The organism is Rhodoferax sp. (assembly GCF_030646845.1).
Lineage (GTDB): Bacteria > Pseudomonadota > Gammaproteobacteria > Burkholderiales > Burkholderiaceae_C > Rhodoferax.
The window spans coordinates 1-115,343 of record NZ_JAUSLE010000051.1; the positions used below are offsets into that span (position 1 = coordinate 1).

The window sequence follows — 115,343 nt, forward strand, 5'->3', positions numbered from 1 at the left end:
CAGGCCTTCGGGGTTGTAGCGGCGGTGAATGCGCAGCTCGAACGGCGGCTCACGCGGCTGCAGCCCGGCCAGCGCACCCTTGAGGTCGTGCGCCAGCGCCAGCGGCGTGATTTGCCCCAGCGCGGCGATGGCGTTGCTGGCAGCGGAGGGGTCGGTCGCGTCCACCGCCACCAGCACGGCGGGTTTCTCGCCCCGCACCAAGCGCCTGGAGAAATCGGGCGGAATCGCCAGCACGAACTGGACCTCGCCGGTTTCCAGCAGGCGCTCGGCCTGCACCTCGGTGGCCGGCTGGGCCACGATGTGGAAGTAGCCGGTATTCTGGACCGCGGCCACCAGGCTGCGTGCCAGCGACCCGCTGTCATAGGCCACCAGCGCGGTCGGCAGACCCTTGGGGTCGTTGTTGATGGCGTAGCCAAACAGGATCAGTTGCATGACCGGCACGCCAATGGCCATGGCAAAGGTCAGGCGCTCGCGCAGCATCTGCTGGAATTCCTTGATGAGGATGGCCGCCACCCGCGCGAAGGAGAAAGAGGCACTCATGTTGCCGCGCCCCGGTCAGTGTCCGGGGCCTGGTCCATCAAGCTGATGAACACATCTTCCAGATCCGCCTGGGCAGGCGTCAACTGCATCTCAGGCCGCGCCTGGTAAGGGGCGAGAGAGGCCTCCAGCAGCGCCGGGTCAAGGCCGGCCACATGCAGGGTATTGCCAAACGCCGAGACGCTGAGCACGCCGGGCAGCGCCTTGATCGGCGCCACCAGCGTCTCCAGGTGCTCGCCGGCGACGGACCACACGGCCAGGCCCGCACGGTTGATGATGTCGGCCTGCGTGCCGCGCGTCAGCACCTGGCCGTTGGCGATGTACATCAGTTCGTGGCAGCGGGCCGCTTCGTCCATGTAATGCGTCGACACCAGCACGGTGATGCCCCGCGCGGCCAGCCGGTGGATTTCGTCCCAAAAGTCGCGCCGCGCTTTGGGGTCAACCCCGGCGGTGGGCTCGTCGAGCAACAGCAGGCGCGGCTCATGCAACAGGCAGGCGGCGAGGGCCAGGCGCTGTTTCCAGCCGCCGGACAGGGCGCCGGCCAGCTGGCGTTGGCGCGCTGTCAAACCCAACCGCTCCAGCGTCAGGTCCACCACCTGCTTGCGCTGCGGCAGCTCGAACAGGCGGGCCACAAAGTCCAGGTTTTCGCGAATCGTCAGGTCTTCGTACAAGCCAAAACGCTGGGTCATGTAACCGACCTGGCGCTTGATCTGCGCCGCCTGGGTGATGATGTCCAGCCCCAGACAGGTGCCGGCGCCGCTGTCGGGGGTCAGCAGCCCGCACAGCATGCGGATGGTGGTGGTTTTGCCACTGCCGTTGGGCCCCAGAAAGCCGCAAATGCGCCCGGTTTCCAGCTGGATCGACAAATTGTCCACCACAGCGCGCCCACCATAGCGCTTGGTCAGGCCGGTGACGTCAACCGCTCGTGTCACGGCGTGGCTCCGGCCACCGGCAGCACCTCCACCGGTTGCCCGGGTTTAAGCCGGGCAGCGTCACTGGCGCTGGGTCGCGCCTCGACCATGAACACCAGTTTGGCCCGTTGCGCGTTGGAATAAATGACCGGTGGCGTGTACTCTGCCCGATTCGAGATGAAGGAAATTCTGGCCGGGATCGGCCCCGCGCAACCGTCGCACACAATGTTGACCGCAGCGCCGACCTGAAGACTGCCCATGGCACTTTCTGGCACAAAAAAACGCACTTTGATATGACCGGGCGGCAACAGAGCCAGCACCGGCTGCCCCGCAGGCACCGACTCGCCCACGCGAAAGAAGGTATCCGTCACCAACCCGTCTACCGGCGCGGTGCGGGATTTTTGCGCCTCGCGCCAAGCCAACTGGCGCACCGATTGCCGCGCGGCTTCGGTGTCGGCAGCCGCGGCGGCACGCTCATCGACGCGGGCTGGCAATTGCGCCACCCGCAACTGCGCCGCCAGCTCGTCCATCCGGGCAGCACTCTGGGCCTGTGCGGTGCGCAGGTCATCGCGCCGCGCCTCGGAGACAAAGCCCTGCTTGACCAACTGCTCCTCGCGTGCCAAAGCGTCTGCGTTGAGCCTGGCTTGGGCGCGAGCTTGGCTGAGCTGGGCCTGAATCACCGCAATTTCGTCGCTGCGCTTGCCCTTGGCCGCATTGGCGAGCTGGGCGTTGGCACGCACCAGCCGGGCATCGGCCTCACTTCGCGCAGCTTGCTCGTTTTCGGCTTCCAGCGCAAACAAGGGCATGCCTTGGGTCGCCTGATCTCCGCTGCGCACATTCAATTGCGTCAGGGTGCCACCCAATTGCGAGGACACATAAACGTAGTCCCCCTCCCCATAACCCGACCAGCCCGGCGTCGGCTTCGGCTGACAACCCGCCAGCAGCAGGGGCGTGAGTAACAAGGCAAGACAGGTGTTGAAACAACGCATTTTGGGATTCTTTCAACTCTCGGCAAGGGCGTGCCGGGCGGGAGAAACACCGCGCGGGCATGCGGACCAGCAATGTTTTTACAATACCAGCGCTATGAAACCACTTCACTATACCCGCGCCCAAGCCCTGCCCGACCTGCTGGCAAAACGCATCCTGATTCTGGACGGCGCCATGGGCACCATGATCCAGCGCTTCAAGCTCAACGAAGCCCAGTACCGGGGTGAGCGTTTCAAGGACTTTCACAAGGATGTGAAAGGCAACAACGAGCTGCTGAGCCTGACACGCCCGGATGTCATCCGCGACATCCATGAGCGCTACCTGGCCGCCGGCGCCGACCTGATCGAAACCAATACCTTCGGCGCCACCAGCGTGGCGCAAGCCGATTACGACATGGCCGAACTGGCGTTCGAGATGAACTTCGCCTCGGCCCAACTGGCCCGCGCCGCCTGCGCCAAGTTCTCCACCCCGGAGCACCCGCGCTTTGTGCTGGGCGCCCTCGGGCCCACCCCCAAAACCGCCAGCATCAGCCCGGATGTGAACGACCCTGGCGCCCGCAATGTGAACTTTGAGCAGCTGCGCGCCGCCTACTACGCACAGGTCCAGGCGCTGGTAGAAGGTGGCAGCGACGTGCTGCTGGTGGAAACCATTTTTGACACGCTCAACGCCAAGGCCGCGCTGTTCGCCATCGATGAATACTTTGAAACCTCGGGCGAGCGTTTGCCCCTGATCATCAGCGGCACTGTGACCGATGCCTCCGGGCGCATTCTGAGCGGCCAGACGGTCACCGCCTTCTGGTACAGCGTGCGCCACGCCCAACCCTTGGCCATCGGGCTGAACTGCGCCCTGGGTGCGGCGCTGATGCGGCCCTACATCCAGGAACTGGCCCGCGTGGCGCCGGACACCTTCATCAGCTGCTACCCCAATGCCGGCCTGCCCAACCCGATGAGCGACACCGGCTTTGACGAAACCCCGGCCGACACCAGCCGCCTGCTGCACGAATTTGCCGCCGAAGGGCTGGTCAACATCGTCGGCGGCTGCTGCGGCACCACGCCCGAACACATCAGCGCGATCCGTGACGCAGTGGCGCCGTTGCCCGGTCGCGTGCTACAAAAGTCTTTTTTCTACAAAGAAGCGGCCTGATTCGGCCGGCCCATCCCCGCGTCTTGGGCGGGATGGGCGCAAAGCCCTTAAAATCCTTGTCATCCAAGGAGCGTTGCAGTGGGTCAGAAGGCCCGTCAGGCTTGGATGTTCCCAACGACGCTCACCTGAATCTTGTAACCACAGGTGAGACGCATGTCCGATATCGTTGTTCCCCCCATGAAGTTGTCCGGCCTGGAGCCGGTGAGCATTGGCGCCGACTCGCTGTTTGTCAACATTGGTGAACGCACCAATGTGACCGGCTCCAAGGCCTTCGCTCGCATGATCCTGAACGGTGAGTTTGAGCAGGCGCTGGCCGTGGCGCGCCAGCAGGTGGAAAACGGCGCTCAGATCATCGACATCAACATGGACGAGGCCATGCTGGACAGCCAGGCCGCCATGGTGCGCTTCCTGAACCTGATCGCCAGCGAGCCCGATATCTCGCGCGTGCCGATCAGGATCGACTCTTCCAAGTGGAGCGTGATCGAGGCCGGGCTGCGCTGCGTGCAGGGCAAGGGCATCGTCAACTCGATCAGCATGAAGGAAGGCGTCCTGCCCTTCAAGCAGCAGGCCAAGCTATTGCGGCGTTATGGTGCGGCGGCCGTGGTAATGGCCTTTGACGAGCAGGGCCAGGCCGACACCTACCAGCGCAAGATCGAAATTTGCGCGCGCGCCTACCGCATCCTGGTGGACGAGGTGGACTTCCCGGCGGAAGACATCATCTTCGACCCCAACATCTTCGCCATTGCCACCGGCATTGAAGAGCACAACAACTACGCGGTCGACTTCATCAACGCCACGCGCTGGATCAAGCAGAACCTGCCGGGCGCCAAGGTGTCGGGCGGCGTGTCGAATGTCTCTTTCAGTTTCCGCGGCAACGATCCGGTGCGCGAGGCGATTCACACCGTGTTTTTGTACCACGCCATTCAGGCGGGCATGGACATGGGCATCGTCAACGCCGGCATGGTCGGGGTGTACGACGACCTGGAGCCCGAACTGCGCGAGCGGGTGGAGGATGTGGTGCTGAACCGGCGCCCTGATGCGGGCGAGCGTCTGGTCGAGATCGCGGAGAACGCCAAGGGCGCGGCCAAGGACGAGAGCAAAAAGCTGGAATGGCGCGGCACCGCGGAGCACCCGGCCACGGTGGAGCAGCGCCTGAGCCACGCCATGGTGCACGGCGTGACCGATTTCATCACCGAAGACACGGAAGAAGCCTACCAGGCCATTCTGGCCAAGGGTGGGCGGCCGCTGCACGTGATCGAAGGCCCGCTAATGGCGGGCATGAACATCGTGGGCGATCTGTTTGGCCAGGGCAAGATGTTCCTGCCGCAGGTGGTCAAGAGCGCGCGGGTGATGAAACAGGCGGTGGCACACCTGATTCCTTACATCGAGGAAGAAAAACGCCTGGACGAGGCGGCCGGCCGCGACGTGCGCACCAAGGGCAAGATCATCATTGCCACCGTCAAGGGCGATGTGCACGACATCGGCAAGAACATCGTCACCGTCGTGCTCCAGTGCAATAACTTTGACGTGGTCAACATGGGCGTGATGGTGCCCTGCCACGAGATTCTGGCCCGCGCCAAGGTGGAGGGCGCCGACATTGTGGGCCTCTCCGGCCTGATCACCCCCAGCCTGGAGGAGATGCAGTACGTGGCCGGCGAGATGCAGAAGGACGACCACTTCCGCATCCGCAAGATTCCGCTCATGATCGGCGGCGCCACCACCTCGCGCGTGCACACGGCCGTCAAGATTGCGCCGCACTACGAGGGCCCGGTGGTCTATGTGCCCGATGCCTCGCGCAGCGTGAGCGTGGCGCAAGGCCTGCTCTCCGACCAGGCCGCCCAGTACATCGCGGAACTCAATACCGATTACGAACGGGTGCGCCAGCAGCACGCCAACAAGAAGCAGACGCCCTTGTGGCCACTGTCGAAAGCGCGGGCCAACAAGACGCCGATTGACTGGAGCCACTACACGCCGACACGGCCGAAGTTTCTGGGTCGCCGCGTCTTCAAGAACTTTGACCTGAACGAGCTGGCCCGCTTTATTGACTGGGGCCCGTTCTTCCAGACCTGGGACCTGGCCGGGCCGTTTCCGGCCATTCTGAAGGATGAGATTGTCGGCACCGAGGCGGTGCGGGTCTATGCCGACGGGCAGCGCATGCTCAAGCGCCTCATCGAGGGCCGCTGGCTCACTGCCAATGCCGTGATCGGCTTGTACCCGGCCAATTCGGTGAATGACGACGACATCGAGTTCTACACCGATGAATCCCGCACTGAGGTGGCGATGACCTGGTATGGCCTGCGCCAACAGACCGAGAAACAGGTGATCGACGGCGTGATGCGCCCCAGCCGCTGCCTAGCCGATTTTGTCGCACCGAAAGGCGTGGCGCCCGACTACGCCGGGGTGTTCGCGGTAACAGCCGGCATTGGGGTCGACAAAAAGGAGAAATACTTTGAGGACGACCACGATGACTACTCGGCCATCATGCTCAAGTCACTGGCCGACCGGCTGGCCGAGGCCTTTGCCGAGTGCCTGCACCACCGCGTGCGCACCGACCTGTGGGGCTATGCGTCGCAGGAGGCGCTAGGGCCGGACGACCTGATTGCCGAGAAGTACAAGGGCATTCGCCCCGCGCCGGGCTACCCGGCCTGCCCCGACCACAGCGTCAAGAAAGACATGTTCAACTTGCTGCAATGCGAAGAAATCGGCATGAGCGTCACCGACAGCATGGCGATGACACCGGCGGCGAGCGTGAGCGGCTTCTACCTCGGACATCCCGACAGCACTTATTTCAGCGTCGGTAAGATCGGGGACGACCAGCTGAAAGACCTGGCGGCGCGACGGCGCATGAACGAGCAGGCGCTGCAGCGGCTGTTGGCACCGAACTTGTAGGTTTACCTGCCGTTACAAACTGGACATGCTGCTTTGCAGTATCTGGTTTACTTTTGGATCTGTCAGGCGTTACGTGATGACTAGTTGCGTAACTGCCGCTGACCAATCCAGACTCATTTCGGGTCTTTGCCAAGGAATACATTTCATGAGCGCGACCTTTGAACCTTCCAGGACAGCGTCCTCTGTCAACAAACCGCTGTGGGCTGCCGTGGGCGTCCTCGGTATCGCCGTGCTGGCCATGGGTGCAACCCTGATTCGCATGCAGACCCGGCCCGAGGAACCCCGTGCCGCCATGCTCGCCGCCACGGCACCCGCCTCGACGCAGGCTGTGAGTGTTCCGTCCGCGCCGCTACCGCAATCCCTGCCCGCCGCCGCACTGCCGACCGACAGCAGCAAGGGCTCAAGATCAAACAAGGCTGCAGCCCCCGCGAATCATGCGCCAGCAGCTACAAAATCTGTAGCAAACAAGGCATACCAACCTGCGCCCGCCGTCTATCAACCCACAGTCCAGGTGGCCAGGCCGGTCTGCGGCAACTGCGGCACGGTTCAGTCCGTGACACCGATCCAGCGTGACGGCACGGCTGGCGGTATCGGTGCCGTGACGGGCGGGGTCCTCGGCGCAGTCGTTGGCAACCAGGTGGGCGGTGGCAACGGCAAGACGCTCGCCACTATCCTGGGTGCCGTGGGTGGCGGCATCGCCGGCAACACCGTCGAGAAGAAGATGAAGAAAGAAACCGTGTACCAGGTGCAGGTGCATATGGAAGACGGCAGCACACGCACTTTTGAGCAAGCGACACCCACCGCGATCGGGGCCAAGGTCGTGGTCGAGGGCAATGCCCTGCTAGCTGCCGGCCGGTAAGCCAGCAGACGCAGCATCAGCGGACCGTGAGCGGCGGTCGCCGCGGTTCAGGCCGGCCCAAGCCGGCGGGCCAGAGACAGCCGCTGTGCGAGCATCAACGCGCCCACACCCACCAGGCTGAGAACCAGCAACAGCCATACGCCGCGGGTGTAGCCGACCTCTGATGTCCACAACAGGCCCAGCGAAATGGGCGCTGCCGCGCGTGCCAGCGCCAGCGGCACGCCCAGCGCCCCGTTCAGACTGGCCACATGGTCACGGTTCACGTACTGCGCCATGGCCGTCCCCTTGACGATGGTGAGCATGCCATTGCCCATGCCGTACAGCGCCACAAACAGGATCACAGCCCAGATTTGTCCTTCAGCGGACAAGGGTGCCACCAGCAGGGCAATCAGTCCCAGCGGAATCAGGCAAGGGATCAGCCGGTTGGCCAGATGCAGGTCGAAGTGGTGCTCAAAGAAGTACAGCAGCAGCCGACCCAAGACCTGAATGACACCAATGCTGGCGGGAATGGCAATCACCCAGGTCTCGCTCATGCCGTTTTCCCGCAGCAGACTGACCATGTGCGCCGGCAGCGCTACCGTCACCGCCATCATCAGGACAACAAACACCCCAATGAGCAGAAAAGGGGCGCTGAGAATGAAGTGGGCCACCCCTTTGGGCGCGTCCCTGGCATCGGACGGAACTGACGTCAAGGGACGGGGCGCCCCGCGCAGGGTAAGCGCATGCAGGGGCGCGCACACCAGCAGATGAAGCGCCGCCAGGCTGAACAGCGCGTGCCGCCAGCCCCAGGTCGCCATCAGCCACGCGGTGAGCGGAATAAACACCGTGCTGGCCAGTCCACCCAGAAAAGTCATGGTGATGATGGCACGGCGAAAGTCATTGGGGAAACGGCGAGTTACCACCGCAAAGGCCGGCGAATACAAAATGGCGGCCATTGCCGCGCCCAATCCAGCCCAAACACAATAGAACCCGATCACTCCGGTCACATGGCCATGCAGCACCAGACAAACTCCTGCCAGCACTGAACCCGCCGTCATCACGACACGCTCATGGCCGCGGTCAATCCAGCGCCCCACCGGATACGCCAGCAAGCCCTCGACCAGCAAGGCCAGACTGAATGCCAGCGACGACTGGGCCCGGCTCAACCCCAACTCAAGCTCCACCGGCTCCATCACCAGTGAGAAAGTGTAAAAAACGCTGCCCCAGCTGATCAGCTGCGCCAGCGACAGCCAGCCGACAAGGCGGCCATCGTGTTGGACAGGGGTTTTCATGGGTGGATTATGGCAAATAGGGCGCACCAAATGGTGGCCCAACCTCCCGTCGAACGGTCACGGTCAGCTATTAATTTCGTAGCAAACGCAGAAACCTGTAAACTGCCCGTTACATGTCATCACGAAATGATACGACTGGCAAGGCGCCTTGATGGTTCAATCCAAGCTCTTCATTGCGATAACGCAAACACCCTCCCGCTTCGCGGTTGTACGGTGTGCAGGCGCGTCGTAGCTCCGCAACACTTGCTAAATAAACAATCATGAGTTGGAAAAAATCAAAATTTGCCTCCAGCCTGATGAGCCTGTTTGGTGACCCTGTGCCGGATCCAAATCCAGAAAGCCGCATCAAGGAGATCCGCCAGGCGATGCTGGACAGTCTTGCCAGCCTCGGTGAAAGCCACCACCTCACACGGGTATGGGCTCGGATACTGTATGCGCCAGACATTCAGGCGCTCTGGTATCTGCGCACCGAAATGATGATTTTGCTGGCCGGCCTGCTCGGGGAATCTGCCGCAAAGGCACAACTTGTGACCATCACTGACATGTTCAGCGGCCTGTTGCCTTCGGCCCAGAGGTCACGTCCCAACCGTCTGGGCAAGTGATCGCCGGTATTGAAGGGCCTCTGCCACGTGCGTGACCTGCGTCGTGCGCGCATCTGCCAGATCGGCAATGGTGCGGGCCACTTTCAGCGCGCGGTGCGTGCTGCGGGCTGACCAACCCAGGCGGGTGGCGGCGATATTCAGGAATTTGACGGCTGCCTCGTCCAGCAACACATACGCATCGATTTCCTGGCCCTGCAGCGCTTGGTTTGCCTTGCCCTGGCGCTGCACCGCGCGCTCGCGGGCCACCGTACAGCGCTCGCGAATCGCAGCGGTTGACTCGCCCGGAGTCGCTCGCAGCAGATCAGCCGGCAAGACGGTAGGCACTTCCACGTGCAGGTCGATGCGGTCAATCAGCGGGCCGCTCAGCTTGCTCTGGTAGCGTGACACCTGGTCGGGCGTGCAGCGGCAGGCCTTTTGTGCCGACCCCAGGTAGCCGCAGGGGCATGGATTCATCGCCCCGATCAACTGAAAGCGCGCCGGAAACTCCGCTCGCCGTGCTGCCCGCGAAATCGTGATGGTGCCCGACTCCAGCGGCTCCCGCAGGGCCTCCAGCGCGGCGCGGGGGAACTCGGGAAGTTCATCGAGGAACAGCACACCATGGTGCGCCAGTGAAATCTCTCCCGGCCGCGGCGGCGAGCCGCCGCCCACCAGGGCCACGGCGCTGGCGGTGTGGTGCGGGCTGCACGTTGGGCGCTGGGCCCAGCGATCCAGCGAAAAACGGCCACCCAGACTGGCCACCGCCGCACTTTGCAGGGCTTCGTCCGTCGTCATGGCGGGCAGGAGGCCCGAAAAGCGCTGCGCCAGCATGGACTTGCCCGACCCAGGCGGCCCCATCAGCAACAGACTGTGACCGCCCGCCGCGGCGATCTCCAGCGCCCGCTTCGCACCGAGTTGGCCTTTCACATCGGCCAGATCAGGGTATTGGACGGTATTGGCCTTCAACGTCGCCGTGACACGCGACCAGCCGGGTGCGGGCTCTGGCGGCGGGGCGTCTGCGACCTGCGGCAAAAAATGACGAACCACGTCCAGCAAGTGCCGGGCGCTGTAGACCTGGGCATCCGGCACCAACGCGGCCTCTTCAGCGCTGTCGGGGGGCAGCACCAGTTCGGTCACGACCTGGCCCGCGTGCAGGGCCAGACTCATGGCCAGCGCGCCGCGGACCGGGCGCAATTCGCCTGACAGAGACAGTTCCCCGGCGAATTCGTGGCCAGCCAGCCGCGCCGCATCGATCTGTCCACTGGCAGCCAGAATACCCAGCGCAATTGGCAAGTCAAAGCGACCGGAGTCCTTGGGCAGGTCGGCGGGCGCCAGGTTCACGGTGATGCGCTTGTTGTGCGGAAACTCCAGCCCCGAGTTCTGGATGGCCGAGCGCACGCGCTCCCGGGCTTCCTTGACCTCTACATCCGCCAAACCCACCAGCGTGAAACTGGGCAGGCCATTGGCCAGGTGCACTTCCACTGTGACCGCCGCGGCCTCCAGCCCCAACAGGGCTCGGCTTTGCACCAAAGACAAACTCATGAGGGATCCTCTCCAAAAAGGTGCACCGGGAAAACCAGCATCGACCCAGTGCGCACCAACATGGTGTTTACTGTATTTATATACAGACATCTTAACGCAGGCCTGCTCAATCGGTGCACCGTGACGCATCAGCCAGCCAGGCCAGCTTTGGCACGGTCTGTGCTTATTGCTCTCGTCCCTTAACTCACCTGGAGAACCCCATGAAATTGAAAGCAACATCCGCACTTGTCCTGTCCACATTGCTTGCCGGCACGGCCGCCATGGCGCAAACCACAGCGCCCGAGCCTGACTACACGCTGTCGTACAACGTGGGCGTCACCAGCGACTACCGCTTCCGCGGTATCTCGCAAGCCTCGTTCGACCCGGCGCTGCAGGCAGGTGTTGACTTTGCGCACAAGAGCGGTTTTTATCTGGGCGTCTGGGGCTCCAACATCAAATGGATCAAAGACTACGTTGGTGCCACCGACGGCTCGCTTGAAGTTGACCTGTACGGCGGCTTCAAAGGTGCCCTCACCAAGGATGTCGCGTTTGATATCGGCGTCATCGGCTACCAGTACCCGAGCAACACCGCGGCAGACGTGGCCGGCTTCGTGAACGCGAATACCACCGAGGTCTACGGCGCCTTGACCTATAGCATGTTCACAGCCAAGTACAGCCGCAGCGTCAGCAACTTCATCGCCAACAGCAACAGTTCCGGCAGCCAGTATTTTGAAGTGGCTGCCAACTTTGACCTCGGCAGCGGCTTCACATTGACGCCACACGTCGGTCGCCAGACCATTCCGAACCAGGCCAATGACGCAGGCGACTACACCGACTACTCGCTGACTCTGACCAAGGATTTTGGCAACGGCCTGACAGCCTCCATAGCGGCCATTGGTACCGACGCCAAAGATGCTTTTTACAAAGTCGCGCCACGCGACAATTTGGGCAAGAGCACCGTGGTGGTGGGCGTGAAATACAGCTTCTGATCACCGATTCAATCTGAGGAGCACTCATGAAACTCGTAACCGCGATCATTAAGCCCTTCAAGCTGGACGAGGTGCGCGAAGCGCTCTCCGCCATCGGCGTGCAGGGAATTACCGTAACGGAAGTCAAGGGCTTCGGCCGTCAAAAAGGCCACACCGAGTTGTACCGGGGCGCCGAGTACGTGGTGGACTTTTTGCCCAAGGTCAAGATCGAAGCCGCCATTTCCGACGAACTGGTGGACCGGGTCATCGAAGCGGTGGAGGGCGCAGCCCGCACCGGCAAGATTGGCGACGGCAAGATCTTTGTCTACAACCTCGAGCAAGTCGTCCGCATCCGCACCGGCGAGACCGGCAAGGAAGCGCTGTAAGGCCCTCGTCCAACTGACATGAGAACACTGACATGAAAAAACTACTTGCCTCCCTTACCCTGGGTTTGAGTCTGCTCTTCTGTGGCACAGCCGCATTGGCACAGGCTCCCGAAGCGGCACCCGCCGCCTCTGCCCCGGCTGAAGCCAAGCCCGCTGACGCAGCGGCACCGGAAGCCCCTGCTGCAGCCCCGGTTGTCGCTGCAGCAGCCGCTCCGGCAGCCGCTGCAGCACCGGCTGCCCCGGTGCCCAACAAGGGTGATACCGCCTGGATGATGGTCTCGACTATGCTGGTGATCCTGATGACCATCCCCGGCCTGGCGCTGTTCTACGGCGGCCTGGTCCGCAGCAAGAACATGCTGTCGGTGCTGATGCAGGTCATGGTCACCTTCTCGATGATCGTGGTGCTCTGGTTCATCTACGGCTACAGCCTGGCCTTCACCGAAGGCAACGCCTTCTTCGGCGGCTTCGACCGGCTGTTCATGAAAGGTGTCTGGGACAACGCTGCCGGAACCTTTGCCAATGCAGCCACCTTCAGCAAGGGTGTTGTGATTCCTGAAATCATCTTCGCAGCCTTCCAGGCCACCTTTGCCGGCATCACCTGTGCCCTGATCGTCGGCGCCTTTGCCGAACGGATGAAGTTCTCTGCCGTGCTGATGTTCATGGTCATCTGGTTCACCTTCAGCTATGCACCGATGGCACACATGGTGTGGTTCTGGATGGGTCCGGATGCCTACACCGCGGCAGGCGTGGTTGACGAAATGACTTCCAAAGCCGGGTACATCTGGCAGTCGGGTGCACTTGATTTCGCCGGCGGCACCGTGGTGCACATCAACGCCGCCGTGGCCGGTCTGGTCGGCGCCTACATGGTGGGCAAGCGTATCGGCTACGGCAGGGAAACCATGGCGCCTCACAGCCTGACACTGACCATGGTGGGCTCCGCCCTGCTGTGGGTGGGCTGGTTCGGCTTCAACGCCGGTTCCGCCCTGGAAGCGAACGGCTTCGCGGCCCTGGCCTTCATCAACACGCTGGGTGCCACGGCAGCCGCGGTGCTGGCCTGGTGTGTCGGTGAAGCGCTGATGCGCGGCAAGGCTTCGATGCTGGGCGCAGCTTCCGGCGCGGTGGCAGGTCTGGTGGCAATCACGCCAGCAGCCGGCAATGTCGGTATCGGCGGCGGCCTGATCATTGGCCTGGTGGCCGGCTTCGCCTGCCTCTGGGGTGTCAATGGCCTGAAGAAGATGCTGGGTGCGGACGACTCGCTCGACGTGTTCGGCGTGCATGGCATCGGCGGTATCCTCGGCGCACTGCTGACGGGTGTGTTCAATTCGCCAAGCCTGGGCGGCCCCGGCTACGTGGCCGACTGGGTCACGGCGACCATGGTGACGGCAGCGGATTACTCCATCCTCTTCCAGGTCTGGATCCAGCTCAAGGCGGTCCTGATCACCGTGGTGTGGTCCGGTGTGGTGTCCTTCATTGCCTACAAGGCGGTGGACCTGACCATCGGCCTGCGGGTGAGCGAAGAAGACGAGCGCGAAGGCCTGGACATCACCTCCCACGGCGAAACGGCCTACAGCCGTTAGGCAGGGCCATGCTGCGGTGCCCACGGGTGCCGCAGCAGCCCGCGTCATTCCCTGTTACTCCAAGGTCTTTACCCACCCGAGCTTTTGGCTCCGGTGGGTTTTTTTTCACCTGTGGGCGGTGCACAATGCCCCCAAGGAGACCCCACACCATGACGTCCGCCATCGAGCTTTCCTGTGACAATTTTCGTTGCGAAATCGCGCCGGGTCTTGGCGGGTCCATCGCCGGTCTGTGGCTGGACGACATCCCGGTGCTGCGTTCCACCCCTGCCCGCGCACTGACCACAGCTCGCCAGTCGGGCAGCTACCCGCTGGTGCCGTTTTCAAACCGCATGGCGCACGCCACCCTCAAATGGGACGGCACCAGCCACCCGCTGGTGCAAACCGGCGGCGACGAACCCCATTCCATTCACGGTGTGGGCTGGCAGCGGCCCTGGACCGTGCTGGAAGCCGATGCCCACTTTGCCCTGCTGTCCTATGAACACAAGCCCGACGATGCCTGGCCATTCGCCTTTGATACTTCACAGGCATTTCGGCTCAGCGCGAGCGAGCTGGAGCTGAGCCTGAGCATCACCAACCAGTCTGCAGTGGCCGCCCCCGTTGGGTTGGGATGGCATCCCTGCTTCGTCAAGCGGGCGCGCAGCCGGATTTCCTTCGAGGCCACGGGTCGCTGGGAGATGAGCGCCGACAAGCTACCCACCCACCGCGTCGAGGCACACGGCCTGGACGCCGATTGTGCCGTCCTGGATGTGGACCACTGCTTTGACGGCTGGCCTGGCGTGGTACACCTGCGCGATGAACAGCTGTACACCCGCGTCAGCTCCAACTTGAATCGCCTCGTGGTGTTCACCCGTTCCTCGCGCGACGTCGTGACGATCGAGCCCGTGAGCCATGTCACCAATGCCATCAACCTGATGACCATGACCAGCGCCAGCGCCAACGAACTGGGGGTACGCGTGCTGCAACCGGGTGAATCGATGTCCGCCGAAATGAGCATTCATGTGGAGCGGGTCAAATGAGCTGGCAGGCCGTGACCACACAGCCCTGCGAGCTGGGCGAATCCCCGTTCTGGCACCCCCAGGAGCAAATGCTGTATTGGGTCGATATTCCGGGCAAGAAGATCATGCGCACTTGCGGCGCCACAGGCCCGACAGAAAGCTGGCTGATGACAGCCCCGCACGCGCTGGAGCCCGGCTGCATCGCGCCGGCCAGGCAGGGCGGCCTGGTGATTGCGCTGCGCGACGGCATCTACCGCGCTCGCACCTGGGGCAGCGCGCTGCAACTGCTGGTGCCGTTTGCCCACGACACGACAACCACCCGCTTCAATGACGGCAAATGCGACCCTTGCGGCCGCTTTTGGGTGGGCACCATGTACGAGCCACGCGACGCCCGCAAGGCGGCGTTATTCTCGATTGACTGCCGCCAGGGCGGCCGGCCCCAAGTGGAACTCAAGGCGGACAATGCCATCACGGCCAACGGGCTGGCTTGGTCCCCTGACCGGAAAACGGTTTATTGGTCTGACACGCCGAACCACATCATTCGCGCCTGGGACTGGGACGAAACCAGCAACGTCATGTCGGCGCCGCGCGTATTTCATCAGTTCCCGGCGAAACCGCAAGACTGGCAATACGGCATGGCAGGTTACGGCGGGCGCCCGGACGGTGCGGCAGTGGACGTGCAAGGCAATTACTTCGTGGCCATGTATGAAGGGCGCCGCCTTCTCAAGCTCAGCCCCGCGGGAGACATACTGGCCGACATCCCCACGCCGGCGCAATGTCCGACGATGCCGTGTTTTGGCGATGATGACCTGAGGACGCTCTATCTCACCACTGCCCGGCACAAGCGCAGTGCGGCGGAACTGGCGGACATGCCCCTGTCCGGCTGCGTTTTCTCCATGCGGATGGACGTGCCGGGATTGCCGGTGAATTTCTTCAGTGACTGAGGTTTTCTGGAAATTTTTGGAACACCCTGCATTCAAAAATTTCACAGCCAGCGCAAGCGGCCACCGTTACCATCGCCAGATGGATTCATCCCTTCAGCATCTCTCCGACCGCGTGCGCGATGCCGCTGCCCGCGGCACGCCACTGCGAATTCGCGGCGGTGGCTCCAAGGACTTTTATGGCCAATCGCTGCAAGGCGATTTGCTGGACGTCACCTCCTTGAATGGCATCACCTGCTACGAGCCGAGTGAACTGGTCGTCACGGTACGTGCCGGAACCCCTCTGGCAGATCTGGAAGCCGCCCTGGCCGAGCGGGGGCAATGCCTCGCGTTCGAGCCGCCCCGGTTTGCGCGGACTGGCGCGCCGCAGAGCACAGGCACCTGCGGCGGCATGGTGGCGACCGGCCTGAGTGGCCCGGCCCGGGCCAATGCCGGGGCTGTGCGCGACTTCGTGCTGGGCGTCACCCTGCTCAATGGCCGCGGCGAGCTGCTGACCTTTGGCGGCCAGGTCATGAAAAACGTGGCAGGTTACGACGTCTCGCGCCTGATGGTGGGCGCCATGGGAACGCTCGGGCTGCTGACCGAGATTTCACTCAAGGTACTCCCGGTGGCCCCGGCTGAGGCCACGCTGGTGTATCAGCTGGACCAGGCCAGTGCCCTGGCCCAGTTGCACCGCTGGGGTGGGCAACCGCTGCCGCTGAACGCCAGTTGCTGGGTGCGGGACGCGACCTCGGCAGGCAATCCTGAACTGCTGTTCGTGCGGCTGCGCGGCGCAGTCGCCGCCGTCGAGGCGGCTTGCGCCAGGATGACCCGGGATGTGCCCGGCACCCGCATGGACAACGCCGTCGCTGGCCCCGACTGGACGGCTTGCCGTGACCAGACCCTGCCGTTTTTCAGTCCCCCCGCGCCAGAAATGGGCCTGTGGCGCCTGTCGGTGCCGCAAACCGCACCCGTGCTCGATCTGCCCTATGCGCAATTCATTGAGTGGCATGGCGGCCAGCGCTGGCTGTGGGCGCTCCCGCAGGCGCAGGAGGAGCTGCGCCGGATCGCTGCAGCCGCTGGCGGAAACGCTACACTTTTCATAGCGCCTGAGGCAGGAAACACGGGGCCCAAAAGCCGTTTTAATCCGCTCAAACCGCCGCTGGACCGTATTCACCAGCGGCTGAAAGCCGAGTTTGATCCGGCTGGCATCTTCAACCGAGGTCGACTGTATTCCGACTTTTAATACCTGCGCCGGCTTGTAAGCCGCCCCCCTGATGCAAACCCATCTCGCCCCCGAATACAAAGGCACCGCCGACGGCGATGCGGCCGAGGCCATTCTGCGCAAATGCGTTCATTGCGGCTTTTGCACCGCCACCTGCCCGACCTACCAGTTGCTGGGCGACGAGCTGGACGGGCCGCGCGGCCGCATCTACCTGATGAAGCAGGTGCTGGAAGGTGAACCCCCCACGCGCAAAACGCAGCTCCATCTGGACCGCTGCCTGACCTGCCGCAACTGCGAGAGCACCTGTCCCTCGGGCGTGGACTACGGCCACCTGCTGGACATCGGCCGCAAGCTGGTCGATGCCAAAGTACCCCGCCCGCTGGGGGAACGCGCACTGCGCTGGGCATTGAAGGAAGGCCTGCCTTCCCCCCTGTTTGCGCCAGCCATGAAACTGGGCCAGCTGATGCGACCGCTGATGCCGTCCGCGCTGAAAAACAAGGTGCCGCCCAAACAGGATGCCGGCCACTGGCCCACCCGCACGCATGCCCGCAAAGTGCTGATGCTGGCGGGCTGCGTGCAACCGGCCATGATGCCCAACATCAACACTGCGACCGCCCGCGTGCTCGATGCGGCAGGTATCCAGACCGTCATCGCACCGAAAGCCGGCTGCTGTGGCGCGGTCAAGTTTCACCTGAACGACCAGGACGGTGGCAAAGCCGAGATGCGCGCCAACATCGACGCCTGGTGGCCACACATCCAGGGCCAGGCGGGCACTGGGGGCAGCACCGGCGTGGAGGCCATCATCATGAACGCCTCGGGCTGCGGCGTCACCGTCAAGGAATACGGCCACATGCTTCGGGACGACCCGGCCTATGCGACCAAAGCCGCGCAGGTCAGCGCACTGACCAAAGACCTGAGCGAATGGCTGCCTGAAATCAGCGCCACGCTGCGCGACAAGGTTGCCGTCAAAACCGGGACCATGGCGTTCCACCCGCCATGCACCCTGCAACACGGCCAGCAACTGCGCGGCGGTGTCGAACAGTTTCTGGGCGAGTTGGGCTTCAACGTCCGGGTAACCGGCTGCGAGTCGCACCTGTGCTGCGGCTCCGCTGGCACCTACTCGGTCCTGAACCCGGACTTGTCCTACCAGTTGCGCGATCGCAAACTCGGCCACTTGAACCAGACCTTTGACGCTACGCCACCCGACGTGATCGTCTCGGCCAACATTGGCTGCATCACCCATCTGCAGAGTGGAACCGCCACGCCGGTGCGGCACTGGGTCGAAGTGCTGGACGAAGCACTCTCAAAAGCACTATAAAATTGATAGCTTGCAGCGCCCGCTCGCCGGGGGCTGGAGGCATATTTGCTGCCGTGTTTTTTGGATGAACGCCGCCATGACTTTCCCCACCGCACTTGAAAACCTGAACGTGGTGTCGCAACAGACCCTGCTGTCACCGAGCCAGTTGCACGAGGACATCCCGGCCAGCTCCCGCGCAACCCAGACCGTCAGCGCCGCGCGGCGCACCCTGGCCAACATCCTGAACGGGCACGACCCGCGCCCGTTTGTGGTGGTGGGTCCCTGCTCGATCCACGACACCAAAGCCGCCATGGAATACGCCCAGCGCCTGAAGGCGCTGGCCGACGAGCTGGCGGATCAGATTTTCGTGGTGATGCGGGTCTACTTTGAAAAGCCCCGCACCACCGTCGGCTGGAAGGGCCTGATCAACGACCCGCGCATGGACGACTCGTTTCACGTCGAAGAAGGCCTGCATCTGGCCCGCCGGCTGCTGGTTGACCTCAATGACCTGGGACTCCCCTGCGGCACGGAGGCGCTGGACCCCATCACCCCACAGTACCTGGGCGACCTGATCGCCTGGAGTGCCATCGGGGCGCGCACGACCGAGAGCCAGACCCACCGGGAACTGGCCAGCGGCTTGTCTTCCCCGGTCGGCTTCAAGAACGGCACCGACGGCAATCTGGAGGTGGCCTTGAATGCCATGCTGTCGGCCGCCCAGCCCCATGCGTTTCTCGGCATCAATGGCGCCGGTCAGGTGGCGCTCACCCAGACGCGAGGCAACCCCTTCGGGCACCTGATTCTGCGCGGTGGCACCAATCCCAACTACGACTCGGTGGCCGTGGCCCAAGCCGAGGCCGCATTGACGGCAGCCAAATTGCCGGTGAACATCGTGGTTGATTGCAGCCACGCCAATTCGCGGAAAAATCACGCATTGCAGGCATTGGTGCTCAAGGACGTGGTGCATCAGATTGCTGACGGCAACCGCGCCATCAAGGGCGTCATGCTGGAATCCAACCTGTTCGACGGCAATCAGAAACTCGGCCGGCCGCAGGACTTGCGTTACGGTGTCTCCATCACGGATGCCTGCATGGGCTGGGACACGACGGCCGCTGGGTTACGCGAAGCCGCCGCCCGTCTGCGTTCAGTCCAACGTTGACGTTTCGCAAAAAACATCGGGGAAAAGCGCCGATACTCGGGCTTATGCGCCTGAGTTTCTCAAAACTACCGTCGATCTACCTCCTGATGGCGATATCCTGCGCCGCCGCGTCGGTGCAGGCTCAAGGCATCGCGGCTGACAGCACGCAGGCGGTTACCCTGCGCCTGGAGGCCATCGCCTACGAGAATGGCGAAGGCGTGACGCGTGACCCGGTGCTGGCCGCCAGCCTGTACTGCAAGGGTGCCCGTCTGGGCGACGCGGAAGCCCAATACAACCTGGGATGGATGTACGCCAACGGGCGTGGCGTAGCGCGAAATGATGTGACCGCTGCCTTCTTCTTTCACGCCGCCGCTGAACAGGGACTGGCCGCCGCGCAGCGCATGCTCAAAGTCGTGGGGGGCCCGACCACCGAGGTGCCCGACTGCATGCGTGAACCCGCGCGACCGGCGGCAGCGGGGCCCATTGACGGGCCAGGCGTGGACTATCAGGCGGTGGCGCCCCGGAAAATTTTTGAGCTGGTGATGAAAATGGCCCCCCAGTACCAGGTGGAGCCCCAACTGGCGCTGGCGATCATCGCGGCAGAATCGAACTTCAACAGCCTGGCGCTGTCACCGAAGAACGCCCAGGGACTGATGCAACTCATCCCGGAAACCAGCCAACGTTTCAACGTTCGCAATCCCTTCGATCCGGCCCAGAACATCCGGGGTGGATTGACCTATCTGCGCTGGTTGCTGGCTTATTTTGAGGGCGATGTGGCACTGGTGGCGGCCGCCTACAACGCGGGCGAAGGCAAGGTCGAGCGATATCGCGGGGTGCCGCCCTATCTGGAAACCCGCGCCTATGTGCAGCGAATACTCAAGGCGGTCGGTACTCAGGCGCATCCGTTTGACGCCAAGGTGGCGCGGGCCTCACCCTCACTGCCCTTGATCCGCCTGCCCTTGCGCGCCAAATGAGCGCCTGACTCGACCCGAAGAGCCGAATCAGGCCGCCAGGGCCGCTGCAATGTCCCCTGCCATGCTGGCCGGTGTATCGGTCGGCGCGTAGCGCTTGAGAACGGTGCCGTCCTTGCCGACCAAGAACTTGGTGAAGTTCCATTTGATCGCCTTGCTGCCCAGCAGGCCAGGGGCCTCGGCCGCGAGCCATTGGTACAAAGGGTGGGCCTGAGGGCCATTGACCTCAATCTTGGCCATCATCGGAAAGCTGACGCCGTAGTTCAATTGACAAAACTCGGCAATCTCACCATTGCTGCCCGCGTCCTGAGCACCAAACTGGTTGCATGGAAAACCCAATACCACCAGCCCCTGTTTGCCGTAAGTCTGATGCAACTCCTCCAGGCCGGCAAACTGCGGCGTGAAACCGCAGGCGCTGGCGGTATTGACTATCAGCATCACCTTTCCCTTGAACTTGCTCAATGGCACGGACTTGCCGTCGATTTGCAGGGCGTCAAAATCGTAGACGGTGCTCATGGGCGCTCCAATTCAAAAAAGGGGGGTGCCAAGTGTCTCACTTTGAAGCGGAAGTCAGCGCTTGCCAAACGACACCACTGCCAGCAGTGAGGCCATGAGAATCAAAGCACCACCCAGCAGTGTGCGCGTCGACAACTCGCCGGTACCCAACACCACCGACGACACGCTGGCAAACACCACTTCCGACAGCATGATGAGCGAGGTGGCACTGGCACTCAGGCGCGCTGCACCGTATTGCAGGGCCAGGTTGCCCGCCAGAAACGCAAGACTGATGACCAGGGCCAGACCCGCCCAGGCCACGCCGGGTGCGGGCGGCGCGGCCACCACGCCCAGCGCCATGCCGACCAGCGCAACCCCCGTGGCCATCACCGCGCCGCCGCCAAACATGGCCAGCATGCGGGACTCGCCCGGTGTCTGATTGAGGCGGCGCAGCAGGATGTTGGTCAGCGCAAAGCTGAACCCTCCCACGAGGGCCAGCCAGTCGGCCAGGCTTTCCGGGACGGGCCAGGGTGATGCCGGCGTTTTGAGCACAATCACGACACCGGTGAGCGCCAGCGCCAGTCGCAATACGGAACCGGCCGTGGGCTTCTCACCCAGCAGTGGCCAGGCCAGCAGCACGACCCAGGCCGGCATCAGGTAGAACAGCAGAACCACCCGCACCACGTCTCCCACCGTCACCGCCCAGTTGAATCCCACATTGGTCAGGCCGGAGGCCAGCACCAGCAACCACAGCAGCGGGTGCTTCCAGAAGCCTTGCCAGGCACGAGGCCGGAACACCAGCAGACACAGCAAGGCAAAAACATAGATGATGGCGGTGGCCCACAGCGGATGCAGGCCATGGTCCTGCAGCGCCCGAAAGGGCCACCAGGACACCCCCCAGACAAAAGCATTGAGGGTCAGCGCCGTCGCCGCGAGCGCCTTATGCGGCATCAGTCATGAAAATTGTCATTGCGGGCGATGGCCAGCAGATGCTCAACCTCGGCGCGATGCTGGACGCAATTGCGTGCATGCCAGCGTCTGATGATCCACATGAAGCCGGCGATCACCAGGCCGAACGCCGTGATGGCGGCAAAGGTCGGCAGCCCCAGGCCGGTGGACAGACTGTAGGCGGCACCGAGCGTCAGGATGCAAGCCTGTTCGTTGAAGTTCTGAACCGCGATGGAGCGCCCGGCCCCCATCAGGTTGTGTCCGCGATGCTGCAACAAGGCATTCATGGGCACCACGAGGAAACCGCCCAGGGCACCCAGCAAAATCAGAAAAGGTGCTGCCACCCACACATTGGTGATAAAGATCAGCATGATGATCAACAGGCCCATGCCGATACCCAGCGTGATCACCCGGGGGCCATCTTCAAGACGCATGCGCATCGACGCCACTACAGCGCCAACGGCCATGCCAATGGCCACCACGCCTTGCAGCGCAGAGGCTTGCGTCACGCTGTAGCCCAGCGCAGCGGCCGCCCAGGCCAGCACGATGAACCGCAAGTTGCCCGCCACACCCCAGATGAGCGTGGTTGCAGCGAGGGAAATCTGGCCCAGTTTGTCGCGCCACAAACGGGCATTGCAGGTCCAGAAATCAGGCAGCAAGGAGGTGATCCGCTTGGGCATGGGACGCATTTCCACACCCGTCAGGGGAATATGGGTGTTAAACCACGCCGCAAGAAAATACAGGAATATCAAAACGCTGATGGCGGCCTCGGGCGGCGTGTCCAGGCTGGTCGTGATCAGCGGGAGGTCCACCGACAAGAGCATGGGGGCCAATATGGGCCCCACCAGCTGGCCACCCAGCAAGACCCCAAGAATGATGGAGGCAATCGTCAGGCCTTCAATCCAGCCGTTGGCTTTGACCAGCTGCGACGCTGGCAGCAGTTCGGTGAGGATGCCGTACTTGGCGGGTGAATAGGCGGCAGCACCGAGCCCCACAATCGCATAGGCCAGCAGGGGATGACTGCCAAACAACATCATCAGACAACCCAGCACCTTGATGAAGTTGCTGATCAACATCACCCGGCCCTTGGGCATGGAGTCGGCAAACGCCCCGACAAAAGGCGCGAGAATCACATAAAACAGCGCAAACATCGGCACCAATGCCGCCTGTTGCCACTCCGGGGCCTTGCTGGTTCTGAGTAACTGGACAGCTGCAACAAACAGGGCGTTGTCGGCCAGCGAGCTGAAGAACTGCGCTGACATGATGGTAAAAAAGCCGCGTTTCATTGTCTACAGGCGCGCATCAGTGACACTGATACAGGGGTTTTGTTATATGTTTCCAAACGATAGCGGGTTATAGCATGCCATCGGGATGTCAGAATCCAGAGTTCCACCAGTCACCCTAACCGCGCCATGCCTCGCCCGATACAAGCCACCATCCATACCGACGCACTTCGCCACAACCTTGAGCGCGCCCGGCAGGCGGCGCCTGATGCGCGGGTCTGGGCCATCGTCAAGGCCAATGCCTACGGCCATGGCATCGAACGAGTGTTTGAGGGTTTTCGGGGTGCCGACGGCTTTGCCCTGCTGGATCTGGAAGAAGCCCGGCGCGTGCGCGCGCTGGGCTGGCGGGGCCCCATTCTGCTGCTGGAAGGCGTGTTCGAATTGCGTGACCTGGAGCTTTGCTCGCGGCTGGACCTGTGGCATACGGTGCACTGTGACGAGCAGATTGACATGCTGGCCACACACAAGACCAACGTGCCGCACCGGGTGTTCCTCAAAATGAATTCCGGCATGAACCGGCTCGGTTTCACGCCACAGCGCTACCGCGCCGCCTGGACCCGCCTCAATGCATTGCCCCAGGTCGACGAAATATCGTTGATGACCCATTTCAGTGACGCCGACGGCCCGAAGGGCGTGGCAACCCAGATGGCAGTATTTGCAGAGGTCACACGCGACCTGCCCGGCGAACGGTCTTTGAGCAACAGCGCCGCCACGTTGCGTCACAACGTGACGGCCACGGACGCCAGCAGCCACCCTGACACGCAGGTGGCATCCGACTGGGTACGCCCCGGTATCGCCCTATATGGCAGTGCACCCGACTTCCCCCAGCACAGTGCGACTCACTGGAGCCTGCAACCCGGCATGACACTCGCTACAAAAATAATAGCTACACAGGACCTTGCGACGGGGGCTATGGTTGGCTACGGCTCTACGTTCGTGGCCGAGCGGCCCATGCGCATCGGCGTGCTGGCCTGCGGCTACGCCGATGGCTACCCAAGAGCCTGCTCGACCGGCACCCCGGTGCTGGTGAACGGCGTTCGCACCCGGATGGTGGGCCGCGTGAGCATGGACATGATCACCGTCGACCTGACACCCGTGCCCGGCGCGGGCTTTTGCAGTGAGGCAACGCTGTGGGGCCGCGCCGCCAATGGTGTCGTGCTGGATATTGACGAAGTTGCACAATGTGCGGGCACAGTGGGCTACGAATTGATGTGCGCGCTGGCTGCGCGAGTTCCCGTGGTTGTGGCCGAGTAACGCCTGATCATGCTGCCATGCCTGAAGTTGAGAGACCTTTGATGACTTACGTTCCCATCCCCGTTGCCATGCTCGAACTCGGCAAGCCGTTGCCGGTCGATGTGTGGGATCCCCAAGGCAAGTTGCTGTTGCGAAAAGGGCAACCCATACTCTCGGAGCAGCACAAGGAAATGCTGAACGCTCACCAGGCGTGCATGACGGAAAGCGACGCCAAGGCCTGGCAAAGGAGCTACGAGCGGATGATCCACACCATGCTCCGGGATGGGGCGGATGTGGAAACTATCGCACGGGCGTCCATGCCGGCAGAAATATGGGAAACAGATTATGTGGTTGGCACAGAAGTGCTCGGCGGCTGGCTGGACTTGCAGGAGATTCTGCGCGGGCTGCTGTACCAGGGCGAAGCCGCCATCACCCCCCTGCAACGACTGGAAGGCATCGAAAAGAAGGCGCTTGAACTGCTGAAGAGCGATCCTGACGAAGCCCTGTTCATCCTGTTTCAGGCGTTGGCCGACATATCGTTGGGCTATTGCGCTACCCACGCGTTGTTGTCGGCCGTCGTGTGCGAACTGACCGCTGAAAAACTGGGCCTGCCAGAGGATGCCCGACGCGTCCTGTTCCGTTCGGCCCTGGTCATGAATATTGGCATGGCCCGGGCGCAGGACAGCCTGACGCGGCAAAGTTCGATTCTCAATGACGGCCAGAAAAAGCTGATCCGGGAACACCCCCAGATAGGCGCTGAAATCCTGCAGGGCTTCGGTGTGGCCGACGAAGACCAGTTGGACATCGTGCGCTGGCATCATGAACTGGATGAGTCGCGCGGACTGGCCAGGAACTTGGAAAACCGGCGTATTTTGCGCACCGCCGACGGCTTTGTCGCCAAGATGGCGCCCCGCAAGACGAGGTTGGCCATGTCACCGCTGGGCGCCGCCAAATCCGTTTTTCTTGGCTCCGCGACAACCAGCGAAAAACTCGGGGCTGCCATGGCGACCTCGGTCGGGTTCTACCCACCTGGCACCTACGTGCAACTTGTCAACGGCGAAAAGGCGGTCGCGGTCGCGCGCGGTTCGCGCGCCAACAACCCTCACGTGGTCAGCATTGTCACCCCGGGCAACATGCCCATGAGCAACTACCTCTACCGGGACATCACCAACCCGCAGTTTGCCATTCGGTCGCCGGTCAACGCCGAAAATATCAAGATCAAAGTCAGCCAGGAGAAGGTGATGAAGGCGCGAATGGAACGCCCAGGCTGACGCACCCGGCCCCGGCCGGTTCAAGCCTTGTGCTTGCGCAGTCCCAGGGCCATCACGGCGCCCACCACCAGCGTCGCGCCGGCCAATTGCATGGGAGCGATCGCCTGCCCAAGTATGAGCCAGGCCAGAACCAGCGCAAATACGGGTTCCACATTCATGATGGGTGAACTGCCCACGACACCCAGCTTGGGCAACAGGGTGAACATGATGGTAAAGCCCGTGCCATACAAGAACGTGAGTGCTGCCAGCCCCCACCAGCCGGACACGGCATTGGGCAGGTGAAAACCGCCCTGGGCACCCACTGCCGCCAGCGCCAGCATGCCCACGATCCCCATGGTGACGGCAGTACGGACTCGGCCGTCAATGCCAGCTGCCTCATGCTGGGTCAACACCAGCGCCACGCCAAACGTGGCCGCGGCTGTCAGCGCAAATGCCACGCCCGCACCGATCTCGACCCATTGCCCCGCGGCACCAAGCCCCGACGCCGCGCCGAGCACATCGAGCGCCAATGCCAGTCCCAGCAGAATCACCGGCATGGCGAGCAGGACCGCACGCTCCGGAATGCGCCGATAAAACACCCAGGCCCAGAAGGCGGTCCACAAGGGATAGGTGTTGAACGCCAGCAACGCCAGCGCCACCGGCAAACGGGCGACCGATGCATACAGGCACAGGCTTTGCACCCCCACCAGCAGTCCGATGACAGGCAGCACGCGAAGGTGCCGGGCGGTGAACACAACGGGCACGCCCTGAATCGCCACCAGCAGGGCGACCGCCAGCGCTGTGACGAGACTGCGCACCGCCACCGCCGTGGGCACATCCACGCCGTGATTGAACGCGATGCGCGCCGCCACGTGGTTGGCGCCCATCATCAGCGCGATCAGCAGCAGCGTGGCAAACGCCGCACGATTCAGGACTTGCGGAGCTTTCGGGAGTACAGTCATTTTTTCACGGGAGGGGTTTGATGGAATTCAAGGACTATTACAGCATCATGGGTCTTGAGCGCACCGCGACGCAGGACGAAATCAAGCGCGCGTACCGCGCGCTTGCACGCAAGTACCACCCCGACGTCAGCAAAGAGTCCAACGCCGAAGCCCGCTTCAAGGAAGTTGGCGAGGCTTATGAGGTACTCAAGGATCCCGAAAAACGCGCCGCCTACGACCAGCTCGGCGCCAACTGGAAGGGCGGGCAGGAGTTCCGGCCGCCACCCGACTGGAACGCCGGTTTCGAGACATCCGGCCGAGGATTTAGCGAGCACGAAGCGGCCGAGCACAGCGACTTTTTTGAGTCCCTTTTCCGGCGTGGGTTTGGCGAAGGGCGGACGGCCCAGGCGCGCAGCGCGGCCTACTCTGCGCATGGGGAAGACCGTCACGCCAAAATCCAGATTGACCTCGAAGATGCTTACGACGGCGCCACACGCCGCGTCACGTTGCAGATGCCCGAGGTCGACGCCCAGGGTCATGTGGCGTTGCGCGAACACACCATCGAATTCACCATCCCCAAGGGTGTGCGCGCCGGACAGCATATCCGCCTGGCCGGACAGGGTGGACCCGGCATCGGACAGGGCCAGCCGGGCGACCTGTTTCTGGAAGTCGAGTTTCGACCGCATGCGCACTACCGTGTCGACAAGCACGATGTCTACCTTGATCTGCCGGTGGCACCGTGGGAAGCGGCATTGGGTGCAGAAATCGAAGTCCCGACCCCGAGCGGCCCGGTCGAGCTCAAGATCCCTCCCGGCTCGGTGGAAGGACGCAAGCTGCGCCTCAAGGGACGTGGCATTCCTGCGCGCACCCCGGGGGACTTCTACTTTGTGCTGAAAATTGCGCTGCCGCCAGCGGACAGCGAAGCGGCCCAGGCCTTTTATCGCAGCATGGCGACACAATTCAAATCCTTCAACCCACGAGTCAAACTGGGAGCACAGGCATGAGTACCAACGAAACGTTGCCGCCCCTGCGCGGCGCCAGCCTGGAGCAGCCGGGCGAACTGACCCTGATTGAAGTCAGCCGCACCTGCGCGGTACAGGTCGGATTCATCCTGGAACTGATCGAGGAAGGGGTCATCGCCCCGATCGCTGGCGACACACCTGACAACTGGCGTTTGAGCGGCACGCAGCTGCGTCACGTCACGCTGGCGTCCCGCCTGCAGCGCGACCTGGGTGTCAACCTCGCCGGTGCCGCGCTCGCGCTGCAACTGCTCGATGAGATCGAAACGCTGCGGGCGCAGATCACAGCAAGCGCGCCTGCGGCAGGCGGCGACGAGTTTTGAGCGCTTCAAACCACAACACGCTGAGCAGCCCCAACGCGACTGCCGCCAGCAACTCTGGGAGTGACAGGGCGCCAAACTGGAATAACTGCGCCAGCCACGGCTGATACAGCACCAGCACCAGAAACCCGAGCGTCACGCCGCTCACGATCCACAGCGTGCGGTTGGGTACGCGCAGCGAAGCCAGCAGGGACCCGGTGCGCGTGCGATTGGAGAAGATGAGTGCCAGGTTGCCCATGACCAGCGTCGCAAAGGTGAAGGCCCGCGCCTCGTTCTCCGTGAGTCGCGTGATGCTCCAGGCATAGGCGCCCATCACAACCAGCAGAACGCCGACGCCCTGCAATAGTGCGAGCGCCAGCGTCGTGCCACCAAACAGCTGCGCATTGGGGTCGCGCGGCGGGCGCTGCATCACGTCGGCTTCGGCCGGTTCGTTTTCAAACACCATGGAGCAGGCCGGATCGATGATCAATTCCAGAAAGGCAATGTGCAAGGGGAACAGCACCACCGGCGTACCCAGCAGCACCGGCAGCAGCGCCATCCCGGCAATCGGCACATGCACCGCCAGGATGTAGGACATGGATTTGCGCAGATTGTCGAAGATGCGCCGGCCCAGCCGCACGGCGCGCACGATCGAGGCAAAGTTGTCGTCCAGCAGCACCAGCGAGGCCGCCTCACGTGCCACATCGGTGCCGCGCCCGCCCATGGCCACGCCGACGTGCGCGGCCTTCAGCGCCGGTGCGTCGTTGACACCATCGCCGGTCATCGCCACGATCTCGCCATTGGCCTTGAGCGCCTGCACGATGCGCAGCTTTTGCTCAGGCGCAATGCGGGCGCAAACGCTCACCGATTTCATGCGCGCCTGCAGTTCGACGTCGCTCATGAGCGCCATCTCATCACCAGTCAGAATCTGGCCCGTCTGACCGGCGTCCAGTTGCGCCTGATCGGCAATGGCACGCGCGGTGGCAGGGTAGTCTCCGGTGATCATGACCACACGGACGGCCGCCGTTCGGCACTCAGCCATGGCCGCAGGAATCTCGGGGCGCAGCGGGTCGGCCAGCCCCAGCAAACCGATGAACTCAAAGTCAAAATCATGCTCGATCGCGGGCCAATGCTCACCATCAAAACGGGCTTGGGCCACACCCAGTACGCGCAGCCCCCTGGCGGCCATCGCATCGACGGCCGCCGCGATGCGCGCCTGCGCCGGGCCGTCCAGATGGCACAAATCCACGATTGCCTCAGGCGACCCCTTGGCCGCCACCACGTGCGACTCACCCTCCACCGCCATCCAGACGTGCGACATGGCACGCAGCTCAGGCGTCAATCCATACGCCTGCATCAGCGTCCAGTCACGGTGCAGATGCTCGGTGTCCTGCAGGTAGTGCTGACCCAGCCGGTGGAAGGCCTTTTCCATCGGGTCAAAAGGCTCGGCCACGCTGGCCAGAATCGAAAACTCCACCAGGGTGTGAAAGGCCTCTGGCAACTCCGAAGTGGCGGCATAGTCAATGCTCAGACTTTCGCTCTGCACATCGGGGGCGCCCTGGGCATAGAGCGCCACCACCGTCATGCGGTTCTCGGTCAACGTGCCGGTCTTGTCCGCGCACAGCACCGAAGTCGCACCCAGCGTCTCGATCGCGGTGATGCGCCGGGTCAACACCTTTTCCCTTGACAGCCGCCACGCGCCCAATGCAGGGAACACCGTGAGCACCACGGGGTACTCCTCCGGCAGCATGGCCATGGCCAGTGCGATGCCGGCCAGCAACGCGGCCAGCCAGTCGCCGTGCATCAGGCCATGGAGCAGCACCAGCGCCAGGCTTAAGGCCAACGCCAGCAGCGCCAGCGTGCGGACCAGCCGCGCCGTCTGCTTTTGCAGCGGAGAGCGTTCGACCTCCAGCTTTCCCAGCGCCGCTCCGATGCGGCCGATCTCGCTGCGCGGCCCGGTGGCCGTCACCCGCGCTGTGCCATGGCCCTGCACCACCAGCGTTCCCGAATAGACGAAAGGCAGATCGTCACCACCAGGCGCCACGGCGGCGGTCTCGATAGTTGCCGCGATCTTGCGCACCGGCATCGCCTCGCCCGTCAACAGCGATTCATCCAACTGAAGACCCGTGGCGGACAGCAGCGTGGCGTCCGCCGGCACGCGATCACCCTCCGCCAGCACCACCAGATCGCCGCGCACCACCTCGCTGCCGGCAACGCGCTCACGCCGGCCATCGCGAATCACCAGCGCGCGCGGGCTGGTGAGGTCGCGCAGCGCCTCGATGGCACGCTCGGTCTTGCCCTCCTGGTACAGCGTCAGGCCGATCATGCCCAGCACGAAGCCGAACAGAACCAGTCCTTCCTGCAATTCTCCCAGGACCAGATAGAGGGAGCCCGCTGCCAGCAGCAACAGGAACATGGGCTCGCGCATCGTCTCCCGCATGATGTCCAGCCAGGTCCGGTGCTGCCCACCGGGCAGCGCATTCGGACCTTCGTCGCGCAGACGCTGCGCGGCCTGCGCCGTGCTCAAGCCATCCACGCCATCGCGGTCGTTCAAGACCTCATCAGCCGCCGGTAAAACCATTGCTTCCCCCCTTCCACCGCGAACAAATATGAAACAAGCAGTGGCATCAGTACTCCGAAAAATGACAGTGGCAGCGCAGTAAACCCGAGATACGGCGCCAATGGACTGAACGGCAGAATCATCGCCGACAGGACGACCCCCAAAGACGTCAGCACCAGCCATCGGGTGGGATGGCTGCGCAAGGGATTGCGCCGGGTTCGAATCACGAAAATCACCAGCACCTGGGTGGCAATGGATTCCACGAACCAGCCGGTGCGAAAGAGGGTTTCGTTGGCACTGAACAGGCTGATCAGCAGGTAAAACGTCAGGAAGTCAAACATCGAGCTGATCGGCCCGATGGTCAACATGAAATTGCGGATGAAGCCCATGTCCCATCGTTTTGGCTGCGCCAGGTCTTCCGCGTCCACATTGTCCATGGGCAGCGTTATTTCAGACACGTCATACATCAGGTTGTTGAGCAGAATCTGCAGCGGCAGCATGGGCAGAAACGGCAAGAACAGCGTCGCCGCCGCCATGCTGAACATGTTGCCGAAGTTGGAACTGGTGGCCATCATGATGTACTTCATCACATTGCCAAAGGTGCGACGGCCTTCGAGGATGCCTTTGTGCAGCACCATCAGATCATTCTCCAGCAGGATCATGGCAGCCGCCTGCTTGGCCACGTCCACCGCGCCGTCCACCGAGATGCCGACATCGGCCGTGTGCAGCGAGGGCGCGTCATTGATGCCGTCACCCAGGTAGCCCACCACATGACCGCGCGCTTTCAGTGCCAGGATGATGCGATTCTTCTGTGACGGGTTGACGCGGCAGAACAGGTTGACGGCTTCAACCCGGGCGCGCAGGGCATCGTCGTTCATCGCCGCGACATCCGTGCCGGTCAGCACACCGTCGATGGCCACGCCCAGCTGGGTGCAGACATGACGCGTCACCCGCTCGTTGTCACCCGTCACGATCTTCACGGCCACGCCGCTGGCCGCCAGCGCTTTCAGGGCCGCAGCAGCGCTGGCTTTGGGCGGGTCCAGAAAGGCCGCGAAACCCGCGAACACCAGTTCACTCTCATCGGACACGACAGCGTGCGGGTGATCAATCGGCACGTCGCGCCAGGCGATGCCGAGCACCCGAAAACCCTCCTCGCCCAGACTGTCAAACAGCGCATTGATGCGCACGCGCGCGGCCGCATCGAGGACCGCCGTGGCGTCTGAACTGTCCTGGTAATGCGTACACAAGCGAACAATGTCTTCGGGGGCGCCCTTGACGACCAGCCGGCGTGCACCGGAGCGCTCGACCAGCACCGACACCCGGCGCCGCTCGAAATCAAATGGCACTTCGTCGACCTTGCGCCAGCCTGAAACGTCGATTTCCTGATGCGCCAGGATGGCATCGTCCAGCGGGCTTTTCAGGCCGCTCTCAAAGTAGCTGTTGAGGTAGGCCAGCTCCAGAACGTGCGGATCATCCTGACCATCTGCATCCACATGGCGTTCCAGCCGGATGCGGGCCTCGGTCAGGGTGCCGGTCTTGTCGGTGCACAGCACGTCCATGGCGCCCATGTCCTGGATCGCTGACGGGCGCTTGACAATGACCTTGAGAGCGGCCATGCGCAGGGCGCCTCGCGTCAGCGTCACCGACACCACCATCGGCAGCAACTCGGGTGTCAGCCCGACGGCCAGTGCGACGGCAAACAGGAACGACTCCAGCAGCGAGCGATGCAAGGCCACATTGACCAGCAAGGTGAACAGCACCAGCATCAGGGTCAGCCGCATGATGAGCATGCCGAAATGCCGGGTACCGATCTCGAAGGCGGTAGGCGGCGCCTTTTCGGCCAGACTGACCGCTATTTGACCCAGGGACGTGGCGCCGCCGGTACGCCCGATCAGCACCTGGGCCGAGCCACTGACGACGGAACTGCCCATGAAGACCGCGTCAACCGCTTCCAGCGCCCAGGCCTGCGGCGAGGCTGGGCTGGCCGGGTGATGCGACGCTTGCTGGGCTTTCTTTTCAACCGGATAAGGCTCGCCCGTGAGTTGCGCCTGATTCACGAAGAAGTCGTCCGCTTCCAGCACCCTGGCATCGGCCGGCACGAGATTGCCCGCTGACAGCATCACCACATCGCCGGGCACCAGCTCGGTAACCGGCAGTTCACGCGGGTGGCCGTCACGCAGCACAGTGGCTGTCACCGCCACCTTGAGGGCCAGCTGTTCAGCCGCGCGGCCGGCCCGGTAAGCCTGCACGAAGTCCAGCGTCACACTCATCACCACGATGGCGCCGATGATGAGGGCGCCGGTGACATCGCCCGTCAAGGCCGAGATGCCGCTGGCTGCCAGCAGCACCAGGACCAACGGGTTTTTGAAGTGCGCCAGAAACTGCCACAGCACCGCCCGTTGCGTGGCGGGTTGGAGCCGGTTGGGCCCGCACTGCTTGAGCCGTTCAGCGGCTTCGGCGCTGGTCAGCCCCTTCATTGGCCATCCCGATCGGCAGGGTGCATCGGCGCTGCGGCCTGCACGGAATTACCGCTGATGACGGGAAGAGAAGCAGTCATGATCTGAATAGCTTACCCCCAACGCCCCGGCCAAACCCAGATCGAATCGACACAGCGGCAGAGGTCTTCGCCAGATCATCAGCCTTGCTCGAATCAGTTGATTATTCTCAAAGCGGCGTTCACCCAGACGCGCATATTCGTTCAGGCAATCCGCTACCGATTGAATTGGCGGGCGCTTGAAACTCTTGTGGCGTGAAATCAAACGCCCCGCACCGTTTGCCACAAGCCCAGTGCCTGAGTGGCATGATTCGACAATCAACCCATCAGCGCCAGTGGGGAGCCTTTCATGCATCAACTTGAGCCTTTCGTTCGTGAGGCCGGCACCGGCCCTGGCGTTGTCTGCACCCACTCGAACGCAAGCAACTCAGGCCAATGGCGCGGGCTGATGGACCTTCTGGCGCCAGCATTCCGCGTTTTCGCCCCCGATTCCTACGATTCCGGCAAGAGCCCGGCGTGGCCCTCAGACCGAGTCATCAGCCTTCGGGACGAGGTCGCGCTCATCGAGCCCGTGCTCGCAAGAGCCGGCTCCCCGCTGGCGCTGGTTGGCCACTCTTATGGCGCCGCGGTCGCACTGATCGCTGCCCTGGCCAACCCGGGCCGTGTACGCGCCATGGCGCTGTACAAACCAACGCTGTTTGCGCTGCTCGACACAGAGACGCCGCCGCCGAACGAGGCGGAAGGAATCCGCAACGCAGTAGCGAATGCAGGCATTGCCCTTGACGCAGGAAATAAAGATGCCGCCGCCGAGCAGTTCATTGACTACTGGATGGGTGCCGGTGCGTGGAAACACACGCCGGATCAACGCAAACCGCCAATTGCTGCGTCGGTGACGAATGTGCGCAGATGGGCCCATGCCTTGTTCACTGAGCCGACACCGCTGGCGGCATTCCGTGCGCTCAATATCCCGGTCCTCTACATGGTGGGCAAGCGCTCGACGCCCTCGGCGCACGGCGTTGCCCGACTTCTGGCCAATGAACTGCCGCAAGTTGAGCTGGTGGAGTTTGAGGATCTCGGGCATATGGGTCCTGTGACCGATCCTGAGACCGTCAATAACATCATTGCCCGATTTCTCGCTCGGGTCTAGTTATTGCACCGAGGGTGGTGGCGAACAGTATCTGGCGGCCCTGCCCGCAAGCCATCAATACAGACCCCGCACCCGCGCATGCAGCCGCGACAAGCCCAGCAAGGCATCGGTAAACGGTGTCGGCACGCCAGTCAGCGTGGCCAGTTCTTTGACCACCGTCACCAGGGCATCCAGCTCGACGGCGCGCTCCATCTCCACGTCCTGCAGCATCGAGGTCTTGAAGGCGCCCAGCTTGAGCGTCACGGCGTGACGGTCTTCGGGCTGCTGGTCAATCGGTATCCCGATGCGCGCACCGATTTCCTTGGCTTCCAGCATCACGCTGGAGACAAAACCACGCACCAGGTCATCCCCCAGGATCAGGTCGGTGGTGGCGCCGGTGATGGCGCTGATCGGGTTCACGGTCATGTTGCCCCACAGCTTGTACCAGGTGTCTTTCTGAATCTGGTCAGAAACATCGACGTCAAATCCTGCCTTGCCCAACAGTGCGGCGAGTTGCGCCACGCGTTCGGTCCTGACGCCTGAGGGCTCGCCAATGATCAGCTTGTTGCCAAAGTGGTGGTGCACATAGCCCGGCAATATCAGCGAGCAGCTGGCGTGCACCACGCAGCCAATGACACTGGCGGCAGGGATGGCCGCACCAATCTCGCCTGTGGCGTCCACGGCGGTGAGGCGGGTGTTCTCGAAGCGCCCACCAAAACCGTGAAAAAACCACCAGGGCACGCCGTTCATGGCGGTGAGCACCACCGTGTGGGGACCGATCAAGGGGCCGATGTGGCGCGCGACTTCCAGCATCGCTGGTGACTTGACGGCAATCACCACCAGATCCTGCACGCCCAGTTCGGCGGGGTTGGCGCTGGCCTGGACGGACGCCGTCGCCTCGACGTGGCCGTGGCGGGACCGCAGCCCATGGCGTTTGAGGGCGTCCAGCGTGGCGCCGCGCGCCACCACGCTCACCCGACACCCGGCGCCCGCCAGCCGCACACCGATCCAGCCGCCGATGGCGCCGGCGCCGTAGATGCACACTTTATTGAAGTTTTTATTGATCATTTTGGCCTGTAGCCCCCGTCGAATATGCGCAATACGCTCTCATTTTGATAGCTAATGACAATCCGATCAACCGCATCAACGACGTTCTGACCGGCCCTGAAGACGGGCCACCATGTGCCTGTAAATCACCGAACCGGAGCATGACACGCTCAATAGGTCTGCCCGGCCGGGGCAGGTGCTGCAGGGGTCGCTTTAAAACGCCCCGCGAGGGCGCTGGTGTGGCGGGCCAGCAAGTAGGTATCCAGCCCGACCGCAACAAAGGTGGCGCCCAGCGACAGGTAGTGCCGGGCCAGGGCTTCGTCCGGCGTCAGGATGCCGGCGGCCTTGCCGGCCTTGACGATGCGGGCGATCGCATCCAGGTTATCGAGCGCCGTCCGGGTTTCGGCCTGCACCAGCAGGCAGACCTGGGCATTGGCCTCATGCGCATACTGCGGGTAGCGGCCCCAGCGCGAGGCGCGGGCGCCGCCCATGCCGCGAATGCCGCCGCGTCCATCGGCTTGCGGGTAGCGCATAGCGCGAACCAGTGCCGCCGCCTGCGTCGCTGTGTCCACCATGGGGACCAGCAGGGTCTGAATGCCGACGTCCAGGTATTGCTTGATCAGCATCTCGCCGACATGGCCATGGCCCATGGGCACCCGTGCAATCGCATGGGTGCCGGGGTAGCCCGCCACCGCTTGGGCCTGGGCCACCAGACAGGGCAGGTCATTCGGCGCGTGCTCGCCGTCCAGCAGCAGCCAGTCAAAGCCGGCGCCAGCGCAAATTTCTGTGGTGTAGGCGTCGGGCAAGCCAACCCACAGGCCGATCTGGGCCTGCTTGTTGGCCAGTGCTTGTTTGAAGGGGTTCACAGGGGTTTTCATGCAGACAGCTTTCAAAAAAGAACAGACAGACAGTGCGCTCCCCCCATGGGGCCGAGGAGCAAGGCCTCGCATGCCTGCAGCCGCAGCTTGCGGTGAATGAAGGGCGTGGCAACGGATTCCATTTGTTTGACACCTTAACCGACGGTCACAATTTTGCGCTCGACCATGGCAATGGGTCGGAAACTGTGGTTTCATACAGTAACATCCAACCATGGCCAAAGAAAAAACCATTTACGTTTGCTCCGATTGTGGTGGCAGCAGCCCCAAGTGGCTGGGCAAATGCCCGAGCTGCAACGCCTGGAACACGCTGATTGAATCGGTCGCCGAAAGCGCGGCGCCGACCAAGAACCGCTTCGCCTCACTGGCCAAGACCTCGGAGATCGCCACTCTGGGCGACATTGATGCCGTTGACATGGCCCGCACCCCCACCGGCCACGAGGAACTGGACCGCGTGCTGGGCGGCGGCATTGTGGAGGGCGGCGTGGTGCTGATTGGCGGCGACCCCGGCATCGGGAAGTCGACCCTGCTGTTGCAGGCGCTGGATTCGCTGCAACGCAGCGGGCAAAAAACCTTGTACGTGACGGGCGAAGAAAGTGGCGCCCAGGTGGCGCTGCGTTCGCGCCGCCTCGGGCTGGACAACAGCCAGGTGAAGGTACTGGCCGAGATCCAGCTGGAGCGCATTCTCGCCACGCTCGATGCCACGCAACCCGACATCGCGGTCATCGATTCGATTCAGACGGTGTACTCGGACCAGCTCACTTCAGCACCAGGTTCCGTGGCCCAGGTGCGCGAGTGCGCAGCGCACCTGACGCGTGCGGCCAAGGCCAGCGGCGTCAGCATCGTCCTGGTCGGCCACGTCACCAAGGAAGGCGCGCTGGCCGGGCCGCGCGTGCTGGAGCACATGGTGGACACCGTTCTGTACTTCGAAGGTGACACGCACAGCAGCTTCAGATTGGTGCGCGCCATCAAGAACCGTTTTGGCGCCGTCAACGAAATCGGTGTATTCGCCATGACCGAGAAAGGCCTCAAGGGCGTGTCCAACCCGAGCGCCATTTTCCTGAGCCAGCATGCCGAGCCCGTGCCCGGCAGCTGTGTCATGGTCACGCTCGAAGGAACGCGCCCGATGCTGGTGGAAATTCAGGCGCTGGTGGACAGCGGCGGGCCATCGCCCAGGCGCTTGAGCGTGGGGCTGGACAAGGACCGTCTGGCCATGCTGCTGGCGGTGCTGCACCGCCACGCCGGCGTCGCCTGCATGGACCAGGACGTCTTTGTGAATGCCGTGGGCGGCGTGCGCATCAGCGAGCCCGCCGCCGATCTGGCGGTGTTGCTGGCCATCACTTCGTCTTTACGCGGCAAGCCGCTGCCCAAGGGATTCTTTGCGTTTGGCGAGGTGGGGCTGGCCGGCGAGGTACGGCCCGCACCGCGTGGTCAGGAGCGGCTGAAAGAAGCTGCCAAGCTGGGGTTCAGCGTGGCGGTGGTGCCCAAGGCCAATGCGCCCAAAAAGCCCATCGAGGGCCTGACCATCCATGCGGTGGAGCGGGTCGAGCAGGCGATGGAAGTGGTGCGCTCACTGCAGTAGCGCCAGCGTCGTTGCGTCATTGGTGCGATTCGACGCCTTTCATGATTTAAGAATTGCTTAATCTGTGCTCCCTACCATGGCTATCCATGGAGGTCCTATGCACATATTCAATTCAATTTCCCGCATTCTCGTTCTGACCGGCGCAGCGCTCAGCCCGCTCGCCCACGCCGTGACGCCTGCCGAACAGCTCGCCGGTTACACGGCGCAGGCCGGCACAGCGGCCCAGGCGGCACGTGGACAGCAACTGTTCACCACCACGCACGGCAAGGACTGGTCTTGTGCCTCGTGTCACAGCGCCACGCCCACCGCGGCCGGCAAACACGCCAGCACCGGCAAGGCGATCGGGGCACTGGCACCGGCCTTCAATCCCGAGCGCTTCACCGACACCGCCAAGACCGAGAAGTGGTTTCGCCGCAACTGCAACGACGTGATGGGGCGCGAATGCACTGCCGGGGAAAAAGCCGATGTGCTGGCGTTCTTGTTGACCTTCAAGCGCTGAGCCCGGTCTTCAATTCAACTGAAAGAACCCAATGAAACATTCAACTTTCAAACAACTTGCGTTGTGCGGCCTGTTGCTGGCTGGCACCAGCGCGGCCCTGGCAGATTCCAAAGGCCCCATGGTCCCGCCGCTGCCCAAATACCAGCAGGAATGCGCGGCCTGCCACATGGCCTACCCGCCCGGCATGCTGCCGGCCGCCTCGTGGACCCGCATGATGGGTTCGCTCAACAAACACTACGGCACCGACGCCTCACTGGACGAGATGAGCGTGCGCGAGATCAGTGGCTGGCTCAAAGCGAATGCAGGCACCTACAAACGGGTGAGCGAGGAGCCGCCGCAGGACCGCATCACAAAATCGGCCTGGTTCCTGCGCAAGCACAACGAGCGCGAAGTACCGCCTGCGGTCTGGAAGCGCGCCGCTGTGGGCAGCGCCTCCAACTGCGCGGCCTGCCACACCAACGCGGCGCAGGGCAGCTTCAGCGAACGTGACATCAAGATCCCGAGGTAACAAATCATGACTGATTCAACGACCAAGACAAAGGTGCTGGTGTGGGATGCCCCGGTGCGGGTGTTTCACTGGCTGCTGGTGCTGAGCTTTGCCGGCGCCTACATCACGGCCGAGAGTGAACGCTGGCGCCTGGTGCATGTGAGCCTGGGTTACACGCTGGGCGCGCTGGTGGCGTTTCGCATTCTGTGGGGCCTCATGGGTACACGCTATGCGCGCTTTGCCAGTTTTATCCGTGGCCCCGCCGCCGTGATGCGCTATGTGCGGGCCATGATGGCGGGTCGACCCGAGCACCATGTCGGGCACAACCCGGCCGGCGCCGTGGCGATCGTGCTGTTGCTGCTGCTGAGCATCGCCATCACCTTCACGGGCTGGGCCACCTACAACGAGGTCGGAGGCAACTGGCTGGAGGAATTGCATGAGGGTGCGGCGAATTTCATGCTGGCCGTGGTCGGGGTTCATGTGGCGGGGGTCGTCATCGCCAGCTGGCTGCATCGCGAAAACCTGGTGCGCTCGATGGTGACCGGCAAGAAGGAGGGCGTGCCCGAGGAAGGGATCCGTCGCCCCTGGCGTCCGCTGGCGGTCCTCATGGTGGTGGCGGTACTGGGTTTTTGGTGGCTGCAATGGCAGGGTGCACCCTCACCCATGGCATCCGCCGGGGGCAGTACGGCAGAGACGGCAAAATACGGCGCAGGTGCCCATGACGATGACGACTGATGTGTCCATGCGCAATGGCCATGCGCCCTGTCAACGGAGCATGATGGCCGGATCAACAACCTGGAACGATTGAATGCGCATTCTGCTGGCTGAAGATGACGACATGCTGGGCGATGGCCTGCGCGCCGGCCTGCGCCAGTTGGGCTTCCAGGTGGACTGGGTCCGTGACGGTGTCGCGGTCGAGCGCGAGTTGGCCTCTGGCGACTACGCGGCCGCCGTGCTGGACCTCGGGCTGCCACTGAAGGACGGAATGGATGTGTTGCAGGCCCTGCGCGCCCGCAGAATCACCACCCCGGTTCTGGTGCTGACCGCACGTGACGCCGTGCCGGACCGCATCCGTGGCCTGGACCTGGGCGCCGATGACTATGTGGTCAAGCCGGTGGATCTGCATGAACTGGGCGCCCGCCTGCGATCGCTGGTACGGCGCTCGCATGGCCAGATCCAGGGGGCCTTGCAGTGTGGCGGCGTGCTGCTGGACCCGTCAGCGCGACAGGTCAGCATGGACGGCGAGGTGGTGGCGCTGTCCACCCGCGAATTCGATCTGCTGCACGCCCTCATGCTCAGCGCCGGGCGCGTCATGTCGCGCGAACAGCTGGAGCAGCAGCTCTACAGCTGGGGCTACGAGGTCGACAGCAATGCGATCGAGGTGCACATCCACCACCTGCGGCGCAAACTGCACCCGGATGTGATCCAGACGGTGCGCGGCGTGGGCTACACCATGCGCACCCAGGACTCGCCATGAAATTGCTGCGGCGTCTGAAATCCCTGCAGGCGCGCCTGCTGGCGCTGGTTCTCACCCTGGTGACCGCGGTGTGGCTGGGTGCTGCTGCCCTGACCCTGGTTGAAGCGCGCGACGAACTGGGCGAGTTGCTCGATGGTCATTTGGCCCAAGCTGCAGCCCTGCTGGTCATGCAACAGGCCCAGGCCCACGGCGATGACGAAGACGGCGTGGCAGACGCGCCCTCGCTGCACAAGTACGCGCCCAAGGTGGCGTTTCAGGTGTACCACGAGGGCCAGCTGACGATGCGATCGGCCAACGCAGGGATGGCGCCCATGTCCGGCGATTCGCGCGGCTTTTCCACGGTGCGGCTGAGCGATGGGGCGCAATGGCGCGTGTTTGCCACGCGCGGCACTGAGAACGATGTGCAGGTGTTTGTGGGCGAACAGACCGAATCCCGCCATGACATCCTGCTGGCCGTGTTGCGCGGCATGCTGCTGCCGCTGGTCTGTACCTTGCCGCTGCTGGCGCTGCTGCTGTGGTGGGCGGTGCGACAGGGTCTGGCGCCCTTGCGACAGCTCAGCCAGGTGCTGCGGCAGCGACAAGCCCAGGCGTTGGAGCCGGTGGTGCTCACTGATGTGCCTTCTGAAATCAAACCGCTGGTTGAATCGCTCAATGCACTGTTTGAACGCATTGACGCCATGGTCGCTTCCGAGCGCCGCTTCACCGCCGACGCAGCACATGAACTGCGCACCCCGATCGCGGCCATCCGCGCCCAGGCACAGGTCGCTCTGGGTGCCGGAACCGACACCGCACAGCGCGACCATGCATTGCAGGTCACCCTGGCCGGGTGTGACCGCGCCACGCGGCTGGTCGAACAACTGCTGACGCTCGCCAGACTGGAGACCAGCCCGAATGTCCCCAACACAACGCCTAAGACCACCGATGTCACCGCCGTGGCGCGACGCGTCGCGGCCGACCTGGCGCCCACCGCGCTGGCACGCCAGCAAACGCTGGAACTCGACGCCCACGCCCCGTGCCCGATCGCTGGGGACGAGATGCTGGTCAGTGTGCTGGTGCGCAACCTGATTGACAACGCCCTGCGCTACAGCCCATCGGGTGCGCGGATTCAAGTGGGCGTGGCGAATGAATCTGGCCAGACCGTATTGCGGGTGGAAGACAGTGGCCCCGGCATGACAACCGAAGAGATGGCCCGCCTGGGAGAGCGTTTTTACCGGGTACTGGGCAACAACCAGCCGGGCAGCGGCCTGGGCTGGTCGATTGCCAGGCGGATTGCCGAAGCCTCCGGCGCGCAAGTCCAGGTGGGGCGCTCCGACCTGCTGGGGGGTTTGTCAGTCACCGTGCGGTGGCGGGGGCGCTGACCCTACGCGTTCTCCGCACGAGCTTCGACGGTGAAGCCTGACAAAATCCGGCCATGCAATTTCAAAAAATACTTGTTCCGCTGGCCAGCGCCGCCCTGCTCGTGGCGGCTCACCATTTTTATGGCTGGGCCGGTGTGGCCGTGGCGGCGGGGGCACTGGTCATGTGGCTGCTGCTGCACTTCACCCGCATGATGCAAATTCTCAAACGCGCCGCCAACCGGCCTATCGGCTTTGTGGACAGCGCCGTGATGCTCAATGCCAAGCTCCGACCGGGCGTGACACTGCTGCATGTGGTGGCCATGACCCGGTCACTGGGCGAGCTCGTCAGCCCCAAGGACACCCAACCCGAGGTGTTCCGCTGGACCGACGGCACCGAATCACGGGTGACCGGCGAGTTCTGGGGAGGCAAACTGAAAAAATGGGACCTTGTCCGCCCGCCCCAAACAGACAAGCCGCAGACGGATACCGCCATCAGCCCGGCCCCGTAAAATCGACCGTTGACTCCAACTGACACCCCACATTTCTGAAAGACACACATGAGCCCCCTACCCCCCTCCATGGCTGACCGCGACGGAAAAATCTGGATGGACGGCCAGATGGTGGAATGGCGTGACGCCAAGATCCACGTTCTGAGCCACACCCTGCACTACGGCTGCGGCGCCTTTGAGGGCGTGCGCGCTTACAACACCGTGAATGGGCCGGCGATTTTCCGGCTGCAGGAGCACACCGAGCGCCTGTTCAACAGCGCCAAGATCCTGCGCATGAAGATCCCGTTCACCCAGGACGAAGTAAACCAGGCGCAGATGGCCGTCATTCGGGAGAACAAGCTGGAGTCCGGCTACCTGCGCCCGTTGACCTGGATTGGTGACAAGAAGCTGGGCGTTAGCCCCAAGGGCAACACCATTCACCTGATGGTGGCCGCCTGGCCGTGGGGCGCCTACCTGGGCGAAGAGGGCATGAAGCGCGGCATTCGCGTCAAGATTTCCAGCTACACCCGCCACCACGTCAACATCACCATGACGCAGGCCAAAGCCGTGAGCAACTACACCAACTCGATCCTGGCCAACATGGAAGCCACCGACGACGGCTACGACGAAGCCATGCTGCTGGACTCCAGCGGATTTGTCAGCGAAGGTGCCGGCGAGAACGTGTTTGTGGTCAAGAACGGCGTCGTCTACACGCCCGACCTGTCGGCCGGCGCGCTGAACGGCATTACCCGCAACACGGTGCTCCATATCTGCAAGGATCTGGGGCTGGAACTGGTGCAAAAACGCATCACCCGTGACGAGGTCTACATCTGCGACGAGGCCTTCTTCACCGGCACCGCCGCTGAGGTGACGCCGATTCGCGAGCTGGATCGCATCGAGCTGGGTAAAGATGACTATGTGGGCAGCCGTGGCCCGATCACCGAGAAAATCCAGAGCGCGTTCTTTGACATCGTCAATGGCCGCAATCCCAAATATGCCCATTGGCTCACGAAAGTTTCCGCATGAGCAAGAACCCCATTGAACTGCTGGCCAAAGACCTCAATGCGCAAGGTGGCGTGTTTTGCCCCAGCCCGCTGGCCGACATGAAGATCTGGGACGGCCACCCGAAGGTCTACCTCGACGTGGCCCACACCGGTGAGGCCAAGTGCCCCTATTGCGGCACCGTCTACAAGATGAAGGCTGGCGAACACTTCGGTGGGCACCACTGAATCGCTGATCATCGCGCCCCAGTGGATTGGGGATGCGGTGATGACCGAGCCGCTGCTGCGACGATTGAGGGCGCGCGGCGAACGCCTCACGGTAGGCGCGCTTCCCTGGGTGGCGCCGGTCTACCGGGCCATGCCGCAGGTTGCCGAGGTCATTGAGTTTCCATTCGCTCATGGCGGTCTGCAATTCAAGGCCCGACGCGGTCTGGCCAAGCAGCTGGATAAGCGGTTTGACATCGCTTATGTCTGCCCCAACTCGCTGAAAAGCGCCCTGCTGCCATTTCTGGCCGGCATCCCGAAACGGGTGGGCTATCTGGGCGAGGCGCGGGTTGGCCTGCTGACCCACCGCCTGAAAAACCCACCCAAAGCCAAACGCCCGCCGATGGTGGCGTTTTATTCAGCGCTCAGCGGCGAGACCGACGTCGCAACCGACCGCCCGCAGCTGCACCTAGACGCCAGCGCCATTGAGCAGGCGTTGGCCGCCATGGGCTTGCAGCGCGACGCCTATTACGTATTTGCGCCGGGTGCCGAGTTCGGCCCGGCCAAACGCTGGCCCGCAAGCCATTTTGCCGATCTGGCCCGGCGTCTGGACCTGCCGGTGGTGCTGTTGGGATCGGCAAAGGAATATGCGCTGTGTGAAGAGATTGCCGCACCGGTGAACGCCGAACAGCCGGGCAAATGCCTCAATTTTGCAGGAAAAACATCGTTAGCCCACGCATTCAGTGCGATAGCCGCGACAAAAACCATAGTGAGCAACGACTCCGGCCTGATGCACGTCGCGGCCGCTTTTGGCGTTCGCCAGGTCGCCATCTTCGGCTCCAGCAGCCCGTTGCACACGCCGCCCCTGAATGACGGGGCCACCGTGCTGTGGCTCAAGAACGAGCCCACCTACCAGCCACCGCTGGACTGCGCGCCATGTTTTGAGAGGGAATGCCCGCTCGGGCATACGCGCTGCCTGGTGGACATCAATCCGATCCAAGTGCTGGAAAAAATATAGTCTTCCATGGCGAATGGTCGGGGTAAGGGATGTATTGGACAACGATCCCTGCCAAATCTGGCCTGCTGCCCGTGGCCGTTAAGCAACTGAACGTACGGTGGCGCACAGACAGCCAGCGTGAAGGCTGTCATCATTCAGCATGAGGAATTTATTGACGCCTTCACTCGTCCGAAATGGACAGGCAAGAAGGACGTCAGAAACCTTCACGAATGCCGTAACCACAATGGGGAGATTCAAATGAAGTACCTTGCAGTTTTGCTGAGCTCGATGATGCTGGTTGCCTGCGGCGGTGGAGGCGGCTCGGTCAGTTCTGACGCCTCATCGTCCTCGGCGGCCGCGTCTTCCGGCGTATCGCCCGCGAGTGTCTATCTCTCGCAGTATGAGGGCGTGTGGCGGCAAGATTGTGTTGCCCACATGCGATTGACGAGAACGAACACTGCAACGGGCAGCGACACCTTCTCTGTCACGACCAAGCAAGAGTACTTCGACAACGCAGACTGTACAGGTGCGTTGGTCGCAACGGGTGGCTTCGGTCAGCCAGACGAAACCGTCCGCTTCACGGCAACATTGACAGACGCCACCGTCCAATTAACGCCAAGCGAAACCATCGTAGCCGCCGTTGATCCGGCAACCTCCGTCTTAGCCGTGGCGCCCTTTACCTTCACAGGTAGTGGCGTGGTGTCGACTAGCTCTGCTCTCGGCACGACATTTGCTCGCATTGAATACGCTAACGGAGATTTCGTGGTCGCCCAAGGCCTGGCATTGACGGGCCAAACCACCAAGGGCGCACTGATGATACGGAATGGGGAGTTGCTCGCCCTCGTGCCGATTGGAACGTCTACGACGTCATTCCAGGTGAATCGTCGATATATTCGCTGATTGATCTGCTGGATCCGCTGCTTTGGCAGCAAGGTAGCACGGTCAGGGTTGACGAAGCTGAACGATGCGCCGGCCACAAAGGGCGTTAGCATCTCGATAGCGCGCTTGGAGAAATCGACGACGCCCGTCAAAACACGCCAGGCGATTGCTATTAATAAAGTAGCTGCCAGCGCACATTTCACGGGGGCCAGAGGCCAATTCATCGAAAAAAAAGCCACCCGGAGGTGGCTTTATAAAGTTCCCGAAGGAACGTCGTTGGAACTTGGAAATGCTTGAATACCCGTTTATCCATTCACCGGGCTCCAACACCTGATCACTGTGACAGCAGTTGGTGCAACTTTACAGAGCATTGAGAGGTCATGCCATCCCACATTTGGGGGATATGGCCTGGTATTTTGTAAAAATCTGTATCGTTTTGCGACATTTACATTTTTTGATTTGCTGTCAAAGGTAACTCAACGACAAAACAGGCGCCGCCGTCGGGACGGTTTTCGCAATACACGGTGCCGCCGTGACGCAGGGTGATGGACTTCACCAGGGCCAAGCCCAGTCCGACACCGCCATCGCGCTCGGTTGCCCCCGGCAAGCGGTAAAAAGGCTCGAAGATGCGCTCACGCAGTTCCGGTGGAACACCCGGACCCCGGTCACACACGCGAATCACGGCCTGACCATCGGTTTTGCCCAGCGTCACGGTGATGTCACCCACCGCATGGCGGCGGGCATTCTCAAGCAGGTTACGCACGACGCGGCGCAGCAGTTTGGCGACGCCCTGCACCTGCAAGGCAGAGTCACCGGCCTCCCTGCCCTTGAGAGCCGCCGGGTCGGGCGTCAACTGGACATCCAGCTCGGCGCCCATCCGCGCAGACTCCTCGGCCACCAGCCCAATCAGGTCAATCAACTCAATCGTGCCCAGGTCTGACTCACGGGCGTCGAGCCGGCTCGCCAGGAGAATCTCCTCGATCAACTGGTCCAGTTCGGCGATGTTCTGCTCTATTTCGTGCTTGAACGAGGAGGACGTGGCCGGGCCCATGAGCTCCAGCCCCATGCGAATGCGTGTGAGGGGGGAGCGCAGTTCATGCGAGGCGTTCGCCAACAGCGATTTCTGGGAAGCCAGCAAGGTCTCATGCGACTTCACCAGGGTCTCGATGCGTTCGGCGGCAATGTTGAATCGTTTGGCCAGAAACGCCACCTCGTCCTGTCCCGTCTCGGGAATGCGAACGGACAAATCGCCCGCGCCCCATTGTTCAACCCCTTGCTGCAACCCCTCCAGACGGCGTGTGAGCTTGCGAATGATCGGGTAGGTCGCCAGCGCCACGGCCACTCCCACCAGCGACAGCGTCCAGAAGAAACCAAACGGAGGCCGGCTCCAGGCCGACTGCGGCGGACGCGGCATGTGCATGTGCAGCGTCTGACCGTCCTGCATGCGCACCATGAACTCGGGGCCGCTGCCGTACTTGCCGCGCGGACTGGGCGCGGGTTCACCCTCCTCGGGCTCATCTGCCGGGCGGCCGGCCCGGCCGGCGCCCGGCGGGCGCATCAGGCGCGCATGGCCACTGCCGATGACTTGCCCCGCTTCGTTGCGAATCACCACCTCGCGCAGTGGCGGCTCGGCCGTAAGCCGCCAGGCCCATCCCACCAGGAATGTCAGCACGGCAACAGCCAGCACCACGGCCAGCCAGATACGCACATACAGTTTCTTGAAGAACATGGTCAGTCTTGCTGGCGGGCAAATACATAGCCGACACCGCGCACCGTGAGAATGCGCTTGGGCGTTTTGGGATCCACCTCAATCGCGGCGCGGATGCGGCCCATGTGCACGTCGATGGAGCGGTCAAAGGCGTCCAGCTCACGGCCACGCACGGCTTCCATGATCTGGTCCCGCGTAAGCACGCGGCCAGCGCGTTCGGCCAAGGCCACCAGCAAGTCAAATTGGTAAGAGGTCAGATCGCAGGCCTGAGCCCCCACACTGACGGTACGGGCGTCGCGGTCAATCTCAAGCGTGCCAAAACGCAATTGCCGGCCAACCTGGGGCGGACCCTCCACGCGCCGACGCAATACAGCACGAATGCGCGCCAACAACTCGCGCGGCTCGAACGGTTTGGGCAGATAGTCGTCGGCGCCAATTTCCAGCCCGATGATGCGGTCCATCGGGTCGCCTTTGGCAGTCAGCATCAGCACCGGCACTTGAGCCAGGGCGCCGGGCAGCGCCCGGATGCGGCGGCACACCTCGAGACCATCCATGTCAGGCAGCATCAGGTCCAGTATCACGAGATCGGGTGGACTGGCCTGCAAGGCAGCCAGCCCACTCTGGGCGTCACCGGCATGGCTCACCACGAACCCGGACTGGCCAAGGTACTCGACCACCATCCGGGCCAGACGGGCGTCGTCTTCGATCATCAGCAGGTTTTGGCTCATGGGGGCAGTCTAGGGCAGGGCCCCATCAAGCGCTTGAAGCGGCGGTAAAGTTAAGTAAATGGGCACTAGCTGCCAGAGGCTGATGGCGGCAAAGCGAGAGGCTGAACACCCCATATCTCGCTGGCGTATTCACGGATCGTGCGATCGGAAGAAAACGCACCCATGCCGGCCACATTGAGAATGGCGCTGCGCGTCCATGCCGCTGGCCGCCGATAGAGGTCGTCCACCTTGTCCTGATAGTCACAATAATCCGCATAGTCTGCCAACAACTGGTAGTGGTCGGACTCCAGCAGCGCGTTGACCACATCACGGTAGCGATCGGGTTCCTCGGGCGAGAACGCGCCTTCGGCCAGACGGTCAATGGCGCACTTCAGCTCAAAGTTGTCCTCGTAGTAGTCCCGCGGCCGATAACCATAACCGCGCAGTTCGGCCACTTTCTCGGTGCGATTGCCAAAGACAAAAATATTCTCCAGACCCACGTTGTTGGCGATCTCGATGTTGGCGCCATCCCAGGTACCGATGGTGAGCGCACCGTTGAGGGCAAACTTCATGTTGCCGGTGCCGGACGCTTCCGTCCCGGCAGTTGAAATCTGCTCCGACAGGTTGGCGCCCGGAATGATGATTTCAGCCAGGGACACGCGGTAATTGGGGATAAACACCACCCGAAGCCGCCCCCCCGTGCGCGGATCGTTGTTGATCACGCGTGCCACATCATTGATCAGGCGGATGATCAGCTTGGCCATGTAGTAGGCAGATGCCGCCTTGCCGGCAAAGATCACGGTCCGCGGGACCCAGTCGGCCTGCGGCTGGGCCAAGATGCAGTGGTAGCGCGTGATGATATGCAGCACATTGAGCAGTTGCCGCTTGTACTCATGCATGCGCTTGGCCTGGACATCGAACAGACTCTCCGGGTCCACCACGACGCCCGGATTGCGCGCGATCATGTCGGCCAGCCGGCGCTTGTTGTGCTGCTTGGCAAGTTGAAAGCTGTTTTGAAACTCCGGCTCATCGGCAAGCTCTCGCAGCTTGGCCAACTGATCCAGATCACGCCGCCAGTCGGGGCCGATACGGCTGTCAATCAGGGCGGAAAGGGATGGGTTGGCCTGCGACAACCAGCGGCGCGGGGTGATGCCATTGGTTTTGTTGCAGAAGCGTTCCGGGTACATCTGCACAAAATCGGAAAAGATGGTGTCCACCATCAGCTTGCTGTGCAAGTCAGAGACGCCATTCACCTTGTGACTGGCCAGCACCGACAGGTTCGCCATGAGCACGCGCCGCACGCCGCGTTCTTCGATCAGGGAAATGCGGCGCAGCAAGGCGTTGTCTGAAGGAAACCGTCGATGCACCTCGGCCAAAAAGCGGGCGTTGATCTCGTAGATCAGGCCCATGTGCCGTGGCAGCATGCGGGTCAGCAACTCGACCGGCCAGGACTCGAGTGCCTCCTCCATCAGGGTGTGATTGGTATAGGAAAAAATGCGGGTGCACAAACCCCACGCGGTCGCCCAGTCGAGCTGGTGCTCGTCCAGCAGCAGTCGCATCAGTTCGGGCACCGCAAGGGCCGGGTGCGTGTCGTTCAGATGAATGGCGACCTTGTCCGCCAGTTGCTCAAATTCCGTGTGATTCCGGAGGTAGCGCCACAGAATGTCCTGCAACGAAGCGCTGACAAAGAAGTACTCCTGCCGCAAGCGCAATTCGCGTCCATGCTCGGTACGGTCGTCCGGGTACAGCACACGCGACACGTTTTCAGACTGGTTTTTTTCCTCGACCGCCTGGATGTAGTCGCCCCGGTTGAACGCATCCAGGTTCACCCCGCCACTGGCACGTGCCGACCAGAGACGCATGGTGACCACGCTGCGCATCTTGTGGCCGGGCACGCCACTGTCGTAGGCCGTGGCAATGACATCCTCGGTGTCCAGCCACAGCGAGTGGCCATTCTGGGGCACCAAACGCCCGCCAAAACGTATGGTGTAGCTCGATTCCGGGCGCATGAATTCCCACGGATAGCCATTGACCAGCCAGTAGTCCGGCTCCTCCACTTGCTGACCATGCTCAATACGCTGGGCAAACATGCCATATTCGTAACGAATGCCATAGCCCATGCCGGGCAGGCCCAAGGTCGCCATCGAGTCCAGAAAACAGGCGGCCAGGCGGCCCAGGCCTCCATTGCCCAGGCCGGCATCGGGCTCCAGGTCAATCAGGGCATCGAAATCGGCGCCCAGTTGGGCGCAGGCCTGGCGGACCGGTTCGTAGATGTCTGCCGCCAGCATGGCGTTGGTCAACGCACGTCCGGTGAGAAACTCCATCGACAGGTAATACACCCGCTTGGCATCCTGGTCTTCCACCTGGGCCCGGGTCTCGCGCCAGCAGTCCATGATGCGGTCCCGCACCGCATAAAAAACGGCGAACAGCCAGTCGCGCTGCGTCGCCGAGCGCAGGTCCTTGCCAACTGCGTAAACCAGTCGATTGGCGATGGACCGCCGCAGCGCCTCGACGGTGTTGACGCGCTTGTCATATTCAAATGCTCCGAGCGAGGACATGCTCAAACTCTCCTGAAGGATGTGCTCACACCGGATTTTGCACCTGCCCGCAAGGACTGATACATGGCAACGTAGTGCCGGGCCGAAGCCAGCCAGTCAAACCGCAACCCCATCCCCCGCCTCTGGACTGCCGCCCATTCATCAGGACGGCGGAACAGGACAAATGCCCGCCGCAAGGCACTGGACAAGCCCTGCCCGCCCGAATCATCGAATACAAAACCGGTGGCACTGCCGTCATCCAGATTCTCCAGTGTGCAATCGACGACGGTGTCGGCCAGACCACCGACGCGGCGCACCAGAGGCAGCGTGCCGTAACGCAAGCCATAAAGCTGGGTCAGGCCACAGGGCTCAAACGCCGAGGGAACAAGAATGACATCGGCGCCCGCGACAATGGCATGGGCGGTCGCTTCGTCGTAGCCAATGCGCACACCGACCTGGCCGGGATATTGGATAGCCGCATCAACAAACGCCTGCTCCAGCGCAGCGTCTCCCTGGCCGAGCAGCGCCAGTTGCCCACCGCGCTGAACCAGTTCGGCCATCAATGGCGGTAACAAATGCAATCCCTTCTGCTCGGTCAGCCGGCTCACCACACCAAACACCAGGGCGTTCGCACGTTGCTCAAGTCCGAGCTCAGTTTGAAGCGCGCGCTTGGCCAGGGATTTATTCGCGAGTGTGTCAAGGTCGTAATGGGTCGCCAGCAAAACAGCCGTAGCCGGACTCCAGACCTGGTAATCCACCCCATTGAGGACGCCTGACAGCAAATTGGCACGCTGACGCAACAGGCCATCGAGCCCGCAGCCCTGTGGCTCAGACAGTATTTCCCGCGCATAGGTCGGGCTGACCGTGGTGATCCGGTCAGCGTAGGTGATGGCCGCCTTCATGAACGACACCTGACCAAAGAACTCCAGGCCGTCCACGTCAAAGCAGGCTGCTGGCAGGCCCAATTGCGGGAATACAGCCGCCGGGAAAAGGCCCTGGTAGGCCAGATTGTGAATGGTGAATACGGTCGAGGGTGCGGCGCGGCCCGCGTCGGCAAAGGCGCGGACATAGGCAGGGGCCAGGCCAGTGTGCCAGTCATGGCAGTGAATGACATCGGGCACCCAGTCCGGGTCGAGTCCCTGGCCCAGGGTGGCGGCGGCCCATCCCAGTGCTGCAAAACGCAGTGCGTTGTCGCCCCACTCTTTGCCATCCGGGCCAAGGTACGGATTGCCCGGGCGCTCATACAAAGCGGGCGACTGCACCAGATACAGCGGCAGCGCGAGGCCCGGCAGGGTCGCCAGCGCCACATCGGTAGCAGGCAGCGCCGGAGCTCTGCCCCAGGGCATCGGGCCGTCTGGCAACAGGGAAACCAGCCGTGTCGAAGCAGCGGCACGGGCGATGGCGGGGAAGGCTGGCATCAGGATGCGCACGTCGCATCCCAGGGCCCGCAGCGCCGGCGGCAGGCCCGCACCCACGTCTGCCAGCCCACCTGTCTTGAGAAACGGGAACAGCTCAGCGCATACGTACAAGACCTTCACGCCGGCTTCTCCCCTAACGCTTTCACCATGGCACTCGTCACCAGCACCACGCCATCCGGGCTGCGGATAAAGCGCCGTGCATCGTCGGCTGCATTGAAGCCAATCGTCGTGCCTGCAGGAATCCGGCAACCCTCGTCAATCACCACTTTGCGCAAACGGCAATGGCGCCCGACGTCCGCGCCAGGCAGAATGACAGCCTCTTCAACGCTGCTGAAGGAATGAATGCGGACGCCTGTGAACAACACGGATCGCCGCACCACAGAACCTGACACAATGCAGCCGCCAGCCACCAGGGAATCCACCGCCATGCCGCGACGCCCGTCGTCATCGAAGACGAACTTGGCTGATGGCAAGGTGGGCTGGTAGGTCCAGATCGGCCACTCCTGGTCGTATAAATCGAGTTCGGGAATGGTCGCCGTCAGATCGATGTTGGCAGCCCAGTAGGCATCGACGGTGCCAACATCGCGCCAATAGGAGGGTGCTTCGGGGCTGGTTTTGACACACGACATGTCAAACGGATGGGCGATCGCGTTGCCCTGCGCCACCACGGCGGGAATCAGGTCCCGGCCGAAGTCGTGGTTGGATGACGGATTCTTGACATCCGCCTCCAGTGCTGCAAAAAGATATTCGGAATTGAATATGTAAACCCCCATGCTGGCCAGCACGCGGCCCGGCCGGCCCGGCATCGCCTGGGGGTGGGCCGGCTTCTCTTCAAAGCCGGTGACGCGGCGATTGGCATCGACCGTCATGACGCCGAATGCCGAGGCCTCAGCCACGGGGACTTCAATGCACGCCACGCTGCATGGCCCACCCTGTGCGACATGGTCCTCGATAAAACGGGCGTAATCCATTTTGTAGACATGGTCGCCCGCAAGTATCAGGATGAATTTGTGGCGATGACTGCCGAGGATGTCCAGATTCTGATAAACCGCGTCGGCTGTTCCCCGGTACCACGACGCTTCATCGACACGTTGTTGCGCCGGCAGCAAATCAATGAACTCGTTGAACTCGTTGCGAAGGAACGACCAGCCATGCTGCAAATGGCGCAACAAGCTATGGGACTTGTACTGGGTCAGGACGCCAATCCGGTGTACGCCCGAATTCAGGCAGTTGGACAGCACAAAATCGATGATGCGGAATTTGCCGCCAAAGTGCACGGCGGGCTTGGCGCAGTGTTCGGTCAGGGCCTGCAGTCGTGACCCACGGCCACCCGCAAGTACCAGGGCAATCGTTTGGCGTACAGGTTGATGAAGGTCACCGTCTTTCATAAAACACCTCGCAAGCAAAAGAGATTGGTCAGTCAGGCCGTCATTGGCAGGTTGCGACCATGCGCGCGCGTAAGGTCCGCCAGGCGTCGGGTCGGGTCATCACGCACCTGATGCCATTCAAAACGCCATTGCCAGCACCCCTGCGCCACACCGGGCGTGTTCATGCGGTGATTGCCGTCCAGACCCAATACATCCTGCAGGGGGAAAACCACTGTGTTGGCCACCGACTGCGAAATGGATTGCATCATGGCCCAGTGAATTTCAGTATCCACCAGCGGTCCGAGATAGCTGCGGGCGGCGTGCCGCTCCGCAGCGCTGGCCGTCTGCCACCAGCCCAGCGACGTGTCGTTGTCATGCGTGCCTGTGTAGGCCACCGTATGCGCCTCGAAATTGTGCGGGAGATAAGGGTTGGCAGGCGTGTCGCCAAAAGCAAACTGCATCACCCGCATGCCTGAAAAACCGCATTCCTGGCGCAAGGCGGTCACGGCCGGCGTGATGACACCCAGGTCTTCCGCGATGATGGGCAAGGGTGTCCCAGGCCCGTGCTGGCCCACAATCGTGGCGAGGGCATCGAACAATACTTTTCCGGGGCCGTGGCGCCAGTGACCGGCTGCCGCCGTGGGCTGAGCCGCAGGGATCTCCCAATACGACTCGAAACCACGGAAGTGGTCGAGCCGAACGCCATCCACCAGCGCCAGCAAATGGGTGACTCGGGCCTTCCACCAGTCAAAACCGTCCTCGGCCATGGCGTCCCAGCGGTACAGGGGGTTGCCCCAGCGCTGTCCTGTGTCACTGAAATAATCAGGGGGAACGCCAGCCACCACTGTTGGCTCACCATGCTCGTCGAGATGAAACTGGTCCTGGTTGAGCCACACATCGGCGCTGTGATGTGCTACAAAAATAGGGGCATCACCCACAATCGAGATGCCGCGCACACGCGCATATTCCCGCAAGTGTTGCCACTGCACAGTGAAACGCCACTGGATGAAGCTGAAGAAAGCCAGGTCGTCAGCCATCCGCCCCCCGGCCTCTGCCAGGGCAAGGGGGTCACATTGCGCCAGCGCTTCGGGCCACTGCGTCCAGGGCTTGCCATGCTGCGCTTCAAGGGCCATGAAAAGTGCATAGCCTTCCAGCCAGTACGCCTGGTGTGCACGAAATTTTTCAAACTCGGTCCAGTCAGATGGCTGCGCCTGACGCAGAAACCCCTGCCAGGTTTCACGCAAGCGCTCCATGCGGTACGGCACCAGGCGGTCAAAATCGCAGTGGCCGGGCGCAAACGTGGCATCGGATCTGGGTGACAGCCAGCCGCAGCGTACAAATTCATTCAGATCGACCAGCAAGGGATTGCCGGCGAAGGTCGATGGGCTGTGATAGGGCGAGTTGCCCGGCCCCACCGGAGACAGCGGCAATATCTGCCACAACCGCTGACCGGCCGACACCAGCCAGTCCACAAAATGGTAGGACTCTGCCCCCAGGTCACCTGAGCCATGTGCCCCGGGGAGAGAGGTGATATGCAGCAGCACGCCACTGGTGCGCTGCGAAAAGAGGGGCGTATTCACGACGCTCATGGGTGTTGTAACGCAAGCGGCAAGACAGGGACATCCAGGATCTGGACCATCCCGGCCACCGAACGGGGCGGGAGTCTGACTTTTTCAACGCATGTGCTGGCCAAGGCCCACCTGACCTTCGGCAACACCAGGGCCGCAGCGCTGTCCAGAACATGCCGCCAGCGCCCCGGTGGCAACACAAAATGCAGCGATTCACTGGCGGCATGAAACATCAATAGCCAGCGCTCTGTCGGCAGCCTGCCTTCATCGGCGACCTCAATCAGGCAGGCAAAACTGCGGGACTGCGCATCTTCCCAGTCGTCCGTCGTCAGATCAGTTCCGTCGGGGTTGCGCCAGGCGATGTCGGCCCCCCCCGTGAACCAGCGCGCGTGGCGTAGCGCCGCGTGGGCATGGCGCAGATGAATCAGCCCGGCGACAAAATCGGTGAGGGCGGGGTCCGCGCCCGGCCAGTCCAGCCAGGTGGTCTCGTTGTCCTGGCAGTAGGCGTTGTTGTTGCCGCTCTGGGAATGCCCTGACTCATCGCCCGCCAGCAACTGCGGAATGCCCTGGGAGCAGAGCAGCGTCGTCAACAAGGCGCGCCGCCATTGCCCGCGCACGGCCTGCACCGATTCGTCGTGCGTGGGCCCTTCCACCCCCGCGTTGGCACTGAGATTTTGGTGATGACCGTCACGGTTGTTTTCACCGTTGGGCCCATTGTGTTTGTGGAGATAAGACGTCAAATCGGCCAGCGTCATCCCATCGTGCGCAGTGATCAGATTGATGCTGGCAAGCGGGCTGCGTCCGCCATGATCAAAGTAATCGCTTGACCCCGTCAGTCGCCGCGCAAAGTCGCCGCGCGTGCAGTCATGCCCCAGCCAGAAGGCGCGGGTGGTGTCGCGAAATCGGTCGTTCCATTCATGCCAGCCAACGGGGAAGCGACCCAGCTTGTAACCGTCCGGCCCCACATCCCAGGGCTCGGCAATGCACTTGACCCCCGCCAGCACCGGGTCCTGGGCCATGGCCGTCAGCAGGTCGGATACCGGGTGAAACCTGTGATGAAGAACCGGGTCGCGCCCCAGCGCCGTCGCCAGATCGAAACGAAAGCCATCGACCCCGAAGGCCTGCACCCACCAGCGCAGACTGTCCATCACCAGTTGCACGGCGCAGGGTTGTGCCAGATTGAGGGTGTTGCCACAGCCACTGAAATTCAGGTATTGGCCCGCATCGTCAAGCGCATACCAGCTGGCATTGTCCAGGCCGCGCCAGCTCAACGTGGGACCAAAGGTATCGCTCTCGGCGCTGTGGTTGTACACCACGTCCAGCACCACCTCCAGCCCGTGCCGGTGCAGCTGGTCCACCATATGCCGGAACTCCGCGCGGTCATCTGCGTACAAACCACTGGCATAGCCGGGTTCGGGAATGAAGTAACCCAAGGTGTTGTAGCCCCAGTAATTGCGCAGCCCTTTTTTGAGCAGGTGGGCCTCGGTGATGTGCAGCTGCACCGGCAACAGGCACAGCGTTGTGATACCCAGGCGCCGGTAGTGCGCCAGCATCGGTGCGCTGGCCAGACCGGCGTAGCGTCCGCGCAGGGCGGGCGGCACATCAGGGTGGCGCTGCGTCAGCCCTTTGACATGCGCTTCATACAGCACCGTGCGTGCCAGCGGCAGCCTTGGCCCGGGTGCGATTGCGGCGCCGGCCTGCGACTCGGTTACTAGATTAAGGACCCGGGCTTTGGGAATACGGGCCGCGTTGTCGACCGGATCCGGCAAGGCGTCCAGCACGGTTGCACCGTCTGCGGGTTGGCCCAGGTAGTCGCGCTCCAGCGCGAGGAGCTGTGTATCTCCAGCCACAGCGCGCGCGAAAGGGTCAAGCAGCAATTTGGCCGGGTTGAAACGTTGTCCGTGCGCTGGCTGATAGGGCCCGTGCGCGCGCAGCCCGTAGAGTTGCCCGACGCCCAGGCCTGCCACGAAGCCATGCCAGACACCGTTGGTACACGCCGGCAAGGAAAGCCGGGCAGTCTCCGGCCCGTCCTGCGCGTCAAACAGGCACACTTCCACGCGTTCGGCATGGCGCGAATAGACGGCGAAATTCACGCCTTGCCGACCCTGCAGGGTTGCGCAGCTTGCCCCCATCGGCCAGACCTGCCCCGGTTCGCATGAGACTGCTGCGGCCAGCGCCTCCTGCCGATTCATGGCGCTGCACCTGGCTCCAGCCACAGCACGCCCAATGGTGGCAGGCTCAACACCAAAGAGCTTGCATGACCCTGCCAGGGTACCCGCTCGGCGACCAGCCCAGAACCATGTCCGGGATCGTTCCCAACGTCGCTGCCCCCGTAACATGCCGCGTCGGTGTTGAGGACTTCCTTCCAGACACCGCCCTGCGGCACGCCCAGGCGGTAGCCATGCCGCACAACAGGCGTCATGTTGCAGACCACGACGATTTGCTGGGCAGCCGTCAGGCCATAACGCGCGAAGCTGAACACCGACTGCGCCCGATCCTGTACGTCGATCCAGCCAAATCCCTCGGGCTCGTCGTCGCGCCCATACAGCGCCGGGTGGCCGCGATAGAAGTGATTGAGGTCGCGCACCAGTCGCTGCACACCCGCGTGGTCCGGCTTGTCCAGCAGGTGCCAGTCGAGTTCAGCGTCGTGATTCCATTCGCGGATCTGGGCCAGCTCGCTGCCCATGAACAGCAGCTTCCGGCCGGGATGGGCGTACATCAGTGCATACAGGGCACGCAGATTCGCCCTCTTCTGCCATGGGTCACCCCACATCTTGCTGTACAGCGAGCCTTTGCCATGCACCACTTCATCGTGCGACAGCGCCAGCACAAAATGCTCGCTGTACGCATACATCATTGCGAAACTGATGCGGTCATGGTGATAGGGTCGATGGACCGGGTCCAGCGCGAAATACGACAGCGTGTCATGCATCCAGCCCAGATTCCACTTGTAATGAAAGCCCAGCCCCCCCATCCAGGGCGGCGCCGTCACACCAGGAAATGCGGTGGACTCTTCTGCCACCGTGATCGCGCCGGGCGCTTCCTGGCCCAGGACGCGGTTGACCTCCCGCAGGAAATCCATCGCCTCGTAATTCTCGCGGCCGCCATCCCGGTTGGGAATCCATTCACCTTCGGGGCGACTGTAGTCGCGGTACAGCATGGATGCCACCGCATCGACACGCAAACCGTCAACGCCATAGCGCTCGACCCAGAACAGCGCATTGCCGACCAGAAAATTGCGAACCTCGTTGCGGCTGTAGTTGTAGATCAACGTATTCCAGTCGCGGTGAAAACCTTCGCGCGGGTCGGCATGCTCAAACTGCGGCGTGCCGTCGAACCGGGCCAGCGCATGGGCATCGGCGGGAAAATGGGCCGGCACCCAGTCCAGCAGTACCTGCAAACCGGCATCGTGCGCGGTCGCGACAAAGTGGCGAAAAGCCTCAGGGGTGCCATAGCGCGCCGTCGGCGCATACAAGCCCGTGGGCTGGTAACCCCACGAGCCATAGAACGGATGCTCGTTCACGGGCATGAGTTCGATATGGGTGAACCCCATGTCCACAACATAGGGGACCAGGGTTCGGGCCAGATAGTCCCAATCCGGCAAGTGACCGTCGGGGCGGCGCCAGGAACCCACATGCACCTCGAAAATGGCCATGGGGCCATTCAGGGCGTTGGCGCGAGCGCGCTGCCCGGGTGGTCGCAGCACCGGATCGGGCAGCCGCATCACCATGCAGGCATGGCCTGAGCCGCGCTCGGTGCGCAGCGCATAGGGATCCGTCTTGAGGACGTGCAGGCCATCGGCCCCCAGCACGGCAAACTTGTACAGCGCGCCCTCGGCGACGCCTGGAACAAAGATTTCCCACGCACCGCACGCGGCGTGCCGGCGCATCACATGCTGTTGCGCGTCCCAGTGGTTGAAGTCCCCCACGACGGATACCCGCTTCGCATTCGGCGCCCAGACGGCAAAAACAGTGCCTGCCACGCCATCCCGGGAGACCGGATGCGCACCCAGCTTTTCCCATGGCCGCAGATGCCGGCCTTCAGCCAGCAGCCAGACATCTGTCTCGCCCAGCCAGGGCTCATTGCGATGGAGAGTTTCGGCACTCTGCGACATGGGACTGCGTAGCAGAGGCCGTTACGCGCCCGAGGTCGCGCTAAGGGCTTTTGACTCTGCCTGCCAGCCAGACGAGCAACAGCACCGGCACACCCAGCGTGGCAGTGGCAACGAAGAAATACTGATAGCCAAAAGCGTCAACATAGCGGCCCGAATAGCCCGCCAAGAATTTGGGAGCCAGTAACATCATTGAGCTGAATATCGCGTATTGGGTGGCCGAGTAGTTGAGGTTTGTCAAACTCGATAGATATGCAATGAATGCCGCCGAGGCGATGCCGCTGGAAAGGTTGTCGGCCGAAATCACGAAGATGAGCGCCGTCACATCATGCCCCCGGGTCCCCAGCCAGGCAAACAGCAGATTGCTGGCGGCACTCAATATGGCGCCCAGCATCAACACCCGCATCACGCCCAGCCGCATCGACAGCACGCCGCCGACAAAAGCACCGGCCAGGGTCATGATGACCCCGTAGATCTTGGTCACCGCCGCCACTTCATCCTTGGTGTAACCCATGTCGACATAAAACGGGTTGGCCATGATGCCCATCACCACGTCACTGATGCGGTAGATGGCGATCAGCCCCAGAATGAGCAGCGCCTGTTTGCCGTAGCGGCGCAGAAAGTCAGCAAAGGGCTCCACCAGCGCGCCGTGCAGCCATTCCAGCGCATTTTTCGGCGTTGGCATCGGACGATGATGGGGCTCGGGCGAGAGCAGTACCGTCAGCATTCCGAGCAACATGCTGGCCGCCATCACCAGATAGGCGGTTTGCCAGGCGCCGTGCTGGTAGTCCGCCACCCCAGCCACTTCAGCGCGGGCGGCAATCCACAGCACACCGGCGCCGGCCCAGATCATGGCGAGGCGGTAGCCGGTCTGGTACGCCGCCGCAAGCGCCGCCTGGCGATCCGTGTTGGCCGACTCAATGCGAAACGCATCCAGTGCAATGTCTTGCGTCGCCGAGCCGAAGGCCACGGCCAAGGCACCCCAGACCACGGGCTGGAGCGCGACCCGGGGGTCATTGAACGACATGGCCACCAGGCCAACCATGACCGCCAGTTGTGCCAGCAGGAGCCAGCTGCGCCGGCGCCCGAGCCAGCGCGTCAGCAGCGGGATGGGCATGCGGTCCACCAGCGGCGCCCAAGCCCACTTGAAGGCATAGGCCAGTCCCACCCAGCTCAGATAGCCGATGGTGGTGCGGTCAATGCCCGCCTCGCGCAACCAGAAGCTCAGGGTGCCCAGCACGAGCAGCAAGGGCAGACCGGCAGAAAACCCCAGCAGCAACATGCGCACCGTGGGTGGCTCCAGGTAAACCTTGAAAGTGGCTATCCAGGAGGGCTTGATTTGGCGGGTGTCGGAGGCACTTGATGTCATGCGGGAATAATACGCGCAGCCCTGTGTCATTCCTTGAGGCCCATCATGCACATCACCCACTTTTCCCCCCTATCCCTGCCCCGCCGGCTGATACTGCAGGGCATCGCCGTCTTGCTGGCACTGTCACCTGCCGCTGCTCCACTGGCGATCGCCCGCGAAGGTATCGACGTGGGCGGCAACTCGGCATTCAGCAACCTGGTCCCGGCCGAAGACGTGGAGCGCTCCGCGGGACAGCAATATGCGCAGATGCTGCAACAGGCCGCCGCCAAAAACACACTGGGGGCCAAGGACCACCCCCAGGTGCGGCGCCTGCGTGCCATTGGCACCAATATCATTCCATTTGCCGTCGCGTGGAACCCGCGGGCCAGGAACTGGCGCTGGGAGATCAACCTGATTGGCGGCAAGCAAATCAACGCTTTTTGCATGCCGGGTGGCAAGATCGCGTTCTACAGCGGGATTCTGGATCAACTCAAATTGACGGATGACGAAGTGGCCATGGTGATGGGCCACGAAATTGCGCATGCTCTGCGTGAGCACGCCCGGGAACGCATGGGCAAGAACGCCGCAACCGGCATCGGCGCCAGCCTGCTGAGCCAGGTGTTCGGTTTTGGGCAACTTGGGCAAACGCTGACCAACTACGGCGCCCAATTGCTGACGCTGCAGTTCAGCCGCGAAGACGAATCCGAAGCCGACCTCGTCGGTATGGAACTGGCCGCGCGCGCGGGTTACAACCCCCGGGCAGCCATCACGCTATGGCAAAAAATGGGGGCCGCCAACAAAGGCGCGCCGCCCCAGTGGTTGTCGACCCACCCTTCTGGCAACTCCCGCATTACCGATATTGAAATGAACCTGCCCAAGGTAATGCCGCTGTATGAGCGTGCGAAAAGGGGGTAGATGGCGATCATCACCGCGCGGTGGCGGTATCAGGTCCCACCGACATACGGGTTGTTTTGACGTTCACGTCCGAACGTGCTCTCCGGCCCATGGCCGGGGATAAATACGGTAGCGTCGCCCATGGGCCACAGGCGCTGGACGATGCTGGCAATGAGCGTGCCCTGGTCGCCCTGCGGGAAATCGGTACGGCCAATGGACCCGGCAAACAGCACATCGCCCACAAAAGCACGTCCGATCTCCGGCGAATGAAACACCACATGGCCGGGCGTGTGGCCGGGGCAGTGACGCACCTGCAGCGTGCAATGACCCACCGTGACCGTGTCCCCGTCAACCAGCCAGCGCGTGGGTGTAAAGGCATCCGCATGAGGAAATCCAAACATCTTGCTCTGCTCGGGCAGGCCCTCAATCCAGAACTGGTCCGCCCGATGCGGGCCAATGATGGGCAGCTTGAGTCTGCTTGCCAGTTCGGCTGTGCCGCCCGCATGGTCAATGTGGGCATGGGTCTGCCAAATCTGCGTCAAGGTCAAACCATGGCGCCTGATTTCCGCCAGCAGCAGGTCAAGATCGCCACCAGGATCGATGACGGCAGCCTGCAGAGTCTCATCGCACCAGACAATAGAGCAGTTTTGCTGGAAGGCAGTAACGGGGATGGTGATGTAGCGCAGCATATTCCCTGAGTTATTTTGGCACCCAGCCCCCGTAGACAGTGGGCAAGCAGCTACAAATTAGATAGCATTTTTGTTCATGATCGGCGTGTATCTCGAGAACTTTTCATCCTTTCAGATGAACGCCAAGAACGCCAGAGTGACCAGATCAAGACGGCTTTGCCAAGGCCCTCATCAGGCCTTGCGCAAGACACCGATTTTATGCGGAGACTTCCCGCACGCCCGTCCTCGCCCCGATTCCGGCTAACGCAGGGCCTTGCCCGCCATCCGCAGGATGTCGTCCAGCGGATTTCCATCCCCGTTCATGTCAAGCATGGAGGCCAGCCCCGGCGCAGCAGCGCCTGACGTGGCGCTGCCGCCACCCAGGCCGCCGAGCAGCCCTCCCAGCAGGCCACCCAGTCCGCCGCCTGTTGAGGATGGCTGCGCTGCGGCGTCGACACCCTGTCGCTTCGCCATGTAGCCTGCGACCATCATCGCCAGCATGGGCAGCATCTTCTTGAGCAGCGACGGGTCGAGCCCCGACTGCGCCGCGGCATCTTGAGCCACCTCACGGCTCACGTCCTTGGAGCCGAAGATCTGTCCAAGCACCTGGTTGCCCTGACTGACATCGGTCGGCTGCGATCCCAGCACCTGATCAAGCAGACTGCCACCGCCAAGTTGCCCAAGCAGGCCGCCGAGCCCTTCAACGCCCGTCGGCTGCGCTTGGGCCTGCTTTTTGAAGCCGCCGAGTATCGCCGGGATAAGCGCCGCGGCGCCGCTCGCTGCCTGGTTTTCAGTGACGCCCAATTCCTGCGCCATCGATTGAAGGCCGCCCATCTGGGCGAGGATGTCTGTGATCTGCATGAGCCTGCTCCTTGAGTTTGAGATTACGCCGATGGCTCAGTCCAGGAGGTCCTTGGGGACATTGCCGCCGTTGGCGGCGATGCGCGCGAGCACCATCTTGTGCAGCCATATGTTCATCTGCGCCGAATCCCCCATCAGGTTCGCCGGGCAGCCCAGTTCAGCGGCCAATTCCTTGCGCGCCCCAAGACTGCTGTCGATGTCGAGGAGTTTCAGCAAATCGACAATGGAGGTCCGCCAGTTCAGCTTCTGCGGGTTCGCCGCCGCTTTCTGCTCCAGCTGTGCCACGACATCAACGACTGCGATCGGTGCAGGGGCAGCAGCGGCCGTGCCCGCAGCCGTACCCGCAGCTGCCGCTGCGGCTGCATCGGTGGGTGATGGAGCCGCAGCCGCGCTACCGATGCCCAGCTTTTCAAGTATCTTGCTGAAGAATCCCATGGTGTCCTCCTTGAGTGGTTTGTGTGACGCCACGCCCCTGCCGGATTGCAGTGACGTACCGCCTCGAATGAAAAAACATAATATGAACATAGAACTTGGCAGTCAACCGGTTCGGTCTAGTCCGCTGCACATTGGCAGTCATCAAAGCGCAAAGCGTCCGCGCAATAAGGCTGCCATGGCCATGCGACTGGCGATCATTTGTCGCTGCTCTTGATGGTGATCAGCGTGATCTCGGGCGCGGCAAACAGGCGGATTGGCGGCCCCCAGGTGCCGGTGCCGCGGCTGACATACAGCCGTCGCCCGTCGGCCAGTTCGGTCAGGCCGGTATGCACACGGTAGGCCAACCGTGTCAGGTAGACAAACGGGAATATCTGGCCGCCATGGGTATGCCCGGACAGTTGCAGGTCAAAGAGGGTGTCGCTGTCCACCACCGGCTGGTGTTTCAGGAGGACGATGAATTCATCCTTGTTGACGGACGTGCGGGCCGGGCGTGTGTCGAGTCTGGCGTGCTGCCCCGCAGGCATGGCGGCGGGGTCATCAACGCCCGTCAGCACGATGCCGCCGACATTGACCGATTCGCCGCGCAACACTGCAAAGCCGGCGTGGCGCAGGAATCGCAGGGATGTCTCCAGGCCCGCATAGTGTTCATGATTGCCGGTGACTGCGTAGGAACCCAGTGGTGGCGCATAGGACTGGAAATGCCGGGCCAGCGCATCAAGGTCGTCACCTTGCCCATCGACGATGTCCCCGGTTGCGACGAGGATGTCAGGCCGGATCTCACGCAACCTGGCGATGACGCGTTCAAGAAATTCATCTCCCAGCATGACGCCCAGGTGCAGGTCGGATATCTGCGCGATGGTGACCTGGCCGGTGGCGAGCTTCGGCGTGGTGATGCTGATTTCTTCTACTTGGATCTGTCGCGCCGCGACAATTCCGTAGGCCAGCAGGGTCAGTGCGAGCAGGCTGACGGCACCCAGCGTCATCATGTGGCTCAGCGACCAATGAAAACGCAGCAAGGTCACGAGTGCATGGCCAAGGTCGAACAGCAGCCCGATGCATAGAAAAAGGAACAGATACCCCATCCACGTGTAGCTCACCCAGGCCGTGGCGGAGGTGACCCGATGCCAGTTTTGCCGCTCCAGAAACCAGACCAGCAGCGGGGAAAAAGTGAGGAGTGCGCCCGCCAGTATCAGCGCCAGACCCAGGCCATATGAATGCGCAAGGGCCATCCACACTTTGCTGAGCGCGTAGACATGCATCGAGCCGTAAACCAATAGAGCGGCGCTCAGAAAAGTCAGCATCAACGTCTTCCCAAGTGCGATGGACGACTGCCGGTCCCTTGCGTGTGATCAGTCTGGCTTCTTCTCACGACCTGCTTGGGTCGATGGGGCAGTTCGCCGCCACAGACCAACGGGCGTCAGAGACTGAAGTCGTAATCGATCGTGAGCGGGGCATGGTCACTGAAGCGCTGCCCCTTGTACACCTCCACCGCCCGCGCACTGCCAGCGAGATCCGGCGACGCCAGGTGGTAGTCCAGCCGCCAGCCCACGTTCTTGGCATAGGCCTGCCCCCGATTGCTCCACCAGGTGTAGGCTTCGTCAGTGGCAGTGGGCTGCAGCTTGCGGTACACGTCCACCAGGCCAGCCTCGTTCAGCAGCTTCGTCATCCAGGCACGCTCTTCGGGCAGAAAGCCGGAGTTCTTGCGATTGCCTTTCCAGTTCTTCAGGTCAATTTCCTGATGTGCAATATTCACGTCGCCGCACAGGATGAGCTCGCGTCCGGCCTTGAGTTGCCCCAGATGCGGATAGAACTCCTCGAGAAAACGGAATTTGGCCTGCTGGCGCTCCTCCCCGGACGACCCACTTGGGAAATAACAACTGACAACGGACCGTTTTGCGCTCGGGGTGTCAAAACGCAGCTCGACGTAACGACCCTCGGCGTCAAACTCGGATGAGCCATGACCCACGATGACGTCACTGGGTTCATGCCGGGTGTAAACGCCCACGCCGGAATAGCCCTTCTTCTCGGCAAAATGGAAGTAGCCCCGGAGACCAGCCAGTTCCTCGAACCGGCCCCGCACATCAACGGCCTGCGCCTTGACTTCCTGCACACAAATACAATCAGGCTTGACCTGCGCCAGCCAGGCTTCGAGGCCTTTGCTGGTGGCAGAGCGGATGCCGTTGAGGTTGAGGCTGGTCAATTTAAACAAGGAATGTCCCATGTCAGAGAGTTTCGCAACAGAACCTGGCCAAGCCCCGACGCCGGATGCGTTGGCCCAGGATTTTGTGCAGTTTGCAGTGGATTGTGGCGTGCTGCGCTTCGGTGAGTTTAAGACCAAGGCGGGCCGCATCAGCCCTTACTTCTTTAACGCCGGCCTGTTTGACGATGGTGCCAAGCTGGGAAGGCTTGCTCAATTTTATGCCCAACGTCTGCTCGCCAGCGGCATCGAGTTCGACATGATTTTCGGCCCGGCCTACAAAGGCATTCCGCTCGGCGCCGCACTGGCGGTCGAGCTCGCACGCCTGGGCCGCAATGTGCCTTTTGCCTACAACCGCAAGGAAGCCAAGGACCACGGCGAGGGTGGAACCCTGGTGGGCGCCGCCCTGAAAGGACGCGTGCTCATTGTGGACGACGTGATGTCAGCCGGCACGGCGGCACGCGAATCGATTGCCATCATCCAGGCGGCGGGTGCGACGGCACACGCCGTTGTCATCGCACTGGACCGGCAGGAAAAAGCAACTGAAAACGGCATGGACGTGGATCACAGTGCTGTCCAGTACGTTCAAAAACAGCTCGGGCTGCAGGTTTGTGCGATTGCGAGGCTGTCTGATTTAATGCAGTATCTCGAAAAGCACAGTGCCGAGGGTCTGGCCGCCGACCATCAGCGCGTTCTGGCTTATCGACAACGTTATGGCGTAGAAGAAGGTTAAACATGTTCGGATCACATCGGTACGCCATGAGGCCCCAGTTGACAATCCTGTTGCTGGCCATGCTGTCAGGCGTGACATCGACGCAGGCGCAACAAGCGAACCCACAGGGCATCTATACCTGCGTCGACGCCAAGGGTCGCAAACTGACATCAGACCGACCCATTGCCGAGTGCACAGACCGGGAACAAAAGGTACTCAATCCCAGCGGCACGGTGAAGGCCAAGGTGGGACCCACCCTGACCGCCCATGAGCGCACGGAGCAGGAGGCCAGGGAAAAGGCGGAACAGGAAGAACGAGCCCGCATCAACGAGGAGAAACGGCGAGACCGGGCACTGCTGATCCGCTACCCCAACAAGGGCGTGCACGACAAGGAACGCACCGAGGCATTGGCCCAGATCGGCGTGGTGAGACAGGCGGCGGCCAACCGGGTCGAGGAATTGATGCGCCAGCGCGCGGCGGTCAATGAAGAGATGGAGTTCTACAAAAAAGATCCGAGCAAGGCCCCGCCATCGGTGCGCCGCCAGGTCGATGAGGTGGCCCAAAGCCTGGCCGTGCAGGGGCGCTTCATTGCCGACCAGGACAGTGAACTCAAACGCGTCAACGCACGCTTTGATGAAGAGCTGGCGCGCCTGAAGCAGCTGTGGGCAATGCAGTCACCCGCGGCTGCGGCCCCAAAAACGCGCTAACGCGCCCAGGGCACGGACGGATTCAGTCGGGTTCAGCCCAGTTTTTTGCGCAACAGGTCGTTGACCTGCTGCGGGTTAGCCTTGCCCTTGCTGCCCTTCATGATCTGCCCAACCAGGGCGTTCAGCGCCTTGCCGTTGCCAGCTTTGTATTCCTCGACATTTTTCGGATTGGCGGCCAGCACATCGTCAACGATTTTCTCCAACTCGCTGCTGTCGCTCATCTGTTTGAGACCCTTGGCTTCAATCAGGCCATCAACATCCTCGCCTTCACCATTCCAGATCGCATCGAACACCTGCCGTGCAGCGTTGTTTGAAATCGTGCCATCGTTGATCCGGGCGATCAGCTTGGCAAGCTGCCCTGACAAGACCGGGGTTTGCTCAATTTTGAGTTCGCTGGCATTCAATCGGCGCGAGACTTCGCCCATGATCCAGTTGCCGGCAAGCTTCGGCTGGCCGCAGGCTTTGGCCGTGGCCTCGAAATAAGACGCGATCTCGCGACTCTGCGTCAAGGCGGTGGCATCGTATTCGGACAGTCCATAGTCAGCCACAAAGCGCTGCGCCATCACACGCGGCAACTCTGTCATTTCGGAACGCACGCGCTGCACCCATTCGTCCGCAATCACCAGTGGCGGCAAATCCGGGTCCGGGAAATAGCGGTAGTCGGCCGCATCTTCCTTGGTGCGCATGGCGCGCGTTTCGCCGGTGTCAGGGTTGAACAATACAGTGGCCTGCTGGATCGCATGCCCGTCCTCAATCTGCTCAATCTGCCAGCGCACTTCATAGTCGATGGCCTGCTGCATGAACTTGAAACTGTTCAGGTTCTTGATCTCGCGCCTGGTACCCAGCGGCTCGCCGGGCCTGCGCACCGACACATTGGCGTCGCAGCGGAAGCTGCCTTCCTGCATGTTGCCGTCGCAAATGCCGATCCAGGTCACGATCTTGTGCAGTTCCTTGGCGTAGGCCACGGCCTCGGCACTGGAACGCATGTCAGGCTCGGTCACGATCTCCAGCAAAGGCGTGCCGGCACGGTTCAGGTCAATGCCGGTCTGCCCGACAAAGTCTTCATGCAGCGATTTACCCGCGTCTTCTTCCAGGTGGGCACGCACCAGGCGCACCGATTTTTTTTCATCGCCCAGAAAGAACTCCACGTCACCGCCCTGCACCACAGGAATTTCAAACTGGCTGATCTGGTAGCCCTTGGGCAGGTCAGGGTAGAAATAATTCTTGCGGGCAAAGACGCTGCGCGGCGCAATGTGCGAGCCAACGGCCAGCCCAAACTGGATGGCGCGCTCCACCGCACCCTTGTTCATCACTGGCAGGGTACCGGGCAGGGCCAGATCCACTGCGCAGGCTTGCGTGTTGGGTTCAGCACCAAAAGCTGTCGGCGCGCGGCTGAAGATCTTGGATTGGGTGGAGAGTTGGGCGTGGGTCTCAAAGCCGATGACAACTTCATAGCCCATCACCAACGGGGACTTGGGTGTATTCATGTTCAAAATCCCTCCGGCTTGGCGGCATGCCAGTCGGTGGCCTGCTGGAAGCGATGCGCCACATTGAGCAGCTTCGCCTCCTGCAAATAATCGCCAATCAGCTGCATCCCCACCGGCATGTGACCAGCGCCAAAACCCACCGGCAGACTCATACCGGGCAATCCGGCCAGCGAGCCCGGCAAGGTGAAGATATCGGCCAGATAATCGGCCAGCGGATCATTGCCGTGCCCTCCGAGCTTCCAGGCTACCGTGGGCGCCACCGGCCCGGCGATCACGTCGCACAGCTTGAAGGCCTGCTGAAAATCGTCGGCAATCATGCGCCGGATTTTCTGCGCCTGCAGGTAGTACGCATCGTAGTAACCGTGCGACAGCACGTAGGCGCCGATCATGATGCGGCGTTTAACCTCATCGCCAAAACCCTCGGCACGAGTCTTCTTGTACATGTCGATCAGATCGACGTACTTCTCCGCTCGGTGGCCAAACTTCACACCATCGAAGCGGCTCAGGTTGCTGGACGCTTCAGCGGGCGCGATGATGTAATAAACGGGAATGGACAGTTCGGTGCGCGGCAGCGAAATGGGGACCAGTGTCGCGCCCAGCTTTTCGTACTCCCTGAGAGCCGCATCCACCGCGGAGCGCACGTCGGATGCCAGACCTTCGCCAAAGAATTCACCGGGCACGCCAATGCGCAAACCTTCCAGCGAATCATTCAGTGAGCGACTGAAGTCTTCAGCAGGCACATCAAGCGAGGTCGAGTCCCGGTCCGGGTCGGGTCCGCACATGGCCGACAGCAGCAAAGCGCAATCTTCCGCGGTGCGTGCCATTGGCCCGGCCTGATCCAGGCTGGAGGCAAAAGCCACCATGCCATAGCGGGACGCGCGACCGTAGGTAGGCTTGATGCCCGTGATGCCACAAAACGAGGCGGGCTGGCGGATCGAGCCCCCCGTGTCGGTCCCGGTGGCCGCCAGCACCAGGCGGGCTGCAACGGCTGCGGCGCTGCCACCGGATGAACCACCGGGTGTGCGTGTGACATCCCACGGGTTCTTGACATTGCCAAAGGCTGAATTCTCATTGGCTGAGCCCATGGCAAATTCGTCGCAATTGAGCTTGCCCAGGGTGACCACCCCGTGTTGGGCCAGGTTCGCCACCACCGTGGCGTCAAACGGTGAGCGGTAGCCGGCCAGCATTCTGGAGCCCGCCGTGCAGACGAAATCCCGGGTCACAAAAATATCCTTGTGCGCCACGGGCACGCCCAGCAGCCCCTGAAGAGGGCTTGCCGTGCCTGCGGCCAATGCCACGTCCGCAACTCGCGCCTGGGCCAGCGTCACTTCTTCGTTGATGGCCAGAAAGGCACCCAGTGAGGCGTGGGTTCTGGCGCGTGCCAGGAAGTGCTGCGCGGTCTCGACAGCAGAGACTTTGCGCTCGCGCAGCTGGGCGGCCAACCCGGCCACGGTGAGGTCATGCAGTGCAGGGGTATCGTGTGTCATGTCTTATTCAATCACCTTGGGTACCAGAAACAACCCGTGCTCTGCGGCCGGGGCATTGCGCATATTGGCCTCGCGGTTGTTGGGCTCGCTCACCAGATCCTCACGCAGGCGCAAAGTAATTTCCTGAATGGTAGCCACGGGGTGCGCCAGCGGCTCGATACCCGTGGTATCTACCGCACGCATTTTTTCGACCATGTCGAAAAATCCATTTATTTGCATCCGCATGCGCTCACTTTCATCCGGTTCGAGTTCAAGTCGGGCCAAGTTGGCAATGCGGGCGATGTCAGCAGATGTGAGGGACATAACGGATTTTCATTCGAAACCGGTTGTAAAACACCTCCCGAGAGGCATTGCCGGTTAAAGTTTTCACAGGGGATAAGGTATTATCCTGCCTTTGGCCTGATGTCTGCGGCCCCGCAGGGTTTTGCCAGAATAATTCGATTTGAACCAGTCAACATGGCGATCGTCGGCCGAAGCGCCGGCCATGCCCGAGAGGATATTTAATGTTTGGAGCATTCCGTCAGTATTTCTCCACTGACCTGGCGATCGACCTTGGTACGGCGAACACCCTCATTTACGTGCGTGACAAGGGTATTGTGCTGGACGAGCCATCGGTTGTCGCCATCCGCCATGAGGGCGGCCCGCAAGGCAAGAAGACCATCCAGGCTGTCGGCAAGGAAGCCAAGGCCATGCTGGGCAAAGTACCCGGCAATATTGAAGCCATCCGCCCGATGAAAGACGGCGTCATTGCCGACTTCACCGTCACCGAGCAGATGCTCAAGCAATTCATCAAGATGGTGCACCCGCGCAGCATCTTTCGGCCCAGCCCGCGCATCATCATCTGCGTCCCGTGCGGCTCCACCCAGGTCGAGCGCCGCGCCATTCGCGAATCGGCCCTGGGCGCCGGTGCCAGTGATGTGTACCTGATTGAAGAACCGATGGCGGCCGCCATTGGTGCCGGTCTGCCGGTCAGTGAAGCCAGCGGCTCCATGGTGGTGGACATTGGCGGCGGCACAACCGAAGTCGGCGTGATCTCGCTGGGCGGCATGGTCTACAAGGGCAGCGTGCGTGTAGGCGGCGACCGGTTTGACGATGCCATCATCAACTACATCCGGCGCAACTACGGCATGCTCATTGGCGAGCCGACGGCAGAAGCGATCAAGAAGAAAATCGGCTCTGCCTTTCCGGGCAGCGAAGTCAAGGAAATGGAAGTGCGCGGACGCAACTTGTCCGAAGGCGTGCCCCGCAGCTTCACCATCTCAAGCAACGAAATCCTGGAAGCCCTGACCGATCCGCTCAACAACATTGTGTCGGCCGTGAAAAATGCGCTGGAGCAGACGCCACCCGAGCTGGGGGCTGACATTGCCGACCGCGGCATGATGCTGACCGGCGGTGGAGCCCTGTTGCGGGACCTGGACCGCCTGCTGGCCGAAGAAACCGGTCTGCCCGTCCTGGTGGCCGAAGATCCCCTGACCTGTGTGGTGCGGGGATGCGGGATGGCGCTGGAGCGGATGGATCGTCTGGGCTCCATTTTCACCAGCGAATAATTTCCGAATGCCGCGATGCCACTAGGTACGCTGGACGGTACGCCTCCCCCGTTTTTCAGGCAAGGCCCCTCGGCTTTGTCCAAACTGGTGTTTTTCAGCGTACTGGCCCTGTTCCTGATGGTGGCCGATGCGCGCTTTGATGTCATGCAGCCGCTGCGTGCAGGCCTGGCCACCGCGCTCTACCCGGTTCAATGGCTGGTCATGCGGCCCGTGGTATGGGCCCAGGGCGGGGCCCAGTATTTCGAATCACTCAAGGCCTCCCAGACCAGTGAAGAAGCAGCCCGCCGCAAGCTGGCGTTGCAGTCGCAGCGCGCCAACCAGGTAGAACAGCTCATCCTGGAAAACACGCGTCTTCGCCAGCTACTGTACCTGCGCGACAGGGTGACCACATCCTCTCAGGCCGCGCAGGTACTGTATGACGCAGCGGACCCCTACACCCGCAAGGTCGTTATTGACCGGGGCGTGCTTGACGGTGTGGTGGCCGGCTCACCCGTACTGGATGAAGCCGGCGTTTTGGGTCAGGTCACGAGGGTCTACCCCATGGTCAGTGAAGTGACTCTGGTCACGGACCGCGACCAGGCGATTCCTGTGCTGAACACACGCACCGGTGCGCGGGGAGTGGCCTTTGGTGACCCGGCATTGCGTGCCAGCGGGCTGGAGCTGCGGTTCATGGCCGCCAACGCGGACGTCCAGGCTGGCGACCTGCTCACCACCAGTGGCATGGACGGCGTCTACCCGCCTGGTTTGCCGGTGGCCAGGGTGGAAAAGGTTGAGCGCAGGATGGACTCAGCCTTTGCCCGGATCACCTGTTTGCCACTGGCCCTGGTCTCGGGAGTGGGGCACGTGATGGTGCTGAAACCGCTCACCGCCCAGGTCGCACCCCGGCCCGCCGCGGAGCCCGCACCCGCACCTGCCAGGAAGGGACTCAGGAAATGATCATGCGCCGAGGGCATCAGCTGCTGCTGCCCGCCAATCCGCTCTTCATCTGGGGCAGTCTGCTGGGGGCACTGTCCCTCAACATGTTGCAGAACATGGGCCTGTGGGGTCGCGCGGCCTGGCTGCCGGATATTCTGGCCCTGGTGCTGGTGTTCTGGAGCATCCATCAACCGCGGCGTGTGGGCATTGGTGTCGCCTTTGTCTTTGGACTTCTTGTCGACGTCCACCAAAGCGCCATGCTCGGACAGCATGCACTGAGCTATACCGTGCTGAGTTTCCTTGCGATTGCCATTCACCGCCGGCTGCTCTGGTTCAGTGTGCCTCTGCAGGCGTTTCAGGTCCTGCCGCTGTTTGTGGCATCCCATGCCATTGAGTTGAGCGTTCGCATGATGGCGGGCGGAGCCTTCCCCGGTTTGCTGATCTTGCTGGCGCCGGTCATTGAGTCGCTGCTGTGGCCCGTCGTGAGCGTCGTGCTGCTGCTCCCGCAAACCCGAACGCCCAATCCAGATGCGGTCCGGCCGCTGTAGTGATATGACGCTCACGCTTATCGCTTCGTGTATTTCAGCGCGTCCGCAGCGGCGACTGCCATGACCGAACTTCGCAATGTCGAAGCCGACCTGTCCCGCTTTCGGGCACGGGTGCTGGTGGCAAGTATCGCGGTCGTGCTTGGCTTTGTGTTGCTGGCTTCCAGGCTGGTATACCTGCAGATCGTGCGCCACGACGACCTGATGGAACAGGCTGAAAACAACCGCACGGCCATTGTGCCGGTCGTGCCCAACCGTGGCCTCATCCTGGATCGCAACGGCATTGTGCTGGCTACCAACTACTCAGCCTACACACTGGAAGTGACGCCCGCCAGGATAGCCGACCTCGAACAGACGATTGACGAGCTGTCAAAGGTCATGGATATCTCAGTGCGGGATCGGCGCCGTTTCAAAAAATTGCGGGAAGAGTCCAAAAACTTCGAGTCCCTTCCCCTGCGCACCCGTTTGACCGATGAGGAAGTGGCAAAGTTTGCGGCGCAGCGCTTTCGCTTTCCGGGCGTCGACATCAAGGCCCGGCTGTTTCGAAACTACCCCTATGGGGAACTGGCCAGCCACGTCATCGGCTACATCGGCCGCATCAACACGTCCGAGAAAGAGAAGCTCGACGAATCCGATGATCAGGCCAACTACCGGGGCACGGAGTACATCGGCAAGCTGGGCGTGGAGCAGAGTTTTGAGGCCCAGTTGCACGGCACTACCGGGGTGGACTCGATGGAAACCTCGGCCGGGGGACGTGCCATGCGCAAGCTGGCCAGCAGTCCGTCCACGCCGGGCGACACCGTCGTGCTGTCCATCGATATCAAGCTGCAACATCTGATCGAACAGCTGTTTGGCGAGCGTCGCGGCGCGCTGGTGGCGCTGGATCCCCAAACCGGTGAGGTTCTGGCGTTCGTCAGCAAGCCCACTTTCGATCCCAATCTGTTTGTCGATGGCATTGACACCGAAAGCTGGAAGGCACTCAACGAGTCCATCGACAAGCCACTGCTGAATCGCGCCCTTCGCGGCACCTACCCGCCAGGCTCCACGTACAAGCCATTCATGGCAATGGCCGCGCTGCAGACCGGAACCCGCGCCCCGACGACCATCATCAACGACCCTGGCTTCTACATGTTCGGTGGACACCGGTTTGGCAGCCCGGAGAACGAGCGCGGGGGCCAGATGGACATGCACCGCGCCATTGTTGAATCCAGTAACGCCTATTTCTATTCTCTGGCCAACGAAATGGGCGTGGATGCGATGCACGACTTCATGAAGCCTCTGGGCTTTGGACAGCTCACCGGCATCGACATCCATGGTGAAGTGCGCGGCATTTTGCCCAGCCAGGAGTGGAAGCGCAACTATTACAAACGTGCCGAACAGAAAAAATGGTATCCGGGCGAGACCATTTCTCTGGGCATTGGCCAAGGCTACAACAGCTTCACCATGCTGCAGCTGGCCCAGGCAACGGCCACCCTGGCGAACAACGGTATCAAACACAAACCGCAGCTGGTCATTGCCACACAGGACGCCACCACCCGAACGCGAATACCTGTGCCGCCTGACGCGCCAACAGACCTGGGCTACAAACCCGATAACGTGGCGATCGTGCGCAAGGGCATGGTCGATGTGACCCTGGTGGGCACATCGGCGCGCGCGTTTGCCGGTGCGGGCTACGTCAGCGGCGGCAAGACCGGTACAGCACAGGCGGTCACCATGAGCCAGAAGGAAAAATACAATGCGGCCAACATGGAGGAGCGACAGCGGGACCATGCGTTGTACATTGCCTTCGCACCCGCGGAAAATCCCAGGATTGCCCTGGCGGTGATCGTTGAAAATTCCGGTTTTGGGGGCGCCAATGCCGCGCCCATTGCACGGCGGGCATTTGACTACTGGCTATTGAACCAATACCCCAGTGAAGCCGACATCGCGGCCGTCCGGCTGGGGCAGGCCACGGCGCCCGTCGGCAAACCCCGCCCGGTGGTTGAGGTGCCCTGGCCGCCCGGCGCACCCGTGTCCGCGACCGCGCCGACATCTGCCGGGTCCGCTGCCATGGCGGCATCGCCAAATCCGGCCAGCACCGCACAACCCTGACGCCAGAGTATTCTCACTGACGCAGAAAAGCGTCGTACGCGGTCTTCAGAATCAGGGCACTGACCACAACAATGAAGACCACCCGTACAAAACCGGCGCCGTGCTTGAGTGCCATGCGCGTGCCCAGCAGGCTGCCCACCACATTGGCCAGTGCCATGGCCACAACGAAATGCCACCAGATGTGGCCCTTGGCAGCAAACAGAATCAGCGCGGCCATATTGGTCGCCGTGTTGATCAGCTTGGCCGATGCAGACGCACTCAGAAAATCGTAGCCCAGCAGGCGCACAAACAGAAAGACGAGAAAGCTGCCGGTCCCCGGCCCGAAAAAGCCGTCATAGAAACCGATCGCAGCCCCTATCGCCGCAGCAACATAAGCCTCCTTGGAGCCAGAGAACCGGGGCGTGTGGGTGCGACCCAGATCCTTTTTCAACAAGGTGTAGATGAGCACAACCAGCAGGACCGCCGGCAACACTTTGCGCAAGTAGGCGGGCGACACCACGGTCACCAGCCAGGCCCCGGCAAAAGCCGCGACAAAACCGGAACCCGCTGCTGGCAACAGGGCCGCCCAACGCATTTCGACCCGGCGGCTGAAATGCCAGGTGGCGAATGCCGTGCCCCAGACCGAAGCCCCTTTGTTGGTGCCAAAGAGGGTTGCAGGATGGGTCGCGGGGAAGGTGGCAAACAGGGCGGGCACCAGAATCAGGCCACCACCGCCCACAATCGAATCCACAAAACCGGCCAGGAGCGAGGCCAACGAGACAATCAACAATTCCATCGCGTCATTGTCTCACCCGTTTTTTGCGCCATTCGCTATGCTATCAATAGCTACTCGCGCAATGAACACGAGGATTTCTGGCACTTCAATTGAAAAAGGCACCGGGGTTACCGGTGCCTTCTCAAATCGCAGTTGCTTGCAGATGCGTCTTTTTTGTATGCCCGTGCGGGCTTGTCTCCAGGGCCTTTTCTCCTTCAGCGGGCCTGAGGCCCGTTGACGAATGGCGCAAATGTACGCCCCCAAACCCATCGGCACATTAGGACTTACCCTCTCAGCCGTTGCGCTGCGTCCTCGACGATCCATTGCGCTGCCTTCTCCGCAATCATCAGCGTTGGTGAGTTGGTGTTGCCGCTGGTAATCAGCGGCATCACGCCGGCATCGACAACCCGCAGGCCGGCAATCAGGCCGCCTTTGCCGCGCACCCGAAGCCGCGAGTCCACCACCGCCATCGGATCATCCGACGTGCCCATTTTCGTGGTCCCCACGGGATGAAAGATGGTGGTGGCAATGTCGCCCGCCAGCTTGGCCAGGTCCTCGTCCGTCTGGTACTGGGGGCCGGGCCTCCACTCTTGCGGCTGGTACTGGCTGAGTGCCGGTTGGGCCACGATGTTGCGCGTGACACGCAGCGAATCGGCGGCCACCTTGCGATCGGCGTCGGTGCTCAGGTAGTTGGGCGCAATGGCCGGTGCGTCTTCAAACTGGCTGCTCTTGATCTGCACGGTACCGCGACTCGTGGGGTTGAGGTTGCACACGCTGGCCGTGAACGCGTTGAAGCTGTGCAGCGGCTCGCCAAAAGCCTCCAGGCTGAGCGGTTGCACGTGGTACTCGATGTTCGGATAGGGCTGGGCCGGGTCGCTGCGCGTGAAGGCGCCCAATTGCGAGGGCGCCATGCTCATCGGACCGGTTCGCTTGAGGGCGTACTCCAGGCCAATCATGGCTTTGCCCCAGAGTGAACTGGCCTGCGTGTTCAAGGTCTTGACGCCCTGGACCTTGAACACCGCACGAATCTGCAGATGATCCTGCAAGTTGGCCCCCACGCCCGGCGCGTCATGCGCCACGGCGATGCCGTGCTGCTGCAGCAGCGCCGCCGGACCAATGCCGGAGAGCTGCAGAATCTGGGGCGAACCAATGCTGCCCGCACTCAGGATGACTTCCGCGGTGGCGGTGGCCGTCACCATCTCGGAGCTGGCCCACACCTGAACGCCAGTGCAGCGCTGGCTGCCATCGGGCTGGGTTTCAAGCAGCAGCTTCGCCACCTGGGCCGAAGTCCACATCTCGAAATTGGGCCGTGCGTAACAGGTCGGACGCAAGAAGGCCTTGGCCGTGTTCCAGCGCCAACCCTCTTTCTGATTGACTTCGAAATAGCCCACGCCTTCGTTGTTGCCCTGGTTGAAGTCATCGCTGGCAGGAATGCCCGCCTGCTGCGCGGCCTGGGAAAACGCATCCAGCACATCCCAGCGCAGGCGCTGCTTTTCAACCCGCCATTCGCCACCGGCATTGCGGTGACGCAGCACCTGGGCGTAGGGGTCGGACTTGTTGCTCATCAGCGCCGGGGCGACGCCGCGCGCACCGTGCGAGGCGTTGGCACCTTTGTGATGGTCTTCATGCAGTTTGAAATACGGCAGAGCGTTACCCCAGGTCCAGGCATCGTCACCGGTGAGCCGCGCCCACTCGTTGTAATCACGGGACTGCCCGCGCATGTAAATCATGCCGTTGATGCTGCTGCACCCACCCAGCGTTTTGCCACGCGGGTAGCGCAAGGCTCGCCCGTTCAGGCCGGCGTCCGGTTCAGTGTTGTAAAGCCAGTCAGTGCGCGGGTTGCCGATGCAATACAGATAGCCCACCGGGATGTGGATCCAGTGGTAGTCGTCACGGCGGCCTGCTTCGATCAGCAGGACGCGCTTGGTCGCATCCGCCGAGAGTCGGTTGGCCAGCAGGCAACCCGCCGTACCGGCGCCGATGATGATGTAGTCGAAAGTGGTGCTCATGCTCATTGCCCGACCCAGTTCGGCTTGCGCTTTTCCTGGAACGCCTTCTGCCCCTCTTTGGCATCTTCGGTCAGGGTAAACAGGGCAATCTGACTCTCGGTGAACGACATGGATTCTTCAAACGCCATGGCCTCCACCTTCTTGAGGGTGTACAGGCCGCGGCGGATGGCGGCGGGCGATTTGTCCAGCAAACGGTCCAGCAGCCACTGCAGTTTGGCGTCCACATCGTCATCCACATAATTCACCAGCCCAACTTCCAGCGCTTGCGCTGACGTGATGGGCTCGCCGGTCAGACACATCTCATTGAGTGTGCGGCGCGGGATCAGATGCTGCAACACGCTCAGCACCTGGGCCGGAAAGACGCCGACTTTGACTTCGGGCAGGCCAAACACCGCGTGGCGCGCCGCCACTGCCATGTCGCACATCGACATCAGGCCCATGCCACCCGCCATACAGGCGCCGTTCACCCGCGCAATCAGGGGCACATAACTGGCACGGGCGGCGCGCAACAACTGCGCCAGATGGCCGTGCGGTTCGGAATAGTCGGTGGTGAAGGCCTGGGCCGACTGCAAATCAGCGCCGGCGCAAAAGGCTTTTGCGCCAGCGCCGGTAATGACAATGGCGCGGATGTCGCGTTGACCCTGCGCCGCCGAGATTGCCTGCGTCATGCCAGCCAGTACACCGTGGCTCATGGCGTTGCGCCGCTCCTCGCGCGTGATGGTCAGCCACAGCACCGGGCCACGTTGTTCCACGCTCAGCTCTGGCGTGGATGACGAATTGGGATTGTTCACGGGGTCTCCTGTTTGGGGGACATTTTGCCGCATCGCCCGATTGGCCTGAATCGGGCCATCGGGCGCGGCTCGACCTGTCGAAGAAATTTACACATCAACGGCCCTATCCAGTTTTTTGCACCGGCTTAATGCGCAAGCCCCTGTTTTCAAATGCCTTTTCAGGATGGCGCGAAATTTGCTGTCTGTTTTGTTGGCCGGCCGAAAACCAGGCGCCGCGACCGTGAAGTTCAACCAAAAAGAGAGAGACAAGATGATATTCAAACGCCTTCGCGCCATCCTGCTGCCCCTGCTCGTGAGCCTTCCCCTGAGTGCCCTGGCCGGGCCATTCACCCACCTGTTTGTGTTCGGCGACAGCCTGTCGGATACGGGAAACCTGTCCACCCTCACGGGTGGAGCAAACCCGGGAACCGCACAACCTTACGACAACGGACGCTATTCGAACGGCAAGCTGTGGATCGAGGGCCTGGCGGCCGGCCTGGGGCTCGCCAACGACGCCGCCCCGGCACTGCTGGGTGGCAACAACTACGCCTTTGCCGGTGCGCGTACCGGCCTTGCCGGGAGCCCCCCCGGCCTGTTGGCGCAGGCGGCCGGTCTTTGGGGCACAGGCTACGCCCCCTGGGGACTGCCCGCTCATCTTTCTGCTGATCCCAATGCCCTTTATGTGGTGGTGGGAGGCGGCAACGACATGCGTGATGCGCGCTCAGCCATCGGAGGCAACTCGGCGACCCGTCAGGCTGCAGCCGCGGCGGCCATCGGCAACCTCGCCAGTACCATCGGCTACCTGGCGAGCATGGGTGCCAAGAACGTCCTGATTTCCACACTGCCCGATCTGGGCTACACGCCGGAAGCGGTCCTCCTGGGCCTGACGGCAGCATCGTCCGACGCCTCGGCCTGGTTCAACGGGTATTTCCCCGGCCTGATGGGTTTCGGTGCCTCGCTGGGGTTGAACATGAACCTGCTGGACATGGCGGCCTTGTCCGCTGACATCCGGCAACATCCGTCAGACTATGGCATCACCAACACCAGCTGGCCGTGTGCCGGATTCGCCTATTCGCAAGGTGTGAGCTGCGATCAATCTTCATTCTCGGACGTCCTGCATCCCTCCGCTTACGGGCACAGTCTGTTCGCCCGCGCCGCACTCGACGTGCTGGGCGTTCCGGAACCCGATACCCTGGCCCTGTTCGGGCTGGCGTTGCTGGCGCTGGCCGTGGCGCGCCGCCGCCGGGCAAACTGAAGCCCGTTGGGGCGGTGACAGACGGGCACTGAAAGCCCGCCATGAATGAATTACGCGCTCGACACGCCGGGTGCGGTGCTGGATGACCTGCCTTTAGCGGTACGATCGAACTCCAGCTTTAAGAGTCAATACCCCTCCATGGAGGAAAACACCCCACGCATCACACGTCACACCACGCCCGAGGGTGTCAGTGTGCTGCTGTCGGGCTGCTGGGCGGCGGAGCGGCTGGCCGAGCCCGTGGCATGGGCACAGATTCAGTCGGAGTTGAGTGCATGCGCTGCGCCCGAAGCAACCGGCTGGAGCTGGGATTTGCGCACATTGGAGCGGCTGGACCATACCGGCGCCCAGCTGCTGTGGAACGCCTGGGACCACCAATGGCCGGCCAGGTTGTTGGTACTTGATCCACAGCGCGCGATGCTGGCGCGGGTGGCGCAGTACGCCATACGGCCCCCGGTGGCGACCCGCCTCTCGGCCTGGCAGGTTTTCCTGTCGCTCGGCGCCATGGTCTGGTTTCTGATTGACCATATCCGGGATTTGATCCGCCTGATGGGCCAGCTGCTGCTGGACGCCATCAAACTGGGGCGGGCACCGGCCAAGGGGCCCTGGCGCGATGTGTCCGGCCATCTGTACCACATTGGCGCGACGGCATTGCCGATCACGGCGCTGGTGGGCTTTCTGATTGGCGTGGTGCTGGCCTACCTGATGTCGCTGCAGTTGCGCCAGTTTGGCGCCGATGCCTTCATCGTCAACATCCTGGGCATCTCCCTCATCCGCGAACTCGGGCCGGTGCTGGCGGCCATCCTGATCGCCGGGCGCTCCGGCTCGGCCATCACAGCGCAAATTGGCGTGATGCGGGTCACCGAAGAACTGGATGCCATGCGCGTGATGGGGATTGCCAAAGGCTACCGGCTGGTGCTGCCGCGCGCCATTGCGATGGCCGTGGCCATGCCCTTGCTGACGGTGTGGACCACGCTGGCAGCGCTGCTGGGCGGCATGCTGGCGGCAGACCTGGCGATGGGGGTGACGCCCGCCTATTTCTTTGCATCCCTCCCGCGGGCAGTGGAGATATCCAACCTCACGCTGGCAGTTGGCAAATCGGTGGTGTTCGGCCTGCTGATTGCGGTGATCGGCTGCCACTACGGTCTGCGCGTCAAACCCAATACCGAAAGCCTGGGGCAAGGCACCACGGCCTCGGTGGTGACCTCCATCACCATGGTAATTCTGGTGGATGCGCTGTTTGCGGTCATCTTCAAGGACATCGGCATATGAACCAGGCCACGCCAACCGTCCAGGTCCCCGAACCTGTGGTGGAGATCGACAAACTGTGGTCGGTGTTTCGCACCGCAGGGCAGGATGCCGTGATTCACAAAGACCTGGACCTCACCATCAACAAGGGCGAGCTGATGTCCATCGTGGGCGGCTCCGGCAGTGGCAAGACCGTGTTGCTGCGCCAGATCCTGGGGCTGGAAAAACCGGCACGCGGGCGGGTCACGGTGCTGGGCAAACCGGCCGCGCAACTGGGCTCAGAGGGCGCAGCCAGCCGCGTGGGCATGCTGTTCCAGCATGGCGCCCTGTTTTCCGCCTTCACGGTCCTGGAGAACATTGCCTTTGCGCTACGCGAACTCAGAACACTGCCCCGTGCGCTGATTCGGGACACGGCCATGGTCAAGCTGCAGATGGTCGGACTGGACCCGGCGCAGGCGAACAAAATGCCGGCTGATTTGTCGGGGGGCATGGTCAAACGCGTGGCACTGGCACGGGCGCTGATCATGGACCCGCCCCTGCTGCTGCTCGATGAGCCCACCGCCGGTCTGGACCCCGACAGCGCCGACGCTTTCTGCGCGCTGCTGCGTTCCCTGCACCGCGAACTGGGGCTGACCGTGGTGATGGTGACGCATGACCTGGACACCCTGTTTGAACTCAGCACCCGTATTGCCGTGGTGGCCGACAAGCACATCATCGCGAGCGGCCGCCCGCAGGATGTGATTGCCTATCCCCATCCTTTTATTCATGACTTCTTCCTCGGTGAACGGGGGCAGCGCGCCATGGGCTTGTTGCGCGAACAACCCTTCGCAGTGTAAAAAGAGAACCGTATGGAAAACAAATCCCACGCCCTGGCGGCCGGCGCTTTTGTGCTGGTGGTCACGGCCCTGCTCGTGGCACTGGCCACCTGGCTGACCCGCGACACCAGCGAACACCGGGTCTACGAACTCTCCAGCGCCGAGGCAATCAGCGGCCTGCAACCACAGGCCGCCGTGCGCTTCAAGGGCGTGAACGTGGGCAAAGTCACGACCATCGGCTTCGACCCCCTGACCCCCCGCAATGTGCTGGTGCGCATCGCCATCGACGACCAGGCCCCCATCACCCAGTCAACCTTCGCCACGCTGGGCTTTCAGGGCGTCACCGGCCTGGCCTTTATACAGCTGGACGACAGCGGCGAGTCCAAAGTCGCTCTACCGGCCGGCACCGAGCCACCCGCCCGCATTCCGATGCGGCCCAGCCTGCTGTCGCGATTGACTGATCAGGGCGCCGGCATCCTGTCGCAACTGGAGGAAAGCAGTCGCCGCGTCAACCTGCTGCTCTCCCCCGAACACCAGAAAAGCCTGATGGGCGCCATCAACAACATGGGCCAGGCGGCTGCCAGCATCAACCAGCTCTCGACCAGCGCCAGCAAGACACTCCCGCCACTGGTGCAGGAAGCCAATGCCACATTCAAGACCATGAAGATCACGTCGGTGCAGGTGGGCGAGAGCGCCGACGAGGCCCGTGCGTCAGCCCGGGCCTTCCGCACCGTCACCGAGCGCATGGATGAAAAAGGGGGCACGCTGGACCAACTGGCCGAAGGCGTGAACACCCTGGCCGCCACCGGGCAAGCCCTGAATGCCGCGACCCTGCCGCGACTCAACCGCGCCGTCGATGACGCCGCCCGCACGGCGCGCCAGGTGAGCCGGGCCGCCAACACGGTCAGCGACAACCCGCAGTCCCTGATTTTTGGCAATGGGCCGCCAGCGCCCGGTCCCGGCGAACCCGGCTTTTCTGCGCCCTCGGGCAAACCATGAAGGACGCTATGAATTTAATAGCTGCTCAAGCTTATTCCACAAGGGCTAGAGGCATATTTCTTCTAATTTCTCTGGTGCTGACCGGTTGTGCCCTGCCCGGCCAACCCGTGCGCCCGGCGATCTACGACTTTGGCCCCGGCGCCCGGAGTGCCGCGTCAGCCAGCCAAGCTCGTCTGGCCCCGCTGGCGGTGGCCGACGTTGAGGCCAACCCCGCGCTGGACAGCACCGCCGTCCTGTACCGGCTGGCCTATGCCGACGACCAACAACTGAAGGCCTATGCCCAGGCGCGCTGGAGCATGCCACCGGCCCAGTTGGTTCGACAGCGCCTGCGCGAACGCTTGGGTCAGCACCGCGCCCTGCTCAACCCCGGGGAAGGCGGCTTGCCAGGTGCACCGGCCCCACTCACGCTGCGCATTGAACTGGAGGAGTTCAGCCAGCTGTTCGAGGCGCCCGACAAAAGCGTGGGCCTGCTGCGCCTGCGCGCCACGGTGGTCCGGCCCGGCTCCGGTGGTGAAACACTGGTGGCGCAGCGCAGCGTGACCGTACAGCGACCGGCCATCAGTGCGGACGCTCCTGGCGGCGTGCGCGCCATGACGGCCGCCACGGACGCCGCGGTGGGAGAGCTTGACCAGTGGCTGCAAGGGCTGATGCCCTGAACCTCACAAGCTCAGCACCATGCGATCCATTGAGCAGCAACTTGAAGGTCTCGGGCTGGAGGTGCTCGGCGCCTGCACCAGTCTGTCACGCTACACGCCTGGCTGGCGCCATGGCATGGTCCTGCTTGAAGACTTCACCCCGCACGAGGTGGATGCGCTCGGCGCGCTGATGCTCAAGGTGCGAGCCCAGCCCGGCCAGATTCTGATCAACGAGGGCGACCGGGGCGACTGGATGCTGCTGGTGCTCGACGGCACGGTGGACATCACCAAGAGATCCGGCAACGGCGGTTCCTCTCGACTGGCGGTTGTCAAACAGGGCGCGACGGTGGGGGAGATGTCCATGTTTGATGCAGCGCCACGCTATGCCTCGTGCCTGGCCATTGAGACCGTCGAGGCCGGCGTACTGGCACGCAGCACCATCACCCGGCTCATTGCAGACCATCCCGCCGTGGGCGCCAAGCTGCTGGTCAAGTTCACCCAAATGCTGGCCCAGCGTCTGCGCAACACCAGCAACCAGCTGGTCAAATCCATGCATAACGCCGGGGGCGGCAGCGCCCAGGCCTGGGTCGCAAGCTCGCGCGACGATGACAAAGACCGGGTGGGGCCCACCTAGCGGCGAAGCTGGCCGATCGTATGTTCATGTCACTGCCAATCTGGCGCTGTGTGGGCTAGCCAACAGACATCGGGGCATGGGTGGCTCAAACTGACCTCTAAGCTGCGAAGTCGGACAGGCATTCAAATCTGTCTTGCCAGAAGCTCAGCAACCCTTCGGAAAATCGGACACAGAAAGGCTTCCCATGTTTTCAATTGCCATAGTCGTTATCGCTTTGTTGGCAGTACCAGCATGTCAGACTCTAGCGTCGCGGACGCTTTACGAAGCCTAGTTCCTGGGCTATCTCGAAATCGCCTGGGACTAGCGTCGATTTTTCGATGATTTCACCGGCCGCCGTGGCAGGATTCCCAAGGCGGCACGGGCAAGCGCATCGGCTTCTCCGTTGCGGTGGCACGGTATCCACTCCAGGCTTGCGTAGTCGAACGAACTGAGCAGTGCGCGAGCTTCGTCGAAGATGGCGGCCAGCCGCGCAATGGGCTTGACGTCCACACCGCCGAGCTGTTCGACGAGGATGCTGCTGTCGCAATAGACAAGCAGTGCCGTGGCGCCGCGCGTCTGCAGTTCCCGAAGTGCCGCCATCAGCGCCAGCAGTTCAGCTTCATTGTTACAGCCCCTCGTATTGGTCGCCTGCGAGAGGGTGTGGCGGGCGCCATTGGGTTCGGTCAGCACCGCACCAATGCCCATGCGGCCAGGATTCGGCATCGCGCTGCCGTCACAGTAGATGACCCAGGGCTGGGGTGTCGCGGGAACAGGATCGGCCATAGCGCCCGCTACAGGATTTCCACTCAACGGCGAACCAGTCGCAATCCAAGTTCATGGGCGAAGCTTGGGTGGGGCACCTTGGCGTAGGGTGGCTTTGGCCAGACCCATTCGCGCTCGGGAAACAGCGCTCTCATCGCATTGATGTCACAGTGATACGGCGGGCCCACCACCAGGCCCTGTTCGCTTGCGGCCGGCCGGATCATCTGCATGAACAGCACCCAGAGACTGCCTCCCGGCTTCAGCCAGGCATGCAACTGCCGGGCATACTGAAACCAGAAGTCGGGGTGAATCGCGCAGAGACAGGTTTGCTCGTAGATGGCATCGAAAGACTCGTCTGGCTGATAGCGCAGCACGTCAGCCTGGATGACCTCGGCACTGAGAGAGCGGCCGTGTAGCAGGGCCCGGGTTCGTTCTACTGCCGCAGCGGTGTAGTCAATGCCCGTGACATCGAAGCGGCGCCTGGCCAGCTCCGCAACCTCCCACCCGCTGCCGCACCCTGGCACAGCGATCCGGCACGGCTGCAAGTCGCCGCTGTCCAGCCACGCCAATAACTGGGGACTCGCACTGCCACGGTCCCAGCCGGTTTCTTTCTTCTCAAAACGTTCTTGCCAAAATTCAGTGCTAGGGCCTGCCATCGTCGTTGCTCTCTGGTGAAAATTCAGTGAAGTCTAAGCGCCGGTACCGGCATTGAAAACAGACCCAGCTACCAGGCGTCGATCGCCAGGCCGTTCGCCGCTGGCAACTCCCGCTGCGCCTGCAGACCGCTCACCAGCCAGTCCCGCGTCTGCGCCGGATCGATCACCGCGTCAATCTCCAGCGTGGCAGCCATGTTGATGGCGCTGCCGTTGTCGTATTGCCTGGCCACCAGTTGCTCGTACAAGGCCTCGCGCTCCAGCCCCTCGGGCGCCGCTTCGAGCTCCTTGCGGTAGCCCAGCCGCACGGCCCCTTCCAGCCCCATGGCGCCAAACTCAGCCGAAGGCCAGGCCACGGTGAACAAGGGTGAGTGAAAGCCGCCGGCGGTCATGGCCATCGCACCCAAACCGTAGCCCTTGCGCAGCACCACACTCAAAAACGGCACCCGCAAATGCGCGGCTGCCAGGAACATGCGGCTCACATGACGCACTTGCGCCTGTTGCTCCATCTCCGGGCCGACCATGAAGCCGGGCGTGTCCACCAGGCTCACCAGCGGCAGGCCGTGCGCGTTGCACAACTGCATGAAACGGGCGGCCTTGTCCGCAGCGTCGGCGTCAATGGCCCCGCCCAGGTGCAGCGGGTTGTTGGCCAGCAGGCCGACCGGGCGGCCCTCGATGCGCGCCAGCGCGGTGTGAATGCCTTTGCCGAAGCCGGTGCGCAGTTCCAACAGGCTGCCCTGGTCTGCAATGCCGGCCAGGGCGGCACGCGTGTCGTACACCCGCAAGCGGTTTTCCGGCACCACGTCGCGCAGCGCCTGTGCATCCGGGGTCAGCCATTCCTTGACCCGCCCCTGGAAAAACGACAGGTAGTGCCGCGCCGCCGCCACGGCCTCCAACTCATCGTTCACCAGGATATCGATCACGCCGTTGCCGTGCTGCACGCTGCTGGGGCCAATCTGCTCCGGCTTGAACACACCCAGGCCGCCCCCCTCCACCATGGCCGGTCCGCCCATGCCGATGTTGCTATTTCTCGTGGCGATGATGACGTCGCTGCAGCCCAGCAGCGCCGCATTGCCGGCAAAGCAGCGCCCCGCCACGATGCCCACCACCGGCACTTGGCCATTGAGGCGCGCATAGCTGGCGAAAGTCGCCACATGCAGACCGGCCACGATTGGCATGTCGACATCGCCCGGGCGGCCACCACCGCCTTCGGCAAACAGCACCACCGGCAGTTTTTGTTGCAGCGCCAGCCCCAGCATGCGGTCGGTTTTCTGGTGGTTGCGCATGCCCTGGGTGCCGGCCAGCACCGTGGCGTCGTAGGACATCACGACCGCGCGGCTGTGCTCCGGCCCAAACAGGTTCTGGTTGATGCTGCCCATGCCGGTCACCATGCCATCGGCCGGCGTGTTCTTGATCAGGTCCTCCTCCGAACGGCGACTGCGTTGCGCGGCGACAGCCAGCGCCCCGTATTCCATGAAGGAATCGGCATCGCACAAGTCGGCGATGTTCTCGCGCGCCGTGCGCTGGCCCAGGGCATGACGCTTGGCCACAGCGTCGGGGCGGTTGGCGTCCGCGGTGAAGGCCTGGCGATCCAGTACCCGCTGCAGGTCGGCCCGCGGCTCTGTGGTCGGCTCCGGGTGAACGGGCGAAGAGGGGGCACCCGCTCCAGCCGTTTTATGAGCCGAATCGGCCTCCAGCCCACGTATCTCCTGCGCAAGCCGCTCCATATTTGATAGCAACTCACCTTCTGCCACCAGCGCGCCGTTGTCAAAGAACAGTTCAAGCACCCGTCCTGCATGTTGGGCACGCACTTCGTGCTCCATCTTCATGGCTTCCAGAATGACCACCAGGTCACCGGCTTTGACGGTATCACCGGGCTGGACCTGCCATTGAACAATCTGGGCTTGCAAGGGGGAACGGATTTCAGTCATGGGCAGGTGGTGGCTTGGACAAGCGGCGCAACATTGGGCCTGCGCCGGTGGCCCGCTTGAAATTACCACAAGGGGCGGCCAGCGCGTGTCGCGGGCGTTTTCGCGGAATCACCCGCCGCCTGCGGCCATCAGTACACTGGCGTTCAGAAAACATCTATATACCATCCACATGGATGGTGCTAAGATGGAGACATGCCAAAACCCAGCAAAACATCCCTGACGGCAACGCCCAAGCCGGTCGACGAAAAGATCACCATCAATCTCGGCTGTGTTGACCTCGGCCAGATCGACCTGCTGGTGCAGGAAGGTCTGTATTCGAACCGGACCGACCTGATCCGCACGGCGATCCGCAACCAGCTCACCACCCACGGCGAGGTGGTGCGCCAGGTCGTTTCGCGCAAGACGCTGGTGCTTGGCATCCAGCACTACACCCAGGCCGACCTGCTGGCCGTGCAGGCGGCGGGTGAAAGGCTGCAAATCCGCGTGCTCGGACTCGCCTCGATCGCACCCGACGTGACACCTGCGCTGGCGCTCGCCACCATCGAATCCATCACCGTGCTGGGTGCCCTGCACGCCAGTCCCGCCGTCAAAGCCGCGCTGATACAGCGCATGCTTTAACGGCGACCCTGAACAGAACCAAAGGAACCTCATGAACCCTGACTTCCAGCAACTGATGCGCAACGCCACCCGGCTCACCCGCTCGGGTGACCTGCAAGCCGCCACCGCCGCGATCCAGGCGGCGCTAGCTGGCGCAAGCACAGCGCCAGCCAGCGCTCCCGCCACGCCTGCCATCGACAAGCTGTTCCACGTAATCGACGTCGCCGCGCGCGAGGTGCCCGGTACCGAACCCTGCGCACCCAGCAGTGAGGAGACGCCTGGCCCGGAGAGCTTCATCGCTGGCAGCCACGGCGGCGGCGCTGGCCGGCGCGACTTCAAGCTCTATATTCCGCCGGGCGCGGGCGACCGGGCACTGCCGCTGGTGGTGATGCTGCACGGCTGCACCCAGCACCCGGACGACTTTGCCGCGGGCACCGACATGAATACGATCGCCAGCACGCAAGGCTTCTTTGTGCTGTACCCCGCGCAGTCACAGCAGGCCAACCCGCAACGCTGCTGGAGCTGGTTCAAACACAACCACCAGGCGCGCGGGCGCGGCGAGCCGGCGCTGCTGGCGGGCATGACGCGCGAGGTAATGGCGGGCTATGCGATCGACCCCGACCGCGTCTATGTCGCCGGTCTGTCTGCAGGTGGCGCCATGGCCGCCATCCTGGGTGACACCTACCCGGACTTGTACGCAGCAGTCGGCGTGCACTCCGGACTGGCACCCGGCGTCGCCACCGACCTGCCCTCGGCCCTGGGTGCCATGAAGGGCGGCGCCCGCCCGGTCCGCACCGGCGCAAGCGGCGTTGCAACCATCGTCTTTCACGGCGACGCCGACACCACGGTGCACCCAAGCAACGGCCACCAGGTCATCGCAGCCAGCGCCGGCACGGCGACAAGCATTGATGTGGAACGCCGACAAGCACCGGGCGGCCGGGCGACCACGCGCAGTGTGCACCGCGCCGCCGACGGCGCCGTGGTGGCCGAGCACTGGCTGGTGCATGGCGCACCGCACGCCTGGTCAGGCGGGAGCGCCAAAGGCAGCTACACCGACCTGCGCGGACCTGACGCCAGCGCCGAGATGCTGAGGTTCTTCCTGGAACATCCGCGCCAGCGCGGCCACTAAGCGCTACAGCTGCCGTGGCGGGCCGTAATGGGTCGTACCGCCTTGCGCCACAATGCCGGCATGAACCTCGTCCCCCTCATTGAACTCACCCGCGGCGGTACCCCGGAGTGCCTGCACTTCGGCGCCGTGGCCGTCGTCAACACGCGGGGCCAGGTCGTGGCGCAGGCGGGCGACCCCCACTGGTTGACCTTCTCACGCTCCACGCTCAAGGCGCTGCAGGCACTGCCCTTCATGCAGGCCGATGGGCCCCGGCAATTCGGCTTCTCGCAGGAACAATTGGCCCTGCTGTGTGCCAGCCACAACGGCGAGGATCAACACGTCGCCGTGGCCCAGGGCATGCTGGACAAGGCCGGCCTCACTTACAAAGCGCTGCGTTGCGGCTGCCACGTACCGGGCCGCTTCGCCTTGCTGGACACCGCACCCCCGCCCGACCTGGTTTTTGACGAGCGGCACAACAACTGCAGCGGCAAGCACGCCGGCTTTCTGGCCTATTGCGTCCAGCATGGCCTGACTCTGGAGGACTACACCGACCCCATGCACCCGCTGCAGCAGGCCATCCGGGCTGACGTCGCGCGGGCCGTGGGCATGGACGCCGATGACTTGAAAATGGGCATTGATGGCTGCTCGGCCCCCAACTACGCGCTGCCCTTGTCCCGCCTGGCGTATGGCTATGCGAGGCTGGCCAGCGGCTTGAACGATGGCGAGTTTGGCGAGAGCTTTGCCACTCTGAGCGAAGCCATGACCGCGCACCCGGACCTGGTGTCGGGCACGGGGCGCAATGATCTGGCTTTCATGCAAGCCGGGCGCGGCGACTGGGTGAGCAAGGTCGGCGCCGACGGCGTGCAGGTGCTGGGCTCCCGTGCCCGCGGCGAGGCCTTTGCCATCAAGATCATCGACGGCAACAAGCCCGCCCTGTTTGCGGCGAGTGTGGAAGTGCTGGACCAGCTCGGCTGGCTGGACGACACCCAGCGTGCAGCGCTGGCACCCTGGCGGGCCCAGGCCCTCGTGAACGCCCGCGGCCTGCGGGTGGGCGAGCGCAAGCCGGTCTTCAAATTGCAGACGCCCTGAAACACTGCCGGGCGGGCAATCAGATGTCGAAGCGCACGCCTTGCGCCAATGGCAACGCGCTGGAGTAGTTGATGGTGTTGGTAGCGCGGCGCATGTAGGCCTTCCAGGCGTCCGAGCCCGATTCGCGCCCGCCTCCGGTCTCCTTCTCGCCGCCGAAAGCGCCACCAATCTCGGCGCCCGAGGTGCCGATGTTGACGTTGGCAATGCCGCAGTCCGAGCCGGCGGCCGACAGGAACGTTTCGGCTTCGCGCAGGTCGGTGGTGAAAATGGCCGACGACAAGCCCTGGGGCACATCGTTGTTCAGGCAGATAGCCTGCGCCAGGGTCTGGTACTTCAGCACGTAGAGAATGGGCGCAAAGGTCTCGTGGCGCACCACTTCGGTTTGCCCGGGCATCTCTACCAGCGCCGCGCTCACGTAATACGCATTCGGGTAGCGCTCCTGCAACACACGCTCGCCCCCCAGCACCGAGCCGCCCTGCGCCCGGGCCTGCGCCAGCGCGGCCTGCATGGCATCAAAGGCCTGCTGGTCGATCAGCGGGCCCAGCAGCGTACCCATCTCTTGCGGCGCACCGATCTTGAAGCTGACGTAGGCTTGCTTCAGTCGCCCCACCAGATCGTCATACACCGATTCATGCACCACCAGACGCCGCGCCGTGGTGCAGCGTTGCCCTGCCGTGCCCGCCGCGGAGAACGCCACCGCACGCACCGCCATGTCCAGATCGGCCGACGGCGCCACGAGGATGGCGTTGTTGCCACCGAGCTCCAGCAGGCAGCGGCCAAAGCGACCTGCCACGCGCTGACCGACGGCGCGACCCATCCGGGTGCTGCCAGTGGCCGAGACCAGTGCCACACGCGCATCGTCAACCATGGCTTCACCCACATCGGCCAGGCCGAGCACCACCTGCGACAGATCGCGGGTCAGTTCGGGCTGGCCAAAGCGGGCGCAGGCGCGCTCAAACAAGGCCTGCACCGCCAGCGCGCACAAGGGTGCCTTCTCGGACGGTTTCCACACCACCGTGTCACCGCACACCAGGGCCAGCGCCGCGTTCCAGGCCCAGACCGCGACGGGGAAGTTGAAGGCAGTGATGACGCCCACCACACCCAGCGGCTGCCAAGTCTCCATCATGCGGTGGCCCGGGCGCTCGCTGGCAATGGTCAGGCCATGGAGCTGGCGCGACAGGCCCACGGCGAAGTCGCAGATGTCGATCATCTCCTGCACCTCGCCCAGGCCTTCGGAGCTGACCTTGCCCACTTCCAGCGTCACCAGCTCGCCCAGCGCCTGCTTGTGGCTGCGCAGTTCCTCGCCCAGCAAGCGCACCAGTTCGCCGCGCTGCGGCGCCGGCACCTGCCGCCAGCGCAGGTAGGCCGTATGGGCGCGGTCGCAGGTTGCCGCAACTTGTGCCAGCGGTGTGACGGGCACCTCGGCCATGATCGCGCCGTCGATGGGGGAACGGGTGGCCAGCGTGCCGCCGCGGCCGGCAGGCGGGCTGAAACCCAAGGATTGCAGCAAGGCGTCAAGTGACATAAAAACTCCGAAAAAGGGTCAAAGAATCGGGCAACTCTACCTGCTAACGGCCGGATGCCGACTCGTGCCTTCTCTATACTGATGCCTGACGCCCAACTGACAACCCAGGCACCGAACACCGTGACCATTCCTGCAACCCGACCACCCGTCCCCGGCGCAAGACCCGCATGACCTCGATGGTTCCCGCACTGCGGTCACTCAATACCCGCGTGACACTCGGCACACTGGCCATCTTTCTGGTGAGTCTCTGGTCGCTGTCGTTCTACGCCAGCCAGATGTTGCGTAAAGACATGGAGCAGTTGCTGGGTGAGCAACAGTTTTCGACCGTGTCAATGCTTGCGGACTCGGTCAACGCAGACGTGAACGACCGGTGGGGGGCGCTGACAACCGTTGCAAAAACTATCGGCCCGGCACTGCTGGGCAACGCCGCGTCCATGCAGGCCTTCCTGGACGAGCGACCGCTGCTTCAGAGTCATTTCAATGGCGGCGTCATCGCCCACCGGGTGGATGGCACGGCGATAGCGGAAGTCCCGACTTCGGCAGGACGGATTGGCGTTAACTACATGGACGTCGACACCGTCGCCGCCGCGCTGAAAGAAGGAAAGTCGACCATCGGCAAGCCGGTCATGGGCAGGAAGCTGCAGGCGCCGGTTTTCGGCATGACGGTACCCATTCGCGATGCGCAGGGCAAGGTGATCGGCGCCCTGGCGGGCGTGACCAATCTGGGCGTGCCAGGCTTCCTGAACGCGATCATGGACAGTCGTTACGGCAAGAATGGCGGCTACACGCTGGTGATGCCGCAGCACCGGATGCATGTCATCGCCACCGACCAGCGCCTCACCATGAAAGAACTTCCCGCGCCTGGCATCAATCCCTTGGTCGATCGTTTCATTCAGGGCTACGAGGGATCTGGTGTAACAACCAATGCACTTGGCGTCCATGTGCTGGTTTCTGCCAAGGCGGTGCCATTGGCGGGTTGGTATGTGGCTGCCGCACTTCCCGCCGCGGAAGCCTTTGCGCCTATTGGCGCCGTGCAGCGGCGCATGCTGCTGGCCACGGTGTTGCTGACCTTCCTGGCAGGTGGTCTGACCTGGTTGATTTTGAAACACCAACTGGCACCACTACAGACTGCGGCAGCAACGCTGGCCGGCATGTCGGATTCAGGCCGCCCCCTGCAGCCCCTGGCCATCATGCGACGAGATGAAATCGGCATGCTGATCAGCGGCTTCAACCGGCTGCTGGAAACCTTGGGGCAACGGGAAGGCGCATTGAAGCAAAGCGAGGCGCAGAACCGGGCCCTCATCAGCGCCATTCCGGATCTCATCTTCACGAACCGGCGAGATGGTGAATACCTGGCCGTCCATGCGACGGATGCAAGTACGCTCTTGGCGTCCCCGGAGACCTTCCTCCACCGAAAGGTCGAGGAGGTGCTGCCCATGCGTGTCGCGAATCTATTCATGAAAGCCTTTGCGGACGCCGTGGACTCGAACTCGATGGTGGAGCTGAACTACTCGCTAACCGTGGGTGGCAAGGAAAGGCAGTTCGAGGCCCGCGTGGTTCCTTCCGTTGAAGACACCGTCATTTCCATCGTGCGCGAGATCACAGGGCGCAGAGCCGCCGAACAGGAATTGCGGATCGCAGCCACTGCCTTCGAGTGTCAGGAGGGCATGATCATCACGGACGCCAATCGAATCATCCTGCGCACCAATCAGAGCTTCACCCGCATCATGGGTTACAGCAACGAGGAAGTGGTTGGAAAGACCACCACATTCATGCGCTCCGATCGACTCCCAGCCGCTTTTTTCGACGCGGCGTGGGAGACGGCGCGACGGGATGGCTCATGGCAGGCAGAAGTCTGGCACAAACGCAAGAACGGCGAGGTCTTTCCGCAGTGGCTCACCAGCACAGCGGTCAAGGATGAGCATGGCAGCATCACGCATTACGTCGTCACACATATCGACATTACCCGCCAGAAGCAACAGGAGGCCAAACGCCGGGCCGACGAAGCGGCCCACCGCGACACACTGGTGCGCGAAGTGCATCACCGCATCAAGAACAACCTGCAGGGAATCACAGGCCTGCTGCGACAGTTTGCCCAAAAGTACCCCGAAACGGCCAACCCCATGAATCAGGCGATCGGCCAGGTGCAGGGAATCTCGGTCATCCACGGGCTGCAGGGTGGTGCCGACCCATCGTCGGTGCGGCTATGTGAATTGACGAGCGCCATCGCGGCCGAGGTTCAGGCCCTGTGGCATACATCGGTGGTCCTGGACATCCCTCCCGGGTGGATACCCTGCGTCATTGCCGGAAACGAGGCAGTGCCCATTGCCCTGGTGATCAACGAACTCATTGTGAACGCCGTCAAACATGGGGGCAAGGCGTCCGGCCAGGTGAGCATCACGTTGCGCAAAGGCGTCGAACCAGATATGTTGGAAATAACAATCACCAACCGGGGGCAGTTGGTCCCCGATGACATGCGAACCGACAGACCCCACAGTGGCCTGCAGCTGATCGCGGCTCTGATGCCACGCCACGGCGCCCGCCTTGCCCGGGAACAGCACGGTGACCAGGTCATGACCTTGCTGGCGTTGGGGCCGCCCGTCATTTTTCCCCATTTGAAAGAACCCACATGACAGCAGGCAATACACCCGCGCCAGGAAAGCATCTTCTACTCGTTGAGGATGACCGCCTGGTGCTCGCCGTGATGGCCAGCAGTCTCACCGACCTTGGCTATCGCGTCACGACTGCCGAATCGGCCGAGGATGCTGAAGCCTGGCTCGCCGGCGGTGAACGTCCGGATCTGGCCATACTGGATGTGCGCATGCGTGGCAGGGATGGTTTGCACCTTGCCCAGCGCCTGCGCGATTTCGATCACATCCCGTTCATGATGCTGAGCGCCTACAGCGACGCCCAGACTGTCAAAGAGGCCACTCTTTGCGGCGCCCTGGCCTATGCCGTGAAGCCGCAGGACGTCACGCAGCTGGCACCAGCCATCGAAGCGGCGCTTGCCCGCGCCAATGAGCTGCAGGATTTGCGTCGAACACGGCAACAATTGCAGAAGGCCCTGGACGTTGAACGCAACATCAGCGTAGCCACTGGCATTGTCATGGTGCAGTACCACCTCAGACGTGCCGACGCGTTTGCCCTGCTGCGTGACACGGCCCGCAAGCAGCGTCGCAAACTGGCAGAGATGGCCGAAGAAGTCGTCCGCGCGCGCGAGACGCTCAGTCTGGAATCCCTTCAACGTGGTCTTGAGGCGAATGCGGCTGTCGCACAATCTCTTGACTCGCCCATATCCTTGCGGTAAAAGCAACCACTCCCATCGGCAAGCCCCTGACCCCGGCCCCGAATCTGAGGCCCTGAACCTGCCTCGTTAACCTGTTCGTGACCGCCTGACGCGTCACGCACCAAGTAACGAAAAGTCCCCGCCGGGGACTAAGGCACGCGTGTTCAGACCCCTGACAAATTTTCATTTTCTTATCACCCGACTGCTGCTGAACGTCAACATCGGGGTGCGCCTGCTCATGCTGATGGGTTTGGCGGCATTCGTTGCCCTGCTGCTGGCATGGGCCGGCATTCAGGGACTGGGCGCGTCCAAGGAGAGCTTGCGCTCGGTCTACGAAGACCGCATGCTGCCGGTGCAAGAACTGGCCAAGATTGCCAGCCTCATGCTGGACAACAGGGTGCTGCTGCTGGCCACCCTCAGCGAGGTCAGCCTGAGCGCGGGCGCTGGTCAGGACGCCACCCTCATCCTGGACCGGGAAGTTGCTTCCATGGCTGCTGATGACATCGAGAAAAACATCGCCACCATCGACTCGTTGTGGCACCACTACACATCTTCCGAGCTGACGCCGGCCGAAAGAACACTGGCCAACCGGTTTGCCGAGAGCCGCGGCACCTACATCAAGGCGGCTTTGCTGCCTGCCGTAGTGGCATTGCGGGCCAACCACTACGACGTGACGAAGATGCAGGCTGCCAGGGCGCTGGTGCTTTACGACCTGGCGCGCCCCGACGCTCAAGCGCTGAACCAGTTTCAGTTCGACACCGCACGTGAAGCCTACGCCGAGGGCATCAGACGCTTCGAACTCACGCGCCTGCTGGCCCTCGGCGCACTGGGAGTCGCAATTCTCATCATGAGCTGGTTGGGTTTGATATTGACGACCTCCATCGTCAACCCGCTTCAACAGGTCATCACCATTTTCAGGAAGATTTCGAATGGCCAGTACGACTCCGTCATCCTCGTGGAGGGCAGGGATGAGGTCAGCAAGGTGATGCTGGCGCTGGGGGAGATGCAGACCAGACTTGGCGTGAATGAAAAGGCCATTCACCGGCTTGCGTTCTACGACCCCCTCACCAACCTGCCCAACCGGCGGCTGCTGCGCGACCGATTGCAGCGGGCGTTGGCAGTGAGCACGCGCAATCGTCTTTACGGCGCCGTGCTGATGATCGATCTGGACAATTTCAAGAGCATCAACGATAGCCGGGGTCATGAGGTGGGCGACCGCCTGCTGGTGGAAACTGCACTGCGTATCCAGTCCTGCGTGCGCCAGTCGGACACCGTGGCCCGCCTGGGTGGCGATGAGTTCGTGGTGATGCTCGCTGACCTGAGCCCGGACGAGGCGCAGGCCGCACTGCAAGCGGAAGGGGCAGGCGAAAAAATCCTGGCCGCCATCAACCAGCCCTGCATGTTGGCAAACCAGCTTCACCACAGTTCCGCCAGCATGGGGCTTTGCCTGTTTCTAGGTGAAAACACCAGCCTCGATGACTTGCTCAAACGTGCCGATATCTCCATGTACCAGGCCAAGGGCAGTGGACGCAATGCCCTGCGCCTGTACGACCCGCAAATTCAGGAGTCACTTGAAACACATATTGCATTGGAGTCCGAACTGCGCAACGCCATGCCCAACCATCAGTTCCAGGTGTACTACCAGATACAAATGGACAACCTGCGTGGCGTGCTGGGCGCCGAAGTGTTGCTGCGCTGGCAACACCCCCAACACGGCCTGGTAATGCCAGAGCAGTTCATTCCAACGGCAGAAGAGACCGGACTCATCCTGCCGATTGGTGAATGGGTACTGCGCACGGCATGCGAACAGCTCAAGGCCTGGGCCACCGACCCGGTGACAGAAAAATTTGTGCTCTCGGTCAATGTCAGCGCCCGCCAGTTTCGTCAACCCGACTTCGTTGACATGGTTTGCTCCGTGTTGGAGCAGACCGGCATCAATCCGCAAAGGCTCAAACTGGAGCTGACTGAAAGCCTGGTGCTGCACAACATTGTCGACACCGTCGACAAGATGAAGACCCTGAACCGGCGGGGCATTCACTTTTCGATGGATGACTTTGGCACCGGCTATTCATCGCTGGCGCACCTGACCCGACTGCCGATTCAGCAACTCAAAATCGATCGCAGTTTTGTGCGCAACATTCCAGCCAACCACCGTGACGCCGTCATCGTGCAAACCATCATCGGCATGGCCAACAACCTGGGGGTGACCGTGATTGCCGAGGGCGTGGAGACCGAAGAGCAGCGCGCCTTTCTTGAGCAATCTGGCTGCCTGACCTACCAGGGCTACTTGTGGGGCAAACCCATGCCATTACGCGAATTTGAAGAACTGGCCCTGCAGGTCAGCACGGCTTGAGCAATTTTTTTTTTGGAGTAGACGACCTTGAACCATCTCAAAATATCCACCCGCCTGATCATACTGATCGGCATCATGTCGGCCCTGCTCATGGCCATCGGTGCGATCGGCCTTTTTGGCATCAGCAAGGCTGACGATGCGCTCAAGTCGGTGTATGAAGACCGTACCAAACCCATGGGCCAGGTCGCCGAAATCCAGCGCCAGTTGCTGCGCAACCGCCTGGCTGTCGCCGTCTCGCTGGTCACCCCGACGCCCGAGGTCATCAACCCGGCCACCGCCGAGATTGAGGCCAACATCGCCGCTATCGCCAAGGTATGGGATGCCTACATGGCCACCACACTGACCCCCGAAGAAGCGATCCTGGCCAAGAAATTCGGCGAGGATCGCACCCGGTTCGTGCAGGAGGGCCTGCGCCCGGCGGTAGCGGCCTTGCGCGCCAACGACATCGAAGGCGCCAAACTGGTGGTCACGGAAAAAATCCGCCCGCTCTACACTCCGGTGGGCGCTGGCATCGAGGCACTGATGAAACTCCAGCTGGATGAGGCGAAGAAGGAATTCGATGCCGCCGAGGCCCGCTATGTCACGATCCGCATCATCGCCATCAGCTCCATTGTGGCCGGCGTGCTGTTCGCCTTTGTCTTCGGCCTGGCCCTGGTGCGCGGCATCGCGCGTTCACTGACCCAGGCCATGGACGCGGCCAACGCCGTGGCCCAGGGCGACCTGAGCCACCCCATCCCGGTCGGCGGCCAGGACGAAGTGGCTCAACTGCTCAAGGCGCTGTCAGCCATGCAGCAAAGCCTGGCGAAAGTCGTCTCCACCGTGCGCAGCGGCTCCGAAGGCGTGGCCACCGCCAGTGCCCAGATTGCCTCGGGCAACCACGACCTCTCAAGCCGCACCGAACAGCAGGCCAGCGCCCTGGAAGAAACCGCCGCCTCCATGGAAGAGCTCAGCTCCACCGTCAAGCAAAACGCCGACAGCGCCCGCCAAGCTAACCAGCTGGCTCTGAACGCCAGCACCGTGGCCGTGCGCGGCGGTGAGGTGGTGGCCCAGGTGGTGGACACCATGAAGGGCATCAATGACAGCTCCAAGAAGATCTCCGACATCATCAGTGTGATTGACGGCATTGCGTTCCAGACCAACATCCTGGCGCTCAACGCCGCGGTGGAGGCGGCGCGCGCCGGCGAGCAGGGCCGGGGTTTTGCGGTGGTGGCCAGCGAGGTGCGCAGTCTGGCCGGGCGCTCGGCTGACGCCGCCAAGGAGATCAAGAGCCTGATCAATGCCAGCGTGGAGCGGGTTGATCAGGGAAGCGTTCTGGTCGACCAGGCCGGCACCACCATGTCCGAGGTGGTGAGCTCCATCAAACGGGTGACTGACCTGATGGGTGAGATCAGCGCCGCCAGCAACGAACAAAGCCAGGGCGTGTCCCAGGTAGGTGAAGCCGTCTCGCAAATGGACCAGGTCACCCAGCAAAACGCCGCCCTGGTGGAAGAGATGGCGGCGGCTGCCAGCAGTCTGAAGTCGCAGGCGCAGGACCTGGTCAACACGGTGGCGGTGTTCAAGCTGTCGGCGGGTGATTCACCGCGGCACAGCGTAGCGCCACCGGTCGCCGCGCTTCGCTCGCCGGCGCCGAAGAACCTGACCTTCAAGGGAACTGAGAAACGCCTCGGCAAAGACTCAAGCACTGCTGCCGCCAAACCCAGGGCGCTGACGCAGACACCCAAGCTGGCGGCGAACAGTACCCCGGCCAATGGTGACGATGAGTGGACCAGCTTCTGACAGCTTGACGCCGCATTGCCCGGCGAAAGTACGGGACGAAATACACTGTGGTTTTGCACTGGAGCTGACCGCGCCATGAACCAAAACATCAGCCTCATCGGCGCCCCCACCGACATCGGCGCGGGCAGCCGCGGTGCCAGCATGGGCCCGGAAGCCCTGCGGGTCGCCCATATCGTGCCGGTGTTGCAGCACCTTGGCCTGCAGGTGATCGACCGGGGAAATTTGAGCGGTCCCGGCAACCCGTGGCTGCCGCCCGTGCATGGTTACCGCCACCTCGATGAAGTGGTGACGTGGAACACGGCCGTGCACAACGCGGTGCATGCAGAACTCGACCAGGGCCGCCTGCCCATCCTGTTGGGCGGCGACCACTGCCTGGGCATTGGCTCGGTCAGCGCGGTGGCCCGCCACTGCCGCGAGGCCGGGAAAAAACTCCGCGTACTGTGGCTGGATGCCCATGCTGACTTCAACACCCACACCCTCACTCCCAGCGGCAACCTGCACGGCATGCCGCTGGCTTGCCTGTGCGGCTACGGCCCCCGGGGCTTGACCGAGCTTGGCGGACATACGCCCGCCATCAACCCAAAATGGGTGCGGCAGATCGGCATTCGCAGTGTGGACGAAGGTGAGAAACGACTGGTCCATGAAGCCGGACTCGACGTGTTTGACATGCGCTACATCGATGAGTTGGGCATGCGCTCAGCGATGGAGCTGGCGCTGGCCCTGATGGACGCCAATACCCACCTGCATGTGAGTTTTGACGTGGATTTTCTGGACCCCGACATTGCCCCTGGCGTGGGCACCACAGTGCGCGGCGGCCCGACCTACCGCGAAGCGCAACTGTGCATGGAGATGATCGCCGATACCGGGCGACTGGCATCGCTCGACGTCATGGAGCTCAACCCGGCATTCGATGTACGCAACCGCACGGCTGAGGTGGCTGTGGACTTGCTGGCATCGTTGTTTGGCAAGAGCACCTTGATGCGCAAAAACTGAGCGCTTGCGCGCTCGCTATTGCCACTGCCCCTCAGTAATCCGCCTTACCTGGCGACTGACAGAGCCGGCTTCTCCACGCTGGCGTTTTTGGTAGCCTGCACGGCACCAAACTGGATATCACCGGTGAGCTGCCCACCCTCTTCGATCACAATTTTTCCATAGCGAATGTTGCCGGTGACTCTGCCTGTGGCAAAGATCGTCAGCTTCTGGCGCACGGTCAGGTTGCCATCGAACTGGCCATGAATCTCGGCGATGTCGATCTCGGCTGACCCTTTGAAGGCCCCGTGTTCCGAGATCTGCATCACCCGCGAGTCCATGGTCGCCTCCACCAGGCCTTCGACCACCAGTGTGTCGCAGTCCGTGATCTCAACGCCTTTGAGCTTGATGTTGGGGCCCACCGTCAGCTTGCTGCCACCCTCTTTGGCTGGCGCACTCGCGCTGACGGGATTAGTCGTACTGACCGCGGCGGCTTGCTGGCTGCCCGCGCTGTTCGCAGCACCATAGGCACCGGTGTTCGGCGTCGACGCACCCTGGCGCACAGGAGAAGTTTCGGTTTCGCGTTTGTTGAAGAAATTCGGGGAGATGGCCATGTGAGTTCCTTTAAAAGGGCCATGGTATGGGCGCCGTCCTGGAAAGTCTCCACTGGTTTTGCAAGATCGGTAACAGAATGAATTCTCCAAAACACAGCGCCCAGATGTGTGAGCATGCCGTTCACGGCGCCTGACATGGTCATGCAGCGTCTTCCCGCAATTGGCTCCCACCTATAATTTGGCCACCGTCACGGCGCCAAAGATCCGCGCAATTCCGCCACTGAGGCGAGTTGGGCGTGACACCGCAAAGATGGCAATCACACGTCGGATTGGAACGGGCAGCATGCTTGACAAAGAAAAATTCCGGCTGTCCTTGCGTCAGGTGCTGACCATTCCCTATGTCGCGCTGGTGTTGGCTCTGGCACTCACGATCGTCGGCCTGTCTTACGTGGCAGGCAGCCGCGCGGTAGACACCGTATCGTCTCATCTGCTGCTTGAGACCGTGGGCCGCATAGGCCAGTCGGTCGACAGGCATATTGTGGGTTCTGGCGCAGTGGTCGAAGCCGCGTTTCCGGACGGTATGCCGGTCTCGCCAACCATCGATGCTGACATAGAGAGTCTGCGCACCCGCTTCTGGATTGCCACATCGCTGCACCTGGACCCGAACAACTATGTCTACTTTGGCAATCGCCTGGGCCAGGGGATCGGCCTGTACCGACATTCGCGCACGGAAGGTGAATTGCGCATCAAGCTCAAACCCGAGGACATGCGCACCTTCTACCGGTTCACCGGCATTGACGGCAAACTGGCGTTTCATTCCCGCGAGAGCAAGCTTTTTGACCCGCGAACACGCCCCTGGTACGAGGCCGGTGCAACCCGCAGTGCACACACCTGGACTGCGGTCTACATCGACTTCAGCACCGCAGACCTGGTGGCGACGCGCGCACGCCGTGTGCTGGGCCCCCGCGGAGAGTTCGAAGGCGTGGTCGCCACCGACGTGTCCTTGCGGGCCCTGAATGAATTCGTGTCCAGACTCCCTGTCTCACGGCACGGACTGGCTTTCATCGTCGAGGCCGATGGCGAACTGATCGCCTCATCGGCCAGCGCCAATGTGAAATTGATGCCCGACGGCAGCAAGACCCGACTCAGCGCGAGCGAGAGCGGCAACCCGGTCATCGCGGCCGCCTATGGCGAGGTTCGCAAGCGTCTGGCCGAACCCGGCAGCAAGTCGGGTGCGCAGACATTCGATTTTCGCGCGCCGGACGGCCAGGTGATTCATGCTGCGTATGACCGCCTGAGGGACGACGCAGGCCTGGAGTGGGTCACAGTCGTTGCCATGCCCCGCGGCGACTTCATGGCGGGCGTGACCGGGAACGTGGTGCGCATGGCCGTGCTGAGTGCGCTGGCCGCGCTGGTGGCGATTGCCATTGGCTTGCGCATTCTCAGTTGGGTGGCTCGTGACCTGAAGCATCTGTCCGAGGCTGCACTGCGGGTCGGCGACGGCCAGCTCAACTGGCCGGTGGGCATCAAACGGCCCGATGAGATTGGCCAGCTTGCCAAGAGTTTTGAGACCATGCAACAGCTTCTGCAAACGGACGCACTGACCAGCCTGGCCAATCGCGAGGCTTTCATGCTGCGTCTGCGTCAAAAAATAGGCCAATCGTCTGGCAGCCCCGGCGATGAACGTTTTGCCGTCCTGTTCATTGACCTGAACCGCTTCAAGCACATCAATGACCATTTTGGTCATGAGGCAGGCGACCGGGTGCTGATTGAAGTTGCCCAGCGCCTGCGCAACGCCGTCCGGTCCGGGGACCTGGTGGCCCGCTTGTCTGGTGATGAGTTTGTGATTCTGCTGGACCGGGTGGACAGCGGGGAAGGTCTGGAGCGTGTCCGCCAGGAGATACAGGCAAGCCTGAAGGAACCGTTCATGGCCCTTCGAAAAGAGGTTCTCGACGGAATTGACTTTGGTGGCTCGGTGGGCGAGGCCATTTACCCGGACGACGGGGCAGACGCCGAATCCTTACTCAAGAAAGCCGATCGCAGAATGTATGGACAGAAATTTGCGGAGCGGGCCCAGGGCAGTTCGCATCCGCTTAGGCGGGCGTCCGACCAACGCAAATGAACGCGCACTGAAAACCCGGCGGTCAGCCGCGCCGGTACACCCGGTCGGCATATTCGCGCACCATTCTGGTGGCCGAAAACCGGGGCCCGTTCGTCAGCAGGCTACGGCGCATCATGGCTACCCAACGCTGCGGCACACCATCGGCGTCGCGTTCGTGGAACATAGGGACCACCACCCGTTCCAGAAGGTCGAACATGGTGCGAGCGTCGCGTTGGTCCTGCGCCTGGGCATCCATGTCGACATCACCATTGATCGCCCACCCGTTGGTCCCGTCCCAGGCTTCCGCCCACCACCCATCAAGGACCGACAGTTGCAGCCCTCCGCCGAGGCACGACTTCATGCCACTGGTCCCACTGGCCTCATTCGGCGGCCGTGGCACGTTGACCCACACATCACAGCCCGCGACGAGGTGGCCGGCCAGGGGAATGTCGTAGTCCTCCAGGAAGGCAGCTCGCCCGGCGACACTCGGTGCCCGTTTGAGTGCGAACACCTGGCGGACCACCTCTTTCGCGCCGATGTCGTCGGGGTGGGCCTTGCCGGCAAACACGAACTGGACCGGGTGCACGCCCCCAATCAGGCCGAGCGCACGCTCTGGCAGCAGTGCGACGAGGTGCAGTCGTTTGTAGGTGGCGAGTCGCCGGGCGAAACCGATGGTGAGTCGGTCCGGGTCAAAGCCGCTGCTGGGGGCCTCCGCATAGTCCAGAGGATCGCCACGACGCAGCCGGTCGCTGGTGGCACGGCGCGTGATCATGTCCACGAGTTGCGCACGCGCGGCACAGCGCGCTGCCCACAGTTCCGGGGCAGGGATGTCCCGCACCGGCTCCCAGGTTGCCGGCTCGTCAGCGCGACTCAGCCAGCCATTCCCCAAATGCCGATCGAGCAAATCGCGCATCGGCCCGTGCAGCCAGGTGGGTACGTGCACGCCGTTGGTGACGTGGGTGATCGGAACGTCTTCCACCGCGCGGCCAGGGAACAGCGGTTGCCACATCGCGCGCGCGACATGGCCATGCCGTTGGCTGACCGCATTGGCGTGGCGGCTGGCCCGTAACGCCAGCACAGTCATGCTCATGGGCTGGTCGGGATTGGTGGGGTCCATACGACCCATGGACAGCCATTGCTCGCGTTCGCCGACCAGATCTGCGATGGGGCCAAGCATCGCCAATACTTCTGTGCGCTGGTAGGTTTCATTGCCGGCCGGCACGGGCGTGTGGGTGGTGAACACGACCTGCTCGCGCACGCGGCGCCACGCATCGTCGGCATCGCTCCCCGCCTGAGCCTGCGCCTGGAGCAGCAGTTCGAACACGCCAAGCACCGGATGCCCCTCGTTCAGATGGTAGACAGCCGGTTCGATGCCGAGCGCACGCAGCGCACGGACCCCGCCAACGCCAAGCACGGCGTATTGGGCCAGGCGAATCGCGCGGTTGCTCTCGTAAAGCCGCGACGTGATCCAGCGGCCGACCTGGCTGTTCTGGGGAAGATCGGTGTCCAGCAGGTAGAGCGGTACGCGGCCCACGTCGACCCGCCAGATATGCACCGCGACGCTCTCGTCGTCAACCGGCACCGTGACCGTGACCGGTCGCCCATCGGCGCCGGTGACCTTGACGCATGGCAAACGCTCTGGATCGGCATCAAGCCAGTATTCATACTGATAACCGGTCACGTCGATGCGCTGATGAAAGTAGCCGGTGCGGTACATCAGGCCCACGCCCACCATTGGCAGTGCCAGGTCAGAAGCCTCCTTCAGGATATCGCCGGCGAGTACGCCGAGTCCGCCCGAATAAATCGGCAAGGAGCCATGCACGCCGAACTCGGAACAGCAGAACGCGACCGGGTGCTCCGTGCTGACGTCGCCGCCCTGCCACGGTCGGGCCCGATCTGCGTCAAGCTCTGTTGCCACACGGTTAACCCAGCCAACGAAGCCGGCATCCGCAGCGGCGCGCTCAAGCATCGACGGGTGTGTCTCGGTCAGCAGGCGCCGTGGGTTGTGCCCGGTGCGCGCCCACCGATCAGGATCAATCGCATCGAACATGGCAGCGCCATCGGCAGACCACGACCACCGGTAGTTGTAGGCAATGCGTGCGAGCGGTCGCAGCGGCTCGGGAAGCAATGCTTCCAGTTCGACCACTGCACGTTCGATGTCATGGTCACCAGCGAACATGATCGTTCCTCATGTCAAAGTCAATGTGCAAAAAGAACGCTGCCCGGCGAACAAGGACAAGCGGTACGGGTTGAGCATTCGGTCAGGTCAACGCCAGTATCTTTGGCGCGGGCTCGTTTGACAAGCGTCCGGCCACCGATTCTGAGGCCGGGTTTGACATGTCGCAACTCCAACGCAGGCGTGTCAGCCCGCGTTCGTTGAAGCAAAGGCCCTTTGCAAAAGCAGTATTTTATTTGCATCTTTTAAAAGATGCAGTTAACATGCATGTATACAGGCCTTCGATTCAGCCGTCCGCTCATTCACATTTCAACTTCACCCATAGGGAATCAAATCATGCACGCCACGCGCAAACTCTGGACTTGGCTCGCCGTCATCTGTGCGCTCTCCTTTGCCGTTCTGGGTTGGGTCGGAACAGAGATCTATCTGACCGCCCCGCCCATTCCAAAACAAGTCATCAGCACCAAGGGGACTGTGCTGTTCTCGCCAGGGCAGGTTCAACGCGGCCAGGAGGCCTGGCTGTCCGCTGGCGGCCAGCAGTTGGGGTCCGTCTGGGGCCACGGCAGTTACGTGGCACCGGACTGGTCGGCCGACTGGCTGCATCGCGAAGCGCTGGCACTGCGTGCGGTCTGGGCGCAAGGGGATTTTGGCAAGCCGTTCGAGCAATTGAGCATCGGTCAGCAGGCCGAACTCAACGCCCGGCTCAAAACCGAGATGCGCCGCAACACCTATGACGCCAGCACCGGAACCATCACGCTCTCACCAGAGCGCGCCGAGGCGGTCACCCAGGTCGTGGCGCATTACGTCGGCCTGTTCGGCAATGACGCATCGCTGGACAAGCTGCGCGAACAATACGCAATGAACGCCGGATCCCTGCCCGACCCGCTTGATCTGCAGGCGCTGCCGGCCTTCATATTCTGGTCGGCCTGGTCGGCCGCGACGGACCGTCCCGGCGAAACCGATCTGAGCTACACCAGCAACTGGCCGCACGAGCCGCTGGTTGACAACACACCGACTGCCGGCGCCGGCATCTGGTCGATCGCCAGCATTATCTTCATGATCGCCGCCATTGCGGGCATGATTTTCTACCACTCGGTCAGCAAAGAAGAAGGCGATCCAACGCCGCCCAAGAACGATCCCCTGTTCGACCTGAAGCCGACCCCCTCCATGAAGGCCACCCGAAAATACTTCTACGTGGTGATCGGCCTGATCCTGGCGCAAGTCGGCATGGGCGTGATCACCGCTCACTATGCAGTCGAGGGCCAGAGCTTCTTTGGTTTCCCGCTGGCGCAGATTCTGCCCTTCACGGTGAGCCGCACCATCCATACCCAGTTTGCCGTTCTCTGGATTGCGACGGCGTGGCTGGCCACCGGTTTGTACATCGCACCGGCGATCTCGGGTCATGAGCCCAAATACCAGAAGCTCGGGGTCAACGTGCTGTTCTATGCCTTGCTGTTCATCGTGGTCGGCTCTACCGCCTTTGGCTGGCTCGGTACCTTGCAGCACCTGGGCAATGATTTCAGCTTCTGGATCGGCAATCAGGGACTGGAGTTCACCAGCATGGGCCGCATCTGGCAAATCCTGCTGTTCATCGGCTTGCTGTTCTGGGTGACGCTGTTGGGTCGCGGACTGTGGCCTGCCCTGAAGACCCCGTCTGAGAGTCGCGGCCTGATTGCCATGGTGTTCCTGGCGGCTTTATGCATCGGCGGCTTTTATGCCACGTCCCTGACCTGGGGCAAGCATACGCACTACGCGATGATCGAGTACTGGCGCTGGTGGTTGGTGCACCTGTGGGTGGAAGGGTTCTTTGAAGTGTTCGCCACGGCAGTCATTGCCCTGTTGTTCACCCGTCTGGGCCTGATCCGCGCCAGCACCGCCCACAGCGCCATCGTGCTGGAAACCATCGTGTTCCTGTTTGGCGGCATTCTGGGTACCCTGCATCACCTGTACTTCACCGGGACGCCCACTTTCGTGATTGCGATTGGCGCCATGTTCTCCGCGCTGGAAGTGGTTCCACTGGCGATGATCGGGGTCGAAGCCTGGCGCAACTACCAGCGCTCGAAGGCGGCACCCTGGGTGCAGACCTACAAGTGGTCGATCCTGTGTTTCATCGCCGTCGGCTTCTGGAACGTGGTGGGTGCCGGTCTGCTGGGTTTCTCGATCAACACGCCCATCGCGCTGTACTACATGCAAGGGCTCAACATGACGGCAGCGCACGGCCACGCCGCGCTGTTTGGTGTGTACGGCATGCTGGGCATTGGCCTGCTGCTGTTTTGTCTGCGGGGGCTGTCCGATCGTGCGGCCTGGTCTGACCGGTTGCTCGCCCCGATGTTCTGGTCGCTCAACATTGGCCTCGCCATGATGGTGTTCATCTCACTGGTGCCGGCCGGCATCTACCAGGCTTGGGCCAGCATCACTAGGGGCATGTGGTTCGCGCGATCGCCGGAAGTCATTCATTCGCCTTTCATGGAAACCCTGGTGTGGCTGCGCGTGCCGGGTGACGTGGTGTTCGCCATCGGCACCCTGTTCCTGGCCTGGTTCGCAGTGCGTTTGTTAACCGCAGGCAAACGCCAGCAACTGGCACCGGCACCACTGGCCGACGCCACAAAGGCCTGACCGGATGGCGGACGGGCCCTCTGCCCGCCCGCCTGGAGATACCCCCGGGCCTGACCATTCCAGCCTGCACCCGGGGCACTCTGCCAAGCGCCTAGAAACGGTAGCGCAGACCCAGGCTGGTGGAGGTGATGCGGTCACGGTCCCCGCCAGAAAACTTCAGGTCATGCTCCTCGTATTGCAGCACGGCCGACCACTGCGGATTGAACATGTATTCCGCACCCAGCCCGTACGCCCAGCCGAATTCCTTCTCGGTGCCGGCGGTCACACCCGAGCCGGTGCCTGACGTTACATCCGTGCGCCCATAGGTGGTGCCGAGTTTGCCCAGCAGATTGAACGAGCTGCCAATCGGCAGTCGACCCACGACGCTCAGGTTGATGCCATCGGCTTTGGTCCTGCCGCCGGCGCGGTTCACACTGCCCAGATCGAGGTAGCCAAACTCAAAACCGAAGTTCCGGTTGAAGTAGCTGCCCGCGTAAACGCTGTACGCCACGTCGTATCTGTCGGCGCTATAAAGCCCGGTCCCGTTGCCCATCGAATAATCAGACCGCCCGGCATTCAGGCCAATGTAGCTGTTGCCGGAGCCATAAATCGCGTAGGGGCTGCTGGCACTGGACTCGCTGCTTTGTGCCTGCGCGCCAACTGCTGCTGCCAGCGACGCGACCACTGCGAGCAGGCTGACGATTTTGCGGTTTGGTTTTTTCACAATGCCTCCTTTGAAAAGCCAGGGAAAGAACCAGGGTGACAGAACCATTTCCATCCCGCTGGAAATGAGATAACTTTAGTGCTTCCTCTTCGACAGCGATGTAGGCAATGTTTGGCAGTACTTGTAGGAAAATGCGTGGGCACCCCGCCAGATAGGTGTCAGGATCGGCCCAGCCTCATGGCACGCGCACCTCGGGGGCCCCATCATCGACCGGATCGACGCGAATGATGCGGCCCTGGCTATCGTGGTGCACGGTCACGATGGCGTAAGAGCGCCATTGCTCAAAGAAAAGCGCCGGGCGACTCAGGAATTCGCCCAATTGCGGGTCGCTGGGGGGTGCAGATGGCTTGCGTCGATCCATGCCACGAAATCTGAAGTCGTTGTAGATGGCCCAGCCGATCAAGGTTCCTCCCATGCCAAGGATCACCAGCGCATAGACCGCCAGCAGGTTGAGAAAGCCCTCGTAGCCTTCCAGCCGGATCATGTGAAACTGGAACTGGTACCCAAAGAACAACCACCCGAACAAGGTGACAAGAGGCAGCCAGAGATAAAACCAGGCAACCCAAAAGACCGCGGTCATGACGCCAAACACCGCCTTTTGCTGCCAGGCCTGCAGATCGGGGCGTTCGATGATGAGCGGCGTCTTCATGGCTGCAATCCACGATCCGGGCTTTTCCACGTGGCGCGGCGGCGCCCGCGCAGAATGACCCTGGGAATGGCGACCAGCGTTGTCGCCACATTGAGCATCCAGTAGGCCAGCGGATACCAGATCATCCAGTAGTAGTAGCGGCCCAGCCCTTTCTCATATTTGCGATCAAGAAACATGCTGACAGCAAACTGCAGCAGGCAGGTGGTGCCAATCACCAGACCGTTCCAGCCGGGGAGGAGGGAATTCACCGTCAAGGCGGGCGGCAAGGTGGTGAATTGACCCGCCACCCACAGCAGGATCATGGCTGCCATCGTGTAGGCCCAGATCACGCTGGTGAAGTATTCGATGTACACCGGAAGCATGCGGCGGTGCTGCCACTTGCGGAAAAATCCCAACTGGCCGAACAGCACCTGGCTGCCACCCATGGACCAGCGCAGGCGCTGTCGCCACAAACCCCGCAGCGTCTCGGGCATCAGAATCCAGCACAGGGCGGCGGGCTCGAAGCGCACGTCCCAATGCTGCATTTGCAGACGCCAGCTGATGTCGATGTCTTCGGTCAGTGCGTGCGGGTTCCAGTAGCCGGCACTGTGCAGCGCGGCGCGCCGGAAACAGACCATCACACCCGACACGGTGAACACCTTGCCATAGGTGCGCTGGGCCCGCTTGATCAAGCCGATGATGGAAGAGAACTCGCCCACCTGGATGCGCCCCAGCAGCGTGGAGCGGGTACGAATGCGCGGATTGCCGGTGACCGCGCCCACCCGGGGGCCGGCGGTGTGGTGGCGCATCATCCAGCGCAGGCAGTGCGGATCGACGATGGAGTCACCGTCAACGCACAGGAAGAAGTCGTACCGCGCCATCATGGCTGCCGTGTTGAGCCCGACCGCCTTGCCCTGGTTGCTCGCCAGATGAATCACGCGAATGCGGGCATCCTGCCGTGCCAGCTGATCCATGATCTGCGGGCTGAGGTCGGTACTGCCATCATCAATCAGCAAAATTTCGAATTCAGGGTAGTCGATCGCCAGCAGCGCGGCCACTGTGTCCTGGATGCAATCCGCCTCGTTGTGGCAAGGCACCAGGATGCTGACCGGCGGGTACTCCGCCAGCGGCGGCGGCTGGTCATAAGGTGGGTCGCGCCGTTCGTAATGAAAATAGTAATAAAGACCGCCGCACATCCACAGGTAGGACATGAACAGCGGGTAGTAAAAAGTGAAGTCGAACACCATCCGGATGACGGGGCCCATCAATGCGTTTTCCAATTCAATGCTTTCGTGATGTCCGTCAAATGCCTTGGCTTGCAGCGGTCTGGTTCAAAACCGCCAGTTGAAAGTCAGGTCAGCGTAGTGGCTGGTCTCGTGATTCCCGTCGTAAGGAAACCGGCGAACGCCGACGCCGTAGCGCACCGACCGGTCTGGCCCCAATTTCCATTCGTGCTCATAGTGCAGGCCATGAAAAAGATCCCAGCCGTAGATATCGTCCTTTTTGGCGTCGCCACTTTGCTGGCGGTAGCCGCCCAGCGTGACGGCCAGGCGATGGTTGAAGCTGCGGTTGTAGCGCCGCCACAGGAGCCAGTCGCCGGTCAGCGTCGCCGACAGCGCCAGATCACGTCGCGGGTTGAAGTAAACGGCGTCGCGCCGGCTGTTGGTGCTGGTGTAGGCGGCAGTCTGCAAATCCAGCGTACGTCCATAGCCGCTGTAGAGCCGCTCTGACCAGTTGGCCGCCAGTGCCTCTCGCTGGTTGCCGTCGTTGAATTGGTAGCTGGAAAAATCAACGGCCACCCGACCCGATTCGTTCCGGCGGTAAGCCACACCCAGGGCGCCTTTGCTGCCATGCAGATACCAAGGTGAGCCAGACTCCACGCCGGGCACGCGCGCCTTCAGCGGGAAGTCGTTGGTCTGGCTCTCGTAGCGCGCGCGCATGGACCACTGGTCGTTGATCTGCCAGCCCGCGCCCAATGCCCAAGTGTGATCCTCACCGTTGCGCCAATCGCTGCCCAGTTCGGCTGTGATTTGCAGATCGCGCCGCGTCCACTCCAGCCCCAAGCCGGCACGCTCATGGCTGGCATCGCCCGCGTAAAGATGGGCTTTGTCCCACCACCATTGCGCACTGGCCAAATGGTGGGTGGCCAGCAGACGCAGGCCCTGTTCGCTTTGCCCGCTGTACAGGGTGGAAGCCCACGTCGTGTCGTTGTTGCCGTCGACCGGCCCCTGGCCCAGGCCCCGTGTCACACCGCTGGTAAAGAACACCCTTTTGTTACGCTGCCAGGCGCTCAGCAGGCGTTGCACCGCAGGATGCTCGGGCGCCTCGGCCCGGAGTTCGGCCACCAGTTGCGCGGCTTTCTGGATGGCACCCTGAGCCCAGGTGACTTCGGCCAGGCCCACGCGCGCCTTGAGATGGGCGGGCTCCGCCGCAAGCACCGCGAGGTAGCGCCGGGCAGCCGCACGTGGCAGGCCGCGCTGGGCGAGCAGATCGGCCTGCGCCAGCCAGATGCCCACATCATCAGGAATTTCGGCGCGCAATTGCAGGAGCTTGACATCGGCATCCTTCAGGCGATCCGCCCAGCGCAGCGCTGAGATCTCGAGCAGGCGCGCCTGCGGACTGCCTTGCGTATCCGACAGTCGATGCTGCACGATCTGATTCACGCCGGGGAAGTTTTCAGCCTCCAGTTGCGCATACACCAGGCCGGTTTGAATGCCGGCACTGCCGGGGTCAGTGGCCAGCGCACGCTGGTACAGGGCGCGGGCCTCCTTCGGCTGGCGCAGCGCCAACAGGGCATCGGCGGCGGCGGTCAGGACGTAGGCTGGCAAGGGGCGGCCTTGCGCTTGGAGCGCCTTGAATTCATCCACCGCCTGCGAAAATCTGCCGCGCAGACGCAAGGCCACGATGTGGTCCAGGCGCAGGCGTTCGGCCACCACCGGGTGGCTGGCTGCCACCCGTGCCGTCAATGCTTCATTCTCGGCCAGGGCGGCGTCGATGAGACGATAGCGTGCCGCTGTGAAGTTCTGGTCCAGCACGGTTTGCGCGGCGCGGATATGGCTTGCGTTGCGCTCCTGTGCGGCCGCCTCGTCGTTGGCGTCGGTCGCCTGGATGGTTGGCAGCGCGACCGTTGGCGTTACAGAGGCCGCGGCCTCCTGGGGCAGCTCTGGCGCGCCAGCCGCGCTGGGGGCTTTGACCGCTGCCGCGCCCATGGCCAGCGACAAGCCTCGGGCGGCATCGGCGTTGCGGGGCTGACGCGCCACCAGCAGGCGATACGCCTGTACCGCGCGCGCAGGCTGCTGGGCATTGAGCGCCGATTTGCCGATGGCAGCCACCACGTAATCCGGTACCGCTTTGGTCAGCCGCAGGTCGCGGCTGGCGCGCAGGGCGTCGTCATGACGATCGGCCCAACTGAGCACGGCAATCCAGTCATACAGGTAGGCGCGTCGACCCGGATGGGCCCGCACCAGGCGCTCCAGCGTCGGCAGCGCGGCCTCAAATCGGCCAGCACGGGCATCAATGATGGCTTGCTGGTAATTGACCGACGGCGTGGAGAACGCGCTGGCTGACGACACGGCCAGGCCAAGAGACAAAAATAGCTTGGTAGTGGTGATTCGCATGAAGTCGCCAGTGCCGGATTGTCTGCAGAAGCCGTCCGGTTTGCAGGGCGCCACCAGGCGCCGCCAGCACACGCCTTTCAGGTACAAGCAGGAGCGACGCGGGCACTGCGGCCCTTGCGCGTTGCCCAAAATCCCACAAGAGCGAGCGCCATCAAGCTCCAGCTGGTCGGCTCGGGAACCTGGTTACCCGGGAAGAGACTGCCAGTCTCGATCGTGCGCCAGCTATCCGGCGCTCCCGTCCAGCCCAGGTCAATCACACCCGCTTCCAGGCGGTTGTAGTAGCTGAGGTTGATGCCGTAATAGCCGGGATCGAGGACCAATTCCGACAAGCCAGTTTCAGTCTTCAGCGAATAAGCCTCTCGCCCTGGACCGTCCGCGTGGGTTTCGAGACCCATGGACAAGCGGGTGCCACCCGCACCCAACAAGGAAAAGGCAAAGCCGTCATCCGAAAAAACACCGAAGTCGTAAGCGCCCGCCTCCGCTACATAGACGTAACCCGTGAATACGGCGGCGTAATTGGTCTGGGCGCAGTCTGCCGCAGGGTCGGATGAGCACCCCGCGCTGGCCGCCACAATGGGCGCCAGGGTGCGGGCGTGGTCCTGGTCCCAGCCACTGCGACCGGTCCCATAGAGATCGTTGTAAATGCTGTTGGCGAAGCTGACAGCCGAGACGCTGGTGGTGGTGGCGATCAGATTGGCGTTGGGGCCCGAAGTGAACTGGGCAATGTCACCGGTTGACCAGAACCCCGTGCCCCACCCGAAGTTCTTGATCGGGGCAGTGACGTTAACGCTGTCGGTGTAGACGTGGTTGCTGAAGTGGGCCTGGTCGTCCACCTTGTACCAGTTGCCGTTCAGCCCGGTCCCCACCTGGCTGTTGCCCAGGGCAGCATTGCCAGAAATCAGGGGGGCGAGCGTGGGCGCCGCCTGCACTGCCGCCGCAAACAGCAATCCAGCGCACCCACCCAACAGTGAATGTCCAACTTTGTTTAGTTTTTGTGTACGCATGCTGACCTCGTGTTTCAAGACAAACTTGAATTCTTTTGCGAATTGTCAACGAATTGTTACAAACGTCCTATGCACTAATTCACGGTAAACCGGGTTGTGAAACGCTGAGTTTGATCTTTTCGCACAGTCAATGCGCCGGCGAGGCATCCGGTCGCACAATGGCGCTGACGCCATGGTTTTATAAGATATTGGCCGCTAACCATCGTCCACATTGCTTTAGCAGCTATGAAATAAATAGCAACAATGGTTTTTCCCGAGTGTCTGAATTGAAGGCTGGACGATGACAGCCACGGGATCGCTGCGCATCATTGGGCGGTGAAAAGAATGAGGTCGTCTCAGGGAGCCGACGTCAAATTGGAAGTCAAACCCGATCCACCGAGATCCTTCACAATTTGCTCAGCAATCGTTCGGGCGCGCGCTTCGCTGTTGTTTTTGCCGGCGCCGTCACCGAGCCCAGCGGCGACCCGGGCGAGCGCGCCGTGACACTCCCACGCCAATCGGCCTCGGCCGGTCTGCTCGGCCAGCGTCACCGCCAGCGTCAACTCGTGTTGTGCAGATTCAAAGGCATTGACGGCCAGCCATGCCAAACCGCGCAAGCGATGGGCTTGTCCCACCAGTGCCCGCATGTCGCCGCGAGTTGCCAGCGCCAGCAACTGGTCTGCATGCGTGATGCACCCATCCACGTCGCCATTCGCCAGCGCCAACTCGGCGAGCGCCTCCAGGCAGCGCAGCGTCAACCAGGCTTCACTGTGATCTTGCGCGTACTGGTGAGCCGCCTGCAACGCCGCCCGATCGCACGGAATGTCAAGGCGCAGTTGTGCAATCGCCAAATTGGCCTGCAGCCTGGGCCGCCAGTACGTGATCCCGGCATCAAGCGCGACGTGCAGGCCCCGTTCATAGTGAGGCAACGCCTGCTCGGGCCGATTCAGATCGAGGAACAGGCAGCCCAGCGCGTCATGCGCCATGATCTGGTATCGCACCAGCCGCAGCGTCTCTAGGCGGGGCAGCGCTTCGTTCAGATCAGCCCAGGCAGCACCGAACTTGCCGAGCGCCATCTGCACATGGGCACGTCCGATCAGTGTCGGACCCAGATGCCACTGCAGGTCGGCGGCTCGCGCGATGGCAAGCGCGGCATCGAAGTGCGACAAGGCGCGCTGGTAGTCAGCCAGCCCCATGTGACCGGTGCAAGCCCAGCCGATCATCATCAGGTTCTCCGATTCATAGCTCTTGTCGCCGATGCCGCGCGCCAGGTCGAGTGAACGCGAGAAAGAGGCAATGGCCGCGGCCGGTTCGGCGTTGGCAAAGTACGCCTCCCCCCGGCCATGAAACGCCTGCACGGCGACCAGGTCAGTCAGCGCCAGGCGCTCGCAGATATCCACCGCTTGCTGGTGATAGCTGATCGCCAGGTCGTTGCGACCATTGCTCCAGGCCACCGTTCCCAGGTGATACAAGGTATCTGCCGCATGGCGTTCATCGCCCATGGCCAGCGACACCTTGAGCGCCTCGTCCAGGCAGACAATGGCCTGCTCATACGCGTCGGCGCGTCGATAGGCCATGCCGAGCTGAATCAATACGTCACGCGCCTGTTCGTGCTCGCCAAGCGCGCGCGCTGCATCGATCGCCTGCTGAAAGTCGGCCACCGCCCCCTCGGTCTGGCCTGCCTGCGCCCGCGCCACGCCACGCCGCTCGTACAGGGCGAGTTGCTGCGCCTGCGTCGCCGCTTCGGGATGTGCCTGGAGCAACGCCACGGCGCGATCGAACCAGTGCAGCGATTCGCGCATCGCAAACAGCTTCTGCGAGTGGTCGGCGGCCAGGCCGAGGTAGCGCAGCGCTTTGGGCCAGACATTGGCGCGCTCGTAGTGCTCGGCAAGACGGGCATCGAGTTCATGCGTTTTGCTTGTCGGATGCTGCTCCAGCATCTCGGCCACCGCTCGATGCAGCAGCACGCGCCGGGCAATGCCGATGTCCCGGTAGACCACCTCTCGCACCTTTTCGTGACTGAAGTCATAGAACCCGCCTTCCTGATCCTCGCGCAAGAGCCGGCGCTTCACCAAAGACTCAATAGCGTGCAAAAAGCGCTCCTCGGGTTCCCGGGTCAGCGCGAGCAGCGTTTCAAAGTCAAAGCGACGGCCCAGCACCGCCGCCAGGTCGAGCAGCGGCCGATCTTCATGCGGCACGCGTGCCAGGCGGCGACGCACCGAGTCACGCAGGGCGTCCGGCAGCGGCAGGCTGCCAGCATCCCTGACGGCACAGTCACCCTCGCTCAGCGAGTGCATGATCGACCAGAGGAAGAACGGGTTTCCATCGGTTTCACGGTGCAGGCGGACGGCGAGATCGGGCGCGCTCAATTTCGGGTCGTTCAGCCGTTCGATCAGCATTTCGGTATCGCCTGGTCCGAACCGGGTCAGCGCCATGTGCCGCGTATGCGGTTCGCGGCGCAGGCGCTCGACCAGACTGGCGAGGCGTTCGTTGTCGTCAAGCTCCTCGTCCCGATAAGCACAGGCGAGGAGTAGCGGCCGGCCCGCCATCTGCCGTGCGAGGAAATGCAGAAACTGCAGGCTGGCGTCGTCGGCCCATTGAATGTCGTCGATCATGACAATCAACTGCCGGTCTTGCGCCAGCGCGTCCAGAAGTTGCCCCAGTGCATGAAACAGGCGCGCCTGGCGCGCCTCAGGAAAATCCGCCGAAAGTGGCACCCGTTCAACCAGACGGGCGGCCATGACGGGCACCAGCGCGGCGATCTCGGCGAGGAAAATCGGCGCGATTCTGCGTAGCCGGGTCTCGGACGTGGCCTCGCAC

General features: G+C 62.6%; 96 protein-coding genes, 1 pseudogene and 1 riboswitch (1 of these 98 running past the window's edge). Of the genes and pseudogenes, 52 read left to right on the forward strand and 45 right to left on the reverse strand.

All coding sequences use genetic code 11. The annotated features are described in order from the left end of the window. The 3 genes from Q7T10_RS11995 to Q7T10_RS12005 form a co-directional block, all read right to left on the reverse strand. A partial coding sequence (locus Q7T10_RS11995; RefSeq protein ID WP_304748462.1) for an ABC transporter permease occupies positions 1-540 on the reverse strand: 540 nt, incomplete at its 3' end. Beyond that, complete coding sequence (locus tag Q7T10_RS12000; protein ID WP_304748464.1) at positions 537-1,469, reverse strand: ABC transporter ATP-binding protein; 933 nt, start codon at positions 1,467-1,469, stop codon at positions 537-539. The genes Q7T10_RS11995 and Q7T10_RS12000, both read right to left, overlap by 4 nt. Next, positions 1,466-2,437, reverse strand: coding sequence for an HlyD family secretion protein (locus Q7T10_RS12005; RefSeq protein WP_304748466.1), 972 nt, complete (start codon positions 2,435-2,437; stop codon positions 1,466-1,468). Before Q7T10_RS12005 ends, Q7T10_RS12000 begins: the two co-directional genes overlap by 4 nt. A 94-nt stretch (positions 2,438-2,531) precedes the next feature. Here Q7T10_RS12005 and Q7T10_RS12010 point away from each other — a divergent pair, with 94 nt between their 5' ends. The 3 genes from Q7T10_RS12010 (at position 2,532) to Q7T10_RS12020 (ending at position 7,326) form a co-directional block, all read left to right on the forward strand. Next, complete coding sequence (locus Q7T10_RS12010) at positions 2,532-3,578, forward strand: homocysteine S-methyltransferase family protein (protein WP_304748468.1); 1,047 nt, start codon at positions 2,532-2,534, stop codon at positions 3,576-3,578. A gap of 59 nt (positions 3,579-3,637) precedes the next feature. After that, a riboswitch (S-adenosyl-L-homocysteine riboswitch) is annotated at positions 3,638-3,708 on the forward strand. A 23-nt stretch (positions 3,709-3,731) separates the two neighbouring features. Further along, the gene (gene metH, locus Q7T10_RS12015) at positions 3,732-6,467 is read left to right on the forward strand and encodes a methionine synthase (RefSeq protein WP_304748470.1); all 2,736 of its coding nucleotides are present in this window, start codon (positions 3,732-3,734) and stop codon (positions 6,465-6,467) included. Between the two features lie 145 nt (positions 6,468-6,612). Further along, positions 6,613-7,326, forward strand: a complete 714-nt coding sequence (locus Q7T10_RS12020; protein WP_304748472.1) for a glycine zipper 2TM domain-containing protein — start codon at positions 6,613-6,615, stop codon at positions 7,324-7,326. 47 nt (positions 7,327-7,373) lie between these two features. Here the strand turns inward: Q7T10_RS12020 and Q7T10_RS12025 are convergent, their stop codons facing one another. Continuing rightward, positions 7,374-8,597 (reverse strand): MFS transporter, encoded by a 1,224-nt coding sequence (locus Q7T10_RS12025; RefSeq protein WP_304748474.1) that lies wholly within the window; start codon positions 8,595-8,597, stop codon positions 7,374-7,376. Positions 8,598-8,857: 260 nt separating this feature from the next. On the opposite strand from Q7T10_RS12025, the gene Q7T10_RS12030 reads away from it, so the two are divergent. Further along, complete coding sequence (locus Q7T10_RS12030) at positions 8,858-9,199, forward strand: hypothetical protein (RefSeq protein WP_304748476.1); 342 nt, start codon at positions 8,858-8,860, stop codon at positions 9,197-9,199. Here the strand turns inward: Q7T10_RS12030 and Q7T10_RS12035 are convergent. After that, positions 9,173-10,717 (reverse strand): YifB family Mg chelatase-like AAA ATPase, encoded by a 1,545-nt coding sequence (locus Q7T10_RS12035; protein WP_304748477.1) that lies wholly within the window; start codon positions 10,715-10,717, stop codon positions 9,173-9,175. The two genes, Q7T10_RS12030 and Q7T10_RS12035, sit on opposite strands and share 27 nt — an antisense overlap. Positions 10,718-10,917: 200 nt before the next feature. Between Q7T10_RS12035 and Q7T10_RS12040 the strand changes: the two genes are divergently transcribed. From Q7T10_RS12040 to Q7T10_RS12080, 9 genes are all read left to right on the forward strand, one after another. After that, positions 10,918-11,685: a TorF family putative porin gene (locus tag Q7T10_RS12040; RefSeq protein ID WP_304748479.1), complete on the forward strand. Its 768-nt coding sequence runs from the start codon at positions 10,918-10,920 to the stop codon at positions 11,683-11,685. A gap of 26 nt (positions 11,686-11,711) precedes the next feature. Further along, positions 11,712-12,050: a P-II family nitrogen regulator gene (gene glnK / locus Q7T10_RS12045; RefSeq protein ID WP_296496959.1), complete on the forward strand. Its 339-nt coding sequence runs from the start codon at positions 11,712-11,714 to the stop codon at positions 12,048-12,050. Positions 12,051-12,082: 32 nt separating this feature from the next. After that, positions 12,083-13,627, forward strand: a complete 1,545-nt coding sequence (locus Q7T10_RS12050) for an ammonium transporter (protein ID WP_304748483.1) — start codon at positions 12,083-12,085, stop codon at positions 13,625-13,627. 149 nt (positions 13,628-13,776) lie between these two features. Beyond that, complete coding sequence (locus tag Q7T10_RS12055; RefSeq protein ID WP_304748485.1) at positions 13,777-14,643, forward strand: aldose 1-epimerase; 867 nt, start codon at positions 13,777-13,779, stop codon at positions 14,641-14,643. Then, complete coding sequence (locus tag Q7T10_RS12060) at positions 14,640-15,566, forward strand: SMP-30/gluconolactonase/LRE family protein (protein WP_304748486.1); 927 nt, start codon at positions 14,640-14,642, stop codon at positions 15,564-15,566. The genes Q7T10_RS12055 and Q7T10_RS12060 overlap by 4 nt, the downstream gene beginning before the upstream one ends. Before the next feature lie 79 nt (positions 15,567-15,645). Continuing rightward, positions 15,646-16,788 carry a glycolate oxidase subunit GlcE gene (gene glcE, locus Q7T10_RS12065; protein ID WP_304748488.1) on the forward strand — a complete coding sequence of 381 codons (1,143 nt, stop codon included), beginning with the start codon at positions 15,646-15,648 and terminating at the stop codon, positions 16,786-16,788. A 31-nt stretch (positions 16,789-16,819) separates the two neighbouring features. Next, positions 16,820-18,085, forward strand: a complete 1,266-nt coding sequence (glcF, locus tag Q7T10_RS12070) for a glycolate oxidase subunit GlcF (protein ID WP_304748490.1) — start codon at positions 16,820-16,822, stop codon at positions 18,083-18,085. Positions 18,086-18,161: 76 nt separating this feature from the next. Further along, entirely contained in the window at positions 18,162-19,220 is a 1,059-nt protein-coding gene (locus Q7T10_RS12075; RefSeq protein ID WP_304748491.1) for a 3-deoxy-7-phosphoheptulonate synthase, read from the forward strand. Positions 19,221-19,306: 86 nt separating this feature from the next. After that, positions 19,307-20,173, forward strand: a complete 867-nt coding sequence (locus tag Q7T10_RS12080; protein ID WP_304748492.1) for a transglycosylase SLT domain-containing protein — start codon at positions 19,307-19,309, stop codon at positions 20,171-20,173. A 27-nt stretch (positions 20,174-20,200) separates the two neighbouring features. On the opposite strand, the gene Q7T10_RS12085 is transcribed toward Q7T10_RS12080, so the two are convergent. From Q7T10_RS12085 to lplT, 3 genes are read right to left on the reverse strand one after another with little or no spacing between them, the layout of a single operon-like run. Further along, complete coding sequence (locus Q7T10_RS12085; RefSeq protein ID WP_304748494.1) at positions 20,201-20,686, reverse strand: glutathione peroxidase; 486 nt, start codon at positions 20,684-20,686, stop codon at positions 20,201-20,203. Positions 20,687-20,740: 54 nt separating this feature from the next. Continuing rightward, entirely contained in the window at positions 20,741-21,616 is an 876-nt protein-coding gene (locus Q7T10_RS12090; RefSeq protein ID WP_304748496.1) for a DMT family transporter, read from the reverse strand. Further along, positions 21,616-22,899: a lysophospholipid transporter LplT gene (gene lplT / locus Q7T10_RS12095; protein WP_304748498.1), complete on the reverse strand. Its 1,284-nt coding sequence runs from the start codon at positions 22,897-22,899 to the stop codon at positions 21,616-21,618. Before lplT ends, Q7T10_RS12090 begins: the two co-directional genes overlap by 1 nt. A 126-nt stretch (positions 22,900-23,025) precedes the next feature. Between lplT and alr the strand changes: the two genes are divergently transcribed. Both alr and Q7T10_RS12105 read left to right on the forward strand, forming a co-directional pair. Beyond that, the gene (gene alr / locus Q7T10_RS12100; RefSeq protein ID WP_304748500.1) at positions 23,026-24,150 is read left to right on the forward strand and encodes an alanine racemase; all 1,125 of its coding nucleotides are present in this window, start codon (positions 23,026-23,028) and stop codon (positions 24,148-24,150) included. A gap of 41 nt (positions 24,151-24,191) precedes the next feature. Next, complete coding sequence (locus Q7T10_RS12105; protein WP_304748502.1) at positions 24,192-25,400, forward strand: HD-GYP domain-containing protein; 1,209 nt, start codon at positions 24,192-24,194, stop codon at positions 25,398-25,400. Between the two features lie 20 nt (positions 25,401-25,420). Here the strand turns inward: Q7T10_RS12105 and Q7T10_RS12110 are convergent, their stop codons facing one another. After that, the gene (locus Q7T10_RS12110) at positions 25,421-26,341 is read right to left on the reverse strand and encodes a DMT family transporter (protein ID WP_304748504.1); all 921 of its coding nucleotides are present in this window, start codon (positions 26,339-26,341) and stop codon (positions 25,421-25,423) included. Between the two features lie 20 nt (positions 26,342-26,361). Here Q7T10_RS12110 and Q7T10_RS12115 point away from each other — a divergent pair, with 20 nt between their 5' ends. Then, positions 26,362-27,324: a DnaJ C-terminal domain-containing protein gene (locus Q7T10_RS12115; RefSeq protein WP_304748506.1), complete on the forward strand. Its 963-nt coding sequence runs from the start codon at positions 26,362-26,364 to the stop codon at positions 27,322-27,324. Then, entirely contained in the window at positions 27,321-27,662 is a 342-nt protein-coding gene (locus Q7T10_RS12120; protein WP_304748507.1) for a chaperone modulator CbpM, read from the forward strand. Before Q7T10_RS12115 ends, Q7T10_RS12120 begins: the two co-directional genes overlap by 4 nt. Here Q7T10_RS12120 and Q7T10_RS12125 read toward each other — a convergent pair. Both Q7T10_RS12125 and mgtA read right to left on the reverse strand, forming a co-directional pair. After that, on the reverse strand, positions 27,622-30,219 hold the full coding sequence (locus Q7T10_RS12125; protein WP_304748508.1) for a cation-translocating P-type ATPase: 2,598 nt from the start codon (positions 30,217-30,219) through the stop codon (positions 27,622-27,624). The genes Q7T10_RS12120 and Q7T10_RS12125 overlap by 41 nt on opposite strands. Next, the gene (gene mgtA / locus Q7T10_RS12130) at positions 30,189-32,675 is read right to left on the reverse strand and encodes a magnesium-translocating P-type ATPase (protein ID WP_304748510.1); all 2,487 of its coding nucleotides are present in this window, start codon (positions 32,673-32,675) and stop codon (positions 30,189-30,191) included. Before mgtA ends, Q7T10_RS12125 begins: the two co-directional genes overlap by 31 nt. Positions 32,676-33,041: 366 nt before the next feature. On the opposite strand from mgtA, the gene Q7T10_RS12135 reads away from it, so the two are divergent. After that, positions 33,042-33,839: an alpha/beta fold hydrolase gene (locus tag Q7T10_RS12135; protein WP_304748512.1), complete on the forward strand. Its 798-nt coding sequence runs from the start codon at positions 33,042-33,044 to the stop codon at positions 33,837-33,839. A gap of 54 nt (positions 33,840-33,893) precedes the next feature. Here Q7T10_RS12135 and Q7T10_RS12140 read toward each other — a convergent pair whose 3' ends face one another. Continuing rightward, positions 33,894-34,886: a 2-dehydropantoate 2-reductase gene (locus Q7T10_RS12140; RefSeq protein WP_304748514.1), complete on the reverse strand. Its 993-nt coding sequence runs from the start codon at positions 34,884-34,886 to the stop codon at positions 33,894-33,896. Positions 34,887-35,035: 149 nt separating this feature from the next. Next, positions 35,036-35,743, reverse strand: a complete 708-nt coding sequence (locus tag Q7T10_RS12145; RefSeq protein WP_304748515.1) for an aldolase/citrate lyase family protein — start codon at positions 35,741-35,743, stop codon at positions 35,036-35,038. A 211-nt stretch (positions 35,744-35,954) separates the two neighbouring features. Between Q7T10_RS12145 and radA the strand changes: the two genes are divergently transcribed. The 11 genes from radA (at position 35,955) to Q7T10_RS12200 (ending at position 44,712) form a co-directional block, all read left to right on the forward strand. Further along, a complete protein-coding gene (radA, locus tag Q7T10_RS12150) occupies positions 35,955-37,322 on the forward strand; it encodes a DNA repair protein RadA (RefSeq protein ID WP_304748517.1) in 1,368 nt (455 codons plus the stop codon). A gap of 97 nt (positions 37,323-37,419) precedes the next feature. Continuing rightward, positions 37,420-37,821 carry a DUF1924 domain-containing protein gene (locus Q7T10_RS12155; protein ID WP_304748519.1) on the forward strand — a complete coding sequence of 134 codons (402 nt, stop codon included), beginning with the start codon at positions 37,420-37,422 and terminating at the stop codon, positions 37,819-37,821. Positions 37,822-37,852: 31 nt separating this feature from the next. After that, positions 37,853-38,329, forward strand: a complete 477-nt coding sequence (locus Q7T10_RS12160) for a diheme cytochrome c (protein ID WP_304748520.1) — start codon at positions 37,853-37,855, stop codon at positions 38,327-38,329. A 6-nt stretch (positions 38,330-38,335) separates the two neighbouring features. After that, positions 38,336-39,043 (forward strand): cytochrome b/b6 domain-containing protein, encoded by a 708-nt coding sequence (locus tag Q7T10_RS12165; RefSeq protein ID WP_304748521.1) that lies wholly within the window; start codon positions 38,336-38,338, stop codon positions 39,041-39,043. 73 nt (positions 39,044-39,116) lie between these two features. Next, entirely contained in the window at positions 39,117-39,785 is a 669-nt protein-coding gene (locus Q7T10_RS12170) for a winged helix-turn-helix domain-containing protein (protein WP_304748523.1), read from the forward strand. Then, positions 39,782-41,143 (forward strand): ATP-binding protein, encoded by a 1,362-nt coding sequence (locus Q7T10_RS12175; protein ID WP_304748525.1) that lies wholly within the window; start codon positions 39,782-39,784, stop codon positions 41,141-41,143. The genes Q7T10_RS12170 and Q7T10_RS12175 overlap by 4 nt, the downstream gene beginning before the upstream one ends. Positions 41,144-41,196: 53 nt before the next feature. Continuing rightward, the gene (locus Q7T10_RS12180; RefSeq protein WP_304748527.1) at positions 41,197-41,631 is read left to right on the forward strand and encodes a glycerate kinase; all 435 of its coding nucleotides are present in this window, start codon (positions 41,197-41,199) and stop codon (positions 41,629-41,631) included. 48 nt (positions 41,632-41,679) lie between these two features. After that, on the forward strand, positions 41,680-42,636 hold the full coding sequence (locus Q7T10_RS12185) for a branched-chain amino acid transaminase (RefSeq protein WP_304748529.1): 957 nt from the start codon (positions 41,680-41,682) through the stop codon (positions 42,634-42,636). Then, positions 42,633-42,839: a zinc-finger domain-containing protein gene (locus tag Q7T10_RS12190; RefSeq protein ID WP_304748530.1), complete on the forward strand. Its 207-nt coding sequence runs from the start codon at positions 42,633-42,635 to the stop codon at positions 42,837-42,839. Before Q7T10_RS12185 ends, Q7T10_RS12190 begins: the two co-directional genes overlap by 4 nt. Next, positions 42,826-43,833 (forward strand): lipopolysaccharide heptosyltransferase II, encoded by a 1,008-nt coding sequence (gene waaF, locus Q7T10_RS12195; protein WP_304748532.1) that lies wholly within the window; start codon positions 42,826-42,828, stop codon positions 43,831-43,833. Before Q7T10_RS12190 ends, waaF begins: the two co-directional genes overlap by 14 nt. Before the next feature lie 117 nt (positions 43,834-43,950). After that, positions 43,951-44,712: a hypothetical protein gene (locus Q7T10_RS12200; protein ID WP_304748534.1), complete on the forward strand. Its 762-nt coding sequence runs from the start codon at positions 43,951-43,953 to the stop codon at positions 44,710-44,712. A gap of 424 nt (positions 44,713-45,136) precedes the next feature. Here the strand turns inward: Q7T10_RS12200 and Q7T10_RS12205 are convergent, their stop codons facing one another. The 9 genes from Q7T10_RS12205 to Q7T10_RS12245 all read right to left on the reverse strand — a co-directional run bounded on the left by Q7T10_RS12205 (position 45,137) and on the right by Q7T10_RS12245 (position 59,476). Then, on the reverse strand, positions 45,137-46,420 hold the full coding sequence (locus Q7T10_RS12205) for a HAMP domain-containing sensor histidine kinase (protein ID WP_304748536.1): 1,284 nt from the start codon (positions 46,418-46,420) through the stop codon (positions 45,137-45,139). A 2-nt stretch (positions 46,421-46,422) separates the two neighbouring features. Beyond that, positions 46,423-47,127 carry a response regulator gene (locus Q7T10_RS12210; protein ID WP_304748537.1) on the reverse strand — a complete coding sequence of 235 codons (705 nt, stop codon included), beginning with the start codon at positions 47,125-47,127 and terminating at the stop codon, positions 46,423-46,425. Between the two features lie 65 nt (positions 47,128-47,192). Beyond that, positions 47,193-49,664, reverse strand: coding sequence for a glycogen/starch/alpha-glucan phosphorylase (locus tag Q7T10_RS12215; RefSeq protein WP_304748539.1), 2,472 nt, complete (start codon positions 49,662-49,664; stop codon positions 47,193-47,195). Positions 49,665-49,666: 2 nt separating this feature from the next. Beyond that, on the reverse strand, positions 49,667-51,181 hold the full coding sequence (gene glgA, locus Q7T10_RS12220) for a glycogen synthase GlgA (protein ID WP_304748541.1): 1,515 nt from the start codon (positions 51,179-51,181) through the stop codon (positions 49,667-49,669). Continuing rightward, complete coding sequence (glgC, locus tag Q7T10_RS12225; protein WP_304748542.1) at positions 51,178-52,449, reverse strand: glucose-1-phosphate adenylyltransferase; 1,272 nt, start codon at positions 52,447-52,449, stop codon at positions 51,178-51,180. Before glgC ends, glgA begins: the two co-directional genes overlap by 4 nt. A 32-nt stretch (positions 52,450-52,481) precedes the next feature. Then, positions 52,482-54,017, reverse strand: coding sequence for a 4-alpha-glucanotransferase (gene malQ / locus Q7T10_RS12230; protein ID WP_304748543.1), 1,536 nt, complete (start codon positions 54,015-54,017; stop codon positions 52,482-52,484). Continuing rightward, positions 54,014-56,188 carry a glycogen debranching protein GlgX gene (gene glgX / locus Q7T10_RS12235; protein ID WP_304748545.1) on the reverse strand — a complete coding sequence of 725 codons (2,175 nt, stop codon included), beginning with the start codon at positions 56,186-56,188 and terminating at the stop codon, positions 54,014-54,016. The genes malQ and glgX overlap by 4 nt, the downstream gene beginning before the upstream one ends. Continuing rightward, entirely contained in the window at positions 56,185-58,110 is a 1,926-nt protein-coding gene (gene glgB, locus Q7T10_RS12240) for a 1,4-alpha-glucan branching protein GlgB (protein ID WP_304748547.1), read from the reverse strand. The genes glgX and glgB overlap by 4 nt, the downstream gene beginning before the upstream one ends. Positions 58,111-58,150: 40 nt before the next feature. Next, a complete protein-coding gene (locus Q7T10_RS12245; RefSeq protein ID WP_304748548.1) occupies positions 58,151-59,476 on the reverse strand; it encodes an MFS transporter in 1,326 nt (441 codons plus the stop codon). A gap of 45 nt (positions 59,477-59,521) precedes the next feature. Here Q7T10_RS12245 and Q7T10_RS12250 point away from each other — a divergent pair, with 45 nt between their 5' ends. Continuing rightward, positions 59,522-60,370 (forward strand): M48 family metallopeptidase, encoded by an 849-nt coding sequence (locus Q7T10_RS12250; protein ID WP_304748550.1) that lies wholly within the window; start codon positions 59,522-59,524, stop codon positions 60,368-60,370. Positions 60,371-60,399: 29 nt separating this feature from the next. Here Q7T10_RS12250 and Q7T10_RS12255 read toward each other — a convergent pair whose 3' ends face one another. The 5 genes from Q7T10_RS12255 to Q7T10_RS12275 all read right to left on the reverse strand — a co-directional run bounded on the left by Q7T10_RS12255 (position 60,400) and on the right by Q7T10_RS12275 (position 64,522). Beyond that, the gene (locus tag Q7T10_RS12255; protein ID WP_304748552.1) at positions 60,400-61,038 is read right to left on the reverse strand and encodes an MBL fold metallo-hydrolase; all 639 of its coding nucleotides are present in this window, start codon (positions 61,036-61,038) and stop codon (positions 60,400-60,402) included. 240 nt (positions 61,039-61,278) lie between these two features. Continuing rightward, positions 61,279-61,878 carry a DUF937 domain-containing protein gene (locus Q7T10_RS12260; protein ID WP_304748553.1) on the reverse strand — a complete coding sequence of 200 codons (600 nt, stop codon included), beginning with the start codon at positions 61,876-61,878 and terminating at the stop codon, positions 61,279-61,281. 36 nt (positions 61,879-61,914) lie between these two features. Then, positions 61,915-62,313: a DUF3597 domain-containing protein gene (locus Q7T10_RS12265; protein ID WP_304748555.1), complete on the reverse strand. Its 399-nt coding sequence runs from the start codon at positions 62,311-62,313 to the stop codon at positions 61,915-61,917. Positions 62,314-62,507: 194 nt separating this feature from the next. Beyond that, positions 62,508-63,614 carry a metallophosphoesterase gene (locus Q7T10_RS12270; RefSeq protein WP_304748557.1) on the reverse strand — a complete coding sequence of 369 codons (1,107 nt, stop codon included), beginning with the start codon at positions 63,612-63,614 and terminating at the stop codon, positions 62,508-62,510. Positions 63,615-63,730: 116 nt separating this feature from the next. Beyond that, complete coding sequence (locus Q7T10_RS12275; RefSeq protein ID WP_304748559.1) at positions 63,731-64,522, reverse strand: exodeoxyribonuclease III; 792 nt, start codon at positions 64,520-64,522, stop codon at positions 63,731-63,733. Between the two features lie 10 nt (positions 64,523-64,532). Between Q7T10_RS12275 and pyrE the strand changes: the two genes are divergently transcribed. Both pyrE and Q7T10_RS12285 read left to right on the forward strand, forming a co-directional pair. After that, positions 64,533-65,243: an orotate phosphoribosyltransferase gene (gene pyrE / locus Q7T10_RS12280; protein ID WP_304748560.1), complete on the forward strand. Its 711-nt coding sequence runs from the start codon at positions 64,533-64,535 to the stop codon at positions 65,241-65,243. 26 nt (positions 65,244-65,269) lie between these two features. Beyond that, complete coding sequence (locus Q7T10_RS12285; RefSeq protein WP_304748562.1) at positions 65,270-65,929, forward strand: DUF4124 domain-containing protein; 660 nt, start codon at positions 65,270-65,272, stop codon at positions 65,927-65,929. Positions 65,930-65,961: 32 nt separating this feature from the next. On the opposite strand, the gene gatB is transcribed toward Q7T10_RS12285, so the two are convergent. The 3 genes from gatB to gatC are packed head-to-tail and all read right to left on the reverse strand — an operon-like array spanning position 65,962 to position 69,206. Continuing rightward, positions 65,962-67,416, reverse strand: coding sequence for an Asp-tRNA(Asn)/Glu-tRNA(Gln) amidotransferase subunit GatB (gene gatB, locus Q7T10_RS12290; RefSeq protein WP_304748564.1), 1,455 nt, complete (start codon positions 67,414-67,416; stop codon positions 65,962-65,964). Between the two features lie 2 nt (positions 67,417-67,418). Continuing rightward, the gene (gene gatA / locus Q7T10_RS12295; protein WP_304748566.1) at positions 67,419-68,903 is read right to left on the reverse strand and encodes an Asp-tRNA(Asn)/Glu-tRNA(Gln) amidotransferase subunit GatA; all 1,485 of its coding nucleotides are present in this window, start codon (positions 68,901-68,903) and stop codon (positions 67,419-67,421) included. Positions 68,904-68,906: 3 nt separating this feature from the next. Continuing rightward, positions 68,907-69,206 carry an Asp-tRNA(Asn)/Glu-tRNA(Gln) amidotransferase subunit GatC gene (gene gatC, locus Q7T10_RS12300; RefSeq protein ID WP_304748568.1) on the reverse strand — a complete coding sequence of 100 codons (300 nt, stop codon included), beginning with the start codon at positions 69,204-69,206 and terminating at the stop codon, positions 68,907-68,909. A gap of 200 nt (positions 69,207-69,406) precedes the next feature. Between gatC and Q7T10_RS12305 the strand changes: the two genes are divergently transcribed. Genes Q7T10_RS12305 through mrdA form a run of 4 tightly spaced genes read left to right on the forward strand, consistent with a single transcriptional unit; the run spans position 69,407 to position 74,001 of the window. Then, a complete protein-coding gene (locus Q7T10_RS12305; protein WP_304748570.1) occupies positions 69,407-70,450 on the forward strand; it encodes a rod shape-determining protein in 1,044 nt (347 codons plus the stop codon). A 15-nt stretch (positions 70,451-70,465) separates the two neighbouring features. Then, on the forward strand, positions 70,466-71,386 hold the full coding sequence (gene mreC, locus Q7T10_RS12310; RefSeq protein WP_304748572.1) for a rod shape-determining protein MreC: 921 nt from the start codon (positions 70,466-70,468) through the stop codon (positions 71,384-71,386). Further along, positions 71,383-71,913, forward strand: coding sequence for a rod shape-determining protein MreD (mreD, locus tag Q7T10_RS12315; RefSeq protein ID WP_304748574.1), 531 nt, complete (start codon positions 71,383-71,385; stop codon positions 71,911-71,913). Before mreC ends, mreD begins: the two co-directional genes overlap by 4 nt. Before the next feature lie 60 nt (positions 71,914-71,973). Further along, the gene (gene mrdA / locus Q7T10_RS12320; protein ID WP_304748576.1) at positions 71,974-74,001 is read left to right on the forward strand and encodes a penicillin-binding protein 2; all 2,028 of its coding nucleotides are present in this window, start codon (positions 71,974-71,976) and stop codon (positions 73,999-74,001) included. Between the two features lie 13 nt (positions 74,002-74,014). On the opposite strand, the gene Q7T10_RS12325 is transcribed toward mrdA, so the two are convergent. The 3 genes from Q7T10_RS12325 to Q7T10_RS12335 form a co-directional block, all read right to left on the reverse strand. Then, positions 74,015-74,776: a TSUP family transporter gene (locus Q7T10_RS12325; protein ID WP_304748578.1), complete on the reverse strand. Its 762-nt coding sequence runs from the start codon at positions 74,774-74,776 to the stop codon at positions 74,015-74,017. Between the two features lie 263 nt (positions 74,777-75,039). After that, complete coding sequence (locus Q7T10_RS12330; RefSeq protein ID WP_370653762.1) at positions 75,040-76,770, reverse strand: GMC family oxidoreductase; 1,731 nt, start codon at positions 76,768-76,770, stop codon at positions 75,040-75,042. Further along, positions 76,767-77,555 (reverse strand): enoyl-CoA hydratase/isomerase family protein, encoded by a 789-nt coding sequence (locus Q7T10_RS12335; RefSeq protein WP_304748580.1) that lies wholly within the window; start codon positions 77,553-77,555, stop codon positions 76,767-76,769. The genes Q7T10_RS12330 and Q7T10_RS12335 overlap by 4 nt, the downstream gene beginning before the upstream one ends. A gap of 250 nt (positions 77,556-77,805) precedes the next feature. On the opposite strand from Q7T10_RS12335, the gene Q7T10_RS12340 reads away from it, so the two are divergent. From Q7T10_RS12340 to Q7T10_RS12365, 6 genes are all read left to right on the forward strand, one after another. Beyond that, positions 77,806-78,789, forward strand: a complete 984-nt coding sequence (locus tag Q7T10_RS12340; RefSeq protein ID WP_304748582.1) for an SGNH/GDSL hydrolase family protein — start codon at positions 77,806-77,808, stop codon at positions 78,787-78,789. Positions 78,790-78,927: 138 nt separating this feature from the next. Beyond that, positions 78,928-80,058: an ABC transporter permease gene (locus Q7T10_RS12345; protein WP_304748671.1), complete on the forward strand. Its 1,131-nt coding sequence runs from the start codon at positions 78,928-78,930 to the stop codon at positions 80,056-80,058. Continuing rightward, entirely contained in the window at positions 80,055-80,870 is an 816-nt protein-coding gene (locus tag Q7T10_RS12350; protein ID WP_304748584.1) for an ABC transporter ATP-binding protein, read from the forward strand. The genes Q7T10_RS12345 and Q7T10_RS12350 overlap by 4 nt, the downstream gene beginning before the upstream one ends. Before the next feature lie 12 nt (positions 80,871-80,882). Further along, on the forward strand, positions 80,883-81,848 hold the full coding sequence (locus tag Q7T10_RS12355) for an MlaD family protein (protein ID WP_304748586.1): 966 nt from the start codon (positions 80,883-80,885) through the stop codon (positions 81,846-81,848). Next, on the forward strand, positions 81,845-82,504 hold the full coding sequence (locus Q7T10_RS12360) for an ABC-type transport auxiliary lipoprotein family protein (protein ID WP_304748588.1): 660 nt from the start codon (positions 81,845-81,847) through the stop codon (positions 82,502-82,504). Before Q7T10_RS12355 ends, Q7T10_RS12360 begins: the two co-directional genes overlap by 4 nt. A 19-nt stretch (positions 82,505-82,523) precedes the next feature. Continuing rightward, positions 82,524-83,117, forward strand: a complete 594-nt coding sequence (locus tag Q7T10_RS12365; protein WP_304748590.1) for a cyclic nucleotide-binding domain-containing protein — start codon at positions 82,524-82,526, stop codon at positions 83,115-83,117. A gap of 300 nt (positions 83,118-83,417) precedes the next feature. Here Q7T10_RS12365 and Q7T10_RS12370 read toward each other — a convergent pair whose 3' ends face one another. From Q7T10_RS12370 to Q7T10_RS12380, 3 genes and pseudogenes are all read right to left on the reverse strand, one after another. Then, on the reverse strand, positions 83,418-83,879 hold the full coding sequence (locus Q7T10_RS12370) for a ribonuclease HI family protein (protein WP_304748592.1): 462 nt from the start codon (positions 83,877-83,879) through the stop codon (positions 83,418-83,420). A 23-nt stretch (positions 83,880-83,902) separates the two neighbouring features. Beyond that, positions 83,903-84,514, reverse strand: coding sequence for a methyltransferase domain-containing protein (locus tag Q7T10_RS12375; protein WP_304748593.1), 612 nt, complete (start codon positions 84,512-84,514; stop codon positions 83,903-83,905). A 68-nt stretch (positions 84,515-84,582) separates the two neighbouring features. Next, positions 84,583-86,433: pseudogene (locus Q7T10_RS12380) on the reverse strand (carboxyl transferase domain-containing protein); the annotation flags it as partial. Between the two features lie 201 nt (positions 86,434-86,634). Between Q7T10_RS12380 and Q7T10_RS12385 the strand changes: the two are divergent. From Q7T10_RS12385 to Q7T10_RS12395, 3 genes are read left to right on the forward strand one after another with little or no spacing between them, the layout of a single operon-like run. Next, positions 86,635-87,060 (forward strand): CopG family transcriptional regulator, encoded by a 426-nt coding sequence (locus Q7T10_RS12385; protein ID WP_304748595.1) that lies wholly within the window; start codon positions 86,635-86,637, stop codon positions 87,058-87,060. Positions 87,061-87,091: 31 nt separating this feature from the next. Beyond that, the gene (locus Q7T10_RS12390) at positions 87,092-88,168 is read left to right on the forward strand and encodes a PHB depolymerase family esterase (RefSeq protein ID WP_304748597.1); all 1,077 of its coding nucleotides are present in this window, start codon (positions 87,092-87,094) and stop codon (positions 88,166-88,168) included. 60 nt (positions 88,169-88,228) lie between these two features. Further along, a complete protein-coding gene (locus Q7T10_RS12395; protein ID WP_304748600.1) occupies positions 88,229-89,236 on the forward strand; it encodes an asparaginase in 1,008 nt (335 codons plus the stop codon). A 19-nt stretch (positions 89,237-89,255) separates the two neighbouring features. On the opposite strand, the gene Q7T10_RS12400 is transcribed toward Q7T10_RS12395, so the two are convergent. Next, entirely contained in the window at positions 89,256-90,761 is a 1,506-nt protein-coding gene (locus tag Q7T10_RS12400) for an aldehyde dehydrogenase family protein (RefSeq protein WP_304748602.1), read from the reverse strand. 167 nt (positions 90,762-90,928) lie between these two features. On the opposite strand from Q7T10_RS12400, the gene Q7T10_RS12405 reads away from it, so the two are divergent. The 5 genes from Q7T10_RS12405 to rocF all read left to right on the forward strand — a co-directional run bounded on the left by Q7T10_RS12405 (position 90,929) and on the right by rocF (position 99,169). Next, entirely contained in the window at positions 90,929-93,394 is a 2,466-nt protein-coding gene (locus Q7T10_RS12405; protein WP_304748603.1) for a PAS domain S-box protein, read from the forward strand. Then, complete coding sequence (locus Q7T10_RS12410) at positions 93,391-94,068, forward strand: ANTAR domain-containing response regulator (RefSeq protein ID WP_304748604.1); 678 nt, start codon at positions 93,391-93,393, stop codon at positions 94,066-94,068. Before Q7T10_RS12405 ends, Q7T10_RS12410 begins: the two co-directional genes overlap by 4 nt. A gap of 139 nt (positions 94,069-94,207) precedes the next feature. After that, positions 94,208-96,400, forward strand: coding sequence for a bifunctional diguanylate cyclase/phosphodiesterase (locus Q7T10_RS12415; protein ID WP_304748605.1), 2,193 nt, complete (start codon positions 94,208-94,210; stop codon positions 96,398-96,400). A gap of 27 nt (positions 96,401-96,427) precedes the next feature. Further along, positions 96,428-98,176: a methyl-accepting chemotaxis protein gene (locus Q7T10_RS12420; RefSeq protein ID WP_304748607.1), complete on the forward strand. Its 1,749-nt coding sequence runs from the start codon at positions 96,428-96,430 to the stop codon at positions 98,174-98,176. A 75-nt stretch (positions 98,177-98,251) separates the two neighbouring features. Next, the gene (rocF, locus tag Q7T10_RS12425) at positions 98,252-99,169 is read left to right on the forward strand and encodes an arginase (RefSeq protein ID WP_304748609.1); all 918 of its coding nucleotides are present in this window, start codon (positions 98,252-98,254) and stop codon (positions 99,167-99,169) included. A 44-nt stretch (positions 99,170-99,213) separates the two neighbouring features. On the opposite strand, the gene Q7T10_RS12430 is transcribed toward rocF, so the two are convergent. Then, the gene (locus Q7T10_RS12430) at positions 99,214-99,759 is read right to left on the reverse strand and encodes a polymer-forming cytoskeletal protein (RefSeq protein ID WP_304748612.1); all 546 of its coding nucleotides are present in this window, start codon (positions 99,757-99,759) and stop codon (positions 99,214-99,216) included. Between the two features lie 283 nt (positions 99,760-100,042). Here Q7T10_RS12430 and Q7T10_RS12435 point away from each other — a divergent pair, with 283 nt between their 5' ends. After that, on the forward strand, positions 100,043-101,821 hold the full coding sequence (locus Q7T10_RS12435) for a diguanylate cyclase domain-containing protein (protein WP_304748615.1): 1,779 nt from the start codon (positions 100,043-100,045) through the stop codon (positions 101,819-101,821). Positions 101,822-101,843: 22 nt separating this feature from the next. On the opposite strand, the gene glgP is transcribed toward Q7T10_RS12435, so the two are convergent. Then, positions 101,844-103,979: an alpha-glucan family phosphorylase gene (glgP, locus tag Q7T10_RS12440; protein WP_304748618.1), complete on the reverse strand. Its 2,136-nt coding sequence runs from the start codon at positions 103,977-103,979 to the stop codon at positions 101,844-101,846. Between the two features lie 333 nt (positions 103,980-104,312). Here glgP and Q7T10_RS12445 point away from each other — a divergent pair, with 333 nt between their 5' ends. Beyond that, positions 104,313-106,592, forward strand: a complete 2,280-nt coding sequence (locus Q7T10_RS12445; RefSeq protein WP_304748621.1) for a nitric-oxide reductase large subunit — start codon at positions 104,313-104,315, stop codon at positions 106,590-106,592. A 91-nt stretch (positions 106,593-106,683) separates the two neighbouring features. Here Q7T10_RS12445 and Q7T10_RS12450 read toward each other — a convergent pair whose 3' ends face one another. The 6 genes from Q7T10_RS12450 to Q7T10_RS12475 form a co-directional block, all read right to left on the reverse strand. Beyond that, on the reverse strand, positions 106,684-107,295 hold the full coding sequence (locus tag Q7T10_RS12450; RefSeq protein WP_304748624.1) for an outer membrane beta-barrel protein: 612 nt from the start codon (positions 107,293-107,295) through the stop codon (positions 106,684-106,686). Between the two features lie 175 nt (positions 107,296-107,470). Beyond that, on the reverse strand, positions 107,471-107,944 hold the full coding sequence (gene pgaD, locus Q7T10_RS12455) for a poly-beta-1,6-N-acetyl-D-glucosamine biosynthesis protein PgaD (protein ID WP_304748626.1): 474 nt from the start codon (positions 107,942-107,944) through the stop codon (positions 107,471-107,473). Beyond that, positions 107,941-109,188, reverse strand: coding sequence for a poly-beta-1,6-N-acetyl-D-glucosamine synthase (pgaC, locus tag Q7T10_RS12460; RefSeq protein ID WP_304748628.1), 1,248 nt, complete (start codon positions 109,186-109,188; stop codon positions 107,941-107,943). Before pgaC ends, pgaD begins: the two co-directional genes overlap by 4 nt. A 66-nt stretch (positions 109,189-109,254) precedes the next feature. Further along, a complete protein-coding gene (pgaA, locus tag Q7T10_RS12465; protein WP_304748631.1) occupies positions 109,255-111,540 on the reverse strand; it encodes a poly-beta-1,6 N-acetyl-D-glucosamine export porin PgaA in 2,286 nt (761 codons plus the stop codon). 77 nt (positions 111,541-111,617) lie between these two features. Further along, entirely contained in the window at positions 111,618-112,544 is a 927-nt protein-coding gene (locus tag Q7T10_RS12470) for a PEP-CTERM sorting domain-containing protein (protein ID WP_304748634.1), read from the reverse strand. A gap of 335 nt (positions 112,545-112,879) precedes the next feature. Beyond that, positions 112,880-115,343, reverse strand: partial view of an AAA family ATPase gene (locus Q7T10_RS12475; protein WP_304748637.1) — the 3' portion only. The gene runs 563 nt beyond the window's last position; 2,464 of the gene's 3,027 nt are visible here — the last part of the coding sequence; the start codon falls outside the window, past its right edge; the stop codon is at positions 112,880-112,882.

Excerpts from the sequence above, each read along its gene's own strand:
- Q7T10_RS12005 (WP_304748466.1), bottom strand. The coding sequence starts at position 2,437 with ATGCGTTGTTTCAACACCTGTCTTGCCTTGTTACTCACGCCCCTGCTG.
- Q7T10_RS12010 (WP_304748468.1), top strand. The coding sequence starts at position 2,532 with ATGAAACCACTTCACTATACCCGCGCCCAAGCCCTGCCCGACCTGCTG.
- metH (WP_304748470.1), top strand. The coding sequence starts at position 3,732 with ATGTCCGATATCGTTGTTCCCCCCATGAAGTTGTCCGGCCTGGAGCCG.
- Q7T10_RS12020 (WP_304748472.1), top strand. The coding sequence starts at position 6,613 with ATGAGCGCGACCTTTGAACCTTCCAGGACAGCGTCCTCTGTCAACAAA.
- Q7T10_RS12025 (WP_304748474.1), bottom strand. The coding sequence starts at position 8,597 with ATGAAAACCCCTGTCCAACACGATGGCCGCCTTGTCGGCTGGCTGTCG.
- Q7T10_RS12030 (WP_304748476.1), top strand. The coding sequence starts at position 8,858 with ATGAGTTGGAAAAAATCAAAATTTGCCTCCAGCCTGATGAGCCTGTTT.
- Q7T10_RS12035 (WP_304748477.1), bottom strand. The coding sequence starts at position 10,717 with ATGAGTTTGTCTTTGGTGCAAAGCCGAGCCCTGTTGGGGCTGGAGGCC.
- Q7T10_RS12040 (WP_304748479.1), top strand. The coding sequence starts at position 10,918 with ATGAAATTGAAAGCAACATCCGCACTTGTCCTGTCCACATTGCTTGCC.
- glnK (WP_296496959.1), top strand. The coding sequence starts at position 11,712 with ATGAAACTCGTAACCGCGATCATTAAGCCCTTCAAGCTGGACGAGGTG.
- Q7T10_RS12050 (WP_304748483.1), top strand. The coding sequence starts at position 12,083 with ATGAAAAAACTACTTGCCTCCCTTACCCTGGGTTTGAGTCTGCTCTTC.
- Q7T10_RS12055 (WP_304748485.1), top strand. The coding sequence starts at position 13,777 with ATGACGTCCGCCATCGAGCTTTCCTGTGACAATTTTCGTTGCGAAATC.
- Q7T10_RS12060 (WP_304748486.1), top strand. The coding sequence starts at position 14,640 with ATGAGCTGGCAGGCCGTGACCACACAGCCCTGCGAGCTGGGCGAATCC.
- glcE (WP_304748488.1), top strand. The coding sequence starts at position 15,646 with ATGGATTCATCCCTTCAGCATCTCTCCGACCGCGTGCGCGATGCCGCT.
- glcF (WP_304748490.1), top strand. The coding sequence starts at position 16,820 with ATGCAAACCCATCTCGCCCCCGAATACAAAGGCACCGCCGACGGCGAT.
- Q7T10_RS12075 (WP_304748491.1), top strand. The coding sequence starts at position 18,162 with ATGACTTTCCCCACCGCACTTGAAAACCTGAACGTGGTGTCGCAACAG.
- Q7T10_RS12080 (WP_304748492.1), top strand. The coding sequence starts at position 19,307 with ATGGCGATATCCTGCGCCGCCGCGTCGGTGCAGGCTCAAGGCATCGCG.
- Q7T10_RS12085 (WP_304748494.1), bottom strand. The coding sequence starts at position 20,686 with ATGAGCACCGTCTACGATTTTGACGCCCTGCAAATCGACGGCAAGTCC.
- Q7T10_RS12090 (WP_304748496.1), bottom strand. The coding sequence starts at position 21,616 with ATGCCGCATAAGGCGCTCGCGGCGACGGCGCTGACCCTCAATGCTTTT.
- lplT (WP_304748498.1), bottom strand. The coding sequence starts at position 22,899 with ATGAAACGCGGCTTTTTTACCATCATGTCAGCGCAGTTCTTCAGCTCG.
- alr (WP_304748500.1), top strand. The coding sequence starts at position 23,026 with ATGCCTCGCCCGATACAAGCCACCATCCATACCGACGCACTTCGCCAC.
- Q7T10_RS12105 (WP_304748502.1), top strand. The coding sequence starts at position 24,192 with ATGACTTACGTTCCCATCCCCGTTGCCATGCTCGAACTCGGCAAGCCG.
- Q7T10_RS12110 (WP_304748504.1), bottom strand. The coding sequence starts at position 26,341 with ATGACTGTACTCCCGAAAGCTCCGCAAGTCCTGAATCGTGCGGCGTTT.
- Q7T10_RS12115 (WP_304748506.1), top strand. The coding sequence starts at position 26,362 with ATGGAATTCAAGGACTATTACAGCATCATGGGTCTTGAGCGCACCGCG.
- Q7T10_RS12120 (WP_304748507.1), top strand. The coding sequence starts at position 27,321 with ATGAGTACCAACGAAACGTTGCCGCCCCTGCGCGGCGCCAGCCTGGAG.
- Q7T10_RS12125 (WP_304748508.1), bottom strand. The coding sequence starts at position 30,219 with ATGGTTTTACCGGCGGCTGATGAGGTCTTGAACGACCGCGATGGCGTG.
- mgtA (WP_304748510.1), bottom strand. The coding sequence starts at position 32,675 with ATGAAGGGGCTGACCAGCGCCGAAGCCGCTGAACGGCTCAAGCAGTGC.
- Q7T10_RS12135 (WP_304748512.1), top strand. The coding sequence starts at position 33,042 with ATGCATCAACTTGAGCCTTTCGTTCGTGAGGCCGGCACCGGCCCTGGC.
- Q7T10_RS12140 (WP_304748514.1), bottom strand. The coding sequence starts at position 34,886 with ATGATCAATAAAAACTTCAATAAAGTGTGCATCTACGGCGCCGGCGCC.
- Q7T10_RS12145 (WP_304748515.1), bottom strand. The coding sequence starts at position 35,743 with ATGAAAACCCCTGTGAACCCCTTCAAACAAGCACTGGCCAACAAGCAG.
- radA (WP_304748517.1), top strand. The coding sequence starts at position 35,955 with ATGGCCAAAGAAAAAACCATTTACGTTTGCTCCGATTGTGGTGGCAGC.
- Q7T10_RS12155 (WP_304748519.1), top strand. The coding sequence starts at position 37,420 with ATGCACATATTCAATTCAATTTCCCGCATTCTCGTTCTGACCGGCGCA.
- Q7T10_RS12160 (WP_304748520.1), top strand. The coding sequence starts at position 37,853 with ATGAAACATTCAACTTTCAAACAACTTGCGTTGTGCGGCCTGTTGCTG.
- Q7T10_RS12165 (WP_304748521.1), top strand. The coding sequence starts at position 38,336 with ATGACTGATTCAACGACCAAGACAAAGGTGCTGGTGTGGGATGCCCCG.
- Q7T10_RS12170 (WP_304748523.1), top strand. The coding sequence starts at position 39,117 with ATGCGCATTCTGCTGGCTGAAGATGACGACATGCTGGGCGATGGCCTG.
- Q7T10_RS12175 (WP_304748525.1), top strand. The coding sequence starts at position 39,782 with ATGAAATTGCTGCGGCGTCTGAAATCCCTGCAGGCGCGCCTGCTGGCG.
- Q7T10_RS12180 (WP_304748527.1), top strand. The coding sequence starts at position 41,197 with ATGCAATTTCAAAAAATACTTGTTCCGCTGGCCAGCGCCGCCCTGCTC.
- Q7T10_RS12185 (WP_304748529.1), top strand. The coding sequence starts at position 41,680 with ATGAGCCCCCTACCCCCCTCCATGGCTGACCGCGACGGAAAAATCTGG.
- Q7T10_RS12190 (WP_304748530.1), top strand. The coding sequence starts at position 42,633 with ATGAGCAAGAACCCCATTGAACTGCTGGCCAAAGACCTCAATGCGCAA.
- Q7T10_RS12205 (WP_304748536.1), bottom strand. The coding sequence starts at position 46,420 with ATGTTCTTCAAGAAACTGTATGTGCGTATCTGGCTGGCCGTGGTGCTG.
- Q7T10_RS12210 (WP_304748537.1), bottom strand. The coding sequence starts at position 47,127 with ATGAGCCAAAACCTGCTGATGATCGAAGACGACGCCCGTCTGGCCCGG.
- Q7T10_RS12215 (WP_304748539.1), bottom strand. The coding sequence starts at position 49,664 with ATGTCCTCGCTCGGAGCATTTGAATATGACAAGCGCGTCAACACCGTC.
- glgC (WP_304748542.1), bottom strand. The coding sequence starts at position 52,449 with ATGAAAGACGGTGACCTTCATCAACCTGTACGCCAAACGATTGCCCTG.
- malQ (WP_304748543.1), bottom strand. The coding sequence starts at position 54,017 with ATGAGCGTCGTGAATACGCCCCTCTTTTCGCAGCGCACCAGTGGCGTG.
- glgX (WP_304748545.1), bottom strand. The coding sequence starts at position 56,188 with ATGAATCGGCAGGAGGCGCTGGCCGCAGCAGTCTCATGCGAACCGGGG.
- glgB (WP_304748547.1), bottom strand. The coding sequence starts at position 58,110 with ATGTCGCAGAGTGCCGAAACTCTCCATCGCAATGAGCCCTGGCTGGGC.
- Q7T10_RS12245 (WP_304748548.1), bottom strand. The coding sequence starts at position 59,476 with ATGACATCAAGTGCCTCCGACACCCGCCAAATCAAGCCCTCCTGGATA.
- Q7T10_RS12250 (WP_304748550.1), top strand. The coding sequence starts at position 59,522 with ATGCACATCACCCACTTTTCCCCCCTATCCCTGCCCCGCCGGCTGATA.
- Q7T10_RS12255 (WP_304748552.1), bottom strand. The coding sequence starts at position 61,038 with ATGCTGCGCTACATCACCATCCCCGTTACTGCCTTCCAGCAAAACTGC.
- Q7T10_RS12260 (WP_304748553.1), bottom strand. The coding sequence starts at position 61,878 with ATGCAGATCACAGACATCCTCGCCCAGATGGGCGGCCTTCAATCGATG.
- Q7T10_RS12265 (WP_304748555.1), bottom strand. The coding sequence starts at position 62,313 with ATGGGATTCTTCAGCAAGATACTTGAAAAGCTGGGCATCGGTAGCGCG.
- Q7T10_RS12270 (WP_304748557.1), bottom strand. The coding sequence starts at position 63,614 with ATGCTGACTTTTCTGAGCGCCGCTCTATTGGTTTACGGCTCGATGCAT.
- pyrE (WP_304748560.1), top strand. The coding sequence starts at position 64,533 with ATGTCAGAGAGTTTCGCAACAGAACCTGGCCAAGCCCCGACGCCGGAT.
- Q7T10_RS12285 (WP_304748562.1), top strand. The coding sequence starts at position 65,270 with ATGAGGCCCCAGTTGACAATCCTGTTGCTGGCCATGCTGTCAGGCGTG.
- gatB (WP_304748564.1), bottom strand. The coding sequence starts at position 67,416 with ATGAATACACCCAAGTCCCCGTTGGTGATGGGCTATGAAGTTGTCATC.
- gatA (WP_304748566.1), bottom strand. The coding sequence starts at position 68,903 with ATGACACACGATACCCCTGCACTGCATGACCTCACCGTGGCCGGGTTG.
- gatC (WP_304748568.1), bottom strand. The coding sequence starts at position 69,206 with ATGTCCCTCACATCTGCTGACATCGCCCGCATTGCCAACTTGGCCCGA.
- Q7T10_RS12305 (WP_304748570.1), top strand. The coding sequence starts at position 69,407 with ATGTTTGGAGCATTCCGTCAGTATTTCTCCACTGACCTGGCGATCGAC.
- mreC (WP_304748572.1), top strand. The coding sequence starts at position 70,466 with ATGCCACTAGGTACGCTGGACGGTACGCCTCCCCCGTTTTTCAGGCAA.
- mreD (WP_304748574.1), top strand. The coding sequence starts at position 71,383 with ATGATCATGCGCCGAGGGCATCAGCTGCTGCTGCCCGCCAATCCGCTC.
- mrdA (WP_304748576.1), top strand. The coding sequence starts at position 71,974 with ATGACCGAACTTCGCAATGTCGAAGCCGACCTGTCCCGCTTTCGGGCA.
- Q7T10_RS12325 (WP_304748578.1), bottom strand. The coding sequence starts at position 74,776 with ATGGAATTGTTGATTGTCTCGTTGGCCTCGCTCCTGGCCGGTTTTGTG.
- Q7T10_RS12330 (WP_370653762.1), bottom strand. The coding sequence starts at position 76,770 with ATGAGCATGAGCACCACTTTCGACTACATCATCATCGGCGCCGGTACG.
- Q7T10_RS12340 (WP_304748582.1), top strand. The coding sequence starts at position 77,806 with ATGATATTCAAACGCCTTCGCGCCATCCTGCTGCCCCTGCTCGTGAGC.
- Q7T10_RS12345 (WP_304748671.1), top strand. The coding sequence starts at position 78,928 with ATGGAGGAAAACACCCCACGCATCACACGTCACACCACGCCCGAGGGT.
- Q7T10_RS12350 (WP_304748584.1), top strand. The coding sequence starts at position 80,055 with ATGAACCAGGCCACGCCAACCGTCCAGGTCCCCGAACCTGTGGTGGAG.
- Q7T10_RS12355 (WP_304748586.1), top strand. The coding sequence starts at position 80,883 with ATGGAAAACAAATCCCACGCCCTGGCGGCCGGCGCTTTTGTGCTGGTG.
- Q7T10_RS12360 (WP_304748588.1), top strand. The coding sequence starts at position 81,845 with ATGAAGGACGCTATGAATTTAATAGCTGCTCAAGCTTATTCCACAAGG.
- Q7T10_RS12365 (WP_304748590.1), top strand. The coding sequence starts at position 82,524 with ATGCGATCCATTGAGCAGCAACTTGAAGGTCTCGGGCTGGAGGTGCTC.
- Q7T10_RS12370 (WP_304748592.1), bottom strand. The coding sequence starts at position 83,879 with ATGGCCGATCCTGTTCCCGCGACACCCCAGCCCTGGGTCATCTACTGT.
- Q7T10_RS12375 (WP_304748593.1), bottom strand. The coding sequence starts at position 84,514 with ATGGCAGGCCCTAGCACTGAATTTTGGCAAGAACGTTTTGAGAAGAAA.
- Q7T10_RS12385 (WP_304748595.1), top strand. The coding sequence starts at position 86,635 with ATGCCAAAACCCAGCAAAACATCCCTGACGGCAACGCCCAAGCCGGTC.
- Q7T10_RS12390 (WP_304748597.1), top strand. The coding sequence starts at position 87,092 with ATGAACCCTGACTTCCAGCAACTGATGCGCAACGCCACCCGGCTCACC.
- Q7T10_RS12395 (WP_304748600.1), top strand. The coding sequence starts at position 88,229 with ATGAACCTCGTCCCCCTCATTGAACTCACCCGCGGCGGTACCCCGGAG.
- Q7T10_RS12400 (WP_304748602.1), bottom strand. The coding sequence starts at position 90,761 with ATGTCACTTGACGCCTTGCTGCAATCCTTGGGTTTCAGCCCGCCTGCC.
- Q7T10_RS12405 (WP_304748603.1), top strand. The coding sequence starts at position 90,929 with ATGACCTCGATGGTTCCCGCACTGCGGTCACTCAATACCCGCGTGACA.
- Q7T10_RS12410 (WP_304748604.1), top strand. The coding sequence starts at position 93,391 with ATGACAGCAGGCAATACACCCGCGCCAGGAAAGCATCTTCTACTCGTT.
- rocF (WP_304748609.1), top strand. The coding sequence starts at position 98,252 with ATGAACCAAAACATCAGCCTCATCGGCGCCCCCACCGACATCGGCGCG.
- Q7T10_RS12430 (WP_304748612.1), bottom strand. The coding sequence starts at position 99,759 with ATGGCCATCTCCCCGAATTTCTTCAACAAACGCGAAACCGAAACTTCT.
- Q7T10_RS12435 (WP_304748615.1), top strand. The coding sequence starts at position 100,043 with ATGCTTGACAAAGAAAAATTCCGGCTGTCCTTGCGTCAGGTGCTGACC.
- glgP (WP_304748618.1), bottom strand. The coding sequence starts at position 103,979 with ATGTTCGCTGGTGACCATGACATCGAACGTGCAGTGGTCGAACTGGAA.
- Q7T10_RS12445 (WP_304748621.1), top strand. The coding sequence starts at position 104,313 with ATGCACGCCACGCGCAAACTCTGGACTTGGCTCGCCGTCATCTGTGCG.
- pgaD (WP_304748626.1), bottom strand. The coding sequence starts at position 107,944 with ATGAAGACGCCGCTCATCATCGAACGCCCCGATCTGCAGGCCTGGCAG.
- pgaC (WP_304748628.1), bottom strand. The coding sequence starts at position 109,188 with ATGGGCCCCGTCATCCGGATGGTGTTCGACTTCACTTTTTACTACCCG.
- pgaA (WP_304748631.1), bottom strand. The coding sequence starts at position 111,540 with ATGCGAATCACCACTACCAAGCTATTTTTGTCTCTTGGCCTGGCCGTG.
- Q7T10_RS12470 (WP_304748634.1), bottom strand. The coding sequence starts at position 112,544 with ATGCGTACACAAAAACTAAACAAAGTTGGACATTCACTGTTGGGTGGG.